The organism is Sphingobacterium sp. UBA5670 (genome assembly GCF_002420705.1).
In the GTDB taxonomy this organism is placed as follows: domain Bacteria; phylum Bacteroidota; class Bacteroidia; order Sphingobacteriales; family Sphingobacteriaceae; genus Sphingobacterium.
In genome coordinates this window covers 164,096-279,438 of record NZ_DIIM01000005.1, presented here as the reverse complement: position 1 = coordinate 279,438, position 115,343 = coordinate 164,096, and the positions used below count along the sequence as shown (strand labels likewise).

Genomic DNA, 115,343 nt, shown 5'->3' with positions numbered 1-115,343 from the left:
AGGTATTGAAAACGTAACCCTTAATTACAGCAGGCCGAGCATGAACGGTCGTAAGATTTTTGGGGATCTTGTTCCTTATAATGAAGTATGGCGCACAGGCGCAAATACAAATACCACATTAACCTTCGAAGGTGATGTTACCTTAAATGGACATAAGCTTTCTGCTGGAACCTATGCTCTTTTCACGATTCCAAACAAATCTGAATGGACCATCATCATCAGTAAAAACACAAAACAATGGGGTGCATATACCTATAAGGAGACCGAAGATGCCTTACGTTTCAATGTTAAACCTCAAGCCCTAACAAGCCCGGTGGAAACTTTTACAGTCTCATTTGACAACGTTACTCCTACAGGTGCTGTCTTGAATCTTGCCTGGGAAAAAACGTCGGTAAAGGTTGACCTAAAAGTCAATCAGCAGGCTAAAATATTAGCTTCTATTGATGAAGCGATGAAAGGAGAGAAAAAACCTTATTTTGCCGCAGCTCAATATTACTTTAATAATAATTTAGATCTGAACAAAGCCCTTAACTGGTTTGACGAAGCGGCCAAAGCACAACCCAAAGCTGCTCACGTCCTTTACTGGAAAGCAAAAGCGCAATTAAAAGCTGGCGATAAAAAAGGCGCAATAGAAACAGCAACGAAAGGTCTTGAAGTTGCCACAGCAGATAAAAATGGTGAATACATCAAATTAAATACACAAGTGATCAACGCCGCAAAAAAATAGACTATCTAAACATAAAAACGGGGCTATCCAAAAAGGTTGGATAGCCCCGTTTTTCTCGACATTTTAACGTATACCTATACGGGAACTTTTCAAATATCCAATTCTCAGAAAGTTTAATCTTACTTTTTAGACACCCTCTTTTTATAGCTCATCTTTTAGCAATTGTTCAAGTTCTTCCGGTGAAACATTCATATTAACGTTTCCATCTTTCGCAAAAGATATTTCGCCAGTTTCTTCGGAGACAATAACAGCTATCGCATCCGATATTTCCGTCACTCCAATTGCGGCACGATGCCGGAGACCGAACTGCAACGGTAAATCCTCGCTATCGGACAATGGCAATACACAGGAAGCCGTCATAATCTTAAAATCTACAATAACGACAGCACCATCGTGTAAAGGGCTATTTTTATGAAAGATACTTTCAATCAAACGCTTGGAAATATGTGCATCGATATACTCGCCACTACTCTGATAATATTCCTCATCAAAATATTTTGAGAAGACCAATAAAGCCCCAGTACGTGTACGCGACATGCTTCTACACGCTTCGATAACTGGTTTCAAGTCTTCTGTTAAATCCTTTTGTATAGCTTTCTTATTTCCAATAAACGACCAAAAAACTTTTTTCCGCTTCATGGAGATATTCTTCCCAACATGCAGCAAAAATCGCCTGATTTCCTGTTGGAAGACGACAATCAATGCAATAGACCCTACGGATATAAAACCACCAAATATCTCGGTCAGCAAACGCATGTGCATCTGCTTGACAACAATATAGACGCCATAAAACAGGGCAACACCAATCAGGATATTTACGGCAATAGTTCCTCTGATCAAACTATAGATATAGTAGATAATGATCGCTACCAATATGATATCAATAACGTCCAATAAGCGAAAGCCGCTAAAGAGGCTATAATCGATTCCATCCATATATGCAAGTTAAAAAAAAATAGATATTATTTGTATTTTTACTGCATAACATACAGGAAAATGACTAGACTTTCAGTAAATATCAATAAAATCGCTACGCTGCGAAATTCAAGAGGGGGTAACAATCCAAATCTTCTATCAGCAGCACTAGCATGCGAACGTTTTGGTGCTCAAGGTATCACTGTACACCCTAGACCCGACGAACGGCATATCCGCTATCAGGATGTCTTTGACCTCAAAGCGAACATTCAAACCGAGCTCAATATCGAAGGGAACTGCCAGGAGCAAAAATTCGTTGATCTTGTACTGGCCAATAAACCCGCACAAGTGACATTGGTACCCGACGCCGAAGGACAGTTAACCTCTAACCATGGCTGGGATACCATAAAAAATAAAGCCTATCTACAAGATATGTGCAAACTGTTTAAAGATGCAGGTATACGCGTTTCAATTTTTGTTGATCCAGTTGAAGAAATGGTAGAAGCCGCTGCAGAAACAGGAACAGATCGTATTGAGCTCTATACAGAAGGATTTGCCTCGGAATATGGCTTCGACAAGGAACTTGCCATAAAACCCTATTTCAAAGCCGCATTAAAAGCACGCGAAGTCGGATTAGGTTTAAATGCAGGCCATGACCTTGATCTCAATAATTTGCAATATTTCAACCAGCATATCCCTGAGCTTCTGGAAGTAAGCATAGGCCATGCCCTCATTTCAGATGCACTATACCTAGGATTAGAGGAAACAATCAAACGTTACCTAGCTTGTTTGAAGTAGTATAACTTTGGGTAAAGACTGGGCCTAATCAGTCAACAGCCTGTTATTTAAAGAACGGCCAAAAAAAATAATTCGTGCTTTCGCAGCTACTAGCAGCTATAAAAGCGAAATCAGGAAGGTTTTCTCTTGCAAATAGAAACAAACACACTTCCAGAAAAAAAAGGCTTTCTTAATGAAAGCCCTTTTTTTTCCCTCCAGATAGGAAGGCTCCATTGCAGATTTGCAATGACTAATGAATTCCTTTAAAGATACGGTTCCAGCGAATTTTCGAAAGCCCTGTACCAATCTCATCCCAGCTCATCCAAGTAAATAAGGCCTTTCCAACCACATGGTCTTCGGGAACAAATCCCCAGCCTCTTGAATCGAGCGAATTATGGCGATTATCACCCATCATCCAAAAATAATCCATTTTAAATGTATAATGGTCTGCTTTAATATCATTGATATAGATACCATCCGATCGCCTTTCGAGCTTGTTATTCTCGTAAACACGGATAGCTCTTTCATAAATCGGTAGCGTCTGCGCATTTAATGCGACTGTCCACCCTTTCTTCGGAATTAAAATCGGTCCAAAATTATCAAAATCCCATTTGTATTGTGGATCGTAAGGGTAAGCCCCTTCGCCAACAGGACTTCTCCTGATTTCTCTGACATTCGACCAAGATTTTACGATAGCCAATTCATCTTTTGTCATGAACAACTGATAAACACCAGGTTGCTGATCACCACCGACAGCTTCAATTCTCAACTCTTTTAACCTATCCATATTTAATGGTGTGCCATCCGTTAATACGAGATAGTCCAACTGGCTTTCAGGAGGATCAAATCCTGGCTGATCATTCACAAAAAGTTTGGCATCCTTCATGAAAATCTTATCGCCAGGCAATCCCACACAACGCTTAATATAGTTCTCCCGTTTATCAATCGGTCTCGCCTGGATCGTAAACTGCGAGTTGACAGTCTGCCAGCCATAAGCCCGAACAAGATCATAATAACTTGCGTTTTGGTTCTCCAGTGCGACAGTGTCACCAGCAGGAAAATTGAAAACAACAACATCATTGCGTTCAATCTTTTGAAATCCCGGCAGACGTTTATAAGGAAGTTCGATCAGTTCAGAATAAGCTTTGCCTCCAGTAATGGGCATTGTATGATGTGCAAAAGGAAACGCAATCGGCGTATTAGGAACGCGAGGGCCATAATTCAACTTGCTGACAAATAAGAAATCCCCAATCAACAATGTACGTTCCATCGATCCTGTAGGAATCATATAAGCCTCGATCAGGAAGCCACGAATAAGCGACGCTGCTACAGTTGCAAATACAATGGCATCTGCCCATTCACGTACCATGGATTTCTTGTACGGATATTTAATTTTATAATCTTTATAAGATTCAAGTGCAATTTCGGCACGTTTCTCCTCTGTCAGTTCAATACCTTCTTGACTAGCGGCCTTTAAATTTTTTGCATATAAACCATTCAAAAAACGCACATTATTGTCCTTTGCCCACATAGGCAAAACAATAAAAGGAACTAAAACGGCAGCTGCATTTTCCCAAAAACGGCGTTTTCCAAAACAATGGATAAAATCAAGATAAAGATTATAGAAAACAAAGACATTGACAATTGGAACGAGCAATAAAATTACCCACCATGTCGGTCTTCCCGTCAACTTTGCCTGAATATACTGGCTATAAAAAGGCACGATCGCTTCCCAGCCATTTCTGCCAGCTTTAACAAACAATTGCCACAATCCATATCCCGATATTGCTGTTAAAACCGCAAATATAATTAAGCCCATAATCTACTTATTAGTACTATTTATTAAAATCAAAAATTTCGGTAACTTGATAGAACCCTTTTTTGCCATTCAACCATTCAGCAGCAACGACAGCACCTAAAGCAAACCCATCACGGCTATGTGCAGTATGTTTAAATTCTATTTGGTCAACCTCAGAACTGTACAGTACAGTATGTGTTCCCGGAACCTCTTCGATACGATGACTTTCTATTAAAAGCTCCTGTGGTTTTGGAATAATTTCATCTTGCTCACCAACAACCGTATTCACCCAGTTGGTCTTTACATCGCTATTATCCAATATCCCTTCAGCGATGGTAATTGCTGTACCGCTTGGTGCATCCAATTTGTGTATATGGTGAATTTCCTCTACCTGAACATCATATTGTTTGTAAGGCTGTAATGCCTTCGCCAACATTCTATTGATATGGAAGAATACATTTACTCCAATAGAGAAGTTAGAACCATACAAAATAGAACCATCAGCATCCAAACACTTCGACTTAACATCCTCCAGTTGATCATACCAACCCGTTGTTCCGACTACAATAGGTACCCCTGCCTCGAGACAAAGATTCATATTATCTAATGCTGCAGAAGGTACACTAAAGTCTATAGCGACATCAGCTCCCTTAATATCATCAGCAGTCAGGTTAGGACGATTATGTTCATCGACAACTAAAAAAATTTGATGGCCTCTTTTCAGTGCATATCGTTCGATAATCTGCCCCATTTTGCCATATCCCAAGAGAATGATGTTCATATATTTAGAAAAAAGTATAGTTTATTTTTAAAATTAAAAAATTTCAATGAAATACCCATGTTTAAAAACTACAAACATCGATGTTAACAAGCGAAGATATGCACAATAGTCCCTGAAAGACAAATTATACAAACTATGATTAATAATCATTTCCAATCGAAATATGTTCTTAGAAACACGAATTTTAATTGAATTTCATTGTCAATTTAAGTCCTACCGTAGGTTTAAACGAATAAGTTCCCGACGCGAGACTGGCATCCATTAGGGTCGGCCCAATTAAGAAAGCAGTCTTTTTGGGTTTGTCGTCACCAATACTCCAACGATATTTAAGCATAGAGTCAATATAGGCTTCTGCAACATTAAGACCATAGACCCCAAGTGTAAGTAACACCATGAGATCTCTATTTCGCCGCGCGTTATCCTTCGCACGTATAATAGATTGGTCTGAAATACCAACATAATAAGGATCAATTGGTCTACCAAGAGCTTTGTCTTGCAATACGCCTAACAGTTCTTTGTAATAACGATTATTAAAATCAAAAACAAGTACGGTTGTTATTAACCCACCATAGATTGCGGGCACCTTTATCCACCAAACGCCACCATTTGAATATTGCCCCCATCCAGGAAGGACTAAGGAACGTTTCCACGCTTGCTTATTTTTTGCTTCGATAGCCAAACGGGTCGAATCTTTGAACACAACCTTCTCTTTCGCTTTAGCCTCCTCCTTCTCCCGTTTTTTACGCTCTTTCCGAGATTCTTTCTTTACGGTATCCTGTGCCGCTTTTTGCTTTATGCTATCTATTTTGACTGGCGCTACCTGCTTCTTAGGAATTGTATCCCCTGTCTGCCCATGTACCACCGCCAGCATAAACACCGCAAATATCAAGCTTATTAACTTGGCCATATTACCAATCTAACAATTCAAGAATGCGACTTAAATCATCCTCCGATTCAAAAGGGATCTCAATGGCACCCTTTCCTTTTGTGCTCTTCAGATTCAATTTGACACGAGAAGAAAATTTTGAAGCCAAATCATCTTCAATTTTCTGTAGTTGAAAGGACATCGGAGCCTTATCTTTGCCCGCTTTTTTCTTACCCCCTTTTTGCAACTCTCGAACCAATTCTTCTGCCTTACGTACCGATAGTCCCTGATCAATAATCAACTTAAAGATATAAAGCTGCTTGTCGACTTCAGGAATGTTAATCAATGCGCGAGCATGCCCCATGGTTAGCGCTCCATCACGTATTGCCGCTTGGATGACCGGAGGAAGTTTTAATAAACGAAGATAATTTGTAACAGTAGATCGGTTTTTGCTGACACGCTCACCCAATTCTTCCTGTTTTAAATTACATTCCTCAATCATGCGCTGAAAACTCAAGGCTACTTCAATTGCATTTAAGTTCTCCCGCTGAATATTTTCAATCAAGGCCATTTCCAGCATCTGCTGATCATTGGCTGTACGGATATACGCCGGAATTTCGTTGATTCCAGCCAGACGTGAAGCGCGGAGACGTCGCTCCCCGGAAATCAGCTGATAATTGCCTTCCGAAATTTTACGTACCGTAATCGGCTGGATCAAACCCTGTAAAATAATGGATTCCGACAGCTCCTGTAAGGCAACCGGGTCAAATTCTGTACGCGGCTGAAAAGGGTTGACAGATATTTCTTCTACACGAACATGGCTAATACTGCCATTCTCTTTTGTTGTTTTTACAGCAGTTGGATTCACCAAAGGAGCCTCCTCCACTTGCTGATTACTCTTAGCAGGAACTTCTACACTATCGTTTAATAGCGCACCTAAGCCTCTTCCCAGTCCTGTTTTACGCTGATGTGCTGCCATATTATGCGGTTACTGTTTTATTCATTTCATTAAGATGCCCATTTTTCTGCAGGATCTCACGCGCCAAATTCAAATAATTGATTGCTCCTTTACAGGAAGCATCATGCATGATAACAGAAATTCCAAAGCTTGGGGCTTCGCTCAAACGGGTATTTCGCTGAATAATCGTATCAAAAACTAAATCTGTGAAATGCGTCTTCACTTCCTCAACCACCTGATTTGATAGCCTCAAACGAACATCGTACATAGTCAACAAAATCCCTTCGATCTCCAAACTAGTATTTAAACGGTTCTGAACGATTTTAATTGTGTTCAATAACTTACCAAGTCCTTCAAGAGCAAAGTATTCACACTGTACTGGAATGATGACAGAATCTGAAGCAGACAGCGCATTGATTGTAATTAAGCCTAAGGAAGGAGAACAATCAATGATAATAAAATCATATTCCTGCTTCACCTGATCCAAGATTTTTTTCATCTTGTACTCCCTTTCATGCATATTGATCATCTCTATTTCTGCCCCCACCAAGTCGATATGAGCAGGTAAAAGATCTAAATTTGGTGTTTCTGTCGACTGGATAGCCTCACGGGGATCCAGATCATTCACTAAACACTCATATACACTTGCGCTGATTGTACGAGGGTCAAAGCCAATCCCAGAAGTAGAGTTTGCTTGAGGATCCGCATCGACCAACAATGTTTTATATTCTAAAACCGCCAAACTAGCCGCCAAATTAATTGACGTTGTGGTTTTTCCGACCCCACCCTTTTGATTTGCGATTGCGATTACTTTTCCCATCTTGAATGAAAACCTTTCTTAATTAAAATGTGATTTAATCCTACATTTCACTTTTTTGAAGATCAATTTGCCAAAATCTTTATCCGCAATTCAAATTAACAGAACAAGTTCAGCATATTTCGTACTTTTGATTGATCGAAAGCACATATCCTCAGGATGCTAAGATACAAAAAATCAAGATATGTATCCACTTTGAAACTGCGCTTTTTATAAGTATCAACAACACAATGATTTTAATAATATCCGGAACAAACCGTCCCCATAGTAAGACGTTAAAAATAGCAAAATGCTACCAGCAATTACTTGATCGTAAGTCAATTGAAAGCGACATCTTTTCTTTGGAAGATCTACCAGCAAACATTTTAGAGACAGATCTTTACGGAAAAAGAAGTCCCGCATTTGAACCTATCCAAGAGAAGGTCAGTAAAGCTGAACTGTTTATTTTCATCGCACCCGAATATAATGGAAGCATACCGGGAGCACTTAAACTTTTTATCGATTGCTGCACATTTCCAATTAGTTTTTACCACAAGAAAGTTGCATTGGTCGGACTATCTTCAGGACGTTATGGCAACCTCCGCGGTATCGATCACCTGACTGGCATATGCCACTATTTAAGAATGCACGTTCTTCCACTCAAAATCTTTTTGCCCAATGTACAGAACGAATTAGATGCCGAAGGCCAACTGTTCAAAGAAGACACCCTGCAATTCATCAACGAGCAGATTGAAGAGATTCTTCGATTTTAAGAGCTATTCAACATCCCCATATGAAAAGAAGCCTCCAGTGAACACTGAAGGCTTCGCTAAAATGGCTAAATGCAAAACTAATACTTCAAGACTAATAGCCAAAGATTTCTTTTAGGTCCAGTTTTTTCACCTCACCTAATTTTGCCAGATCTTCCGGTTTAATACTTTCTTCCTTTGCTACAATACAGTAAACGTATGGCTTTTGACTCATCTCTTTCTTGTGAAAAGCATTTAGATCGCCATACGTTAATTTTGGTGCCTGCTCGTAGATAACTTTACGGATATCAGTCGCATTTCCTAAACGTTGTGCCGCCAAATAACTCCCCAAAATAGAAGCATTCAATACGCGCTCACTGGCAATTGATTTTCCCAGACTTACTTTTGCAATATCTAGACCTTTTGCACTTTCTGGCAACACATCCAACAACTCATTCATCCCTTTGATCGCATCGTTAAATTTATCAGCTTGTGTTCCGACGTAAGCTCCTACCGTATAATGATTTTCCTTTTTGTAGGGCTGTCCGTAATACGCATACGTTGAATAAGCCAATGCTTTCGATTCACGGATAGTTTGAAAAACAATACTTCCCATGCCGCCGCCAAAGTAATTGTTAAACAGAGAAACTGTCGGTGTCAGCGCGTTGCTGTATACACCTGAACTTCTATACCAAAACACTTCAGCTTGCTTCATATCGAAATTAGCAAAAAGAACTTGGTTCTTGCTGGTTGGCAACTCTGCAAATACTACCCCTTTTTTCGCATCGACGTACGCTCCAGTACCTTCTTTTAAAGGCTTCGCTTTTGCTACAAATTCCGTAGCAGTTAATGGGCCGAAATAAAGCATTGTATGTTTCATATTAGCCAAATCATGCAATGCCTTCACCAGATCCTCAGCTTTTAACGCATCGAGTTCCGCATCCGTGAACACATTGTTAAACGGGTTTTTAGGACCATATTTCGCGTAAGACTTTAAACCCTCCATGATAGCCGCTTTGTTTTCTTTCGCATTTGCCCGTGCCTTTTTGAGACGGGCAATATACATTTTGAAAGCTTCCTGATCCACCACGCAATTACGCAACAAGTCTTGTATCAAGTTCTGCGTAGCTGTGAAATTTGAATTCAAACCCGAAATCGATACCATGGTTTCTTCATTTCCTGCAGACACCGAAAAATCAGAAGCTAATTGATAAAAATCCTTGCTAAATTGCTCGCTGGACTTGTCTTTTGTACCTAAAAATTCAAGATAACCCGCAGCTAAAGAAAGTAATTTATTGCTCCATTTTCCAACATCAAAACGATATGACAGCGAGAATAGCTCATTATCCGAATTCTTTACAGCAAGCACAGGTAGACCATTCGCAGCAGCTTTCTGAATATCTTTATTGTAATCAACCCATACTGGCTGAATTTTATCCTCAGGCATTGCTTCCACCCTCTTCAAGAAATCAGACTGGTCATCACGATTGACCGTTACAGGCGTAATCTCAGGTTTAACAACTTTAACAATATTATTATCAACCCCCTTACGTTTATACACTACAACATAGTTATTGTCATTCAGATATTTGTTAGCGAAATCCACAACATCTTGTTTGGTGATCCTGTTCAACTCATCCGAATAACCCACCACAGACGCCCAATCCTGACCGGACGTAAAGGCATCCATCAATGATTCAGCACGGTCACCATAGCTTTCATTTTGCTTGATTTCGTCTTTCTTGGCATTATTCACAATGGCCGTGATCAAATCATCCGAAAACTCCCCCTTTCTCAGTTTTGCAAGTTCCTGTAACAACAATTGCTGCACTTCTTCCAAGCTCTGTCCCTGACCAGGGTTACCTTGCAACAAGAGCAAAGAATAATCTTTCAATACATAAGGGAATGCTCCTGCTCCCAGCAATTTTTGGTTTTTCACCAAATCCAAATCAATCAAACCCGCTGATCCATTGGTCAAAATCTGACTCATCAAATTGAGCATACGGGCATCCTTCGTTGCAGCTCCCGGAAAACGGAATCCCATCAGCATAAATTCAGCATCAGGACCTTTTACCTCACGGACAACAGGTGTCAAAATTGGTTTCTCCGCATCGAAAGTATAAGCCGGAACCTCCTTCGCTTGCATAAAAGCAAAACTCTTATCCACTTTTTTCACGACTTCGGTAGGATCAAAATCACCTGACATAATAACCCCCATATTATTAGGAACATAATACGTGTGGAAATACTCACGAATCGCTTTTAACGACGGGTTTTTGAGGTGTTCTACCGTACCAATAGTCGTCTGTTTTCCGTAATTGTTATTGGGAAAAGCTGCTGAAAACATCGATTCCACGGCCTTACGATTATCTTTATCCAAGCTGATATTTTTCTCTTCATAAACAGCTTCAAGCTCCGTATGAAATAGGCGCAATACCGGATATCTAAACCGTTCAGCCTGTACAGCAAGATACTTATCCATCACATTGCTCGGAATTTGTTCCTGATATACAGTCTGCTCAAACGAAGTGAAAGCATTGGTACCCTCAGCCCCCATGGATGCCATCAATTTATCGTATTCATTGGCAATAGCATAGTTGGCCGCTTCCCCAGACACCTTGTCAATCTCCTTGTAGATTGCTTTCCGTTGTGCTTCATCGGTTGTACCATTATATTTTTCATAAAGCGCATCAATCTGGTCCAACAACGGCTTTTCCTTTGCCCAGTCTTTAGATCCAAATTTATCGGTTCCTTTGAACAGCATATGCTCCAGATAATGGGCCAAACCGGTGTGATCTTTCGGATCGGTCTTACTCCCCGCTTTAGTTGCAATGTACGTTTGGATACGTGGTTCTTTTTTGGTCGGGCTCAAAATCACAGTTAAGCCATTCTTTAGCTTATAAAACCGCGAATGAGTAGGGTCATTGGTTACGTACTTGTAGGTGTACCCACCTTCAGATGCTTCTTTCCAATCAAATTTGGTGTTCTGAGCAAACAAAGCACCCCCTGCTGTTGTTAGTGCAAACGTAACAGCAGTAATTTTAAATAGGTTTTTAATCATGTTTCCTTTTTCTTTTCACCTCAAACATAGATAAATTGCTTTTTATATGCAATACAATAAAGACATAAACAACAATTATTTACCCATTTGACATCGTGATGCTTAAGTGCTGCCAACACGCTTGCTACCGGCTGACGCTATGCAGCTGAAAAATGGCATTTTTTTATAATAGATTTCCCTACTGTTTAAATACTATTGTTACAATGATATATCATTCTTATTTTTGCAAAAATTTTAAAAAACGCTAACGTTTTATTTCATGAGATCAAGAATACTTGCTTTTGTGACTCTGGCACTACTCTCCTTTCGTACCATTGCACAGGTCACACCCCGAATAGAAAATCCGAAAGACACTTTACAAAGCCGCCCCCCTGCCAAGACGAGACTTATATTTCAGCTTGAACATGAAAGCGGAGGCGAACTCAAATTCAATGAACGCTCCAAAGAAACCCTCGCAGATTCATATTATAGCGGGCTTAATTTCCGTGTTGGTTTCCAAACGCAGTTTCAGGACTCTGTCAAGAGCATTTATCATGAGCTATACAACTACCCCATATATGGTATCGGAATCTACAGCAGCACTTTTGGCCAGGAGCACCTCGGGCGACCGTTTGCAGCCTATGGCTTTGTCGCCATTCCTATTAGGCCGAAAGTAAATTCAAGATGGAATTTCAACTATCGGATTGCACTTGGTCTTTCCGGTAGATTCAATCCCTATAACGAAGAAGACAATCCTTTCAACTTACTGATAGGTAGCAAAAACAATGTTTTTATTGATTTTGGACTTCAGGCCAACTACCGGTTAAACAAGCATTTCCAGGTCGGTGCAGGCGCAGCTTTTCACCATTTCAGCAATGGAGCGTTAGCATTACCCAACACAGGGATAAACCTTGTTCCTTTGAGTTTATCCGTTTCTTATACACCAACAAATAGGCCTTTTGATTATAGAAAAAGTAGTATCCCTAAAATGGAGAAAACAGAGGAGCTTCATTTTAATTACGCCTTTGGTTTCAAACAGATTGACCGGGAACATGATAGCCAATATTTCAAATCGACTTTGGGCGCATACTATAGCAGACATTTGGGCTACAAATGGCGACTTGGCGCCGGGTTTGATGCATTTTATTCAGCCAGTGGAAATGATGAAAAGGTTGCAGGCGATAAAGCAGGCAAATTTTCCGCCTTATTTTCCTACGGCCCGGCATTCTACATTGATCATGTCTTAAACTCCAGGTTGTATATCAACGGAAATGTGGGCGTCTACCTGCACCGCAACAAATTTAATGGCGAGAGCATGCCCGTATACTTAAGAGCAGGCGTACGTTATAAAGTTTACAAAGATTTCTTTGCCGGTGTCTCTATTAAAGCTCACGGTGGTAAAGCCGATTTTATCGAGTGGACAACAGGCTATGGTATTAAATTAGGCAAGAAACGGAAATAAAAAAAAACAAATATAGGGATTCCCTGCCCAGATTGGACAGCTGATCGGGGAGTTCTATTTTTTCGGCAAGTTCAATACATAAAAAAAAGCGTTCGTAATGAACGCTTTTTTTATTGTGGGGATTACTGGGTTCGAACCAGTGACCCCTACCTTGTCGAGGTAGTGCTCTAAACCAGCTGAGCTAAACCCCCTAACGAAAAAAAAGCACCATTTGATGATGCTTTGTGGAGGCTACAGGATTCGAACCTGTGACCCTCTGCTTGTAAGGCAGATGCTCTGAACCAGCTGAGCTAAGCCTCCGTTTTGGATTGGTGGAGAATACTGGATTCGAACCAGTGACCCTCTGCTTGTAAGGCAGATGCTCTGAACCAGCTGAGCTAATTCTCCGACTTTGTATGGTGGAGGCTACAGGATTCGAACCTGTGACCCTCTGCTTGTAAGGCAGATGCTCTGAACCAGCTGAGCTAAGCCTCCATACTTTTTTAAAGAACGCCGTTCCCTAATTGCGTGTGCAAATATAGCTTAAAAATTCTATTCTCAAAATTATTTTATAAGATTTTATGCCCTAACAATCACAACAAGCTAAGAAACACCGAAATAATTTTTAATCATAGAACTTCCACGAAATACCAAATCTAAAGTTGGCGGTATTCATCGGATAACGCCGAACCGTGTAGTATCCATGCGGGTAGAAGTTCTGGTTTAAAAAATTATAGCTCAAAAACATATTTACACGTTGTATGTTTGCTGTAATCCACAAATCCATGATTGGATAGGTCGAAAACTCAATCTGTTTGTATGCATTGTAAAATTGCCCTGTACCAACCGAATAATTCGGATTCGCGTAAGGTGTATTGAACTTCGCATCCAGACCAATGCTATAGTCAATAACTTTGTAGAAAAGATTACTATAATACAAACTATTCCAAGTATATAGCTCCGGAACTGCCAATGCATCCTGTTGATCGGTCTTTTGGTAAACGACAAGATTATCTAACGTAAAATGGTTTAATTTAAATTTTTGGCCGACACTTACTTTCAACAAATTAGCCTTATCCAATTGTGTCGGAGTAATCCACTTATCTTTTTTAGGATCGTTTTGTGGATTGGACAACTCTTCGAAGTAGGTATAATTATTCATCAGAAAATATTCGACCTTACCGTGAAAACCAAGCATCGGATTGGCATATTGAAAACCCAGATTCTGAATTTTCGTTTTCTTAAGATCCAAATCACTCCATTTTCCATAGGTATAATTTAAATTCTCAAAAACCATCTCCGGAGATTTATTCTGTGAATATGCTGATAGCGTAACTTTTCCGATTTTATCACCCATAGCGATATCCACTTTAGCATCATATAGGAAATCACCAAAGTTATGACCAAATACAATTTGATTGGCTTTTAAACTGAAATCAAGACGATCTGAGAACTTATACCCCAATTCACCTTTCAGGATACCATTTTGATAAAAACGATCAAATGTCGTGCTATCCGGCAGCTTTTTAAGTGGCTGCGGATAGGCCGTAGGATTATTATAATATCGATTTGAATCCAATTGATTTTGCTCTACCCAGTTCATATCGTGCTGGAAGGCTACATTCAACTTTGCTTCGTTCTTAAATACCGACTTCCCTCGGAGAAAAAAGTTATATTCAAATTCATTGGAAACATTTGTAATCAAGGTCTTATCATTATTCAACGCTAAAGCCTTATTATTGTATGGCAATACGGCATTCCCGTCATCCATGTTTTTGAAGAAATTATAAGTCTGTCTCCGAAAACGTGTGTTATGAGCCATACTATTCGTTGGACGGATCTCCATCGTTGGTTTCCCTTTATCGATCGTATCCAATCGTCCCAAATAAAGTGACTGTCTTAAGAAAAATGAATTATCCCACCATTTAGATCGAGGGATTTGCGTATTAGTAGCATCCTGAAACTTAGTAATAAAACGATTTGGGGCCTGTCTATTTTCGGGGGCAAATGGTAGATTTTCAACGATTGAACCATTCTCCATCGCATCCAAGCGATTAAAAACGGCGTTGATCAAAAGGTTATACCGATTATTTTTTGATTCATACCAGGAAGCTATCGAAGCTTTTAAGTCTGAATAATTCTGATTTAAATAATAGCCATCTGTTTTGGTCGAATGGAAATCGACATTCATATTCCATTGGGAATTGATATTCTGGGCCACCCTTGCTCGAAAGACCTGATCATTAAAGAAGAAACCCACTGCCGACAATTCGGAGTACCTAGCCCGAGCTCTAAAATATTGAACCGAATCAGGATTCAATAAATAACGTTCCAATGCGGTAAAACCAGACTGGAAGCCAATGGTCTTTTTAGGCTGGAACAATAGGTCCCGCGTAGCCAGACCATAGGAGCCAAGATTCACACTGGGGTTCCAGGGTAAATTCTGCGGATTGTAATATTGATAATTATGATGTGACGTATCAATCTGACGCGTATAAGTTGCTTTTTTTAACATATCCAATGTTGCATATCGAATATATTTCGCAGACAGGATAACGGAATCCTTCTTACCATCCTCCTTGGCTCGCGCCGAATCCAATGCACTGCTCCAATCCTCTTTGCTCTGCGCAATGACATCCACGGAATAAATAAATAAAACACACCATGCGGCAAGTATGCGTACGATCAACTTCATCTAAAATAATATAAAAACCAAAAAAGCTAAATTCACCTAAATGAACAAATTACCTTCCAATATCCACAAATCGACCAACCTTCCCCGTCAAAAGATGACACATGAAAATGCAATTTATTGCAAAGCTATTAATTCTTTCAAAATTAATGTCATTTTAGGTTCCGCTTTCTCGGCAACACTGACAATTTCCTGTAATGATACGGGTTTAAGCTGTTCATGAAATCCTTCATCCGTAACAACGGAAATGGCAAATACCGGAAGAGCCATATGATTAGCAACAATAACTTCAGGAACGGTACTCATGCCCACCACATCACCACCGATAAGACGCATATAGCGATATTCCGCTTTTGTCTCCAAGTTAGGGCCAGCAGAAGAAACATAAACAACCTTTCGCGCAACAATAGCATGCTTGGCGGCAATTTCCAGAGCCTGATCGATCATCTTTCGGTTATACGGCTCACTCATATCTGGAAATCGTGGACCAAACTCAGCCAGATTCTGTCCGCGAAGCGGATTATCTGGCAATAAATTGATATGATCTTCAATAATACCAAGATCACCTTTCCTCACCTCGGGATTTAGTGACCCCGCTGCATTGGAAACAAACAATTTTTGCACGCCCAGAACCTTCATGATACGGATCGGAAATGTAATTTGCTGCATATCATAACCTTCATAGTAATGCAGTCTCCCTTGCATAGCGACCACATTACGCCCGCTCAGTTTTCCAAAAATGAGCTTGCCAGAATGAAATTCAACAGTTGAAATAGGGAAATTAGGTATATTGGAATACATCAGCTGATACTCGACTTCAATTTCATCAACCAACTTACCTAAGCCAGTACCTAGGATGATACCAAATTCTGGAGTAAAATCTCCAATTTTTCTACGGATAAATTCCGTAGTCTCATTTATGCTATGATACATACGTACAGAAAAACTAAGTATATCAAACTTACCTTAATTTTTCTGTACGTACAAATCAAAAGCAATACTTGTATTTACATTGCTCAGCAATGGAGCAAATTTCTACAGTCAAAAGCACTAGTTGTGCGACAATGCTTTTTCACTGGCTTTACCCGGGGAGCTGATCAAAAGCATCACAAAAGTAATAAAGCCATTGATGATAATCAGATCCAATCCGATGACATAAGGTGTGTACACCTCAATAACATAGGTTTTAAGTAAAAATAATACCGTAGGCGATAGTACGCAGATATAAGGCACAGCGCCATCGCGAACCGCATATTTTGTAAAAATTCCAAAAATAAATAAGCCCAATAAAGGTCCATAAGTATAGCTCGCCGCCGTAAAGATGGCATTGACGACCGAATCATCGTTGATCAGTTTAAAAATCAGAATGACCAACAACATAACAATGGAAAAGCCAAAATGCACATAGTTACGCTGCTTGATCAATGTTGGATCATTAGGATTTTCCTTCTTATTGAAATTCAAAAAGTCTACACAAAAGGAAGTGGTTAACGCCGTTAGTGCACTATCCGTTGTTGCAAAAGTAGCTGCCGTAAGCCCCATCATAAAGATAATTGCCGGAACAATAGCCAAGTGATTTAATGCGATTTCCGGATATAGATAATCACGTGTTGCCAGTTGAGTGACATCAATCCCATTTTTAGCCGCATAGATATACAGCAAAGCACCTACAGCCAAAAAGAAAATATTAATGACCACAAATACACTTGTAAAGGTGATCATATTTTTTTGCGCTTCTTTAATGGTCCCCATCGATAAGTTCTTCTGCATCAGATCCTGGTCAAGCCCCGTCATGGCAATGGTCACAAAAATCCCTCCCAAGAATTGTTTCCAAAAATTTGCTTTACTACCAACGAAATCATCCCAGAAAAAGATCTTTGAGTAGCTACTTTCTTTCACAGCTTCGAAAGTATCCACAATGCCAAAATCCAATCCCTTCGCCATAAAATAGATAGAAAGAATGACTGCAGTTACTAAAAAGGTAGTCTGTAGGGTATCTGTTACAATAATCGTTTTTAAACCGCCTTTATTGGTATACATCCAGATCAGCACCAAACATATAACGACTGTGATCGCAAAAGGCACATTCCAGGCATCAAAAATAAAATGCTGCAATACGATTGCGACCAAATAAAGGCGAAATGCCGAACCGATCGTACGGGAAACCAAAAAAATAGCGGCACCTGTTTTGTAGGTCGTGTACCCAAAACGCTCTTCCAGATAGGTATAGATGGAAGTCAGGTTCATTCTATAATAAAGTGGTAGCAATACATAGGCTATAATAACGAAGCCTACTGCATTTCCAAGGACAAATTGAAAATAGCTAAATTCGGAAGCACCGACGGCGCCTGGCACCGAAATAAAAGTTACTCCAGAAAGCGCAGTGCCAATCATCCCAAAGGCAACCATATACCATTTAGAGTTTCGGTTTGCAACAAAAAAAGTAGAGTTATCAGAAGCCCCCTTCGAGGTGAAGTGAGCTACGGCAAGCAAAACCGCAAAATAGATTATTATAAAAGATAATAATATTACTGGTGACATAGTTTGTTTTTAAAATAGGTGATTTCTTAATAGGTTATGCTCAATGGGTAGCCTGATAGGCTTCTATCGCCTGCCTCACATTCCCAAATTGTTCGAGTAAAGCTGCTGCCTCTTCTTCTGGTGCCCCGGTTTGATCCATAATGATACGTACACCACGGCCGACCAGCTTATGGTTTGACAATTGCATATCGACCATCTTATTCCCTTTAACCCTGCCCAGTTGGATCATCACTGCAGTACTGAACATATTTAATACAAGCTTCTGTGCTGTCCCCGATTTCATCCTTGTAGACCCGGTAACAAACTCTGGCCCAACAATAACTTCAACAGGATATTGAGCAACTTCCGCAATCGGAGAGCCTCCATTACAGACAATACATCCCGTTACAAGCCCTTTCTCGTTTGCAGTTTTCAAGCCGCCAATAACATAAGGTGTGGTTCCAGAAGCTGCAATACCGATCACAACATCATTCTCATCAATATCATACGCTTCCATATCTTTCCAGGCTTGCTCAAGATCATCCTCCGCAAATTCAACCGCTTTTCTAATGGCGGTATCTCCACCAGCAATCAGCCCGATGATCCATTCAAATGGCACGCCATAAGTCGGAGGCAATTCAGACGCATCTAACACCCCCAAACGACCACTTGTACCGGCGCCGATATAAAAAGTTCGACCACCAGCTTTCATTTTCTCCACAGTGACTTTGACCAATGCTTCAATCTGAGGAATAGCCTGCTCTACCGCAAGTGGCACAGATTTATCCTCATTATTGATATTTGTCAATAACTCATGCACAGACATCTTGTCCAAATCCTGATAATTCGAATCTTTCTCCGTTGTATTTACCATTATTAGTATATATTGTATTTCTTATTTCAATAAATCAGGTACATCTACTAGTTTATACCCTTTTCCCTTTAATATGCTGATGATATCATCCAAATGATGATACAATTTATCTTTCCGCCGATCATCGGTCCCCATATGAATCAATATCAGAAACCCATTAAGCCCAAATCGAGCTTCGTAGGACCAGAGATTATCGATAATCTCTGTCGACGATAAATATCGCCGCCCCATTTCAGGATAGGTATAATCAGCCGCAGTCCGTATTCCTGGTGTATAATTAACCGAATTTAGACCAACCGCTTTTGCCCAATCGACTGTTTCACTATTATACCACTCATACGAAGGAATATAATAAGCCATATCCGCCATATCAATTCCCACACTTTCTAACGCTTTCAAGTTGGCCTTTAGATCAGCGACAAAAGAATCACGCGTAACCAAAAGCTCGTCCCTACTTCCCCAGTCACTGACCAAAAGATGTTTATCCGAATGCCCCGACACCATGTGACCATCATTTAACATCTGACGGACATACGATTTAAAACCTGGCGTCCTGAGATAATCACCTGTCAGAAAAAAGGAACCTTTAATCTGATTATTTTTTAGACTCGCCAATATCTCAGCTGTCCCCTCAGATAAATCATGACCTGTAAACACCAAGGCCACCTTCCGTTCTGTCGAGTCACCCCGCACAATAGCCCCAAAAATATCCCTTGTTACTTTTTTGCAACAGGCTCCTCCATGGCCTTACCTTCCTTTGAAGCCAGCAGATAAATCAAAGAAGCGGTACCATCCATGGTCGGCTCATTGGTACTGTAATCCCCATAGTCGTCGTGATAAACCGCCAGATCACTTTGAAATGCCGCATAGCTATCCGGATTATTCAATTTGATACCGATCAGATTGCGATACGTGGATGCCATAATAGGCCCGTCAACCAAACCGCCATCGATTGGATGTTTCCCCAAAAAGGTAAATGCCGAATGCGGATCAACAGGCGTATCGCCACAAGATGGAAGACCATATACCATACTCGTTCCCCATGGGTTCGTCCCAAATAACCAGTCAAAATTAGCCTGAGCAAGCTCATCAAAATACGCATCTCCAGTCAGTTCCTTATACCAAAGGCATTGGATCGCAAAAGATACAGTTAAGTTATTGCTGCACCAGATAAAGGGAACCCCCCGAAAAAATGCATTTTTTTCGGCTCTCCGATTGACCTCTTCGATCCCCTGCTTATAATAGGAAACAATCTCCTCGCGATCTTGTCCTTTTAATACTTTCGCCAATTCATAATGTCCAAGATTGATAAAAGGGTACCACTGATAATGCGCAGCAGTATCGGTTACCATCCAAGGTGTAATCTTTTCTTGTCGGGCATACTGTAAGGCTTCCCGTGCAAATTTTTCCTTTTTTGTCGTCGAAAAACCCATTGCTGCAGCCAACTGCATATCATCTACCCAATTATCCTCTGCATAAATATAGGGCGATTTCACAGAAACCGTCTGTGTAACGCCAGGTTTTATCATTGCATAGGCATAGGCCGTTTCAGATTTCTTCGACAGCAACTTTGCATACTTCCGATCTTCTTTGTCAAACAACACTGCCCCCAAGCGAAAAGCACTGCTAAATTTACCAGCGGTAGAGCTTGTCCCCGTTGTATTATTCATAAACTTACCACGCTGCTGCGGGTCGCCATCGATAAAATACACCGGTCTTTCAAATCCACGTCCATAATAGGGATCTTCCTTTGGCATCCGCATGCTCGCATGATCCCGGTCATCACCAATCTGGTTATACATTTGATTAGCTTTGGGGTGCATCTTCAATAGCCAGTCCAATCCCCATTTTGCTTCATCCAGCACATCAGCACGGCCATTTTTTCCATCGAGACCATTTGCTTGCTTCAGATCCCCAAAAACCTTTGGGAAATCACGATAAGCCGCTAATAGATGAAATGTGGCATTTGCCGACGTTGTCGCATATTGCAGATAATCAGAAGCATCATGCCAGCCACCGCCTGCATCGATATGCGAACTATCCGGAATACCGGCTTTTCCCGCATAAAGCGCAAACCCATCATGTGTATGACAACTATCTTTCAGAAAAGGGTTGAACAATGTCCGTTGTTGCCGCATATAACGCAGTACAAAATCTGCCGCCCCTTTGTAAACGTCCCGAGCAATGCGGAATGTTGGAGACTTTACATCTCCAGCTTGAACAAAAAAGCGTCCTGTATCCTGCATGGAAGAGAAATCAAAACGAAAGCTCTGAACAAAAGGACCATACGCCCCATAATCTTTTCCAACAGGATGCACATAGACTGTTTTACCCGTTTGCGCATTTTTAATTTCAAAAGAACGAAGCTGCCTGATTGATTTCCCGCCCCATACCGCGACCTTCTTGCCCGCCGGAGTATAGCCCAATTGGTTTATTCTAATCCAAGCATTTTGCTGTGCTTTCGCAAAGTTACAAACAAAACATGCAAAAACAAGCAAAAAAGCTTGACGTAAATTTAAGAAGTTTAGACATTTTTTTATCATATCAAGGCATTTATTTTCAAAAAGATCATTTCAATCGATTGCTTAAAACTGTAATGAAACTATTTTACCATCCATCGTACTGGCTATCACCGTGTTTCTTCCATTTAACACAACCGGATTAACCATTCCATTCGATATTTTATATTGCCATACGACAGCGCCTGTTTTTGCGTCAACTCCAGACAACAAACCCGAATGACTCGGCACAAACACCAATTTTCCATTGGTTACAATAGCAGAAGGTGTCAATTCGTAAGGCAATTTGAGCTTGGATTTCCAGGCAACATCCATGCGGTTACCAGCAACCGAAATGCCCAAAAGATCACCATCCATCGTCTTTACATAGACCAATTTATGATTTGCAGATAGCCCCATAGACTCACGCACCCGAATGGTATCTTTCTTTTCCCGCCAGATGACCGCCCCTGTTTTCGCATCCAGCGCTGTCATAAATCGATCCGGCGCAACCACAAAAACACGATTATTTGCTCCTACTGGATTACAGGCTGCTGCAGAAAACATCCGATTAGCCTGTCCATTATTCCATTCCCATGAGAGTTTGCCTGTATTGACGTCTAAAGCATAGAATCCATTACTCCAAGAGCCAAAAATTACATTCCCTAAATAATACGTTGGCAGGGTAGATACAAATCCTTTGACCTGATCAAAACTCCATTTTACAGCTCCAGTCTTGATATCCAACGCCCTAAACTTGCCATCCGAACCACCGATAAAGGCCACGCCTTCATGTAGCAGCGGAGAACCTAGGACCGCTTTCTCCGTCTGCACCCTCCACAACAACTTACCATCCTGAGCATTTACCGCATAAATTGCATGATCGGATGAACCTGCCACCACAATCCCTTTCCACACAGCCGGAGTAGAATAAACTTTACCACCAGTACGGTACGACCATAGCTTTTTGCCAGTTTTTAAATCAAGTGCAAAGATATCGCCCGCGGTATTTGATGTAATCACGCTATTTTTATAAACTACCAGTCCCGCCCCGATATCGCTAGCGTCTTCAAAAGTCCAATTCACTTTGATTTGATTCGCATATTTTGTATTTACAGCGTAACTCGGCCTCGGGTAACTTACAGTTTCATTTTCATAATGATGATTAAATAAAGGGACGACGACCCAAGGTTTCTCTTGCGTTCCTACTCCGGGATTGCGCTCTTGATAACTTGCTTTCCCATCAGCTATAGTGACGATATTATAACCACCGACCTCTTTATTCGCACGCAAGTTTGATCTCCCCATGACACCCGGAATCCCTTCCCAATCGTATAATTTATTGATATGGCCATGTCCGCAGAGTGCCAATTGAACATTCCTCGTTTTGACTCTTTTCAAGGCATCAAACCAGTTGTTTAAAGATGAATCTTGCGGATAATGATTAATATAGATCAATGGCTGTTGTTTATCAGGATTCGCCACAAAAATGGAATCCATCCAGACCAAGTTTTCACGTGGTATCTGACCTGGGCTCATACGCATATTTGGCCCAGAATTAGTCCCAATAAATGCATAGCCTTTGTGTTTAAAGAAAAAAGTTTCCCCACCAAACACCGTGCGAAAAGTATTGGCTCCATTTTCAGACCAATTTCCATCGTGATTTCCCGGGATAACATACCAGGGCAGCTGCAGGCTGTCCAAAATCCGCTTTGCCAGCTTTAGCTCATGATCAGCACCAAACTCGGTGATATCGCCCGACAGGATAACAAAATCAATATCTTTCAATGTATTTAGGTCCTTTACAGTACGTCGCAGATCTTCCTCTCCTGTTGCACCACCAACATGTGTGTCTGTAACGTGGGCAAACTTAAAGGACTGCTGTGCTATCGCAACGTTAAAAACGCAGGATAATGCAATAAAAAAGGTGATAATTGGAAACTTCATGCGTAATGTTTTCTTAAAAATAGCGTTTTTATGCATAAAACAGAAATGATATTGCATTTTTATGCATTTTATATTGATCAAAATTCATTATGTATTAAAAAGCCTTTCTGAAATTCAGAAAGGCTTTTTTCAAACAATGATATCTATTGCCAACCTGGCGTTTGAGCTAAAATATAGCCCAAATTCGCATATTGTTGGATCTGATTCAATCCAACGGGGGCCATATAAGACCGATCGGTAAAACTCACCCTGTTTGCAAATTTTGGAACAACATAATAACCCACCATAGCGTCACCATTGGTACCATTATAGGTAATTGTATTGCCTGCCGCATCACGGACTTTCAAAACTCCTTCATAAGCTTTTGTCAATCGGTTTGGCAGATCTTTTTTGATATTTACCCAAGGCCCTAGTGAATAATCGACGCTACGCGAAAAATTCATATAGTCCAGTTTTTTCCAACGGCGAATATCATTCAATCGTGCATATTCATATACAAACTCCATTCTCCGTTCGCGCCTAATTTCCCACATCAAAGGCGAAACATCAGCATCGCGATTTGGATCGTTGGGCAGAGAATTCAATGCCAAAGGTGTAGTTTTCCTTACCCCCTTAGCTATAGCGTCAGCGTCTAACGGCCTGTTTCGAATTGCATTGATCGATTTATCCAAATCACCTTGCGTAACAGCCGCCCCACCAAAAAACTCAGCAAGAATCTGCCTTGCCTCGATCCAATTCAGCACAACTTCACCAAGGCGCACGATCGGCGCATCATTTGTATTTGTATTGCTACTCCATTTTGCTGGATAAGTTTTTCCAATATATGTCAGAGCTTCCCTAGCGGCAAATTTATGTCCATAAGCAAATGTTGAAGAAGCGGTATTAACGGTATCCATCAACGAGGCTTCAAACCTAGGATCCCTCGTTCTCGCCAAAGACTTCATCGAAAAATCAGAAGCGTTTGTAACAGTAGAAGCCTGCCATACCTTTCCATCATTACAGATAAAAGATTTCAGTAAATCCAAATTTACTCCTTTCTGCCCCTCAGTACCGTTGCTATAAGACCCTACAGCGTGAGTCACCTTCAAGGCATCATTGTAAGTTCTAAAGAAAATCACCTCAGGATTGCTTGATAAATCTTCTGATGCAAACAAACTCTTAAAATCACTTCCAAAAGACCACTTACCACTATTCATAACCACTTCGGATGCTTTAACCGCAAGCGCAAGATACTTTTTCGCACGATCCTGATCCAAACCGTGATATTTTTCCCAAGACCCTTCAAACAACATAAGATTGGAAATAAGCGCTGCCGCCGCATATTTATTTACATATCCTTTACCATCGTCTGCACGCATATTATCCAATACATACTCGAAGTCAGTATACACTTTGTCCATTACCTCACCACGCTTGGTACGCTCCTTATACATTGTTGCCTGATCCATCGGATCAACCTCAACATCAAAATAAGGCACATCACCAAATACAGAAACCAACCTTGAATACTCATACCCCCTAAAGAAACGAGCTACTGCAGTCCAATGCTTATACTCCGCCTCGGACAATTTTGACTTAGCTTTTGTTTCAACTCTACTCAACATCACATTAGCCTTTCTGACCCAGTAAAAATTCCAGGTTGGCCCAGAATAAGTAGTCAACATATCAGGCGTCAACGTACTTGCCCCTCTGCTCGTGGGAACAACTGACTCAAATCCGCCTTGAGTTCCTTCAGACGTAAAATCATCCGCATAGTTATACCCCACCAAGGGAGCATAGGCCGTACCATAGAAAGTATTATAGCCAACAAAATAATTTAAATAAAAATCATTTGCATATAAACGAACATCTGCTTCATTTCTCCAAAAGTTTTCATCGATTACTTTAGTTTGATCAGGCCTATCCAGAACATCCTTACTACAGCTTACCCCCAACAACATTGCGGATAGCATGATAGATCCAATTTTTATTCTATTTAATTTCATCTGTCAAATTCGTTTAAAAGTTTAACTGTACACCAAATGATGCACTTTTAAATGTTGGTGTCCCCACACCTGTACGACCACCGTTGTAATTCGATTCATTAAAAATCGAGAAACCTTCTACTTCTTCCGGATCAATCGGCAATCCCCGAAGCTTATCCCAGGTGAAGAAGTTCTCCAAAGAAACATAGACACGCAGGTTATTTATCTTTGCTCGCTGCACAATATGTTGAGGTATTGTATAACCCACAGTCAGGTTCTTAATTCTCAAATACGACATATCCAATAGGTAGCGGGACTGAACTTGCATATTGTTAACATTCGCACTACCGCCGTTGTTAAATGCTGCTGGATAAAATGCTCCCTGATTATCCTTAGTCCAGTAATCGTTTACAAAGCTTGCCGGCATCGCACCATCCGAAGTGTTAAAACCTGGAATCGCCAAGAATCCTGCACCCCAAACCTTACGCTGTCCCACACCTTGGAAAAATGCTGAAACATCGAAACCTTTCCAATCAGCACCAAATCTAAAACCATACTGATAACGAGGCGTCGAATTACCAATGATCTTCATGTCCCCAGGATTATCAATGGTGCCATCACCATTATCAATCTCTCCGTCACCATTCAAATCTTTGAATTTAACATCGCCAGGACCAAAATAAAAATTAGTTGAATTTTGGAACCGTGGCTGATAAACAGGTTTTTCACCGTTCGGTCCCTCTTTTAATAGATAGACGTTATCTGTACTTCCATAATATTTAGTCATATCTGCATTTGGTTTTACCAACTGCGGATTGTTATCTCCATCCAACACAAAATCATTATATTGGTACAGACGGTCAGTCTCATATCCCCAGATATCACCATACACCCTACCATTATAATTCACCCCCGTAGTGCGTAACGACGTATATCCACTAAAAACAGACTTAGAATCATCCAAATTAGCTCTAAAATTAATTCCCAATCCATTTTCAAATCGGTGGTTAAAATCTATTGCCAATTCAAATCCCTTAGTCGTCAAGGTACCAAAATTCCCCCAAGGCGCTGCAGACCCCAAAGTCAATGTTGTTCCTTCTAAAGGAGCAAACATATTTTTGGTCTTCTTCTGATACCAGTCGAATGTCAACCCTAATTTATTCTTAAAGAATCTAGCATCTGCACCAAAATCTAACGTTTCCAGATCTTCCCACGTAACATTTGGCCAATTGAGTTTTGGTGTACCAACGGAATTCAACAGCGCCCCATTGACGATGTAGTTAATCTGGCCCGCATCCATATTTGAAACATAAAGGTCAGAAGGTACCGTTTGATTTCCGATGACACCCCATGAGCCCCTAAACTTCAACTGATTTAATGTAGCCCTCGACCAGTCCATGAATTTTTCTTCTGAGACTACCCAACCTGCTGAAAAGGATGGAAACCATCGCCATTTCAAATCTGTTGGAAACTTGGACGAACCATCATAACGGATATTACCTTCAAATAGATACTTATTCTTATACGCATAGTTCACACGGCCAAAATACCCCAACTGTGACTCCCAATACTCACCGCCACTCCCCGTAATTTGGCCCACAGCCAAATCAAACTGAGGATTTGTAATGTCTAATAAATCAGCACGCTGTGTCCAATGGTAAGAACCATCATTTGTCACTCTATTTAAACCAAGGATAAATTTAAAGCTATGATCATCATTCAGATCTAGCTGGTAGGTTGTAAACGCATTGACAGTATGTTTGTGTTCATTTTGTGAACGCATATAGATATGATCTTGCGCAGAACCATTAGCTGTATACATATCATTGGAAAGATCATAAGCCAAAGATGCATCAGTATCTCCCTTATTAACAACAGCTCCTTCTTTATTGACATAAACTGGATTTCCTTGCGCATCAAACCGTTGCTTGGCAGCTACCCAAGAATTGGCAGCGGTATATCTTGTTCCATTTTTACGCCAGCTATAATCCTCATTGGTAAATGTATAGTCCACATCTACTTTCCAATTTTTCATAATATTAACTGTAGCACCAGCGCTTAAATTAATATAATTACGGAGCATGGAAGCTTGGTTTGCCGCCTCATTTTCACTCCATGGACTTCTTATTGGGTTGCTATTTTCGTCATAGCCCATTGGATACAGGGAGCTCCAACGATACATGTATAACCATGGATCGGCCGTTGTTGAGTTTGTCGCATAAGGATAAATTTTATTCCGTTGTGCGAACATGGCACCACCTCTAATAGTTACATACTTATTCAATTCAGTATTAAGTCTTAGCGCAGCATTATATCGTTTAAACTTATCCGAATCGCCTGCTTTTAACATACCGCTTTGGTTTAATGAACCAAATGAAGCTGTATATTGTGTCTTCTTAATGGTACCATTTAAAGACAAGTTATGTGTTTGCGTGGGAGCCCACTCGCGCACCATATAATCATATGGATCATAGGTTCTAACGCCGTACTTTTTCGTTGGCGACCCCGGATCGACATACCAGTCTCTGCCATATACCGTTGGATCATCTTTACCTATTGAGGACCCATATTTTTTATCCCACTCAACCGCACGCTCGTAACTCTCTCTATTTACTTTATAGAAAGCACCAGTCTCGGTTCCGCCAACTCTCTCTAGAGCGTCAATCGTATATTTCAGGGCGTTGACGCGTCCCATTTCTAGCTTCTTATAGGGATTTTGAAATGAGAAGTTATTGGAATAATTTACGGTCACCTTCTCCGAACTTCCGCCTGTTTTTGTTTTAATCAACACCACACCAAACGCAGCTTTCGCACCGTAGATGGACGAAGATGCAGCATCTTTTAATACGGTAATGGATTCAACATCATCAGGATTTACATACTGGATGCTTGGAATTTCTACGTTATCAACCAAGATCAATGGGCTACTATTTCCCTGAATTGATGATATTGCACCACGAATACGCATCGTTGGATCAGATCCTACCTCTCCACTCGGAACTGTTACACTAAAACCCGGTGTAGTACCCTGAATTGCCCTACCAACATCGGCAATCGGACGACTCTGTAAATTCTCCTTCACATTGATCGATGCAACCGCACCTGTTAAGTTGGCTTTTTTCTGAGTACCGTACCCCACAACAACAACCTCGTCCAATGCTTGGTTATCGTCGACTAGCGTCACATTCAACATGCTAGAAGTCACAGGAACCTCACGTGTTACATAACCCACGGACGAGAAACGCAACTTGCTTCCCACGGCAGCTGTAATTTTAAAATGCCCCTGCGCATCGGTCTTCGTTGACACATTGCTGCCAATTACAGACACGCTCACTTCAGAGACTGGACCTTTTCCATCCGTTACAGTACCTTGCACCGTATTTTGAACCGCATTCTTTAATGAAGGGCTTAGAAGAGCATTGGTTACTTTATTGCTGTTCAAAGAACCTTCTTTTTTTGTAAAAGAATAGGATTCAGAAGGAAAACTCAATCCAAGAGCAACAGAAAATAGTACAAATTTTCTCATTGATTATAGAGTTTTAAAATAAATGATTCTAGTTAATATTGTTAGTTATTGCTATTCAAAATCAGTATACAGCAGATACTTTTTACGCATTTGCTTATAGGCTTTCAAATCATCCGACCACGATGCACGAATCTGCGACTCGGATTCGCCTGCAAGAATCTGCTTACGTAACTGATCAGTACCTGCGAGCTTATCAAAAAATTCAGGCCTCGCAAAGAAAGTCGATTTATCAGGCGTCTTTTTATAAAAATCCAATAAATATTTTAGTGTGAACTTTTGTTTTTCAGGATCCAAAGCACGTAGATCCAGACCATAATTTGTTGCACCTTTCCCTTCTACATGCTTGGACATACCATGACGTTCACCCGGGGTAAATGTAAAAGAACCATACACCGGATTTGTATACCCCAAAACCTGAAAAGGCCAGTCGGTACCCCGCCCCACCGAAATATCAGTTCCTTCAAAAAGGCACAATGAAAGATAAAGCCGCACAGAAAGCTGATTTGGAAGACTTGGCGATGGAATAATCGGCAAATCGTACATCGTTTTGTGATCCCAATTTTGCACCTTTACCACCTGTATATCTGCCTGACGACCATTCTCAAGCCAACGTTCCCCATTGATCATCTGAGCTAACTCACCGATTGTTAAACCATGAATCATGGCTATTTTATGCCAAGAAACATCTGATTTAAACTTATCATCATGACGCACCGGCCCATCGACCTGGTCTCCATTTGGATTTGGGCGATCTAGTACAATTAATTTCTTATGATGCTTTGCACAAAGTTCCATCACACGATGCAAGGAAGTGATATAGGTATAAAAACGCGCTCCGACATCCTGTAGATCGAAAATCATTACATCGATGGAATTGACAATCGAATCCTGCTTCTTATTTCCACCATATAATGTAAATAGCGGCAAACCTGTCTTTTGGTCAATGTCATTTCCAAACTTTTCGCCACGTTCTACATTACCACGGAAGCCATGCTCAGGCGCAAATGCAAATTTTAAGTCAATCTTATTATCAAGCAAGACGTCGACAATATGCTTTTTATCGAACCCAACAATCGACGTCTGGTTCCCCATAATACCAACTTTTTTACCTTTTAATTGCGGCAGATATAAAGATAACTGATCTGCCCCTGGCACAATAGCGCTGTTCCTAATATCACCAGGAATGCTGTTTTCTGCTTTTTTATTAGCCTGAGTAGACTTCAAAGAATTTCCACAGGAAATAAAAGCAATAATAAAAACCAGAAAGGCAAGTTTTAACAAGGCATTTTTCATCATAAATAGATTTTAGATCACACAAAAATTGCAGCTTTATGCATGAATAATTGAAAATCAGAATAAAAGTAAGTAGAACTTTTCGTTTTTAAAATTAAAAACTACATAAAAACGCAAAAGAAAGTAAGTATTCACTTACATTTCAAAGAAACATAGCAGACTAAAGAAAGAACACGACATCAAATAAACAGCCACTAAATAAACACAACTAACTGAAAGAAAGATAATTAGACGGGAAAAATTTGAGTTACCAAAAAAAACACAAGTGTAAAAAACACACTAGCTCGTAACAAATTGAATACAATTAACATTTTGTTAACAAGACAGCAAAATACAGCAAATACGCAATTTATACTGCAAAACGATTGCATTTTGCATACTTTATAATTACATCCGCAAAAAATCGTATATCAACGCGAATCTCTTAAAGACAGATAAACTAAGGCAGCGGATTTAGTTTCAGATCAGGAAGATTTTTTCTCAGTTCATTCATAAATTTATCCCCCGGATCATCTTTTCCAGTGATATAATTGGGATCAGTTTCTTTCCACCAGCTCGTTTTCCTAAATCGTTGGTACTCATGGTGACCTAAAACAAATTCGATGGGATATTTTTTACTGAGGTAACGGATAAGCTCCTCGTTTGCTTTCAATTGCGCATCCGTTAATGGATGCTGTCGACTACCTATATTTTCTATCCCTATTGCACAATAATTGAGACCTATCGTATGTCGTGCAAATATAGAATCCGGTAAAAGCTGATAAATCGTGCCATCACGATCAATGACAAATTGCGAAGAAACATTCAGTGCGCTGGCTTTGGTCAATTCAGGTCTTCCCGGAAGCCGCGTAGGATTGAATGTATTGAAGGTCGCTCTAACGCTGTTATTTGCTGTCCAATGCACCACCACCATTTTGGGATGGATGACAGGAGCCGACTGCGTCAAGCCATGCCTATTTTTAAGGTAATCCAGCGAAAGCTGAATACGGTCTTTATCCCAGGTAATGGGTTTTTGAATAATCTTAGGTGATTGTGCCAAGAGCATAGATGTCAATAGCAAAAAAGCACCTGTCATTAAATAATTAGCGAATTTCATACGTTAAAATTACAAAACAAAGCCGTTAAAAAACGGCTTTGTACAATACATATTATTCAGCAATATCCCACCATACTGGAAAAGACCAGATATCATCACTTAAAGCACTTGGATGTGATGCCATTAGGCTTTGCGCATTGTAGTTGATCTCATGAGACACTTGTCTAACACGCCTGAATTGCTTACCGTCCGGTATCTTAGTTTTAGCTGCTGCTGTAACCGTGTACTCATAGGGAACGCTCCAGCCAGGATAAACATTGGCACTAAAATCGTAACGACGCATATCATTCCAGTTCTGTTGTGTAAAAGACATCGCTATAAACTTCTGTGTCATAATCTTCGCCAGCGTAATATCTCCCGAAGTTCCAATACCCTTATTGATAAATTCATCAATCTTACTTTGAACCATTGGAGATTTACTTTGGTTGACATTCCCATAAGTGGCCAACTTGAGATTCATTAAGTCGATGTGCCCCTGAATAGCAGCTTTATAAGCGGCAAAAGCACCAGCCTTATCACCTTTTTTAAATAACACCTCCGCCTTAATAAAATTCATTTCAACAGCCGTCAAGAGATGAGTCGGCGCATCAGGTCTTGAATAAAAAGTTCCACTTGCAGCAACAACACCATCGTCCCATTTATAAATATCAGGTGTTTTCTCTGCCTTTGCATTCGAGGTACTTCTGAACGAAACATATACGGTATCACCCCATCTGGCAGTATTCGCCGAATTGATATACCAACTATGCGGAGCCACAGAGCGGTTGTTACTTGTAATAGCAACATCTTTGGCATTATACGAGGCTACAATAGGCCCAGATTTCATGCGGATATCCGACTGCATATCAACTCCTTTAGAACGCAGCATTTTTTTCGGAATTCCATACTCTGCCCAGGGAATCAATTTATCTGCTCTCGGATCCTCAACATTTTTGTTATCAAAATTGGTCAATAAATTCTCATACCATTTGGTAACTAAAATATTCGAGTTCATCCCCACATTATCATAAACAATGGACGTCTTAACTGGATCTGCAAACAAAATATCACCAAGATTATCTCCCTGCACATCAACATGATTTACAATTGTACTTTCATTAATGGATAATGGCGCATTACTTAATGCAGCCAAAATATCATCGGGTTTGTACAAACTTGATTTTTTCGATAAGTTATTAAGCCAGCGCGCCTTTACCCCATAACACATCTTTATCCATTTCGAAACATCTCCACCGTTCCAGCTATCTCCCGCAGACAAAGCCGTAGCTGTAGCAGGCTGCTCCATCTTGAGATAAGCAATAGCCTCATCAATTTCCTTTAAGCAACCTTCAAAAATAGTTTTTCCATCATCAAATATAGGCGTAATTGCAGTGCCCAATGCCTCCGTATAAGGCATTTCCCCATACCAATCCGTCATCAACATAAACCCCATGGCACGAATAGCCTTCATTGCACCAATATAATGATATGCATTTTCTGCTTTGGCTTTTGCTTCTAAATCAGAGAAATTGGCTCCCGCTCCAACAAAAAAGAACTGATAAGGTGTAGTCGACATCCCTGCAATAGGATTCCATCCTGCGATCATGCTATTGGATGCAGTACTACTCGTAAAACTCAACTGTTGTGTCACAAAACCTGCCCTCGCACCAGCAGTACCTTGCGCGTATAAATAATAATGTTGAATCCATGCCAATCGACTATCAACCGACGCCACTGTGCTAGAAGGGGTATTAGGATCCACATTGATATCCAACCAACCCTTACTACAGGAAGAAAGACTAGCCACTCCTATCAACAAGGCCAATAAATATTTTGATTTTTTCATAATGTGCTTAGAATTTTAAATTAACACCAAAAGTTACACCAGCAGTGCTTGGCACTCCATTATAATCAATACCAACAGAACTCGAACCTGTCACTCCCGACCCTGCTGCACTAGCTTCTGGATCCAATCCTTTGTAATTAGTCAAAAGCCATAAATTCGTACCTGTCAACGTCGCTGTCAATCCTTTAATAACTTTGGAAACATTAGATTTTTTAAGCAAAGAATTTCCGAAATCATAAGAAACGGAAACAGTGCGTAATCTCAGCCAATTGGTTTTCGTCATAAAATTGGCACTTTCTTTTATATAGTGTACCCCCCAATAGTCTTGAATGATCTTTTTACCACTTGTTTGCGCTCCACTCACCAGATAGGATTCATTTGCATTGAATGTAAATGTTTTATCCTCATAAACTGGAGCGGCAGCTGTCCCGGTATTCACAACACCAGACAATGTCAATTCATCGCGCTCCAATGTACGCATGCTCAATCCATTAAGTGTCATCGCATAATCTGTTCCGTTATAAATATCACCGCCAATACGATAGTCCAACAAAAAGGAGAGGTTGAAATTTTTGTAGGTTAAACTATTATTTAAACCTCCAATTAATTTCGGCTCCCGATTTCCGATATTGTACGTAGTCGCATTATCACTCGTTGGCATACCCGTATTGGCATCAAGGATTAACTTACCATCCGGAGTACGCGCATATTTTGATCCAGAAATACCCATAAAGCTTCCACCATTGAATGACGCAGCCTTAGCATTACCAACTTGCACATCTGTTACATAAAGAATGTCCACCCCTGAAATCAGATTATCGACAGTTCCCTTATTCCGAGACATATTTAAGGTAAGATCCCATTCAAAATTTTCTCTTTTAATAGGTTTACCCGTTAAAGAGAGCTCCATACCTTTATTGTAAATATCTCCAGCATTGACCGAGACGAAAATATAACCTACAGACTGTCCTAAACGTGGCGAAAGAATCTGATTATACGAATTATTGGTATAATAAGCGTAATCTACGCCCAATCGACCATTTAAGAAACGTAATTCAGCCCCAATTTCAAAAGATCCCGTAGTTTCTGGCTTAAGATTTGGATTGCCTTTTGTCCAGCTATTTCCTGTTGCAATAATTCCACCTAAAGATTCTCTAGGTGTCCACAGATAGGTATTTGTAGCATATGGTGTTGCATCCTTACCTACACGGGCCCAAGAGGCACGCAACTTACCAAAGCTCAGCCAATCTGGACCTTTATCTTTCAGTAACTCCGTGAAAACAAAACTTCCTCCTACAGATGGATAAAAATAGGACTGATTTGCAACCGGAAGCGTGGATGTCCAGTCATTTCGACCGGTTACATTTAAGAAAAGGAAATTTTTATAAGAAGCCCGCAATTCACCATAGAGTCCATACAACCTTTTTTTGGAGGTAACTTCATCAAAAAGCTTATTTGCTTTATCGATATTTCCAAAACTATAGAAGTTATTAACGACAAAATCATACCCCATCCTTCTATTTGTATTCACCTTAGTCTCTTCAGCAAAATAACCGACCATAGCCCCCAAATCAAAATCGCCTACTTTCTTATTGAAGTTAGACATTAAATTGGAGGACCAATAGTTGAATTTCAAATCATTCTCAGACATCATACCGTTTTGCCAAAGTTGTTTAACTGCCCCGTTTTCAGCAATTAATGTCGAGTTTTTGGTTAAATAACTATCCATCCCAACACGATACGATACATTCCACCAATCAAAAATATTCATATTGGCATTAATACTTCCCGTTATCCGTTCTGTATTATCGGTCAATTTATTTTTATTAATCGTCCAATAAGGATTTTCAACATCATCCTGAAGCTCCTGTAAACCTTCGAACATCCGATACTTAGTCCCATCATCATTCAGATATTTCTTCATATCATCACTCCTCGACCAGCCATAAACTGAAGAAATTGCGCCAGCTCCTCCAGAACCGTACAACCCTGCAGAAGTTAAAGTTTTATCGGTATTTGCTAACGTATAGGCCACATTGGCTCCCACACTTAATTTGCCAAATTTTTGATCACCATTAAAACGAAACGCCGTTTTTCCATAACCTGTTTCTGGGATAATACCCTGTTGATCAAATCGTGATCCAGACAAATAAAAAGATCCGTTCTTATTACCCCCGGTAACATTGACTGTATTATCAAAAACAGTAGCCGTCCGGAAAAAGTCTCCAACATTATCATACACTTTGTCTCCTGACTTGAACTCCTCTCCCCAAGATTGTGTTGTATAACTATCTAATGTCCCAGCACTGTTGTAGTAGCCACGCTTGTACTTACCCTGTTGTTCCGGTAATCGATTAGCCCAATTTGCAGAAAAACGACTCGAAAAGCCAATTTCAACACGCCCTTCACTACCGCGTTTTGTGGTAATAACAACCGCTCCAGCCGCTGCACGTGAACCATATAAGGCCGCTGCCGCAGGACCTTTTAACACGGAAACATTTTCAATATCTTCTGGATTAATATCCATAACACGGTTGCTATTGGAAGTTGAAGTAGCCTGCATTCCATCAAATCCGCTATTTCCACCAATCGGTGTTGAATTGTCATAGATTATACCATCTACCACAAACAAGGGCTGATTGTCACGTTCCAACGACGTACCTCCCCGCAGAATAATCTGCGCACCTGCACCGGCAGCACCTGAAGATTGTGTTACGTTTACCCCCGCGATTTTACCTGCCAATGAATTGACCACGTTAGCAGTCTTGTTCTTCATCAACTCATCAGATTTAATATCCTGCACAGCGTAACCAAGCGCTCTCTTTTCCTTCTTAATCCCCATAGCCGTCACAACCACCTCTTCAAGCGCCTCCTCACTTCCTGAAAGCACAACGTTGATCGTTGCATTGGCACCAACTAATTGCTGTCTTTCTTGAGAACCCACGGCTCTAAAAATCAAAATGTCGCCTGGCTCCGCATTGATTGTGAAACTTCCGTCCGGTTTGGTCTGGGTACTGATAGATTTGCCTTTGATGCTCACGGTTACATTAGCCATAGTGCCGCCATCTGAGGCATTCGTCACTTTACCCGTTACAGTTTTGGTCTGTGCCCATAAACTGGTTGACAGCATCACCCCTGAACAGAATAAGAGAATTTTTTTATTCATGGTTTTTAGTTAGTTGTTAATAATTTTCCATAACGGGCGGTTCCAACCCAAGGTTTATATCAATTACTACACAATACTATGAAATGCTTCTAATTAATGCAAGTTTATGCGCAATTATTTGAAAAAGAAATAGCAATAAACACATTAACGCATAATCTGACAGCAAAACAACCGCAAATACCAATAAAAATAGATACAAAAATGCACAGCACAGCAAAATCGAAACAAAAACAACTTATAAAAGCATTTAGCAAGACAGTTTTACCGTCTGCCACATAAAATTCCTATACGATTGCAACAAAATGACCAATAACACGCAGTATCCAACAAACAACAGCGCCTTTAGACAATAAGATATTCAAATATGCAGGCTCATTTATAACAACAATGGTATTTACTCGAAAACGGGCGTGAGTGTCAACATTTGGTCAGTAGCTGTACAAATCTATTAATGAACCGAATCTGGTGCAAATCGGCCCCCAATCAAAGATATACTCAAATACTTTGAAGGTTGCAAGAAATACAGCCTAGGCAAGGGGCAAACGAAAAAACAGCGCTAGGAGGGCAGATTGATCTTTACATCAAAATGTTCCGTAATATAGGCCTGCTGCTCGGCGGAATCTGTCTCCAGATCATGAATCGCACGGTCTCTTTCTTTGTCAACCTCCATTTTCACCACACAACGGTAGAAACGAAATACATCTTTTTCAGTCTCCAAAATTAATCTTGGAACCCGGGCAGGCTTGCCTGTTTCATCTTTCGCCACCATCGTAAAATAAGAGGAATTACAATGCTTGGTTTCACCCGTTTGAATATTCATGGCTTCGACCCGAATACCGACTTCCATAGAAGAATTACCGACATAATTCACAGAAGCGATCAATGTCACTAATTCCCCCACATCAATAGGCTTCAAAAAATCAACTTTGCCAACGGACGCCGTCACACAATAATGCGCAGAAAATTTGGATGCTACAGCGAATGCGATCTGGTCCATCAATGATAAAATATAACCTCCGTGAATTTTACCCCCAAAATTAGCATTAGAGGGCAACATCAGCTGTGACATTCGAATCACAGAGTCGCTTACTGTTTTATAGATTTCTTCCATACCTATAAATTTACCTTCGATAAATCACAATTCAAAACAAAACCATTATGACCTCACACATACCGCGAATGATAATAGCCAACGAAAAGCTCCAACAGGGGGATAATGACACCATATCAAAAAAGGGATATCCAAAATTCAGATATCCCTTTTTTAAGTGTTTATGACACAACAGCTCGTTATTTTATCTTTTCTGCAGCATAAGGCCCTTCGTTACTTAAACGGTCAACAGCTTTAACTGCAACATACTCCAATTTTTTGTTGTTCAATGTCGTTGGAATATCCTTACTTGTGACTCCAGGTTCCAAAATCTCATATTGCCATACACCACCGTAGTTGAGATACAATACCCATTTTGCTACCTGATCGATTTGCTGATGTTGCCATTTCACAAAGACATGACCGCCTTGTGGAGTGACCAACAAAGTCGGCTTCAATAAGGGATTAGCATTCAACCATGGGCTAGTAGGCACCAATGCTTTAACCTGATAAGGACCATTAACCAAGGCTTGTGTCATAGCAGGATTTTTAGTCAATCCAGCCAAGCTCCAGTGGATCACACCTTCCCGGTTATCCGGTAATAGTGTCCTTGCTGCCTCCACTTGATTGACAATTTCCTGAACATACTCCGGACCGCGTCTACCAACGGTGTTGATACCTGGCCAAAGGTGGCGTCCCAACGTGTTTTCACTTTCCCACCATTTTAACAGCGCCGTATAACTCTGTTTAGCTGGCTGTATAGGCCAATATAGCTGGGGAGCAAAATAGTCAATCCAACCCTTATTCAACCATAATTTAGCATCTGCATAAAGCATATCATACTGGCTGGAGCCTTGAATTCCTGATGGATAACCTGGTTTCCAGATACCAAAAGGACTAATACCGAATTTTACAAAATTCTTCTCTCTCTTAATATCTTTATAAATACGTTCGATAAAGGTATTTACGCTATTTCTACGAAAGTCTCCGCGCGATAGATCCCCTCCATTGCGTTTGTATTCATTGTAACTATCCGAGTCCGGAAAATCCTGTCCGCCATTATATTCAGCATAAGGGTAGAAATAATCATCAAAATGTACACCATCGATATCATAACGTTTGACAATATCCATAACCACACGTGCTGCATGATCCTGTGTCGATTGTTTGGATGGATCAAACCAATAATAGCCCTGTCTCAATTTGACAACCGACTCGGGCATTTTGCGCGCCATAGAAGCCGATGTAACAGCACCGCCAGCGGTATGATGCGCACGATAAGGGTTCAACCAAACATGCAGCTCGATTCCTCTTTTATGCGCCTGTTCAACCCAGAAATCAAGTGGGTCGTAGTAAGGAGAGGGCGCTTGCCCTTCTGTACCGGTCAAAAAGAACGACCAAGGCTCAAGATCACTTTTATAGAATGCATCCGCCGATGGACGAACCTGGAAAATTACCGCATTAAAATTATTGTTTTTCAAAAAATCCAAGATACCAATCGCTTCCTGCTGTTGTTCAGCTGTACTCAGATTGTTCTTGCTGGGCCAATTGATATTGGCAACAGAAGCAACCCAGGCCGCCCGAAATTCACGTGGTAACTTGGGAAGATCGACAACAATTTCCTTCTTTTTTTCAGCAACAGGCTGCTCTTTCGTTTCAACTGTATTCTTTACCCTTTCTCGCTTGGGTATCGAGGGTGGATCTTTTTTTACAATTTCGACATTTGTAGTTGTGGTATTGACAGGCTCCTGCTTTTTATTTTTCTTGGATGAACAAGAAGACAAAACAAAAAGAGCCGTCGCTAAAAATAATAGGGAACGTTTCATCAATCTATAGAATAGTGTTTTTTCAAAATAACTAACGAAGATACATATAATATTAGTCAATCTGGGTCAAACGACCGATCTTGTCGGAAATAGGATCAGAACTTCAACTCGCCTTTGAAGATCACCTGCTCCAACTTAAAGTCGTCGTTAAAGACTATGACATTCGCCATGCTTCCCTTATTAAGGTTTCCAATATCCACTCTCTTTAAAAGGTTTGCCGGATACAGCGTAGCCATTCGGATCGCCTCATCGAGTGGTATGCCAACCTTTTGAACAGCATTTTTTACCCCCTCAAGCAAGGAGATTGCGGCCCCTGAAATGGTGCCGTCCGGCAAAGCATAATATCCATCGTTCAATACATGCTGATAAATATCTTTATCGCACGCGGCTACAGCATCGGTAATCATAAACAGGCGGGCTCCCATCTGACGTTTTGCAATTTTCACGGCTTCAAAACTTACATGATGCCCATCGATAATAATACTTGCTTGCGCTGTCGGATGATTAAAAATTGCACCGACCAACCCGACCTCACGATGATGTAAAGGCGACATTGCATTAAACAGGTGCGTACTCGTGGGGATTCCCAGATCGTAACCGCGCGTTCCCTCTTCGAAAGTCGCATCACTATGTCCTGCACTGAGCAGCAAATTGTAGCCCTGTAAGTGCTGTAACACATCGTCCGCTATACGTTCAGGCGCTATGGTCATCATCTTGACAACCTGATTTCCGACCAAAAGATCGTCAATATTTTCCTTTGTTGGCTCGATAATTAATTCCGCGGGATGTGCACCTCGTTTTTTAGGATTTAAAAAGGGTCCTTCCAGATGCAATCCTAAAAATGCATCGTGCTGAAAATCTGCCGCCACGCGAATGGCATCCTGAAAGACGGGTATGGTATTGGTCGCTAAGGTCATCATAAAAGAAGTTGTGCCTTTTTGGACCAAACCTTCGGTGATACGCTCCAGAGAGGCTACACTTCGCTCTGCCGAATAAAGGTCCGAGCCGTCACCATACAATTGAAGATCAATCAGCCCAGCGCAGATATTAGCTCCGTTCACCGGATAACTCACATAATCTGAAGGTATTTCATGATCATGGACAATCCCATCAATCTTACCTTCGCTGATCAGTAATGCCTTTTGCTCGAAAATCGCCTCACCTGAATATATTTTACCCCCAATTAATGCTACCTTATTCATAAAATTTCAATTTCGTTCACCAATTTACTAATATTCAAAAAATCTCAGCCATTTGTACAAGATTTTGTTTCACAGCTCAACAGAAAACCTTTCAAAGTTTTTAATCTTTTCATTTTAACTTTCTAATTTACTGTTGTAACTTAGTTCCATGTACTTTTTTAGAAAGCGTAACGCAGATCGCCCGACAAATGGAAGCATAAAAGCGATGCATATCATTAATGCAACGGCCATTATTGTCTTTTTATTGGGCCTGATCTACAAAATATTTTTTACCTCCTAAACACTGTAATCCATGTCAAAAAAAGAAATCTTAAATACCGACAACGCTCCTGCAGCAATTGGCCCCTATAACCAGGCAATCAAAGCCGGTAATACATTATACGTCTCTGGACAAATTCCTCTGATCCCAGAAACAATGGAGTTAATTTCATCAGGTGTAAAAGACGAAACACATCAGGTACTGAAAAATATAGAAGCTATTCTGACAAATGCTGGCTATACTTTTGAGGATGTTGTCAAGGCCTCCATTTTTCTGAGCGATATGGGTAATTTTGCCTTAGTCAATGAAGTCTATGCAGAATATTTTAAAGAAGCGCAACCAGCACGTGAGTGTGTTGCGGTAAAAACCCTTCCCAAGAATGTAAATGTCGAGATTTCGGTCATTGCCTGGAAAGATTAGTCCGTGGAAAACAGCAACGAAACAGCAAGCCGCGGAAAATATCTTTTCGCGGCTTTTTTGGCCCCTTTCATCTGGGGATTTATGTCTATCCCCGTACGGTGGATAAGGGATTATCCTGCCGAAGATATTCTGTATTTTAGAATAATCACTGCGCTCCTGGTACTCTGGATTTATCTTTTGCTTTTCCGCAGAAAAACCATGACTGCTGATATCCATAAGTTCCGGCTCCTACCTCGGACGGGCAAGCTTCGTCAGATCTGCCTTACCCTGCTGGCCTCGGGATTAATCTTTGGAAATTGGTTTACCTATATCTATGCCGTCAACCATATCAGCATCCAGTCTGCCGCATTGGCTTACCTGACCTGCCCACTCATCACCGCAGCTGGAGCCTATATCATACTCAGGGAACAATTGACCCTTTGGCAAAAAATAGCGCTTTTTATTGCTTTCGGCAGCGTCTGCCTGCTGGCTAATGGCTCATTAAACGATGTCCTCTGGGCGGCTACGATTGCCACCTGTTACGCTTTCTATCTAATTGTGCAACGGGTTTCCACCGGGTTTGACAAACTCCACCAATTGGTCGTCCAGCTCAGTATATGTGCCTTGTTTGTAATCCCTAAACTGATCTATAATCATCATGCAATCCCTGCTGAACCTCTGTTTTGGGGCACGATATTTCTTATCGCGTCTTTATTCACGATCATCCCCCTTTTCCTGAGCATGTATGCACTCATTGGCATTTCATCAACAACAACCGGTGTGCTCCTCTATATCAACCCACTGATCGCATTTACTTTAGCTGTAGCTTATTTTCAAGAACCTGTTTCGCCAATTAAGTATGTTGCTTATGGAATTATACTCCTCGCAATTATCTTATTTAATATCAAAAACATCAAAGAGACTTTTTCCGGATCAAGGGCACAGGCTAAAGGATAGATCACGCATATCCAGCAATAACTTTTTAGTCAAGTAAATGGTCTGAAATCCCATAGAACATATCTTCTTATCGTGAAAGACAAAATTACTATCTCTACTCAAAAAAATGACAAAACACATAACAAAATCATTATCAATACCTTAAATCGAAAAACAATACCAGATGTATCATTTTTGTTTCATAAAATTTTTGATTTTTGCTCAACTATAGTAAATTAGATTTTTATTAAGGGAAATCACACCGCTCTTTTCTTCCTATAACTAGGTATTGAATAGCTTATACTATTATAAATAATCACTTATTTCGCCCCCCGATTATTCAATATCCCCTCTTCTAACCAAAATGCTAAATGGAATTAGCCCATTTCATTAGAAATTTCACCGTTATGAAAATATGTATATAAAAAACTGAATATAACACATATACTATATGAATAACAAATTATACTCTACATTAAGGGTGTTAGGTATTGTTCCAACAATGCTTTTTTCAGCATCTTTATTGCACGCGCAAACCAACCAGATTAAGGGAACGGTTGTAGACGCTAAAACTAAAGCTCCTATTCCAGGTGCCACAATCAAAGTATTGGGCACTTCCAACGCAAGTTCAACGGATGTTAAAGGTGCATTCCAGATCAATGTCGACGACAAAAACCGTGTATTAAATATCAGTACTGTCGGTTATGAAAATAAGACAGTCACATTAGGACCTGGAGAAACGACAGTAACTGTAAGTCTCGATGAACAGACACAGCAACTGGAAAGTGTGGTCGTTACCGCTTTGGGTATTAGCCGTGCACAGAAATCATTAACATACTCTACACAACAGGTGAGTGGTGACGAACTAAACAAAGTTAAAAGCACCAACTTGGCCAATAATTTAAATGGTAAAGTCGCGGGTGTTAACATCGCTTCTAGCTCTTCTGGACCAGGTGGTTCAGCAAAAGTTATTTTGCGTGGTAACAAATCGGCCTCCGGCAACAACCAGGTACTTTACGTTGTGGATGGGGTTCCAATCAACAACCAGACATTGGCCAGCCAGCCAGACAACGTCTTCGGTGGACAGCGTGATGGTGGCGACCCTATTTCATTGATCAATCCAGAAGATATCGAAAACATCTCCGTATTAAAAGGAGCATCTGCAGCGGCATTATATGGTAGTCAAGCTGCCAACGGCGTTATCTTGGTCACAACAAAATCAGGCAAGCAAGGCCGCACAACGATCAATTTCTCATCAAGTGCACAGATAGAACAAGCTGTATCGACACCGAAATTCCAAAACCAGTACGGTCAAGGTTCAGGCGGTAAAAACAGTAACACCAGTGTGTTTAGCTGGGGAGACAAAACCAATGGCGCCAACTATGACAATGTAGGCGAATTTTTCCGCACAGGTAGCAACTTCACCAATTCATTGACATTATCCGGAGGTAACGAAAAAAATCAAACTTACTTCTCTTATGCCAATACCCTTGCTAAAGGTATACTTCCAGAAAATGACCTGATGCGTCACAATTTCAACCTCAAAGAGAGTGCTTCATTCTTTGATAATAAGTTGACCGTTGAAGGAAGCGCCAACTACATTACACAAAAATTGGACAATGCGCCTACTTCGGGTTTTTATTATAACCCCCTAGTTGGAACCTACCTATTACCTCGAAGCTTAAATATCGCGGATTATAAAAATTACGAAACCTTCAACACAAGTCGTAATCTCTATGATCAAAACTGGTTTACACTTTCGGATGACGAGACAACTCAACAAAATCCATGGTGGATTATGAACCGTAATTCAACACGTTCTACACGCAATCGTCTACTCCTAAACGGTAGTGCTAAATACAAAATTGCGCCATGGATCAGCGTACAGGCCCGTGGTAGTGTAGACCGCACCAGCGAAGTATGGGACAGAAAAGCTTATGCAGGAACGCAACATATTTTAGCGCGTGAAAATGGAGCTTATAGCTATACCAATACTACGATCACCCAACAATATGGTGATTTGACCGCCAACATGAACTTTAATATTGGCGATAAATTACAGATCACCGGATTGGTTGGAACAAGTATCACCGACTGGAAAACAGAAGGTACAGACTTTACTAGCGGTAAAGATGGACTCAAAGTTCCCAATCAATTCTTTATCCAGAATACCAATACTCCGGTCACTTCGACATTGTCTGCTAATCGAAGACAATTACAATCGGTATTTGCATCGGCTAACTTAGCCTATGACAACTGGATTTATTTAGATCTGACTTCACGTTGGGATTGGTCGAGCACATTGGCCTATACACCGCAAAACCCATACGCTTATCCATCGGTGGGTTTGGGTGTTGTATTGAACGACAAACTTAATCTTCCAGAATTTGTGAATATGGCCAAAATCCGTGGTTCATACGCAAAAGTCGGAAACGACCTTCCTCCTTATACCACACTGCTCACTAACCGGGTAGATCCTTATGCGGTACTAACAGTAAATGACATTGCCTTCTTGAAAGAATTAAAGCCAGAGAAAACAGCTTCCTTGGAGATTGGTACGGAATGGCGCATGTGGAATAACCGTCTGAATGTAGACGTGACTTATTACAAAACAAACACCACTAATCAATTTTTCAAAATTGCAGCTGGAAATGCATCCCTCAACAACATGTATGCGGTTAATGCCGGAGACATTCAAAATCAAGGGGTAGAAGCATTGGTATCATTGGATGCGATCAGAAATGACGATTTCAAATGGACGACAAGCCTCAACTTTACGTACAATAAAAACAAAATCGTAAAACTTGCTGACGGTATTTCCGAATTTACACTAACAGGTGAAGGACGTAATAATTTTGCATCCAAATTGCAAGTTGGTGGTTCTTTCGGTGACATCTATGGACAGGACTTCGTTCGTGACGACCAAGGACGAATCCTTATCTCTGAGGACGGTATTCCACAGAAAAATAACAACTATACCAAGCTTGGAAACTCCAATCCAATTTGGCAAATGGGTTGGAACAACAGTTTTAATTATAAAAATTTCAACTTAAGCTTCTTGATCGACGGTAAATTTGACTACCAAGTGATGTCTGTGACACAAGCATTGCTTGACGGATACGGTGTCTCGAAAGCTAGTGGTGACGCTCGTGCCAATGGAGGTGTTAATATCAATGGTGTTACACCAAGCGGAAAAGCCGTAACAACGGTAGATGCCGAAAAATGGTATACTTCTACTGCCGGTATGGGCCCTGTTAGCAGTCAATATATTTATGACGGAACAGTAGTGAGATTGCGTGAATTGACTTTCGGCTATGACTTCAATATTAAAGACAGTTTCTTCAAAAAACTGCGTGTAAATGCTGTAGGAAGAAACCTATTCTATATTTCGAAAAAGGCTCCATTCGATCCTGAAGTAACGATGTCTACGGGTAATTCCTTAAGTGGTGTGGATATCTTTATGATGCCAGCAACACGTAACTATGGTCTTACGCTAAATGCAACTTTCTAAACGGCCCATGATGAAGTATCTATGTCTACAAAATACATATACCGGTAAAAACGACAGGGATATTCCATTTAGTCTTAAAATACAAACGATTAACAGATGAAATTTAACATAAAAAATATATCCAAGTTCTCACTTGCTTTTTTAATGATTGGCGGCACCTTAAGTAGCTGTACCAAGAATTTTGAGGACTATAACAAAAATAATATTGGCGTTACGGATGAGGATTTAAAAGGTGATGGACAGGATCTTGTGATTTTCTTACGGAATGCACAGATGTCTATCTATAATTTCTCAGGCGCAGGGGATCCGAACTCTTATCAGGTACAACAAAATCTGAACGCAGACGTATTTTCAGGCTTCTTTATGTCTCCTACACCTTTCAATAGCGGGCAGAACAACCTGAATTATGCCATGGTTAACGGATGGAATGGAGAACCATTTAAGGTGTTATACCTTAACGTCATCAAATCCATTGAAAAACTAAAAAGCAATGGACTTGCAGAAACCTATCCAGCACTATGGGGTTCGGCATTGGTCATCAAAGTAGAAGCGGCCAGCCGGGTTACGGACATCTATGGCCCTATCCCATATAGTAAAGTCGGCACCTCCAATACCGTTCCATACGACAAACAATCGGATGTATACGCTGCCTTCTTCAAAGAACTTGATGAGGCCGTAGCGGCCTTAAAATCGTACAAAGCGGATAGTCCAATGGCGGCTAAAATCGACCAGATCGATCTTGTATTTCCAAATACAGATAATCAGGTCAGATTTAAAAATTGGTTAAAAGTTGCCAATTCATTGCGCCTTCGCTTAGCGATGCGTTTGGTTAAAATCGATGCAGCTTTAGCAAAAACACAAGCTGAAAAAGCATTGGACCCTGCCAATGGTGGAGTCTTGGAAAGCAATAGCGAAAATTTCAAGATCACTGTACCAGCAGATGGAACCTACAGCAATCCGCTTTGGTTTATTTCTAAAAACTGGGCCGATACACGTATCAATGCGACACTTACATCTTATATGACGGGATTGAACGACCCACGTATCTCCAAATACATGGCACCTGTCATTAAAGATGCTACCACAACAGCTTTCGCTGGTAAATATATCGGAATCCGTGCTGGTGCTGAGGGTATCGAAAAGGATAAATACCAAAAGCTTTCAGCCCTGAATACCGAGGGTACAACACCGACTTTCGTAGCGACAACGGCACCGATATTAATGACTGCAGCTGAGGTTTACTTCCTTCGTGCGGAAGCAGCTTTGAGAGGTTGGAACAATGCAGGTGGAACAGCCCAGTCATTGTACGAAAAGGGGGTGGAAACTTCCTTTACCCAATGGGGTGTAACATCGGGTCTAAGCACTTACCTAAATGACAACACAAGTAAAGCAGCAGCTTACGAGGATCCGTTCAACGCGAAGAATAACGCAGTTTCCCCAAGTGCGCTGACCATCAAATGGAATGAAGGTGCTACCAACGAAGAAAAATTGGAACGTATCATTACACAAAAATGGCTGGCGATCTTCCCTGAAGGACAAGAGGCCTGGAGTGAATTCCGCCGCACAGGATATCCACGTTTATTCCCAGTTGTTGTCAACAATAGCGGTGGACTGATCGATACTAAAATACAGATCCGTCGTTTACCGTTCCCACAAAATGAATACAATACAAATGCAGCTGAAGTACAATCTGCTATCTCCTTGTTGGGCGGACCCGACAACGGCGGTACCAGACTTTGGTGGGATGTAAATAAGGGTAATTTCTAATCGAGAAATGATCCGAAATAAATCTTAAACGGGGCTGTCCAAAACAATTGGACAGCCCCGTTTTTATATAATTTTTATACCCTATTCAACGCAAGCTTTCAATGTAGGAAAGCAGGTCGTTGATCCAGCGGGAATACTAATATAAAAATCCGAATAACCATAGCGGAATCTTTGCGCCAAAACCTGTTTCTATACCATCTGCCGCAATCAGATAACGATCCGCATTTCGAACCTGCTGACTACCTTTATTTTTACCGCCCACTTCGATATGAACCTGCTCGACTAAAAAGTCGCCAGTCTGAGGTTCGGATACTTCCAGCCCTGCATGAAGCAATTGATTCAATAAAAAAGTTTCCCGTATATTTCCTTGGTTTGGATCTGGGTGAATTGCATAAGAAAGGTTGGTATTTTCCAAGAAAAGTTTGTCCGGCTTTTGTAGCCGCGATACGCCTTTCCCTTGTGCGGATAAAAGATTTAAGAGTCCTGCGTCCTTCAATTGATAGATGTATTCTAATATGCGATCTCTAGAGAGACCCATTTTGGCTGCTAAGGCGGAAATATTAGGCTTAAAAGGAGCGGATTCTGCTATTACTGCTAATAAGCGTTTTACTTTCACGGCCGTACCAGCATTGTAAGATGCAATGTAAGCAAGATCAATATCAACGACCGCATCTATAATTTGCTCTAGTTTAGGCAAATATTCGTTTTCACCTTCGGTAAATATAGGCAGATAACCCGATCGCAGATACTTTGCAAATAGTGGCAGCGGTCTTATAGAGGAAGTAATATTCACACTGATCTCGCGATGTTGCTTTTGAATGTCTTCAAATGTTATCGGAGAGAATGAGGCCACTCCCGAGAACTGGAGATATTCTCTTAAAGAAAGTCCTGCCAATGTATAGCTCACCACTCGCCTGCTTAGATCGGCTTGACCACGATAGATGTCTAAAGCCGATGATGCCGAAAATATAACGCGCATACCGGGAATCCCATCATAAATATTTTTGAGTTCCCTGGACCAGTTAGGATACTTATGTACTTCATCAATAAGAAGGAGTTGCCCGCCCTGTTGAAACCAATCCATTGCGGTGTCTAATAAACTATGGTTGTAAAACCAGGTGTGATCAGCGGTAATATAGAGACTTTTATCTTTTAATGCGCCCAGGTCATATTTCATATGCTGCAATAAAATCGTCGTCTTACCTGCCCCACGCGCCCCTTTGATCCCTATCATCCGTTGATTCCAGTTAATTTTTTCATGAAGGTATCTCCTGAAATCATTGTTGATGCCCTGCAAAAGAATATCTTGAAAATTGATCAAAGTTTCCATATCGTTGTTTCTATATTACAAAAATAACTAAATTTTGTTGTTTTAAAACTACATTTTTACTAACATATTGTTGTTTCAAACCTACATTTTTACTAACATATTGTTGTTTCAAACCTACAATCCAATGAAAATTATGCGCAATAGAATTCAAAATCAAATTTCTCTTGACAAAAACTTAATGGAAATCCTTTGTAGCAAAGACCAAGAATTACCCGTTTGATTAATAAAACCAAGACGAACATTATGAAAAATCTTTCCATTTTGGGTATGACTACCCTCTTAGCCTGCAGCATGCTATTTGTTGTTTGTAAATCGGAGTCACATTTAGAAAATCCCTACAAGGACAAAACAGAAAAGGAACTTGAGTCGCTTTCCAATGAGAAGTACAGCAAAATCGTTGCCTTTGCTAGCCCAAAATCATGTACTGACGCTACGGAATGGGAAATGATAGAAATGCAGACAGTATGTGGGACAAGTTACCTTCCCTATCACAAATCCCTTGACAAAACAACCTTGCAAAATATGATCAATGACAACAACCGGCTGATGGAAATATACCAGCCAATGATGGCGCCCAAAATAAATTGTGTACCTTATCGCAAACCATTGGGCGTAATCTGCAAAGAAGGAAAAGCAGACATTAAATACGAGTAGACAGATTACAACCATAAAAATAACAACACCTAGATTTGCCAAACATGAAAAAAATTACCTTTTTACTTCCGATTATTGGATTTATACTTTTCCTTGCTTGTTCGAAAGACAATTCTAAATCATACGAATACTGGAATGAACAAGTCAATGCAAAAGCCAAGGAACTCACCACATTGCTTCAATCTGTTCCCTGCACAAATATTGAAGAGTTTGAAATTATACAACACCCTTATTATACCTATTACCTGGTACATTCTTCACTGAAAAATCAATTCGAAAAACTGAAAGAAGAGTTAGACTATCTCGAAAGCGAGCGAAATAAAGCTGCCGAACATGAAGGCAAACTTTTCAATGATGCACAACGCTTATCAATGCCGATCCCTAATCCACCTGTGGGAAAAGTTTGTTATAATGGTAAGGCCGCACTTCGCTTTGCCTACGAATTATCGCTTGAGGAAACCAATGCCGAACTGCCCAAAAGATACAAGGAGCTGAAGGAGCTCTATAAAGACGTGCCCTGCTCGAATCCAAACGATTGGACCAGTCATTTTCTACGTTCAGGCTGCTGTATGGAAGGAATTGCAGTCCACAAAACCATTCGATCAACCGAGAGGATAGAAAAAATAGAGCTCTACAACCGTCTCATGGAAAACAAGCTGCGTTTGGAGAAAACAAAATGTGAAGGTGGCTGTCCAAATATGGCAAAACCTGTTCAATGCAAGGATGGCAAACCATTTGTAGAAGTATATAAATCGTAAAAATTAAATTTTTCGTAATTTAGCCATTCAAGAAGAATGGCTGAATTAAGTTTAATTACCCCCATAGAATACCTCAAAGGTGTAGGTCCACAAAAGGCAGATGTGCTCAAGAAAGAGTTACAGGTATTTACCATTGGTGATCTACTGACGCAATATCCTTTCCGTTATATCGATCGTACGGAGTTCCATAAAATCCGGAAACTTCATCCCGATATGATGGCCGCACAGGTCCTGGGCCGTCTGGTTTCTTTACAGCTCGTGGGCGAGAAAAGAACGAAACGGCTTGTAGGTTCTTTCAAAGATGAAACGGGCTCCATGGAACTGGTCTGGTTTCAATCCATCCCATGGCTTCAGAAATCATTGAAAGTCGGGTCGGCCTATATTATTTATGGCAAGCCGAGCGAATTCAACGGACAATTATCCATTACCCATCCCGAAATGGATCTGTATAACCCACAGGTAAAACAGATCGGCAATATGAGTTTGCAACCGGTTTATTCGTCTACAGAAAAACTCAAAAAGTTCAATCTGGATACCAAGGGAATCCAACGCTTACAGCAGACTGCATTGGAAACCGTATTTCGTAGTATTGACGAATCACTGCCGCAGGATGTACTCGCAAAACATCATCTCATTTCCAGGCAACAGGCTTTCGCATCCATCCACTTTCCAAGCGATCAAAAGGAGCTGAACCAAGCGATTAAACGCATCAAGTTTGAAGAATTATTCTTTATTCAGCTCAAATTGCTCAACAATAAGCAGCTCAACACCCAGAAATTTAGAGGCCAGCGGTTCAATAAAGTCGGCGAAAAATTCAACACGTTCTTTAATGAGCGACTTCCATTCCCGTTAACAGGAGCACAGAAGCGCGTTGTGAAGGAAATCCGTATCGATACCAATACTGGCGCGCAGATGAACCGCCTGGTGCAGGGCGATGTTGGATCCGGCAAAACAGTTGTTGCCCTGATGAGCATGCTGCTTGCCGTGGATAACGGATTCCAGGCCTGCATGATGGCGCCAACAGAAATCCTGGCGACACAGCATTATCATGGGCTAAAGCAGCTCGTGGGCGATGACATCGTCACTATCAAGCTACTTACGGGATCTACAAGCACGAAGGAACGCCGTTTGATCCACCAGGCACTGGAAGATGGCAGCCTGGACATTCTGATTGGTACACATGCCCTGATCGAGGATAAAGTACAGTTCAAAAACCTGGGTTTTGTCGTTATTGACGAACAGCACCGCTTTGGTGTGGAACAGCGGGCCAAGCTCTGGCGCAAAAATGTCATTCCGCCCCACATGCTGGTCATGACAGCAACGCCAATTCCCCGGACGCTGGCGATGACCATGTACGGTGACCTGGATATTTCCGTCATAGACGAATTACCTGCAGGACGTAAACCGATTAAGACTGTTCACTTTTTTGAAAGCTCGCGTTTAAGGATGTTTGGTTTTATGCGCGAGGAAATCGCCAAGGGCAGACAGGTTTATCTGGTATACCCCCTCATCAAGGAAAGCGAAAAACTGGATCTGATTTACCTGGAAGCAGGACTTGAGAACTTACAACGCGAATTTCCACTACCACAATACAAGATCAGTATTGTTCACGGCAAGATGCCCGTAAAAGATAAAGACTTTGAGATGCAGCGTTTTGTCAAACATGAAACGCAGATTATGGTAGCCACCACCGTTATCGAGGTGGGGGTCAATGTTCCTAATGCATCGGTGATGGTCATTGAAAATTCCGAACGTTTTGGGCTATCCCAGCTGCACCAATTGCGGGGTCGCGTAGGCCGTGGTGCCGAACAGTCTTTCTGTATCCTGATGTCGGGCAATAAGCTGAGCAAAGAAGGACGATTAAGGCTGGATACAATGGTGCGTACCAATGACGGGTTTGAGATTGCAGAAGTCGACCTACAGCTACGTGGTCCGGGCGATATATCGGGCACACAACAGTCAGGTGTTCTCGACCTTAAAATGGCGAACCTAGCCACAGATCAAGCGTTGCTCACCGAGTGCCGCAACACCGTTATCGAAATCTTCAAAGAAGACCCCACGCTCCAAAGCGAAAAGAATCATTTGCTCCGAAGCTTCCTCGCAAGAAAATCAGATGGTATCGCCTGGGACAAGATTTCTTAACAGTATGTCATTTTCGAAATAAAAAATGGGGCCAACAAATAAATCGTTAACTTGTTTAAGTGAATAAACAGAGCACATCGGAATCTAAAGGCCGCTCGTCAACATAAATAGGATACGAATTGTTGTTAATTAGCTCCTGAAGACAATTTATCTTTTTTGTATATAAAACCAAATTTATTTACTTTTGCATCATTATGAACATGATATAGACACATATCCCTTCTTTTACTAGGCAAAAGATGGCGACCGAACGCTTACATATTTTGAGTTGCCCTGGTAAGCAAATCACAGGAAATTTATTGGTTAATGAAGAATTATGTCATAATCGGCATCAGTCTTGTGTGGTGTACAAAAGCATAAATTCTTAAATTTACCTTCTCAGACAAAAACCGGGCTTACGAGCTCATTGAAAATAATTAAAAGGTGAACGTATAACAAGCGATAGGCGAGAGCTCAGATTTATTTCATAGCGTAATGACCTACCGACTTCACTTGAAAGACTTAATAATACAAAATGGCCAGAATTAAAATACACGATACAGCAATAAAACCCGAAACAGCCGTCTTGGTGAGTGTTATTACCCCAAGCGTGACGGAGACAAAAGCAAAGGAATATTTGGAGGAACTTGAATTTTTAGTGCAGACTGCCGGTGGTGAGACCAAAGGCATGTTTACACAGAAACTGGGTTTCCCGGACCGTGCTACCTTTGTCGGTAGCGGAAAGCTGGAAGAAATAAAAGCCTACGTCGAAGCAGAGGAAATCGACATCGTTGTTTTCGACGATGAACTTTCACCTTCGCAGTTGCGTAATATTGAAAAAGAACTGAAACGCAAGATATTGGACCGCTCCAATCTGATCCTGGATATCTTTGCCCGACATGCAAAAACTGCACAGGCAAAGACACAGGTTGAATTGGCACAGCTGCAATACCTTTTACCTCGTCTGACCCGTATGTGGACCCACTTGGAACGTCAGCGCGGGGGTATTGGTATGCGCGGACCGGGTGAGTCACAGATCGAGACCGATAGACGGATCATCTTGGACAAGATCTCCTTGTTCAAGGAACGCCTAAAAGCAATCGACAAGCAAAATGAGACGCAGCGCAAAAACCGTGGCGAGATGATCCGTGTAGCCTTGGTCGGCTATACAAACGTTGGAAAATCGACGATCATGAATATGATCTCCAAGTCTGACGTTTTGATCGAGAATAAACTTTTCGCAACACTGGATACAACAGTTCGCAAAGTTGTCATTGACAACCTCCCATTCCTACTTTCAGATACAGTTGGTTTTATCCGCAAACTACCTCACCATTTGGTAGAATGTTTCAAATCCACACTGGATGAAGTTAGAGAAGCAGACGTACTGATCCATGTGGTAGACATATCACACCCTAACTTTGAGGATCATATCCAGGCGGTAAACGAAACATTAAAGGATATCAAAGCGTTGGACAAACCAGTAATTACAGTATTCAATAAAATTGACCTTTATAAACCCGCGATTGAAGAAGGACACGATGGCGAGGAAATCGAGGTAACATTGGAGGATTTCCGTAATTCCTGGATGGCAAAAAATTCAGACCCAGCGATCTTCCTGTCAGCAACAAATAAAACGAATATCGAAGAGTTCAAACAAAAACTTTACGATATCATTGTGAAGATGCACAATGAACGTTACCCATACAATAATTTATTGTATTAATTTTGACAAACAATGATCTGAATGGACATTAAGCCCATTCAGATCTTAAAAAAATAAGAGATGAATAAAGAGGTGCAGTTTCAAGATTGGGGACTTGTCGATTACCAAGAAGCCTGGGACAGACAGGAATCCATCTTTAAGGGAGTATTGGACATTAAGCACGACAATAGGGTCAACGCAAGAGCAACCAGTACCCCCAATTACTTGATCTTTACAGCACACCCCCACGTTTACACCTTAGGTAAAAGCGGTCACGAGGAATACTTGCTGTTAGATGAAAAAGGACTTGAAGAGAAAGAGGCCAAATTCTATAAGATCAACCGGGGCGGGGACATTACCTACCATGGCCCGGGGCAGATTGTCGGTTATCCGATCCTGGATCTCGACAACTTCTTTACGGATATACACCTTTATCTGCGCACATTGGAAGAAGCAATAATATTGACTTGTGCAGATTACGGCATCGAAGCTGGAAGATATCCCGGATTTACCGGCGTATGGATAGAGCCCGATAAACCGACAGCACGCAAGATCTGTGCAATGGGGGTACGCGCTTCACGCTGGGTGACCATGCATGGTTTTGCATTCAATGTCAACACAGACCTCGACTATTTCGCCAATATCATTCCCTGCGGTATCGACGATAAAGATGTAACGTCTTTAAAGCGGGAACTCGGCAAAGAAGTCGATCTGGAAGACGTGAAAGAAAAATTGAAAGGCCATATTGCAAAGCTCTTTGAGATGCAAGTCGTCTAATTTGAATATCTCCTTAAAACTTAAGGGCCTTTGGAAGCGGAGTTTAACGCTCATTCCAAAGGCCCTTATTTTTTGAAAATGCTTATTTTTACTGGCTAGTAAATTCGGTGCTAAACATCACAAAAGAAGGAAATTTTCAAAGGCGGTGACGTCCTTACTTAAACCCGACACAATTTATAAATATTAACAATAATACATGCACTCGTAGCTGGCCAGTTTCCCATCGACAAATCTGAAAATAAATAACCCTGCATCGCCATTTTGAATATAGTAAGTATGTGGCGTTGAAATCCAATCTGCTGAAAGCAGTTCACCAAAGTGGTTTACAAAGTCTTTTTCTGCATAATTGGCATCCATCCGCTCCTTGCCCATGACAATGCTTTCGCCATCACTAAAAAACAGCCTATACAGCGTACCGACCACCTTTCCCTTATAATTTTCTTCGAAGGCAACGATTATATTTGGCGATTTATAATAATACTGCGGTTCCCAGCCACATTCAGGCATATCGGGGATTTCGGAAACCCGTTGTAAAGCCAGTTGCTTCATCTGCGCGTCCATGATCTGACCGTCAAAAAGAGACACCCCTTTCCACTCGAAATGGAAGTTTAAGGCCTTCAGTTTCTTTGCGTAAACTTCCGGCTTAAGCTCATTTTGGAATTTATCGGCCAATAACAGTTCAAAATCGATATCAACTTTGGGATCTACTACTCCTGCTTTATCGTAAGATTCCTTCCAATAGGTAAGCGCTTGTTTTAATTTGGGATACTTGGTCCAGCCTATTTCACGCAGACGGCCGGCCTGAACCAACTCTTTCTCCTGATCCTTTCCTTTTACGGCCAAATATTCTTTAAGAACCATGTCATAGGTCAACTCAGCACCCAAAAATTTCATCTGAATGTACTCCGGATTTTCATGAAAGTGGTCCCCAATGTAGACCCATCCATCTGTATAGAGCGGCACATAGTCTATACATACCATTTCATTGAGCCCTGCCCTACGCACAGCGATACTTGTTGTATTGGGCGCCTTACGCACGCGCAATTGCGCCACCTGTACATAGAAATGTGGGCATTGAGAACCCGCTGTTCCACGATAAAAATATTGCTGTGGTTCTCCGGCAGACCTTTTCCCATACATAGCACTTTTCAGAGGTTGACGGTCTATAAAACCAATATCCCCATTACTCACCTGCACCTTATACTGTGTATCGGTGGAGTCCAATAAATATACAGGTGCCTCTGTCGGAAAAACCCCCAAAAGATCCTTATTATTCCCCCCTTCACGGTAAAGGTGCCCCCATGTTGAGGTATAAGAAGGGCGCTGGCCCGCTGGCTGTGCAATCGCCTGATGCACAAAACAAGCTAAAAGCAAACAGCATATCACAAATACTTTTTTCGACATAAAATTAATTCTTTGAATACATGAAGCTGACGAATGTAATTAGATCAGCGGACAGGCAATGTTCCTTTTACAAATAAACAGAAGCCTTCCCAGAAGCCGGTTAAACAAACAGCTTTTCAATAACGAAATTAAAACAAAAAAGAGGCCAATGAAATCACCGGAATCAGGTATTTTTATTATAACCCGCCTGTGCGGCATGCTATTCATTTGTAAACTAACAAAATAGTTTTCGTATCTTTGTAAGTAGAGTATAAAGTTTGACCGCTAGAATTAAAAAGGCAAGATTATGACAACAACAGTATTTTCATTTGAATATTCTTCTAGTTCTTCGGAACGAAAAAAAATAATTGCTGTTCTGAAGGCTCTTGGCGTGAAAAATGTCTCTATTCAGGAAAAAGAGCTCCCATCAGATCTATCACAATTGATCGAGGAAGGGAGAAATGACTTAAAGGAGGGGAAGACAAAAACTGTAACAGCCAAGAATATATGGGACAGTATCAAATAGAACTCTCAGTAAAAGCACAGAAAGATCTTCTTCAAATAAAGAAGCGAGGAAGCAAAATCGATATGAGTAAGGTCGTAAAACTCCTCGAAGAATTAGAGAACCATCCGAGGGAAGGAACCGGCCTCCCTAAACCGCTACGAAATAATGGCGATGCAGAAATATGGAGTAGACGACTGAACCAAAAAGATCGAATCATTTATGAAATAATTGATTCTAAAATCTTAGTATTAGTTTTCAGCTTTATCGGTCATTATAATGATAAGTAAAGGTCGTTATCCACATCGATCTTTTAAAAATATTTAAACTTAAATCTATATTACTGACTTGTGCCGTATCTGCGGTGATGTGGCCCCCATATCAATTCAGAAAAATCTGTAGTAGTTGATTAACTAAAAAACCGAGTCATTTACAAAATACTTTTTACGCAATACCCTTCCATGGAATTGAGGCTACTTTTTGTTTAATAAACTCACCTGACCTTCCAATGAGAGGATTGTCTTTTCTTGTGCTTTGACCGTTTGCTCTAAGGCATTGACCAACTGCTTATAAATCCCGAGGCCTTCGGCAGTGGCAGGAGCTGCTTCGACAGGCGGTGCACTTACCTCCACTTTCTCATCCTTCCGCATCATAGTTCCTTCGCCCATCAACAACCATGCGGGACTAATATCGGGATGTCTGGACAATATAGCAACCATAGCATCCGAACTGAGCGCAGTATTCTTCTGCCCACCCTTAAAGTTTGCGTAGGAAAGTTCCACATCTTTGAAAAATTCGGTTTTACTAATGCCTTTGGTTTCAGCGATCAGCAGCACACGTTCCTTTACATTCACTTTTGTCCGTTTTTAAAAATGTTTGTGCTTTATTTATTTCTTAACGAATCAAGCTCACGTTCTAATGAAGACAATAATCTCTCCAAAGACATAATTGTCTTCTCTTGAGATTTTATAGTTACATTCTGAGAGGCAACAACTTGTTTTAATGTATAAATAACAGAATTGGTAATCCCCTCTAATTCTGGCGTTAGATAAGTTTCCTCCTCCTCTTTTGCTACAGGAACAGGTTTTAACATCTCGCCTTCACCCTTTAAAAGCCACTCAGATGAATATTGAGGATATTTTTCAACAAGGCTGATTAACCATTTAGATTGAATATCCGTACCATTGGCCAATGCACGCGTAAAAACACCCTTGCTCGCTCCAATAGTTGCCTCAAATGCCGATACGCTCATCCCCTCCCTATCCGCAACAATCTTAATTCTCTTCAAAACAGAACTCATTACCGAAAATTTTAATAAAAAATATTTGTTTTACCGAAAAATAGTTCTTAATTTAGTCCTAACGAAGACAATTATAAACTATTTTACTAATCAAAAAACATATGAAACCGACAAGGCTTTAGATCAGTGCACGGATCAGTATTTGCCCTAATAGCAGTTTCATCAACTAAAAAATATAATCTGATGAAAAATACGCAAAAGAAACTAAAAGCGAAACATTTTCGCTATTTAACCCAAGAACACATCGACGATCCGATGAAATATCTCATTGAGTTCTTTGAAAGCGAAACACATATAAGCGATTGGTTAGCGGACCTAAATACGCTAATTAACGCGGCTTCAAACGCAAAGATGAACCAACCGCGTTCCTCTACGGGATATCTCACTAGAAAACTAATTGAACAGGTGGAATTGGCGTATGTCATTTTTAGGAAATGTAAACTAAAAACAATAGAACATCCCTTGAAGTTCAACAGAGGTGCTTCAGACTACTGGAATCATATATTATCAACAGACCCCTGGGCAAGTAATATTGATACAGCAGCAGACAGCATTAGCCGTTTTTTTTCTTACGAGTCTTTACAACAATGGTACAGCATTCTTGATGATTTATGGATAAGTTTAGGAGACAGAGATAACGGCTTTTTAGGCAACAACGGCCATGAAATACTTGCTGTAAAAGAATGCTTACTTCGTCTGGCGACTTCTCTCGGAAAGATCTATGAAAATAAAAAACTTCCAGGCACTGTTATAGAAAATCAAGAAGACATTGCAAATGAGCAGCGCCAAGCCCAGCAGTCTTTGGACGAAACAGAAGACGAAATACTTCACCCCAAAAAAAGCATCATATTACCCGACTGGCTTGCTTCCCAACCTTATTCCGTCTCAGCATTAAAAGATTTCTTTGATAGAGACGATCTAAATGGCTGGCGAGAAGACATCCGATATTGGTACCAAACGGTCATTGACGAAAAAAAATTCTGGTCTGCGGACCATGAAAATAGTAAATTTTCGGGGGCAAATCTACTCTTTAATTACGCCTGTCTTTACTCCCTATTAGAAATGTTATCCAATAAATCTGAGGAATCCCCTATTCTTCCAATCGGCATGGACGATTCATTTTCGATATTGCCCGAATGCCAATCAGTTTTGATTAGGCATGCAAAAGAGGAGATTATACTTTATTATGTATCGAATGAAGAACTAGACGATCCTTTGTCAGCACTATTGGCAACAGTTAAAACATACGATCAGCAAGAATGGAATGAAATCTTGTATGAATGGATCAACTATGGCCTCGCCAAAAACCGATATACCGGTGCCTATGCAGATTACAGTACACGAATTTACCAGACTATGATCAAAATAATAGAACTCGCCTATTTAACAGCTTTTTCTGAAGAGATAGAATCTCTCAATCAAAAACAAACAACTCTTCTAGAAACAGAAATATAACCTCCATTTATCAACCCATATTATGAATACCGATATTAACCCTATTATCGAGGCAATCCTTCGTGCCGTTGCTGTCGATGAAATCTACCAATGGACTTTTGACCACGATGGTAAAAAGTATCTGATGCTACAGGTCAATCTTACGTCAAATGCCGGAATTCGTTTTTCCGACGCAAACAGTCTGATAAACAAAACTATCGGCTCCTATCCAAATGTATTTATCAATGTGAACTTCACGCATGAGATACAGCAAAAATTAGATCAAGGTTTAGGTCGAGCTTATCTTATTTGCCAACCTGAAAACCGCATTTATCAAAATCCTGTGCAAGATATACCCCTTGTCTTACCAAATAATAAAAGTGACGAAGTCATCGAAAAAACACGGACATATATCGAAAAGGAAAAGAGCAAGATTCGATCTTTTGTAGATGGATACAATTTCTATTTCGAGCATAAAAATTATGCACACGCAGCATTTATGCTACATCAAACTTTAGAACTTGCATTTCGAACGGCAGAAAATATCCTCGTCGTTGAGGATAAAAAGTCCCATTCGCTAAAAAATCATATAAACTATCTCAAAACTTTCGACGATCGGCTCGGCAAGCTGGCAGACAACAACGAAAACAAACATGCTTTGGAGAAAATCAACAAGGCTTACATTGACTATCGATATCAATTTGACTATTTTATAGATGAAGCAGTATTAGAAACAGGCTATCAAATTTCTATAAACACATTAAACTGGATCAACGATTATTCCAATCTTTTATTCCAAGAAATTAAGTCTAAACTTAATCCAATCCCAGCTGCAAGCAACAAAGTTGAAAATTGCAAAAACAACAATGAAATATACAAACAAAGCTATTGCAACACCAATTATCGGGACCTCATTTTAAATGCCATAGAGTGCAATTGCACCCCTGCGCTGGTAGTATGTTTCGGTTATGATTCTGATCATCACAAATATCATAATGCGCTCCAAAGGGCAAAAAATGATTGCATCACACATGGTTATTATATTTTGGTCGTTTATGATATTTTAAGCGCCGAAATCAATAATCTAACGCAGCTCATAACGGATTTGCTCCCCAACAATGTATCGCTCACGCTGGCCCTGGAAAACTCCGCAGCTTTCACCAAACAGCTTTCAAAGGGCCATCCCTTTTTCCTTTCGCTCCTAAAAGCGGGCGACGTCTGGTTTCAGAATTCATCAATAGCCAATATCGATCGGGAAGGCATCGTTGCGCCACGGCTAGATCTTGAGTATGTACGTCAACAATGGAAGACGCGGTATAACAATGCACGTTGCTTATATTACGCCTTTGAAGAGGGGCAGTCGTTTGGTGTAGAAGCAGCATATTACACCCTTTCACAAGTGTTGGAACAAATTTGTCTGGGCGTGATTAACACGATACTCCAATACAAACCGCAACGAGTCAACCTTACTTTTCTGATAAAACTCTGCAAATTAATCGTGCCTGATGCCTATGCCATATTCTGCCTTGACCATGAGGATCACTTTGCTGCTTTTAAGAATATTACGGAAGCGCAGCAGGAATTTAGGTATAATGTAAATTATAAAGGAGATCCACTAACAATTATAGAATTGCAACAACGCACAAAAACATTTATAGAAAGATGTAACCATGAGATGGAAAATTACTTTGGAAAAATAGCAAGTTTAAATAATAACATAGGGATAGTGTAATCAACTTTTTGCGCATTTTTAATAACAAAAAAATAAATATATTTTTGCGCAATCAATTTCGCTTTTGAGCCCGCTATTATTTATACATTAATTATGAACACTAATTTCCTTCATACCACTAATTCCGAATATAATACAATCATTAATGAAATAGTAAATATTGTTTCGCCTCTTGCTGTGATTCATTATGGGCGATGGATATTTTCGAACAAAAAATCTCAAAAAAATCCATCTATAGACACTAATGACATTTTAAATCTGTTAGTAATACTTGATGCAAAAGATACGCAAAGCAATGAAGGCAACTTAATTAGTAGAATCGAGAACAGTCTTCTTCGGATAAAGAAATCATCAGTTTTAGTTCATAGTATTGATTTCGTCAATGAGGGATTATCTTGGGGGCAGGATTTCTTTATTGATATAATGGAGCGAGGAAAGATAATATATCAATCTGATATATTTCTAATAACGACTTACTTTAAAATAAACCCCCAGTCGAAAATACAAAGAGTAAAAGATGTTTTCAATAATTTTCATATCAAAGGTTCTCAATTTCTACATCTAGCCAATATTACATATCTCTCAAAGGACCTCCATGTTAGTATATTTCTATTACATCAAGCCACCGAATTATTGATGAGAAGCATATTGGTAACACATACGCGTTACGACCCAAAGACCCATAACCTATCGCAATTAGCCCGATATTGCCGTCATATTACTCCTCAAATAGATAAGATATTCTTTAGGAAAGGAAAAAACCAACAACAAGCCATTTCGGACTTTCGTTCTCTGCAAGACAGCTACGTCTTAGCACGATACGAATTAGGTTATCACATCAATAAAAAATTGGTCAGGACACTATTAACTAAGGTGAAAAAATTAGAACAACTAAGCACATTATTAGAAATACGACTACTGGAAAAACTAGCTAAATAATTTTATTCACCCAATAAACCCTCTAAAATTATCTTTTGAGATTACCTGAACATCTGCGCTATAACGCTTCTACAAAATTTGAAGGTATTTTTGCTTTCGCCTTACAATTCCAATTAAATTCGTAACCAGTTATTTTACCATCCGTTTCTTCTACATAATCGATTTCTTGCTTAGTCCGCCAAAAGTATTTGTTTACAAAACGCCGGCTATAACGGTTGTTTTTTAAGCGTTCACCAAAAGTAATGCTTTACGGTGAACAAACTCACCAAAAAGCATTACTTTTGGTGAATACACAGTTTATAAAACTTTGGTATAAAATTAAATATTTACTTTAAATATGATTGAATCCACAGAAATCCATCAGTTGAAGCCTTAAGGAATTCACCAAACCATGTATCGAAAAATGTAACAAGGAAATGGAAAGCTATTTTGAGAAAATTTCTAACCACAGCTGGCCGAACAAGCTGAATAGAAAGCCTATTATAAAGTAATAAATCCAATTATAATTATGCCAAATAATTTGTAAATAATCGGAATTATTCCGATTACTATATAAATATTTAACAAAGCGGCTTAAGCAAGGGCGCGAATATCTTTAATCTCCAATATGTTCTTAACACCATCGCTTTCCACGGCATGTATCATGGCGCGTCCGACTTCATGTAGGGAAAGTACTGCTGAAGGGGCAAAAAACTTGATGATTTTGGCAACAAAAGCAAAGGGATTGGCATGCTTTTGCCCCGCAACGGTTGTCATTGCTCCCGGTCTAAAGTTATACTCCTTTTTGAACGGCAACTTTGCCAGTTCATTCTCAGTCTTTCCTTTCACTCTTGCCCACATGACCTTGCCTTGCTCCGTGCTATCGGTACTCCCTCCTGAGACATAAATAAAGCTGATGGCTGGATTAATCTCCAACAGGGACTTTGCAAAAGCCATTGTCGTATCATAAGTAATATAACGGTACTTGTCTTCTTTCATCCCTACCGAACTGACACCAGCACAATAAAAACAGGCATCATAGCCCACAATTGCATCTCTAAATCCAGCAAGTTTAGTAAAATCTTCTACCAAAAGTTCCTTCAATTTAGGATGTTGAATAGCCGCAGTACGACGCGAAATGCTCAGCACAGCTGTTACCTTATCGTTTTGGAGGCATTCCAATAAAACGCCTTCGCCAACCATTCCGGTGGCTCCTGTTATAATTACTTTCATATTTTATCGCTGCCACCTCGGAGGCTTTAGTTCTATCAGTTATTATCGTTTCCACTAAGTCATTATATCCGCCGCAATCGCTCTTCTTCCAGATCCAGCTGATATAACTGCGAGCGCACAAGTCCTTCGTCAATGGTTGACTCGCAGTTTAGCTTTTGAAGGTACTCTCGCTGCACATCCAAAAGCTCCATAAATATCTCTTTCGTTTTTTCGTTCATCCAGGAATCATCTGCCGCATTTACCTTTTCCTCCCAATGTTTGAAAATTCGGTCCATTACATCACGGTTATGCAGTTCTTTTTCATGTTTATCTTTTAGAAACTGGTAAACATGGTTTTTCAGTCCCTGTTTCATGCGACGGCGAACCTGCTCTTCGGGTTCCTCTTCAAAGGTTTCAAATAGTTTTGTCCGTTTGATCAAGTAAGGTAGCGTAAGCCCTTGCACCAAGAGTGTGGACAGAATCACCACAAAGGTGATAAATAGGATCAGGTTTCGCTGCGGAATGGCCACGCCGTTCATGACTACAGGAATAGAAAGTGCTGCTGCGAGTGACACCACTCCCCGCATGCCGGTCCAGCCCAGTAATAGGGGCATTAGAAAACGTTGTTTGGGTGACCGTGACCGTGGGGCGACAGTAGGACGGAAAATTAGCGTAGCAATCATAGCTGCATACGAACTGATGATACGGGCAAGAATCAATACTGCTGTTACCAAAAGACCGTATCCTATTGCTTCCCGCAGCGAAGTACCATTGGTACGCAAACCGTCAACAATTTCTGGAAGATCTAATCCGATAATAAAAAATACAATACCGTTTAGAATAAATACAAAACTTTCCCAGACACTTAACCCACGCACCCGACTCGTGCTATTGAGAAATGTCAACCGCTGACCGGACATCAGGAGACCGCCTGCAACAACAGCCAATACACCTGAACTATGAAACTGTTCTGCGATCCAATACATAAAGTAAGGTTCGATCAAGGTAAGGGCGATGTCCGATGGCGCATCTGTCGGTAGACGTTTATGTGCCTGAATAAAGAACCACCCCAATAAGAGGCCAATCCCTACCCCGCCGACAAGCATCCAGATAAAGGATACCGCAGCTTGTCCCCATACAAATTGCCCTGTCCCCACAGCGATAAGGGCAAAACGGACAATGATCAATGAAGATGCATCATTTAATAGGCTTTCGCCTTCCAGGATAGCTGAAGTTGTTTTGGGAACTTTTACAAATTTCATAATTGCTCCCGTACTGACAGCATCCGGTGGCGACACAATACCCCCAAGCAGAAAACCTAGCGCAAGTGTAAATCCGGGGATATAATAATTGGCTACCACCGCAACGGAAAGCGCAGTAAAAAACACGACTAAAAAGGCAAAACTCCCGATTATACGCCACCATTTCTTCATCTCCTTAAACGAAATAGACCAGGAAGCCTCGCAAAGCAACGGTGGTAAAAAAATGAGGAAGATGACATCTGGGTCGATCGTAACTACAGGCAAAGTGGGAATAAAACTGATTAATAGACCCGCCAGGACCAAGAGAATGGGATAGGCTACCCTAAGTTTGGTTGCCCACATTTCGATCAATACGATGATCGCGATCATCGCGATAAATAAAGGAAACAAGCTATGCATACTATTTCACAATTTATGGTCCTGAGATATCCTTTTCTCATTGTAAATATCTCAAATGGAAATTAAAAAATTCATGATCATCCTATTTTTTTTCTGTACCCCTGTTTTGACAACACTCTGTACCTAAACAGCATCCTGTACCCTTCTTAAATTAGCAAAAAGATTTATCCTTATGGCGACAACTGCAAATCACCCCTATCTGATCAGACAAGCCAGTCTTTCTGATTTAGCGCTTATCAAAGAAATGCTCAACAAAAAACAGATAGATACAGCCACTATAGGCATGCCATTTATGGTACTCGATCACTGCAATCAATTAACAGCGTTTTCGTCCGTAACAATCTGTAAAAAGAACCGTTTATCGATCGAAATTACCTACAGTGATCCGATTGCGGATACGCTTTCAAAATTATTCTTGGACAAAGCACAATTCTTCTTCGAGCACCAGTTGATGGATATGTTTGGATCGGAAGAATCGCTCCGAAAAGGAGTCCATCGATATAACAACTGGTTAAATCAAAACAGAAACAGTAAATTAGCATAAGGATGGAACAGCAACTGTTATATAAGAAAATAGCCAATATTGTCGAGAATCAGATAAAAAATGGATCTTTGGCCTACGGAGACCGTTTGCCTTCTGTCCGAAGTGCCCAAAAATTATACAATGTAAGTTTAAATACAGCGAAAAGCGCCTATATGGAACTGGAAAGCAGATCACTAATTGAATCGCGTCCAAAATCAGGCTTTTTCGTTAGCCGGTCTGGGCTTCGCCGAATGGCTATTCCTTCCATTTCCACATTTAAAATCGACGAAAAGAAACAGGATCCTGCTGCATTGATCGATAAAGTATTCCATTCATTGGAAGACAAAGAAATTACGCGTTTTTCACTTGGTCTACCCGACCCTTCTTTGCTCCCGATTCAAAAACTAAATCGATGCATTGTAGACTCGGTTCATGAATTGCATGATTATGGGGATCAGTACGGACAGGTGCAGGGAAGTCCCAGCTTACGGAAAGAAATCGCAAAATGGTCGCTCGTACTCGAAGGAAAAATTAGTGACGATGACCTCATTATCACATCTGGTGCCATGAATGCCATCTACAGCTGCCTCCGTGCTGTTACGAAGCCTGGCGACACCATAGCTGTGGAAAGCCCTCTTTATTTTGGTTTTATTCAGGCGTTTCAACTGCTGGGCCTCAAAACCATCGAGATTCCGACCCATCCTATTACAGGCATTGAACTGGATGCGCTAAAAAAGGTCATTCACAAAATTGACGTCTGCTGTTTTGTTTCCAACTTTAGCAATCCGTTGGGTGCACTCATGCCCGAAGAACATAAAAGAGAGCTGGTCAAACTGCTCGCCCATCACCATATTCCATTGATCGAAGATGACTTGTATGGGAATATCTATTTCGGTTCGTCACGCCCCAAACCCTGCAAATATTTTGATGAGGAGGGACTGGTGATGTGGTGTGGATCATTTACCAAAGTATTGGCGCCAAGTTTTCGGCTCGGATGGGTTGAGCCCGGGCGATACAAGGATAAGATCCTAAAACAAAAACTCATACAAACGATTTCACAGCCGGCTATTTACCAGGAGGCCGTTTCCAAATTCCTCCAAATCGGCAGATACGACCATCATCTTAATAGCTTCCGAAAAAAACTGTACAGCAATTATGTCAATTTCAGAAATAGCATTGAGGCCCATTTCCCTGAAAACACCAAAATGTCCCAGCCTGAGGGCGGATTTGTACTTTGGCTGGAACTGGACCCCAAAATTGACTCGACTGTACTCTATGATTACGCCCTCAAACAAAAATTGAGCTTTGCCCCGGGAAGAATGTTTACGCAGCATGACCAGTTCAAGAACTGTATACGGCTCAATTATGCGGTAAACTGGAACGAAAAGACCGCTCAGGATCTGATGCGCCTTGGACGATTTTTCAAAGCTGTATTGTGAAAAAATCAACTCCAGTCTATTTCATTATCAACAGGCTGAATAGGTGGTGGGATGCCTTTAGAGACTTCTTTCGGAAAAATAACTCTTTTCCCATCACGGATCAGCATGGCATCAAACACTTCTCCGGTCATCAATGTGCTATCGTTGGACAAGAATTGGTCAGTGCCATCAGGGCTTGTCAGCCATGATCTAACCGTAACCAAACAAAGGACCACAGCATTTTCACTGCCTTGGAGCGGAAAAAATATAGAACGGTCCTCCCGGGGATGATCGCTCAATAGCTCAAGATCTTTGCTGGCATGGATAACCATATCATTCTGCTCATTGACCTGAATTACGATACAGTACATTTTGATCAAGAGTTTAACCAATCTTTCCTGAACATTCCTGAAATGATGTAAGCTCCGCAATGAAATCCGCATTTCAAGACTATTTTTTTCTTCATTAAACTCCGCCACCGGTGCATTCATAAAGAACCTTCCCAAACTTGTCTTTAAAGAAAATCGAAATCCTTTCAATGGGGATACATCTCCATACCCCAATCGGAGACTCCCCAAATCATGTATCCTATCATCGCGTACTGCTTTATACAAAGCACCCTGCAGCCGGATATAGGTAGAGCGATTGCAAGCCATTCGCTGGATCACTTTAAGCATATCGTACAAGCGGCTAGACAACCTGTTATTGTACGCAAAATCACAACCAGCCAGCTTGCTATACTCACTCACACTGTAATCACTGCGATGCTTTCTTTTTGGTTTCCCGGAAAAACTGGACATATATTTATCCTATTGGTTATATTTAAAAATACAACAATAATTCAATTTATACAACAAAACTCCCCTCAAGTCCCCTAAACTCCCTTCGAGTCCCCTCAAGTCCCCACATCATTCGACAACGCTTCGCAACCGCTCCGGAACAGGCTCGGGACTGGGTCTGGTCTACTTCGGCACTTGTTCGGCTAAGCTACGGCTGATGCTCGGCAACGAGGCGAACAAGAGTCGAACAGTAGCCAACGGAGAGGCGAAGCAATCTCCTACCTGTACATAAGGAATACCGAAGAATTACCGAACGCTGCCCGAAACTTTACCGAGCGGGCTTAACATAGTAAATCCTACCTTAGTAGTGCTTTAGCTGTACTATAATACACCAAGGGCGCCTTGTGGGCGCCCTTTGAACTAAAAACGGAGTAAATTTACTTCGCAGAGAGAAAAGAATCTTTGTTAACGAATAGTTTCAAAGAATTTTTTAGTCTTGTTATAGGCAAACACACCGGTAATAGCGATCATCAGCCATAGAAAGTCGACTACAAAAATATCCTGCTGTCCATTGCGAAATGTATCCCAAATCCAGTTACCGGTCATAAAACCATTGACAATCGGAACTAAAAATGCCAATATACTTCCGACCAGCAATGTTTCCCGATTGGTTCTTCGAATGCTTCTCCGGACAGTATAATAGAGTGAGAATACAAGCCAGCTATAAAAATATACCCGGTATATAAAGTCCTGATTGACCTCTGAACTCAATTTAATAGCAATGAAAGTCAAGGCTGTGACAGGCAGCATCGTCAGACATATCGAGGTGAAGATATTGGCTGCCCAGAAATTGAATTTTCGTTTTCGTGGAATTACGTTGTTTTTGTCACGTGCCACTAGCCAGATTAAAATACCCGAAATAATGACCAAACAGCCCATAATCCCTAAAATAAAGTACACCGTCTTGAGCGGATAGCCGCCATAGTCGCCATAGTGCAGGCGATATAAGAGGCTCCGCACACCATCGGCATAAGTTCCATCACTGAGCGGAGATTTCTCAACGACAACCCTATTATCTGCGACTTTAATGGACAGCACGCCTGATCCCGCAAAGCTTTTGTTGAAATGTGGCTCCAGTTCCATGACAATATGCATATTGGAATCCGCATAATTTTTGATCGTGATCCGCGTAAAATCTGCATCAGGCCATTTATATTTCGCTAGATCCAAAAATGGAGCAATTTTTACGTCTGTATTTAAGGGCTTATAAGTGTACGGGAAATCTGTTGCGGCAGTAACACCTATATCCTGATACATTTTTTGCTGATCACCTTCATAAAGCAATTTGCTTAGGGGCAAAGCGAGTACAGCATTGATAATCAAAAACGTACCTGTCACAGCAAAAATAAATTGAAATGGGAAACCGATAACTCCCAAAGCGGTGTGCATATCGGTCCATACCGTCTTCCATTTATTGAAGGGTCTGAACACGAAGAAATTTGAGACGATCTTGTCCCAATGAAGCAATAATCCTGTAATAAGAGCAAATAGGAAAATAAAAGCAGTAATTCCTGCAATAAGATAACCAAATGGGGCTATTCCTACCCGTATTGGCACCTGATTGAGCTGCGCCAGAAAATGTAAACGAAACAAGAATTCTCCCATGTCGTAATTCTGCACATAGTCTCCTGGCTTTTTATTTGCAAAATTGTAGGTAAAGTTTTTCGAGTCATCATCGCCGCCTCTTCTGCGGCTGTTCTTTTTTGCCGTTTTCTGCTCTGGCGTTATCTTGGCCAGATTTTCCTTATTTAAAATACTATCATTAGATGCACTCAGACCTACGTAAGCCGCGGTCTCTTCCCGGTGCATATAAAAGGTGATATCACGTCCATGCAAATTCGTTTGCCCCTTGAGCGAATCAAGCAATCTATCCAAGTTTTTATGGTCTTCACGATAGATCTTATAAGAAGTATTATTCTGCCAAGCAGCGATTTCATTCCTGAAAAATGCAAATGAACCCGCAAAAAATATCACATAGAGAATAGCACATATAATAATGCCGCTAATGGTATGTGTATTGAAGTAGATATTATAATTTCGGATATTCATGATCAATTACATTTTGAAGAAATAAGGCAGTGAGAAAATTGCTGCCAGGAGCAAATATATCCCCCATATTTTCCACCCGTTTTTTGCAAGGAAAGCGAGCAATAGCAGTACTGCCCATAACAGATAACCGGTGAAGCACGCCGTAATGACAACATCCTTTTTCTCAAAAATATGTGTGACCAAGACATGGAAGGCCAGCATAACCACATAACCGCCGATAAATCCGGCTGTAATTTTCAGGAACCGCTGAAAGGGCGTACTGAGGTATTTTTTATTGGCAGGCATAGACTATCGGTTAGGAAATCAATAATTCGACACAAAGGCTAAATACATACAAGCCCAAAATCGGGTATAACTTAAAATAGCGATAAGGACTTAATAATACCACGAGGCTCATCATGCACATGAAATAGGCAAAAAACGCAAAAAAACCGGCTCCAAAACCTTGCAGATAAAGTATGGCCCCGAATGGAAAAAGCAGCATCACAATGCTCAATGTGCGCACAAACATAGTTTGTGCGCACATTTTTTCAAGCCATTGTGGTCTAGGGCCAAACTTCACTTTCTTACTTGTGTTGTAAAAAAGATAGGCTCCCATGAGTATAACGATTAACAGTGTACTATACATCGATTCTATAATTTATCTGGATCGGTCCTTTAAAATTTATAGGTCACTCCCATGCGGAAATTACGTCTGGCTTCCACGATATAAGAATAATAATCAACACCACCCAGTTTTTGAACAGCCGCGCTGGCCTTAGAAATAGATCCGGCGGTCAACAATTTCCGATTATCCAATAGGTTATTAACCATAAAAGAAATGCTATATTTTCCTTTTTGATAGCTTATTCCTCCGTCGGTACGCAAATAATTCTTGAAATTACTTTCTTTCGTTGTTCCGATTGCACGATCAAACATTCCTTGAACGCTGCCAACAAAACCAAGTCCACGAACTCTTCCTTCCTGAATGCGGTAAGACACAAATGCATTGGCTGTATGTTTAGCCGTATTAGGTGTGATATTTCCTATATTCTCCTCTTTTGTATCTTTTGAGATCTTAGAATCTGTCAATGCATAATTGGCATTTACATTCAGCCCTCTGATAATTTCTCCGGTAATATCAAATTCAACACCTTTGGTTCGGGTCTCGCCTAATTGGGTCTGGAAAGATACTCCATTGACAACGTGGCTTGGATCAGGATCAGCCACTAAAGCATTCTTACGTGCAATGGTGTAAGCGCTGAGGGTTGATATCCATTTTCCTCCCATCCATTCTTTCTTTATCCCTGCTTCCAAATCATTTCCTCGTATTGGTTTAAAGGCGTTGCCTTCCCAGTCCGTACCAGCAACCGGAACAAATGATTGGTCAAACAATCCATATACGCTCATGGATTTGTCGATGGAAAAGCTTAAACCAACCCGTGGTGTAAATGCTTTGTCCGTCCTGTCAGCAACAGCTGTCTTGCCTATTGTCTCATTAATTGTGTACCGCAAGCCGAGAGATAAGCGTAATTTCTCTTCCAAAAATGCTAATTCATCGTGGGCATAAAAAGACATATAATTTGTGGAGGTAACGTAGTTACTGCCTCCAGCACGAACTTTTACGCTCTGTGAACGATCTAAAGCTGGGAATACGCTTCCAGGAATTCCATATTTGGGATCATATACATTCAGTGGGGCTGAAGGAATAGAGTCTAAAATTGTTCTAAAATCACCCCAAAACTTCTTATTGCCATAATCTGCTCCAATTAAAATTCGGTGACGAACGCTTCCTGTGTATTCTTCGCCATTTAGAGAGACTTGACCGAAACTGTTTTCTCCATGTTCATCTCCGATACTATAATAACGCGGCATATCCCCATTGGCTTTCATATAGTTTAACCAAGTACTGGTTGCTTGCATATCAAAGTTAAAATAAGCCATTTGGGCATGCAGTTTCCATTTCTCATTCAATTTGTGATCCAAGTAGATATAGGCACTATGGTCTCTTAACTTACCAGGTTCCATAGAGGGGTCTGCATAAAAGAAATCATTGGCAATACCAGGATCGGCAAAACCTTTTGGCGAAAAAGTATAATTACCATTTGCTAGGTACGAAGATCCTTGATAGGTATATTCAAATGTTAAGCTCGTTAGGGAATCAACCTTATAGGTCACAACTGGAGCTATGACAACTCGGTTACTGTAGTTATATTTTGTGAAAAAATCTTTTTGTTGCCCAGCCACATTAAGGCGGTAAAGTAATTTGCCATCTTTGCGCAATTTACCATCTAGATCAATAGCAGCACGGTAGGTGCTGAAACTACCTGTATTGAGAGTTACGGAACCTTTGGTATTTCCTGTAGGCTTCTTGGTCACCACGTTATAAAACCCTCCGGGTTCACCGTTGGCAAGCATAAAGCCTGCAGGCCCCTTTACAAATTCGATTCGTTCAATCATGCTCGCATCTTCGGCTGTAGGCCCCCAAGAGGCTTCTATGTTCATTCCATTACGGAATGCCGGAATCTTGGAACCGCGCATACGGATATTGGCATACTGGTTGTCCCAATGCCCCTGACGTGTTGCCCCACTAACATTACGTGTAATACCGTCCACAATATCGAAAACCTGTTGATCGGCCATTAAGTCCGATGAAATAACCTGTATGTTTTGAGGTAATTCTAAAATAGGAGTTTTAAGACGTAACGATCCGGAGATACTATCAAACTTATAATGTTCATAGTATTTACCATAAACCGCTACCTCGTCGATAGCTTGGGATTGGTCTTTGAGAATGACGGGACCCAGGTTTGTCGCTTCATCCTTTACGTTTACTTCCATCGTGTGCTTCCCGTAGCCGATCGCTTTAATCTCGATATGGTAAACTTTGGATGAAAGTTTATAAAAAGCGAAATGACCTTCACTGTCTGTACTTGTAGTCACACCTGTATTGGTTAATTTTACTGTCGCCCCAGTGATTGGTTCGGATTTTTCATTGATAAGAATTCCTTCAATTACTCTGTTCGTCTGTGCCTGTGCAACAGAAAAAACTGAACTAATCATAGGAATGGCTAGAAAGGATAAAGCTTTATTCATGAATGTAGTATGGTAGATTTTTTTTATAGTAGATATTCTTTATATCAGGATCCATTGTTATTTCCCATGTTTCTAATGGATCCTGATTATTTTCAGTCGGAGTTATAACCGGCGCTATTTTATCGTAACGAAAGTGGTACTGCCCTGCCATGCCGCAGCATAAGGTTTTCCCTCATGTTCACCGGCTGTCTCAGCAAAAGTACTTGCTTCCAATACGTAAGGGCCCGACCAGATCGCATCAAATGTCAGTATACCATTCTCGTCCGCAACAAATTCTTTTCCCCAGCCTGTAGCAGAAAAAACAGAAACTTTAGCCTGAGGGACAATCTTACCGAAGCTGGTGATCTTTGCTTTTACAGGTTGGCCTTTTCTTGCGTTAGCTGCACTAAGCAATTCAATCTGCAATGGATTTTTTACACTGTTATAATCAAGTGCGGCAGGCTTTCCTACAAGAACAGGGACTAGGGAAGAAAACTCATATTTTGTTTTACCGCCTAGATCTTTAGGTGCTTTAACAATAGACAGGAAATAGGTTCCTGCCGATGTAGGTTGAAATGAACCGCTAAAGTGATCGCCTTTGTTCGTCAACTGAAGCTTGACCGGTTCCTTTCCTGGAGCATGTAACATTAACGAGAAGTCTTTCACGTCGGAGTACCATTTATCGACCTGATCTCTCTCATTGGTTGCAAACTCACCATAATATACTTTGACTTCATGGGTTTGATTTAGTGTCCCATAAGAAGATGATTCAATCCAAAGTGCATGTGCATGTCCAGTATGGCTACACACTAATACCGCAAGAAATGTAAAAAATGAAATTAAATTTTTCATAATATGTTGATTGATGTTTAGTTTTCTTCAACTTATTATGGGAGAATTTGCGGCTTTAAGCGGCTTGAGAACGAATAAAATAATAAAATTCGTTATCTTGCAAGTTCTTCCATATCGTATATCGGGAGTAACTGAGACAGCGTGCTGTTTCAGTCATCTACATCCAGTTGCCGCTGTATGTAGATTTACGCCATGTAATAGATTGCCGTCTATTGCATGGTGCTTTTTTGTTCATCACCGTCCAAAATAAGCAAATCAAACTATTTAGACTGATTAAAAACAAAGCAAATATAACAGGAAATCTTTTTAAATCAACTATATTTTTTATTTTATAGTATTCTTACGCTTTTGTTAAAAAAAACTTCATGATGTTGCCGCCACTTGCAGCGCTGAAAGCGAAAGAAGATTCTTTCTGGCCAATAAGATTAGACACTTTTAGAAAAAAAGAGAACAGAATAAGCGTTTCAAATTAGGAAGAGAGTGCAGAGGCAATGGGAAAAGGCGCTAAATGCTCTCTGAGGATATGCATCAGATCGAATAATTCCGTTTCTTGGTAACGTGTCGCTACATGAAGCTGGATACGTTCACAGTGCGGCTCGAATGTTTGCTGTACCAGATCGACCGTATTATTTTCACCGGAGAGGTGAGTCAGAATAAGATGTTTAAGACGATCGGTTTTATATGCGTTAAACAGTTCAACAGCCATGCGATTTGAAAGATGCCCCCAACCACTACTGATTCTATTTTTTAGAAAATAGGAATAGCGTCCCGTACGCAGCATCTCCTCATCATAATTGGATTCTAAGAGTAGTACGTCCGAGTGCTGAATAACATGCTGCACATTTTCACAAGGGCGTCCGATATCTGTAAGTACACCAATATTATATGTTCCATCTGAAACCAGAAAACTACAGGGCTCTTTGGCATCGTGAAATTTGGGAATACCATAGACCTTCAGTCCTCCAATCTCAACAACTTCATCTGAAGAAATGATATGGACCAAATGGGACGGAAGATGCAATCGGGTACCGTCGTAGCTTCCCTTAGTAATATAAACCGGTAGATTGTATTTTTTAGCAAATACGGATAAACCTCTGATATGATCAGAATGCTCATGGGTAATGAAAATCGCTTTGATCTGGGTAGGTAAAATACCCAGGTTGTACATCCGAAGGTGGATATGTTTACTGTTGATTCCGGCATCGATCAAAATTGCTGAATCATCTTTAGCTACATAATAACAGTTTCCGTTACTTCCGGAGGCGATTGCACAATATTTCATTCGTGGCTATTTATAAAAATATACAGTTTTATCGCTCCAAAGATACGAAAAACAAGAAGACTCAGGCATTCATTAACATTCGGGCAAACTCAATGGAATATTGACCGCCAGTCCCCCATCTGCTGTTTCCTTATATTTAGCATTCATATCCAGAGCTGTCTCCCACATGGTTTTAACCACTGTATCCAAGCTCACTTTTGCTTTATCCGGATTCGATTGCAATGCCAATTGTGCTGCAGTAATAGCTTTAATAGCTCCCATTGTATTACGTTCGATGCAAGGGATCTGCACCAGTCCACCGATTGGATCGCATGTTAATCCGAGGTGATGTTCCATGGCAATCTCGGCAGCCATGAGCACCTGACGTTGTGACCCGCCCAGCACTTCTGTTAACGCGCCGGCGGCCATCGCTGATGAGACGCCAATCTCGGCCTGACAGCCTCCCATTGCTGCGGAAATGGTTGCATTTTTCTTAAATATCGATCCGATCTCAGATGCGGTAAGAATAAATTGGATAATTTTATTTTCACGCATTCCATCGTGAAAAGTAATATAATATTGTAATACCGCCGGGATAACGCCCGAAGCTCCATTGGTAGGCGCTGTTACCACACGTCCGAAAGAGGCGTTCTCCTCATTTACTGCAAGAGCAAAACAACTTACCCAGTCAAGTATATATTGAAAGTTTTGGCCTCCCTCGCGAATAGCCGCTACCCAGGACTCGTAATCTTGATAACTACGTCCCTGCATGAGCTTTTTATTTAGTTTGACGGCCCTCCGTTCGACATTTAATCCGCCGGGTAATGTACCGCCGGTATGACAGCCCCGATAAATACACTCATGTATAGTTTTATAGATATTCAATACGCCGGCTACGGTTTCGCTTTCTTCACGCCATGCACATTCATTTTCAAGAACCAGCTCCGAGATTTTCAGCCCTGTTTTCATCGTCCAATGCAAGAGTTCGTGTGCGGTATCTACAGGAAATGGCAGATCCACTTCTGACAGAACACTTTCTGTATCATTTTCCTGCACTACAAAACCGCCACCTATAGAATAATAAGTCTCGGTAATTGCCTTACCGTTGGATAGGAATGCCTGGAAGGTAACGGCATTGGGATGAAAAGGTAGACTTTCAGCGTATAGAAACAAGAGATCTTCCTGATAGGAAAATGGGATGGTCCGCTCAGCAGCAACTTCAAGTTCACCAACAGCCTTGATATGCTCCACTTTGGGAGTCACTCTATTGACATCAAAGGTAACAGGATCATCCCCACTCAGTCCAAGCAGAACAGCAATATCAGTACCATGTCCTGCGCCAGTTTTGGCCAAAGAACCATATAGCAAAATTTTGACCTGTTCGATCTCATTCAATACGCCCTTTGACTTGAGAACAGCTGTAAATTGCTGGGCTGCACGCCAAGGTCCTAGGGTATGCGAACTCGAGGGACCGATACCAATCTTAAACATATCAAAAACGGATATTTGTTCTTTGCTCATAATCTTTTATATAGCGGTTAGCCGATCAAGCCATTGCTTTTGTGAAAACCGCATCTAAATTAGCACAAATAAAGTACAATGTTACCTGCATTTGCATTATTATCAATTTGAAAACCAAGCTCAGGTTCTTTTAACAAGTATCCAACAAACATCTTACATTTTTTAGCGAAAAAGTAAGAAATGCTTCCCTATCTTTGTTGGCTATAATTTATAGAATGACGGGAAAAACATATTTATATTCTTTTTTTACCATTGTTATTTGTTTATTTTCGATTAGAACGTATTCCCAGCAACTACCTAAGCGGGAGTTCCGCGGTGTATGGGTAGCAACCATAGGTAACATAGACTGGCCCTCTGTTAAGGCGGGCAGTAATGTCGCACAGCAAAAACAGGAGTTTATTGATTTACTGGATCAGCACCGTAGTGCAGGATTGAATGCGATTGTTCTGCAGGTACGTCCTGCTGCCGATGCATTCTACGCAAAAGGCAGGGAACCTTGGAGCAGATACTTAACCGGAAAACAGGGATTAGCCCCTTCACCATTCTACGATCCTTTGGAGTTTGCAATCTCCGAAGCACACAAAAGAGGGATGGAACTGCATGCCTGGTTCAATCCGTACCGTGCATCGACAACGTTAAATCCCGCCCATTTTTCGGATGACCACATCACCAAGCGCCACCCCGAGTGGTTCTTCACCTATGCTGGCAAGAAGCTTTTCAACCCGGGTATTCCGGAAGTTCGTAAATATATTATTGATGTCATCATGGACGTGGTCAAAAACTACGATGTGGATGGCATTCATTTCGATGACTATTTCTACCCCTATCCCGACAACAGAAATACACCGGTTCCAGATCAGATTACTTTTGGTCAATATAATAATGGGATCGAGAAAATAGACGACTGGCGACGTAATAATGTCAACGTACTAGTGCGTGATCTTGGTATCGCTATCAAAAAGGTAAAACCTTACGTCAAATATGGTATCAGCCCCTGCGGTGTTTGGGACAACAAAGACAATAATAGTGACGGTTCAGATACCCGTGGCCTAAGTGCTTACCGGGAACTATACGCTGATGGGGTTAAATGGATGCGAGAAGGCTGGATAGATTATATCAATCCCCAGATCTACTTTCCTTTCAAAAATCGAGCAGCAGCGTACGAGATCCTAGTCGACTGGTGGCAAAAACACACCTATGGCCGGCACTTTTATGTGGGTCATGGTGCTTATCGTGTTACTGAAAATAAAATCGGCTGGACAGATCGGAGTCAAATACCGAGACAGGTACGCCATCTGAGGGAGGAGCACGATGTGAAAGGAAGTATTTATTTCAGTTCCAAATCACTTACAGATAATCTTGTTGGGCTGCAAGATTCTATGCGGAATGACCTGTATCGAAACCCAGCCTTACCACCAACGATGCCGTGGTTAGACAGTATTCCGCCCAATGCCCCATTCGGTCTTCTGGTAAAAAATTCGGACAATGGCAAAATGAATACCTTATTTTGGCAAAAGCCAGATATGGCCACTGATGGGGAGTCTGCTTATGGTTATGTGATCTATCGGTTCAACCTCGATGAAAAAGTGAACATCAAAGATCCGGGCAAAATCATTTTTATTACGTTCGATGGAGATAAGCTTCAATATACCGATGACGACATCAAACAGCATCAACACTATAAATATGTCGTGACGGCGATTGATCGTTTGAAAAATGAAAGTAGGCCCTCGGATAGCCGGACAGCAAACGAAGAAATTTAATACTAAAAAAAAGACCTCTTTTAAAATGGCTTTGCTCGATAGCGGGGCCATTTTTGAAAGAGGTACAGTGTTTGTGTGATTTTATTGTATGTTACTTTCCTTGTCCGTATTTGAATTTTTTATTGATCGTAACAGGAAGTTTTCCTTTTGAAATATTTTGCCCCAAAATAGTTTTTACTGCTGCTTTCTGCATGAATGCATCATTTTGATAGGCCAGCAAAATAGTTTTCGCTTTTTTTGTTGCTTCAAAACCATCCACTGCATAAGCGTTGGTAAACAAGGTCAGGATCGATTTTTTCGCAAACTTTTTCATAAGCCCCTGAACATCTTTATTTAGTACCATGGTCGGACGTGGGCGAAGTCTCGTATCATGCACAGCGATTATAAATTGCTTATTTTTCTTGATTTCTTTGGTTATACGCTTAATATCATCTTTGCTCATACTATCTGTGATGAAATATTGCGTTTCATTCGTCAGTGCATTAGCCATTTCATTCTGGAAAGTCTGATTAGCCGTAATTCCGATATTGATAATAGCGGTAGGTAAATCCTTTTTGAATGATTTTATTTTTTCGGTAGAATTTAATGCTGTAATTGCTGCATTTGACAATTCATCAATGAGCTGAACTGCAGAAGCACGATGCAGATCATTGTATAAATTCTGTTGGGCAGTCGCTTGGTATTTGTCTAAACCCAGCCATAATTTGGCAGCAAGTACTCTTTTAACTCGCGCATCAATATCCGCCTGTGCGATGCGTCCCTCTTCAATAGCTTTTAAGATCAAATCGATTGCACGTTTGCTATTTTCCGACACCTCAAGTAAATCATGCCCTGCAATAATCGCCTGTACATCGGCCTCTCCATTTGGAAAAAACTTCTTTACACCTTTCATGTCCATTGCGTCGGTGACTGTCAGCCCTTTAAAGCCAAGCTCATTTCGCAAAAGATCGGTAACTACTTTTTTAGAAATAGAAGATGGCATATTAGGCGTATCATCCAAACTCGGGATATTCATATGCGCCACCATAACAGCAGGAGCTCCAGCTTTAATAAGCTCTTTAAACGGATACATTTCCAAGGTATCCAGACGTTTTTTATCAAAAGGGAGCTGCGGCAAATCGTAATGTGAATCCACATCCGTATCACCATGCCCTGGGAAATGCTTGATGGAAGCCAATATACCGCCATCCACCATACCATCCATATAAGCCTTCGCTTTTTGGGTCACATTAAATTTGTTATCACCAAATGAACGGATGCCAATGACCGGGTTTTTGGGATTATTGTTGATATCCACATCGGGAGCAAAATTGAAATGCATACCTATGCGTTGAAAATCCAGTGCTACCTCACGTCCCATGCGATAGATCAACTGATTATCTTGAACGGCTCCTAAAGTCATCTGATAAGGGAACGACAAGGTAGAATCCGGCATACGCATACCCAATCCCCACTCGCCATCAAAAGTCATCATCAGAGGTACTTTGGATAGGGATTGATAACGGTTGAACATGTCGACATGACGGATCGGGCCACCTTGAAAGACAACTAGACCACCCAAATGCTCGTCTTGTATCACCTGAGCAATCGAGTCGATATACTTCTGGCCCAGATTTGTATGTGCTCTAACCAAAAATAACTGAGCGACTTTTTCTTTTGGCGTCAAAGTATTGAATACCGCATCGACCCATTCATGCTGGGAGTTGATGTATTTTACAAAATCTTTTTTGTCTTGAGCTTTCAAAAAAGAAATTGTGCTGACCAATGCCAATATTCCCAGACCGAGTTTTTTGAACATAAATTAGTTTGTATAATGTATTTTAAATAGAATACTAAGAACGTTATTATTTTGGACAATATGAAATTGTTTTTGCAACAATTTCATATAAAAACGCATAAAACAGCATTTCAATACCAAGATGCAAGGGTAATGAGATCTTTCAAATTCGAAAGAACAGCCACACTTTCTACGGATCTCTTGTTTTACATATAAATTCTTGGGTAAATGAGATATCAAGTTGAACGCTCATTCGTCGTTTGGCCGGTACTCCTTCGCTTGAAAACGAAAGTTGCCGAAAATAGTATAATATAACGGTTATTTCTAAATCAGATTATATTTTTTCTCCAGGAAAAGTGTTAGTTCCATGGTATTCTCCAGTTCTCCAATGGCTTCTTTTTTCCACAGGCTATCAATTATCAGCAGCAGGAATTCTGTTTCAAATTCAGGGCTCTCATACCCCAGCTCTTTAAAAGCACGATGAATAATGGGTTGAACCGGCTTCATAAATTGTTCATGCTGCTGTTTTGAAAAAGGGTGATGGGACAAACGCTCCTGCAATCTCCAGAATATAGGTTCTGCGCTGACCAGTTTGCCGGGGAGATTGATCATTGTACGCAGAAATTCCTTCGGCTCACGATAGGTCATCATTCCGCGGTGATGCGTAAGAACTTTACGGTACCCTGATTTAATCAAATAAACCAACAGTGCATCTTTATTGCCAAAATGTTTAAAGATTAATGCTTCGGAGACCCCAGCATTTTGGGCAATCGTTTTGGTAGAGGTATTTGTATAGCCTTGATCTGAGAAAAGCAACAATGCTTCTTTCATAATACGCTCTTTTCTACTCAAAACACTTTCTTTCATCTTTTATTCCTTTAATCTTTGTCCGTATGCTACCATATCGCTATACGATTTGTTCAGTTGATTTGTAATTCTACTGCAAATATATCTAATCTTTCCATTCACTAGGGGTTATTGTAACTAAAATGATAATAATTCGTAACAAATAGTGCCATATTTTTGAGAAATAAAATTATATAACCATCAACAGTATATTAAAACACATTTGCACCTCAACCTATGAAGATCAATCTATGGTTCACCTTGCTCCTAGCTATGAGCTTATCGTTATTAGGAACAAGTGCACTTGCCCAACAGTATATTACAGGCAAATTGCTTGATCAGGCGACTTCACAGCCCATTAGAGGGGCAAGCATCACCATTATTGCAGTGAAAGATTCCAGTAAATCTCAGTTTCCTACAGACGTTTTGGGTAAATTCAGCAGCGGAGCGCTTCCCAACGGTGATTATCTGATCACGGCACAACCAATGGGCTATACCCTGGATCTCCGGCGGATAAAACTCAGCGGTCAAACAATTGATCTAACATTTAAACTCACTAATGTCGAGATTGTACTGGATGAAATCAATATTTCTTCAAGCAGTATACAGGTTAAGGGGGATACACTTGAATTTGACACCAAGAAATACGTAACACAGGATTTTGCAGATGCCGACGAATTGGTCAAGCAGATTCCAGGAGTTGAAATTGATGAAGATGGCAATGTCAAAGCCCAGGGGGAACCCGTCAACAAAATCATTATCGATGGCCGTGAGTTTTTTAGCACAGATCCCAAAGTAGCTTTGAGAAACCTTCCTGCCGATGTTATATCCAAGATACAAATCATCGACGATAAAACGGAACAGGCTAAATTTAGCGGGTTTGACGATGGCAAACGCATGAAAGTGATTAATATTGTCACCAAGCCCGATAAAAGAAAATCTTATTTTGGCAAGCTTTCCGGAGGTGCGGGTCCTGACCGAAAATATGCTGTCAATACACAGATAACCAAAATGAATCCCAAACGGCAATATTCAATTGACATCAATACCAACAATGTCAATCAGCCCAATGGTTTTGCTACCCGCGGAAACACAAGAGGCCGTACCGGACAGGGAGTGACGACACGTTTCAATGCGGGATTTAATTATTTGGACCGCTTTTTTGATGACCGTATGGACTTTAATGCAAATTACACTTATAACTATACGGACAATAATATCCTCAGCCAGAGCAAAACAGAGTATACAGCAGGAAACCGGGCCAACCAGATCAACAATCAGGAACAATTAAACAGGACATACAGCAACAACCATGCGCTGTCAGTCCGCGCGAACTGGAAGATAGATTCTATTCAAAAATTGGACTTTCAACCTAATTTTTCCTATCAAAATAACGACAGGAACAGTGGCTCTACAGGTAATACTTTATTAAATCTTGCCGAGATGCTAAATAGTTCTGACCGCAGGAATGCGAGCTTCGGGGAAAATTTCAACTGGGGCGGAGACCTCACGTATATGCGAAGACTCAACAAACCTGGCCGCACGATCAGTTTTAATGTCAACGGTTCATTTAGCAGCAACAAAAGCCATGCGGAAAATTTCGCGCTAAACTCCTATTATAAAGAAGGTCTATTTAGTCGGGTCGATACTGTCAACAATAGAAATTATTCCATGGGCGACAATAATGGTTTCCGTTCCAAAGTTGCCTATACAGAAATGCTAGGGAAATATTCCCGAGTGCAGGGAAATTATACGTTTCGGAACACGGCACGTTATTCGGACCGGAGGACCTATGAATTCCTGGCAGAAACAGGTCAGCTCGGGGAATTAAAAAATCGTCTTTCCAATGAATTCCGCAATGATTTTGTTTACCATAGCGGTGGTATCTCCTACTTATTTAACAAAAAAGATAGTATAAGATTTCAGATTGGCTTAGATTATCAGACTGCAGCGCAAGTTAATGACAAATTATTCCCCAATACGTTGACCACAAAAAGCCACTTTACCAGTCTGCTGCCTAACCTGAACTTCCAGTATAATTTCAATAAGGACACAAGGGTTGAGTTTCGGTATAATGCAAAGACAAACACACCTTCAATCGAGCAATTGCAGGATTTTATCGATAATCAAAACCCGCTTCGTATCAGCTCCGGAAACCCAAATCTCAAACAGGAGTATGACCATAACCTTGTCGTGCAATTCAGATCAATCAATAAAGGCACAGGCAAAAGCTTCACCTCGGATTTTACAGCAGATTTTATTCAACATAAAATCTCCAATACCATTTTCACCACAGATTCGGCATTTACAATCACGGAGGACGTTATATTGGGACCCGGAGGACAATATATCAGGCCCGAAAACTTCAATGGGGTTTACAATTTGAAATGGCAGAACAGCCTTGGGTATCGCTTTGAACCGTTGAAACTCAACTTCAACCTGAACAACAATATGTATTTCAACCAGAATTACACGTTGTTGAACCTCGAAAAGGTCAACGCGCAAACATATGGAATGAGTCAACGCTTCGGCGTCAATACAGCATTCAGTAAAGAGGTTATCATTGGATTGGATTACAATGGAAATATAGCATTTTCCAAGAATTCGGCGACCGAGAAATCCAATTATTCGGTCTATAAACATACCATTGGTAATTCCATTGCCCTGACCCTGTTAAAAACATGGACGCTCAATTCAACGTTCAACTATCTATACAATGGCAGCATACTGAATTCACCGAGTACAACTAGTTTACTATGGAACGTTTCTGTGGGGAAAAAACTATTTAAGCGCAGGAATGCCGAAATCAATCTTACGGTATTTGATATTTTTAATGACAATAAAAATATCAATCAGCAGGTCAACGATCTTTGGGTACGTGTTTCGCAATCCAATGCCATAACGCGCTATGCGATATTAAGCTTCACTTATCATATTCGTGGGCTTGGGGGAAAATCTGGGATGAAAAATCGTCGTTAGCCCAAGTGCCCATTAGATCAATCCACGTGGAACACTTCAATCAATCGACGGTAAGCATATAACCCACTCCCCTGACATTGATAATCTTGATCCGCTCATCCTGACTGAGGTATTTTCGTATCCGGCTGATAAACACGTCCAGGCTACGCCCAGTGAAATACTTATCATGGCTCCAATAGGCCCGCATGATATCCTCCCGTGGAATGACTTTATCCTTCTGTTCGTATAGCTTCCGCAGTAGTTCACTTTCACGGAAAGACAGCTTGAGCACCTCACCCTGATAAGTTAACTGATGTTTTAAACTATCCAGGCTATAGTCTCCAATCATCAGCTTTTGGCCGAACAGCATCTTTGGGCTGTTTTTTAACAGAGACTCTATCCGTACGACCAGTTCTTCGATCTTAAATGGTTTTTTGACATAATCATCGCCACCTAAACGAAATCCCCTTACCACATCCTCTGTCTGCACTTTGGCCGTCAGGAAGATAATGGGCACCTGGGTATCTGATTCCCTTATCTTTGTTGCCAATGTAAAGCCATCCATGACAGGCATCATCACGTCTACAACCAAAATATCCGGCCTTGCTTCTGTAAATGCTTCCAAAGCCTCCTGCCCATTGCTGCAATGAGTGACATGGAATCCATTTGCTTCTAGGCTATCGGCAACAATCATTCCTAGACTCGGCTCATCTTCTACATATAAAATTTCAATCATAGCACTGTGATTCAATCAAAAATATATTTTGGTCCTACTGCAACGACATCTTTAGGTTAAATCATCCTAATCACCGTGCGATAAAGTATATTATTTTCTTTGGCAAAAGCCAAGAACAATCTATTCATAGGGCAAGCGGATAATAAAGATACTCCCTTTTTCCAGCTCGCTGTCCACAGTAATCTTACCATCGTGCCTTTTTACCACCTGCTTGACATAGGCAAGCCCCAAACCAAAACCCTTCACATCGTGCAGATTACCGGAGGGCACCCGAAAGAACATATCAAAAATTTGATTATGGTATTCAGGAGAAATTCCTTTGCCATTATCTGTAATGCGAATATGGACATTTTCCTTCATTTCCTTCACTTCCACCTCGATATAAACTTCTTGCCCAGCATATTTTATCGCATTTTCCAATAAATTATTGATCACATTTTTTAAGTGGGCTTCGTCGCCATTGATCCTGATTTCACCCGGATTCGCTATGAGCTTAAAATCTACTTTTTTTGTTTTATTCAACTGAGCAACTTCAATCGCTCCTTTCACCATGGCGACAAGATCAAAATCCGTTCGTTGCAAAACAATTCCCCTAGTCGCATCAATATCCATCTGAAGTACTTTTTCAATCATATTGGAAAGATGCTCCAGTTCTTTTTTGGAGATATTCAGATAGCGATTCATCTTTTCCTTGTCATCCTGTACCCCATATAACTGTATCGCTTCGATGGCTGCCATGACCGTAGAGACCGGTGTTTTAAGTTCATGCGTCATATTATCGACGAAATTCTTACGGAGTTCGGCCATCTTATTCTGGTTGAGAATCGTTTTCATCAGATAGAAAAAAGTCCCTAGCAGCAGCCCTATCAAGATCAAGGAGATGAGTAGTTGCCAGCTCAAGCTATACAATAGATACTTCCAATCTTCCTGAAATTTGATCACAAGAAATTCATTTTTTTGCGGGTTGACCATCATGGGCCTCGTCCAAGCGAGGTTCGCATCTCGGTACTTGCGACGCACATCTTTAATTTGATCGTGCGGGATAGTCACAATAGCCATTTTAAATGGCACCGATATGCTCTTGTTGCTCAGCGATTCCTTGAATTTTCTTTCGATCAAATCTAGATTGACTCTGTTCATCTCAAAATCCCGGAACAAAAAAGGCGGAATAATCGCTCCTTGGCCTTCACGGTCTTTGGGGAACATCTTTTCTCTTCGAATATGATTTTCGCGGTCAAATCGCTCACTTTTGGGGCGTTCGGCACTGACGCGCTGTAATGCTTTATCGAGTTCAGAAGCAGGTATTAGGGTTGAAAGCTCCCGTTTTACATCTTGCAGGAGGCGATTCCGATCAGCCTCAGGGCCATCTAACTGATGATCACCATTACGGGCTTGGTAAGCTTCCTGAACAGCATTGAAGAGCGATCGCTCGGCAGTAGATAGAAATAGGTCCCGACGATTTGTATAACTTCCATAAAGCCAAATCCCCAGTACCACAGTAATCCCTGCACCTATTAAAACGATCAAACTGATCAGTAATTTAAATCTTCTACCCATAACTAAAACAAATTTAAATTACTAGATTTGCAATCGCTGTGGTAATTAACCATATTTAACAAAATATAACACTGATTAACAGTTCGCATTGATTACTTTTGCACTATTCAAAAATTAATATGATTAAAGACTTTAAGAGACGTAGTATTCAACTTTTACTTCCACTTTTTACATTGGCCGCTTTCGTCGGTTGTAATAAAGACATTTCGCTCTCATTGGATAGTTCAAGAGATGAAACAATCGGTTTAGTACCAATTGATACGGTTTCAGCCAAAGTTTCGACTTATCAATTGGACGACATCCCGACTTCCGCTACTGGAACAATGCTTGTCGGAAAGAATAGCAATGCTGTTACGGGCAGTATGAAATCTACAGCTTATATGCGCTTGGGTATAGGAACAATAAACAATGCTTCTATTCCGGATGATGCAGTATTGGATTCGGTGACTCTGGTATTAACACCAAACAAATATTCTTACGGTGATACAACGAAAGTACAAAAGATATCGGTACACCGTGTTACGGAGGAAATTACGCAAACACAGATTGATTTAACCAAACCGGTTGATGAACGTCCTGTTTTTGTCACTTCAGCGGCGATATTCAGTAAACAAAAGTTTGCCTATGAAAATACTCCATTGGCAGAACTTTCCTTTAAGCCACGTATACAATCGGCAGACTCGCTATTTTTTAAATTCAACAGCACGATTGGCAATGAGCTGTTTACGATGATCAAAAATAATGACAACCGTATTCAAAGCAGCACAAGTTTTCAAGAGTATTTTAAAGGTTTAGCACTTGTTCCAGACAATAACAATACGGCATTAATCGGATTCAAAGATACCGTGTTTTTACAGGTTCACTATTCGTTCCTGAATAATGAAGGCACAAAATCTGTTGGCAAACAATATTTTTCTATTGATAACAAGGCATATCAGTACAATCAAATTGAAGCAGATCGTTCTGCAACCAAGTTTGCACCGATGACCTTAAAAAACCCTCAAATTGCGAGTCAACAGACTGATGGAAATGTGTTTTTAGAAGGCTCTACTGGTGTTGTAGCAAAAATTGAGTTCCCAACGTTATTAGAATTGGTGAACAATCCATCGATTGCGATTAATAAGGCGGAGTTAGTCATTGAAGTCCCTAATGGAGCGGCAAGCATTTTTGATCAGCCGCAGAGCTTGGTTTTAATGGTGGCTAGTAATAATGGAAATCCGATCAGTTTGTTAACTTCACCTTATTCAACAACAACACAGCAAGCGGCGTTAGTTCGTGGCAATGATTTTGGTTCTAATGGTACATACACATTCAATCTGATTGAATATTTAACAAAAATTAAAACAACAGCATACAATAATACTTCATTATATCTATCTTTACCAACATCGGGTTTGTTTTCAACTGGAAATAGGTTAATATTGGCAAAAGATAATGAGAATGATCCGAAAATTAAATTAAACATCCTTTATACTAAATTTCAATAATTTATGAACAAGAAAAATTGGCTACTCGTTTTATTAGCTTTTGTATTTACAGTTACAACTTTCTCTTCTTGTAAAAAAAGTGACGACAGCACAACCAAATCAGACGAATGGTTTGCAAAAGCTGCTTTTAAAGGGCCACAAACTTCATCTGCTGCTAGCTTTTTAATAAATAATGTTGCATATGTCACTACTGGTCTAGCAAGTAATGCTGGCGGTAAACCGTTTCGCGTGAAAGACACGTATGCTTATGACGCAGCATCAGATACTTGGGCTGAAAAAGCGCCTTTCACAGGGGTTGAGAGAAACGGTGCCATCGGTTTTTCCATTGGTAATATCGGTTATGTTGGTGGCGGAAACGACGGAACAAACAACCTAACAGATTTCTACAAATTTGATCCTACAGCTAACAGCGGAAAAGGTGCTTGGTCAAGCATTGCTCCACTTCCTATTGCTTTATCAAATGCAGTAGCTTTCACATTAAATGGTGCTGCTTATGTTGGAACAGGTGAAACTGTCGTTAACGGTGGAACAACGAATACGAATGAGTTCTACAAATATGATCCTGCAGCTAATACGTGGCAAGCAATCAGTGATGCGCCATTTTCAGCGAAAAGAAAAGCGGCTTTCTCCTTTGTTGTCAATAATGTAGCTTATGTAGGTGGTGGTATTTCTAATGCTGCTTACCCAAAAGATTTCTACAAATTTGATGGTAGCAAATGGACTAAATTGAACGATTTAAATAGAGCAGACGATTCATATACTTACGATTTAACCCGTTCAAATGCTTCTGCTTTCGCGATTAATGGTACTCCATTCGTCGTTGGTGGTTACAAAAATGCGGTTATTAACAGCACTTGGAAATATAATATTTCTGGTGACTACTGGACAAATGATAACGGCGCTTTCGCTGGTTCAGCACGTCAAGATGCTGTTGGCTTCGCTGTAGGAAACAACGGATACATCACAACGGGACTTAACGGTTCATCTCGTTTTGACGATACTTGGATGTTTACTCCGATTTATTAATCGGAATAAAGTCAATATAAAAAAAGGAATGGAGTTTCAAACTTCATTCCTTTTTTTTGCTTCAGCCACTTTGTTTCTATTGGCTAAAAAGGATTTCCAATTAGTTCACTTCTATAGCTGTCCGCTTTGACGAATCATTCATCAGTAATAGCGTAATCCGGTTGCTATTTACTGATCTCGGGTAACTCCTACTCTTCTTTATTAGGGAGACCCGTTCCAGGAGATCTGCTTGTCATAGTGTTTGTTCCCTCATACAGTTTTAAAAGCACTCTGTCTCAACCTGAGGCGCCATCACACAAAAGGTTGAATTGAAAACCCACACGATAACATCCATACTCAAAAAAAGAATGGGAGCAATAAAAAAAACCTTGTCAGCTAATTCTGACAAGGTTTCTAATTTTATACGAACTTGCAATACTGTCGACCTCACGAGGAAGGATCAAGATCTGAAGTTCATTTATTTTTCAACTGTCTTGATCTCAAATAATGTATTCCACAGTTTACCTGTTATAAAGAGACGTTTTCCAGCTTGATCGTAAGCGATACCATTCAATTCATTATCATAAGCGGAAGTATGCTCATAGATACCTACAAGATTAATCCGTCCTTCTACAGCTCCTGTTTGAGGATTGATCATAACAATAACATCTTTTTGATAGACATTTGCGTAGACTTTACCATCTATATATTCCAGTTCATTAAGTTCATCCACCGGCCCAGCTTCATCGTAAACTCCGATAGCATTCAGCTCCTTACCGGTCGTTACATCTAAAAAGTAAAGCTTATTGGAACCATCGGACTTTATCAGATGCTGTCCATCGTAGGTTAGCCCCCACCCTTCTTTACTATTCTCATATTTAAAGGAACTTTCCTTTGCAAAAGAGTTTTTATCAAACACATACCCTTCTCCCTGTTGCCAAGTCAACATAAATAACTTATTACCAACCAATGTCATTCCTTCGGCAAAAGTCTTTTCATCAAATTTGATCTCTTTCAGCACTTTTCCCGTCTTAAGGTCGACTTTTCTGAGGTTTGACTCACCATAACGTCCATTCGATTCGTAAAGAACGCCATCAGCAAACTGTAATCCCTGTGTAAATGCCGTTGTATCATGCGGGTATTTGTTGACGACCTCAAAACCATAATTCTTTGCATTTGCAGGCACGACATAAAATGTACTTGAAACAGAATCTGGTTTTCCTGCATTATACACCAAAGCGGAAATATTACGCGTACCATAGGCCATGTCTTTGGTATCGACCATAACTGCTGTGGTATCCGTAGATGACCCCACATGTTTATCATCCACAAAATACGCTACAGAGTCCATTGATACAGATTCAAATTTTAATTTCAACTGGACTTGAGCACCTTTTAGAACCGCTTGATTTGCTCCTGGAGATGCAAATTCCAAACTAGTTTTTTTTGACTTACAAGAAGCAAAAGCCAGTGCTGCAATTGCCATAAAATAAGTGATTTTTCTCATCTATGTATAATTATTTATAAGTACGTATCCTTAACTGTCCCAAAAAGCATCTTTGATATAATTGAGTACTGCTTTGGGAGATCGTGTTATCGCGACAACATCAAACCTGAGCTCACCTGTATAATCTGTCTTCAGAATATAAGCTTGTGCCGCACGAATCAGGCGTCGCTGTTTCTTAATATCGACAAATTCATCAGGTTGTCCGAAATCTGTTCCCGATCGTGTTTTTACCTCAACAAATACCAAGGTATCCTTGTCCATGACAATCAAATCTACTTCTAAATTCTTAAATCGCCAATTTCTTAACACTATTTTATAGCCTTTCTCCACGAGGTATTCCATGGCCATTTGCTCTCCCCATTGACCGGTTTCAAGATGCTTGGCCATATCAGTTAATTACTTTACTATCGTATTTCCCAGAAAGCTGCCAAGAAGCCGCTCGGCTTCTTTTAGCTTCTGATATTTAAAAATAAGGACTTCCAGGTTTGCCACATCTTGCTCGTGTTTCATTTCTTCCCGGATATGGTGCATTTCGGCCTCAATCTTACGTTTTTTGATCCGATAGATCGCTGTAACAACAAGTTGTTTTAAATGTTCATATTCTTGCGTTACATAAATTTTACGCTTATCGTCATTCCAGTTTTCACTGAGTGAATATTTACTGGCAACACTATTAATCGCCAGATCTGAAATTGAAGCATCAGGATTAGAATAAAACTGTTTTGCATCCGGAATTTCATAATTTTCTGCGGCATCCCGATAAACTTTTAAAATAAAAGCGGCGGCTTTATCCTTAAATTCTATGTCGCTAATATTCCCCAATAAAAGCCCTGCAACAGGAATATCGCCATCGCCTTCCCAAGTTGCCAGATAATCACCGTAATTAATTAAAATACGTACAATCTCGCGCTCCTGAAGGATTTCCGAAGTCAGCTGCGTCGGCTGTTCAACAGGTTCCATAGGTGGCATCCCACCCCGTTCGTCGTCGGTCATGAAGAAATCAGGAGGCGGGCCATCCATCCCAAAAGGCGGCATACTTGCATTTGGCGCTGGACTCTGAGGTTTACGAGCAGCATCCTTATCCGCTTTCTTTGCTCTGTTGAGTCTGATTTTATTGAGTTCGGCCAATAAAATGCGCTCTTCGATATCCAAAAGACTGCTACACTCCCGAATAAAAACAGAGACCTTGATCTCATCGGGAATCAACGCAATACTTTCGACTACATCGCGAATAACCTCTGCTCTTTTTATTGGATCGTTGCTGGCATCGCGAAGCAGTATATTGGTTTTATAAAAAATGAAGTCTTGCTGATTGGATTTGACATAATCCTTAAAAGCGGTGGCGCCAAACTTCTGTACATAGGAATCGGGATCATTTCCATCAGGAAAAAGCAATACTTTGACGTTTAAGCCCTCTTCAAGCAGCATATCCGTACCACGCAAAGAAGCTTTAATGCCCGCTTCATCACCATCATAAAGAATGGTCACATTCTTTGTAAATCTAGAAATAAGTTTGATCTGTCCCGTTGTCAAAGACGTTCCCGAAGAAGAAACAACATTCTCCACGCCTGCCTGATGGACGGAAAGAACATCGGCATAGCCCTCTACCAAATAGCAGTTGTCCTCCTCCATAATTGCCTTTTTGGCAAAATTCAATCCATACAGCACATCGGATTTATGGTAGATTTCGCTTTCGGGGGAATTCACATATTTGGCAACCTTCTTATCTGTTTTTAAGGTCCGGCCACCAAAGCCAATGACACGCCCTGTCAGGTTATGAATCGGAAACATCACCCGCCCACGGAAACGATCATACAAAGACTTATCATCACGCTCAATCGCCAAACCACTCGCCGCCAAATAATCTGGGTGAAAACCAGCTACCTGTGCTTTATCGACCAATGCCGTCCATTCTTCGGGGGAATAACCTAATTCAAATTTTTTGATGATATCCTCACGATAGCCACGCTCCTTGAAATAGTTGAGGCCGATGACCTGCCCCATTTCAGTTTTCCAAAGTTGCTCGGCAAAGAATTTACTAGCCCAAGCACTCAGCACATATAGACTTTCACGTTTATCCTGTGCCGCTAACTGGGCAGGTGAACGCTCAACTTCCTCGATTTGAATCGAATATTTATCGGCTAAATACCGAATGGCTTCTGGATAAGAGAATTTCTCCAGTTCCATAACAAACTTGAGAGAATCCCCACCAACACCGCAACCAAAACACTTATAGATTCCCTTTGAAACAGAAACGTGAAAGGAGGGTGTCTTTTCATGGTGAAAAGGGCAATTTCCAATCAATGAAGTTCCCCGTTTTTTTAAGTCAACGAAGTCTCCCACCACCTCTTCTATCCGTGCTGTTTCCAGTACTTTATCAATAACTTCCTGCTTTATCAAACCGTATCTTTTTTATTGTAAAATTAGAATAAATCTTTTGCATCCCCACTAAAAAACAGTTTCTTTAATCGAAGCAGTATAAGGGGGGTATAAAATGTTTTGATATGCGATGCTATTGTATTGCATATCAAAAGCAATTTATCTAAGTTTGTTCTTCAATTTATAGCTGATTAAGATAATCAAAATGAGCAAAACAATCAAGAAAATATGCTGTATCGGTGCTGGCTACGTCGGTGGACCTACCATGTCAGTTGTTGCAAAGCAATGCCCACATATTGAGATTACAATCGTCGATGTCAATGCGGCGCGGATCGCGGCCTGGAACGATGAAGATCTTGATAACCTTCCGGTCTATGAACCGGGTTTAAAGGAAATCGTTGCAGAAGCTCGTAATCGCAATTTGTTTTTCTCAACGGATATCGAAAAGGCTATTGATGAAGCTGACATGATTTTTATTTCGGTCAATACGCCGACTAAAAATTACGGAAAAGGCAAGGGAATGGCAGCAGATTTAAAGTATATTGAACTTTGCGCGCGTCAGATCGCAGCGGTTGCCAAAAACGACAAAATTGTTGTTGAAAAATCGACTTTACCTGTTCGCACTGCAGCAGCTTTAAAAAGCATCCTTGACAATACAGGAAACGGTGTTAATTTCCACATTCTTTCAAATCCTGAATTTTTAGCAGAAGGAACAGCCATACAGGATCTTATCAATCCAGACCGCGTCCTGATCGGTGGTGAGAATGATGAAGCCATTGCCGCATTGGTTGATATCTATGCACATTGGGTAAGTCGCGACAAGATCCTGACAACCAATCTGTGGTCATCAGAACTTTCAAAATTAACAGCCAATGCCTTTTTGGCACAGCGTGTATCCTCCATTAACTCGATCTCTGCGCTGTGTGAAAAAACAGGTGCCAATGTCGATGAGGTTTCCAAGGCGATCGGTATGGATTCAAGGATTGGATCCAAATTTTTGAAAGCTTCTGTAGGATTTGGAGGCTCTTGTTTTCAAAAAGACATTCTTAACCTTGTATATATCGCTCGAAGTTACGGTCTCACCGAAGTTGCTGAATATTGGGATCAAGTGATTTTGATGAATGATTATCAAAAACAGCGTTTTGCAGACAATATTATCCAAACATTGTACAATACTGTGTCGGGCAAAAAAATTGCATTCTTAGGCTGGGCATTCAAAAAAGACACCAATGATACGCGTGAATCTGCAGCGATCTATGTTGCAGATTATCTATTGAGTGAACAAGCTGAAATCACGGTATATGATCCCAAAGTTTCTGCTGAACGCATCTATGCCGACCTAGATTATCTAAACACCCGCTCTTCAGAAGAAAACAGAACCTTGGTAAAGGTTGTCAATACCCCCTATGAGGCTTGCAATGATGCACATGCAATTGCCGTATTAACCGAGTGGGATGAATTCAAAAGCTATGACTGGGCCAGCATTAAGAAACATATGAAAAAACCTGCATTTGTGTTCGATGGCCGTAAACTATTGGACCGGAAGGAACTCGAAGATCTTGATTTTAAATATTACGCGATAGGCGAGTAATCAATATATAGATAAAAAGAACCCTCAGAATATATTCGCATACCAATATGCAACTATAACTGAGGGTTTTGTTTGTGCCTGTTGTCAACGCATAAGGAAAGAGAGATGAAACACAAGCGATGCAACAGGACTTTTTATCTTAATTATTCAGCATCCCATAGAACTCATTCATGTAATAAGATTCTTGGAGTGCATCTCTGAAATTCTGCCATTGTTCTTCATCAAATGAAAATACAATATCTGGATAAGGCGTCTTCATGATTAATCGAAATTCACCATCTGGAAATGTGCTAAAAAAGAGCTCATCACCATTACTTTTCGTAATATTCAAGAAATCGAAGAACTTATTCTTCGTAAATGTCAGTACAAAACTTTGTTGCCATATATAATAGGTTTGACACTTATGGCAAACACTGATATGGGTATCCCCTCTTTGGCTTAGAATCTTTGTATCACACATACTTACCTACATTTATTTAGACTCATTATAAATAATACTCAAATGTAAGAATAGTTTTTAGAATAACAAGTATCTGAACAAAAAAAAGGCGATATATTTCTATATCGCCTTTTTCGACTGGAGAAAATTAGTTTATTCCCCTCTTTTTCAATAGATATTTTGGATCTGGATCCGCACCTCTAAATGTACGGTACATCTTAGCAGGGTCATCTGTGCCTCCCTTTTCAAGGATATTTTTGCGGAAGGAATCTGCTGTCACTTGATCATACAATGATTTTTCCTTAAATGCGGCAAAAGCATCCGAGTCCAACACTTCAGACCAGATATAGGCGTAGTAACCGGCAGAGTATCCACCGGCGAAGATATGTTGAAAATATGTACTCCGATAACGTGGGATAATAGCATCAATAATTCCTATCTTTTTCATTGCGCCCTTTTCAAAAGCATTAATGTCTTTTGAAATTTCTTTTGTGGTAGCATGATAATCCATGTCTAACAACGCAGCAGAAAGGTATTCAACGGTTGCAAATCCCTGATCGAAGGTACCAGCCTTTTCCATTTTCTGAATCAATGAATCCGGCATTGCTTCTTTGGTTTTATAGTGCTTAGCATATGTTTTTAACACTTCGGGATCTGCGGCCCAATTTTCCATCACTTGTGAAGGTAGTTCAACAAAGTCACGTGGTACAGAAGTTCCCGCCATTGAGCGGTATCTTACATTGGAAAGAAGGCCGTGTAAAGCATGTCCAAACTCATGGAACAAGGTCGTTGCTTCATCAAATGTCAACAAGGCAGGATTTTTTCCCACTGGTTTTGTGAAATTGCATACGATCGAAATTACCGGAGCAACACGTTTGCCATCTTTTGTCGACTGGTTACGGTAAGAAGTCATCCAGGCACCGCCTCGTTTTGATTCGCGTGGGAAGAAATCAGCATATAGGAGACCTAAATGTGAACCGTCTTTGTCTTTAACTTCATACACTTCTACATCTTTATGGTAAGTTGGGACATTGTTTAAGGCGACGAATGTCAAACCATATAATTTATTGGCTACGGCAAACGCACCTTCACGAACTGCGGGAAGGCTCAAATAAGGTTTAATTTCGTCCTCGTTTAATGCGAACCGTTTCTTGCGTATAATTTCTGTATAATACCTCCAGTCGTAAGGAGCCACAGCAAAATTACCACCTTCGGCTTTAATTTCCTTCACAATATCTGCTTCTTCACCTTTCGCTTTTGCCAAAGCCGGTGTCCAAAGTTTATTTAATAGTGCATAGACATTGGTTGGATTCTTCGCCATGGATTCCTCTAGTACATAAGCCGCATGTGAAGAATAACCCAATAATTTTGCTTTCTGAAGGCGGAGATTAACAATTTTCTGAATGATCGCCTTGTTATCGTTGGTATTGTCTTGATTGCCACGCAGCTGATAGGCTTCCCAAAGTTGCTTTCTCAATTCACGATTTTTTGCATATTGAAGAAAGGGCATAATGGACGGGTTCTGTAAGGTAAATACCCACTTATCTTTCTTTCCTTTTGCTACGGCTTCCTCAGCTGCTGCCGTTTTCAACGATTCAGGTAAACCTTCCAATTGGCTCGCAGAATCAACAACAAGTGTATACGCATTCGTCTCAGCCAATAAATTTTGTCCGAATTGGGTGGTTAATGTTGAAAGTTCAGCATTAATCTTCTTCATTTTTTCCTTATCAGCATCCTTCAAATTTGCTCCGGAACGTACAAAACTCTTATAGGTTTCTTCTAACAGTTTATTATCCTGTTCGTCCAGTCCGAGTGTACTACGGTTACTCCAAACTGTTTTGATACGGTCAAATAATTTGGTATTCATTGAAATCTCATCGGAATGACTCGATAAGATCGGTGCCAGATCTTTCGCTATGGCCTGAATACTGTCATTAGTATTGGCGCTGTTTAAATTATAGAATACTGTAGATACATTGTTCAATAATCCACCCGCATTTTCTAAGGCGACTATCGTATTTTGAAATGTTGCTTTATCGGAATTATTGACTATCGTGTCAATTTCCAAATTATGTATTTTTATAGCCTCGTCAAAAGCTGACCTAAAATGCTCTGTTTTGATCTTGTCAAAAGGAGGTACATTGAACGGGGTCTCGTAAGCCAATAAAAGAGGATTATCTGTCATCACTTTTTTTTCCTCACAACCAACAAATGCAGTTGCCACTATCACAAAAAATGGCAAAAGTTGTCTTTTCTTCATATTATCTGATTATTCCTGATTTTTTTTCAAAGATAACAAAATTAGGCAAAAGCATAGGCTCCACTTACGGCGAGATGTTTAAGCCGAAAAACCGTCATCCTATTGTAAAACAAAAACTTATTCATAAACCTTGTTAAAAATAATCTGTCAATTTGGGTAAAAATATTTTAATGAGCGATATTAACCGTTTCTTTTGGAGGTGTGCGGGGGTACATCAAGAAACTCTTGAAAAATATCCGGAAGAACATAGTAAGTACACAGCCATAGGTGCTACTATTTTTTTTACGGGATTGTTTGCCAGCCTTTCGGGTGGTTATGCCATGTATTTCGTATTTAGTGGAGGAGCATTTGACTGGCTTTTGGCCATTGTATTTGGCATCATTTGGGGTTTAGCGATATTCAATATGGATCGCTATATTGTCCTCAGTATAAATAAATCCAAAAGTGGCCTTATGCAGCTTCTGCAGGCTCTTCCTCGAATTCTATTGGCAATTTTGATTGGTTTGGTTATCTCTCGACCGTTGGAGCTAAAAATCTTCGATAAAGAGATTCGAGAAAACCTTCGTGTACGTTTTCTTGCCGATCAACGCGCTAAAATTGACACGCTCAACAGTACTTTCAATAAAAAATATGCCAATGAGGTTTCACTTTTAAAATCGATTACAGTAGAACGTGATTCATTGGAAGCCAGTATTAAAAATGACCGTACAAAATTGAATTACGAGATATTCGGGAACAAAACAACTGAAACATCTGGTGTCATGGGGTATGGCCCCTATGCCAAAATGAAAGAAGAAGAGCTGAAGAAAAAAGAGGGCTATTTGGATACATTGCGAAGTAAAATAACGAACCAGCAAAACGCGATACGCCAGAAACAAAAATTTGAAGGTATATTGGATCAAAAGGTCTTATCCAACGCTTCTTTGGACAGCGCAGTCAATGTCGCTGGTTTTGCAGACCGCAACTCTGCGCTGGGCAATCTAAGGTACGATGCCAATGGAAAGGTTAACGAGTCCAATGCAAATGCTGTATTTTTTATCGCTTTGCTTTTTGTCTTTCTGGAATGTTTACCTGTAATTGTCAAACTGCTGGCAGGAAAAGATCCTTATGACAACGAAGTCCAAAACCAAAGGACCATTCATGATTATGAGTCGGACACCAATGTCACTGTTCAAAAAGAAGCTGTTGATCGTTTAAAGGATACGTATGTTGATGTTTCCATCAATAAGCGAATGAAAGAGCTTTAGTAGAATCGCTAACCTAAGTTAGCGGAGCAGGTTTTGCATTTCACAGCTAAAAATTATAAACGGGCTTCCCTTTCGGCAAGCCCGTTTTTGTTAATCTTCCTCATCCAAAAATTTGGAATCGATCTGTTTATTTGCTTTAGCCCCTAAACGTTTTAATTTCTCCACTTTCCCAATCACATTACCAGCTCCTGTAGAAAGCTTTTTAGTTGCATCTTCATGGCTTTTTAATGCGCGTTCCAACTGGTTTTGCACCTGTTCCATATCATTCAGAAAGCTCACAAATTTATCATAAAGGCTCCCCGCTTCTTTCGCTATTTCAATTACATTCCTGGTCTGACGTTCCTGTTTCCAGATACTTGCTATGGTACGAAGGGTTGCCAATAATGTAGAAGGACTGACGATGACAACTTTGCGATCCCAAGCCTCGCTAAACAAATCTGGTTTTTGGGCCACAGACATACTTAAAGCAGACTCTATTGGCATAAATAGCAACACAAATTCTGGCGACTCTATACCATATAACTCGTGATAGTTTTTTGCGGAGAGTTCCTTCACATGGTTTTCTACAGACTGTACATGCTGTTTTGCGAAAATTGCACGGTCTTCGTCTGTCTCAGCATTGACCCAACGTTCGTAGGCAATCAACGAAACTTTCGAATCCACAATCAGATGTTTATCTTCGGGAAGATCGATGATCGCATCGGGCTGCATTCTTCTGCCCTCTGCATCCATAAGAGACACCTGCAGTCTAAATTCCCGATCGCGCATAAGTCCCGAACGCTCCAAGACCCGCTCTAAAATTACCTCGCCCCAATTGCCCTGCTTTTTGGTATCCCCTTTTAATGCCTTGGTTAGGCTATTGGCTTCGTCTTTAATTTTAAGGCTCTGTTCGACCAGCTGGAGGACAACCCCCTTTAAAGAATTTCTTTCAGCTGCTTCCTGATTGTAATTTTTATCGACTTTCTCTTCAAACAATTTGATTTTTTCTTTCAACGGATCCAAGATCAAGCCCAGCGAACGATGGTTTGTCTCGGTAAACTTTTGAGTCTTCTCTTCCAGTATTTTATTAGCGATGACCTGAAATTCATTGTTGAACTGTCTTTTAATCTCGGCGATTTCATTCTTCTGTTCTTGAAATTTATCGAGCTGCGCCTCATAAAATGAACGTGTACTCTCTAAAGACCGCTCTGCGACCAGAAGATTCTCTCGCTCCTTATCCAATTCATTTTTTAGCATGACCCGCTCTTCGAGCAAACTTTGTTCGCGCTGTTGCGATCTAGCGAGCTCAATTTTTAGTGTTTCAACCTCCTTATTGTACGCAGGACCAGCACTGGTATCGGTATTCTTTTTGAGCACCAATACGATCAAAATGACCAATAACAACACAATTCCCGCAAAGAAAAATATTTCCATGATTTGTATTTTCTGAAGATGGTGTATACTTACCTGAGCAGGTTTGTTTTGCCATCATTGCATTTAATTAAACCTATAACGTCCTAAATTTAATGGATTAGCGCTACTAAAACACCGATAAAATCAATCGGTTATCTTTTTGCACGGTGTATTATACGCGTCTTTATGGTAAAGCGTAATACCTATGTCCCACTTAGTGGCAAACTATTGTAACTTTTGGTGTGTTTTCCACCATAGGTCGGGCATTTCACCTGAAACAGCCAATTGGTAATCTTCATAACGGCAAGGCACAAGGTAATAACGCTCATTAACAGATTTGGACCCAAAATAAGGCACCTGAATCCACCAACGGTCTGATTTTTTACTTTTCACAAAGACCAATTCATGCTCTTCGTTTTCCAGTGTCGTGCGGTAAATGATATAAGATGATTTGGGGTACAGCGGCGTATCTTGTTTACGGTTGTAGTAACCATCAATAAAGCACCAGATCATCTGGGATACCAGCATCGCGGTTTGCTCCATCGGATCAAATGTTGGATTGAATTCATAAAAACCAATGGAGGAGCATTTATCCGACATCCCTGCATAGCGGGCAAGCTGACAAGCCTCATCACCATATAGTCCATTCGGCATGGCATTGGCATTTCCCGGTGCTTCGGAGGCCCGAATGGCTCCAATATCAAAACTAATTAAATCTGCCGCTCGGATCAAAGGCTCAGATTGGTCCATTTTACCGGCAATCATACCGACCCGCGTCGCATTAAAAAATAGTTTATCATACATATTGATAGACTCTTTACTGACGAGGTAGGTTTGATAGGCTATGGCATTTAAATTGAATAAATAGTCTGGCTGATGCAAGATAATATGATTCACATAAGATCGGGAATTCAGGCTTACATTTTCGGCATTTTCCTCATCAAGGTCAAAACGTGCATCTATAATCGCCAGCTCTATCTTTCGCTCCAAATTTTGGTATCCCAAATATTGCGCATAGGTAAGGTCCTGTCCACCGCCAATGATAATCGGAAGAATATTCTCTTTGACGAGTTCTTCGACTACAGATTTTAGAGCGATATAGGTATCCTGAATTGTATTACCGGCTTTGATATTTCCTAAATCAACGATATCCATCTTATAATCGCCCTGATAGAGTGCATAAAGGTGTTTCCTTACAGCATCCGGTGCTTTATCCGTTCCATTATTATTCATGGATGCACGGTCTTCCTCCACACCGACAATAGCCAACTGAGGTTGTTTATCTGCTTCCCAGCTCGGAAAATCTGTTTCATAGGCTTGAACAACGTTTCCAAGTTGAGAACTCAAGAACCCATGCTCAGGAGCAAAACCTGTAATTGAAATCGGGCTAAAGAATACGGACAGTGATGACATAAGCTATAATTTGTAAAATTTCCTCTTTGTTCTGAAAGCGACTGTTTTAATTGGACTGAAAGAATCTACCTTGGCTTTCATGGTGTTTGATACCTGCGAAAGCATGCCGTTTTTTTCAGGATGCAATTCACACAAATATCCATTTATTAACTAACTTTTGAAAACATTATTTTTAACAGTATCTTTATCAGGTGATATTAATAACTGGAGGAACAGGTTTTTTAGGGTCTACACTAATCAGACAGTTGATAGACCAAGGAATTGACGTCATTGCCATCAAAAGAGCTCAATCGACCATTCCGGCCTCGTTGTTATCTTCTTCGTTGGTTCAATGGATCGACGCAGATATCAACAATTATTTTGAATTGGAAGATGCACTTGAAGGGGTCACCAAAGTATTCCATTGTGCAGCATTGGTTTCTTATCAAAAAAAAGATGCTAAATCGCTCTTTAACGTAAATGTGGAGGGAACAGCAAATGTGGTCAATCTTTGCCTTGAAAAGGGCATTCGTCTGCTCCATGTAAGTTCCATCGCGGCTTTGGGTACAAATAGAGACAACCTGCCGATATCCGAGAAGGACCATTGGGAACACAATTCATTGACATCCAACTATTCGTTATCAAAATATCAGGCAGAGATGGAGGTCTGGCGTGGCATTACCGAAGGTCTAAATGCAGTTATTGTGAATCCCTCCGTAATTTTAGGCGCAGCAGCAAATGATAAAGGCTCCGGAGCTATTTTTTCGATGATCAACAAAGGCTTACGATTTTACCCGAAAGGAAGTGTTGGTGTTGTTGACGTAGAAGATGTTGCGGCGATCATGATTCAATTGATGGAAAGAGAAGATGTTGCCGCTGAACGTTATATCATCAATCATCTCAATATAAGCAACAAGGATCTATTGAGCGTGGCAAGTGTATTAATGAACAAGCCTGAACCGACCATCGAGGTTTCTGAGACCTTACTTCAAATTGCCTCTACTTTTTCCAGTATGCTTTCCGTATTTAAAAAATCGGATACGACATTGACAAAGGAAACAGCAGCAGCCTCAAGTGCCAAATTGCAGTATTCAAATGCGAAAATCCAATCGCTCCTTAGCCACAGTTATCGGCCTTTGGAACAGACATTAAAGGAAATTGCAGATTTATATAACAAACAGTAAAACTATAATATAACAAACAACCGAACCTTGAACCCATCGTGAGTAACATCAATCATTAAATAGAGTGCAATCCCGCTGCTAGTTTCACCGCCTTTAATCAGCTTATTTTTAAAGGAAACCATCGGAAAACTACCCCTGTCGGAGATCAACTTTCAGCTATAGTGCTCATGATCGTTTCATAAAAAAATAATAAGATGAAAAACTATTACATCATTGATTTTGATAGTACATTTACACAAGTAGAGGCACTTGATGAACTTGCACGGATCTCTCTTGAAAACCATCCGGATCGCGAATCTATCTACGAGGAAATCGAGCGGTACACCAATCTTGCCATGGAAGGTAAGCTTTCTTTCCGCGAGGCGCTAGCGGGTCGCGTAAAGCTCCTAAATGCCAATAGATCACATCTGGATAAACTTGTTTCGCATCTTAAGAAAAAGGTTTCAACCTCTTTTTCCCGGAACCGTGAGTTCTTCAAAAAACATGCTGACACGGCATGGATTGTTTCAGGAGGTTTTAAAGAATTTATTACACCTGTTGTGACGCCCTATCATATCAAGACTGAAAATATCTATGCCAATACATTCAGATTTGATGAAGAAGGTAATATTATCGGTTTTGATGAGGAGAACCCCCTATCAAATGAAGGTGGAAAGGTGCAATTATTAAAGCAATTAAATATTGAAGGAAGACTGTTTGGCATTGGCGACGGTTATTCAGATTTTCAACTGAAGGAATCGGGGTTAATTGAAAAGTTCTTTGCATTCACAGAGAATATCCAACGTAAAAGCGTGACTGAGAAAGCAGATTTCATTACGCCAAGTTTTGATGAATTCTTATATGTAAATGACTTGCCCCGTGCAATATCCTATCCTAAAAACCGTATCCTCTGTCTGATCGTGGGTGATGTGCCAGAAATAGCAGCTCATATCTTAAAAAGAGACGGGTTTTCTATCCGGACAAAAGACACTTTCGAAGAAAAGTATGTGAAGGATGTCGGCATGCTTCTCCTGGGCGACAATATCGACATCAGTGACGAACTGCTTCAGCAGGCCGACAAATTAAAAACAATCGGATATTTGGGCGATATCAAAGGGCATATCAATAAGGATATCTGCAATGCTAAAGGTATTGTCGTTTTCGATGATAAGAAAAATAAAAAGAAAAATTCAGAGTTTATTCCGCGTCGGATGGCCGATTTTATCAACAATGGTGATACATATTTAAGTCGCAACTTCCCAAATCTGATTTTACCAAAAGTAAAACAGGTAACAAGATTGCTGCATATCCACCAAAACGTTCCCGGAATTATGGCTCAGATCAATAAGGTCTATGCTCAAAATAACATCAATATCGTTGCTCAATTTCTAATGACCAAAAGTGACATTGGCTATGCGGTAACCGATATACAAGGTGAATATGATAAAGATCTATTGAAACAACTCAAACAGATCGACAATACAATTAAGTTCAGAATATTGTATTAATAGCAAGCGGCTATAAATATGTGAGTAGTTATTGCCAACATAAATTCCGGCTTATGAAACGAGAAATTTATTCAGGTACGCTGTCAGTGTGCCTGAATTTTCGCTCAACAACTCTTTTTACACTAAAACACAGATTATGTCCTTACATCAAGATGCCGAACTAAAGAAAGCTGTCCTTGACCTACCACAAAAGGAAAAAGACAAACTCCTCGTCCGCTTGATAAGCAAGGACAAAATGCTGATCAAGCAATTGCATTTCCAATTACTGGAAAATGAGTATGATTTAGAAGATCGTATTGAGAAGCTACGTCAGCAACTGGCGCAATTGTTCGATATTGGTTTAAGCCAGATCGCCAACACAGCACATCACAGTAACTTTATTGCGTTGAGCAAGCTGGTGAAGCAAGCAAGTGGGTTAGTCAATGAGCACGAAAAAGTCACCAAGGACAAAAATAGCGAAGTAGAATTTAGATGTTATATCCTGAAGCGTGCCATTGCCGACTACGACAGGCTTTTCGACTCCTCTTATCAGTCTGCTGCCCACAAATTGCATAAATATATAACAGGGCGTATCAAACATGCGGTGGGTAAATACAGTAAACTTCATGAAGACTTTCAGTTTGACTATCGGGAAGATTTTCAAAATACACTAGACGCTTTTGGTAATACAACACTTAAAAGCTATATTAGTGAACAGAAGATTGACCTCGACCTAAATTAGTTATGAGAAATAGTAAAAACCGTGTTAAAATTGGATCCTTTCATGTTACAGCTTACGAGCAATACAAATTAATTTACTTGGCCACATTGTTGGTTTTGCTCGCTTTTGCCTATACCTTTTACCTGGCCCAATAAAATCAGTACAGATTAATCAGCCTGTTACTTTTGAAAGGCTTTAAAGTATCTCCTTCTTAACGAGCAAGTCAGCCATTTTTTTACCAAAAAATTTAGCACTTCATACCCAATACTTGATACTATTTCGTTAAATTCGCAATTATTCGAAATTTTTGCTCGTGGGAATTCAAGAAATATTAGAAAAATACAGCCAAAGCGAAACTGTCCAGTCGCTTACCAAGGCTATGCAGTCCAAAAACCCCAAGATCCAGCTGAAAGGGCTTATTGGATCTTCGGACGCATTTATAGCCGTATCTTCTTACAACTTACAGGAACGTCCGATGGTCTTTATCTTACCGACTCATGAAGACGCTTCTTATTTTTTAAGTGATCTGGAAAGCCTGCTGGATAAACAGGTTCTTTTTTTTCCTTCGTCTTATCGTAAATCGTTTGATTTTACACAAACTGACTCTGCCAATGTATTGCAACGTGCGGAGACGTTAAGTTCACTTAACCACACATCCGAATTGCCTAAAATGGTGGTTACGTATCCGGAAGCTATTGCGGAGAAAGTAATCAACCGGAATGATCTGGATAAGAATACACTGGAAATAACTGAAAATACAGCTTTAAGCATTGATTTCATCAACGAATTTTTAATCGAATATGATTTCGAACGCGTTGACTTTGTGTATGAACCGGGGCAATTTGCAATACGCGGTGGCATCGTAGATATCTATTCTTTTTCGAATGACCTCCCATACCGTATTGAATTCTTTGGCGATGACATCGAAAGCATACGGACATTTGACATTGAGTCCCAACTGTCTGTCAAAAAAATCCACAAAGTAACCATTGTACCAAATGTCCAAGCGAAATTCCTGACATCCCAGCACATTTCCTTATTGGAATATGTAGATCGAGACGCTACGATCTGGATCAAAGATGCTCAATTTACCTTGGATATTGTTAAAGATGGCCTAAAGAAAGCAGAAAAATTATGGGCGGGATTAACAGATAAGCAGAAAAAGGACAACCCGGAATGGCATAATCCAGCCCATGAATTTACAGACGAGAAAAACCTCAATGCCTTATTTTTCGAGTTCCCCGTCATCGAATTCGGCAAACAGTTTTTTTATAAATCCGAAGTAAGCCTCAAGTTCGATATCCACCCGCAACCTTCGTTCAATAAGGATTTTAATCTCTTAATCCATAATTTCAAAGAAAATGAAGGCCAGCGCATCCAGAATCTTATCTTTTCAGATTCAACAAAACAGGTTGAGCGCATTTATACCATCCTAGAAGACCTCGATAAGTCGGCAACCTTTATTCCAATTCATAAAGCTTTACGTGAAGGCTTTAGAGACGACAGTTTAAAACTGGCCTGCTATACGGATCACCAAATATTTGACAGGTATTATAAATACAAACGTAAGAAAGCTTACGAGCGTTCGCAGGCAATCACGCTCAAGGATTTGCGGGATCTCAAACCCGGAGATTTCATCACTCATATTGATCACGGTGTCGGCCGTTATGGCGGCTTGGAAAAAGTAGATGTTAACGGTAAATCTCAAGAAATGATCCGCTTGATCTATGCAGACAATGATCTTCTGTATGTGAACATCAACTCTTTAAACCGTATCTCCAAATATTCGGGTAAAGAGGGCACAGTCCCCAAAATGAATAAACTGGGTACAGATGCCTGGGACAAACTCAAGAAGACAACCAAGAAAAAGGTTAAAGATATTGCGCGCGACCTGATCATGCTCTATGCCAAACGCAAAGCACAACATGGGAATGCATTTTCACCGGACAGTTACTTACAGAATGAGCTAGAGGCTTCGTTTATCTATGAAGATACGCCCGATCAGGAAAAGGCTACTGCTGATGTAAAAAAAGATATGGAATCGCCGCATCCGATGGACCGGCTGATCTGTGGGGATGTTGGCTTCGGAAAAACGGAGGTTGCCATCCGTGCGGCCTTCAAAGCTGTAGCAGACAGTAAACAAGTTGCTGTCCTGGTACCGACGACTATCCTGGCATTGCAGCATTTCCGGACATTTTCGGAGCGTCTAAAGGGCCTTCCATGCACGATCGACTACATCAACCGTTTCAAAACAACGAAACAGATTAAAGATACTTTAGCACGGCTCGCTGAAGGGAAAATAGACATTATCATCGGTACACATCGTCTTGTTAGCAAAGACGTCAAGTTCAAAGATCTTGGTCTGATGATTATCGATGAGGAGCAAAAGTTTGGCGTTACCGTAAAAGAAAAATTGAAAGTCATGCGCGCGAACGTGGATTCGCTGACATTAACAGCAACCCCTATACCGAGGACCTTGCATTTTTCATTGATGGGAGCCCGCGATCTGAGTATCATCTCGACTCCGCCACCCAACCGCCAGCCTGTACAGACCGAACTCCACGTTTTCAATGAAACACTGATCGGAGAGGCCGTCAGTTACGAACTTGATCGTGGTGGACAGGTATTCTTTATCCATAACCGCGTGGCAGATCTTCCGCAGCTGGGCAATTTGATCCGCAAACTGGTTCCAGGAGCACGGGTCGGTGTTGCACACGGCCAATTGGAGGGTGATGAGCTCGAGGATGTGATGCTCAAGTTTATCAATCACGATTTTGATGTCTTAATCGCAACAACAATTATTGAAGCGGGTCTTGATATTCCAAATGCCAATACGATTATTATTAATCATGCACATATGTTTGGCCTCAGTGACCTGCACCAAATGCGGGGTCGGGTCGGCCGCTCCAATAAAAAGGCTTTCTGTTATCTGCTGAGCCCACCACTGTCAACGTTAACATCGGAAGCCTATAAACGACTTTCTGCGATAGAAGAGTTTTCAGAACTGGGCTCTGGATTTAATGTTGCTATGCGCGATTTAGATATACGTGGTTCGGGCAACCTCCTGGGTGGCGAACAGTCGGGATTTATTGCAGAGATCGGTTTCGAGATGTATCATAAAATCTTAGACGAAGCCATTCAGGAGCTGAAAGAAGATGAATTTTCGGAAGTATTCGCGGATGAGAAGGAACGAAAGTATGTATCCTTTACGCAGATTGACACAGACCTTGAGGTATTGATCCCAGATGAATATGTGACGAATATTACGGAACGGTATAATCTATATACGGAACTCTCCAAACTGGAGAATGAGCAGCAATTGGCAGCCTTTGAGAAAGAGCTTGAAGATCGTTTTGGTCCTATCCCACGGGAAGTCTTTGAATTATTCAATACCCTTCGTTTACAGTGGTTTGGCAAAACCATCGGATTCGAAAAAATAGCCTATAAAAAGCATACGCTGAAAGGTTATTTTGTCAACAATCCAAAATCCAGCTACTTTGAATCAGACCAGTTTGGCCGTGTACTGTCCTTTGTACAAAGCCATCCCGAAATAAGCAATCTAAAGGAGGTGAAAGGCCAGCTACGGTTAGCGCTAAACAATGTGAATACCATTGGATACGCGTTGAACCTTCTAAAAGAAATGTTGTAATATGTATTGATGCATCCGATATAAATAAAATCTACTCAATACGTAGATTTTATTTATATTTGATAGACAAGACAACCTTCTTCGGGGCTATTTGCACCAACAATGCTTTCAAACGAATTGAAGGTTCCTTACGATCAAAGATGCGACAAGTTCGTGTTATGGAGACTTAAGGCAATACAAAGCATCAATCAACATTATTAGTATGGCAACCAATACCGAAACGATACTCGTCCATGAGGGACAGCAATTCAACCAGACATCTGCAGTAACTACTCCAATCTATCAGACATCCACCTACATTGCAGATCCTGACCCAGCGGAATACATCAAGGCTGCTACCGAACCGAAACACCCTTATTTTTATCATCGTCATGGCAACCCGACGAATAGCCAAGTAGCGTCCATCCTCGCAAAATTGGAAAAAACAGAGGATGCACTTGTATTTGCAACAGGTATGGCAGCGATTAGTACCGCCATATTGGCCATCGTTAAATCGGGGGATCATATTGTCGCCCAACATGCACATTATTCAGGTACAGCTATTTTCTTTAAGGAGTTCTTAACGGATTATGGCATCACAGTTACAGCTGTGGATCAGACAGATGTTTCAGCATTTAGAGAGGCGATTCAGGCAAATACCAAGCTGATTTATATAGAGACTCCATCGAATCCAAATCTCCATATCACGGACCTAAAAGCGATCGGAGAACTCGCCAAACAACATGGGATTCAGAGTATGGTCGATAATACATTTGCCTCCCCTATCAACCAAACACCGACAGATTTTGGAATTGACGTCGTTGTCCACAGCGCCACGAAATATTTAGGCGGACATAGTGATCTTACTGCTGGTGTCGTCTGCGGTACGCGGGACTATATTGCCCGTGTATGGAAGCGATCGGTCGCTTTGGGGGCATCACTTGCACCGCTTGACTCCTGGTTATTGTTACGCGGATTGAAAACGTTAAGTCTACGTGTGAAACAGATTAATGCAAATGCCATTCAGCTGGCTGAATTTTTGGACCAGCACCCAAAAATTAAGAAGGTCAGTTACCCCGGGTTACCCAATCATCCCCAACATGAGCTCGCAGCGCAACAAATGAGCGGGTTTTCGGGTATGCTTTGTATGGAGCTGAACGGTAAAGATGAAGAAGAAGCTTTTTCAAATGCGCAGACATTCATCAATGGTCTCCATATCTTTATCAACGCGGCCAGTCTAGGTGGCGTGGAGTCTCTTATTGTGCATCCGGCCAGCATGTGGGGCGGTCATCATACGAAGGAACAGAAAGAAGCTTCGGGAATTACGCAGGGCATGTTGCGCATCTCTGTTGGAATCGAACATATCGATGATTTAATTGCCGATTTAAAACAGGCTTTAGATCAACTTAACTAACACTTATGTGCTAAGTCTTTATCAAAAAGGGCAAAAAATAAGGGGAATAGCACGTTAATGTTATTCCCCTTACTGTACCTATTTTTTATTAAAGTACGCGGGTACCGTCGGCAATCCTGACCTGAATGACCGAAAGTTCTTTATCAAATTTCTGTTTGTATTCTTTTTCGAGTGTTGGCAAAATTGAAGGTAATACACCTTCTTTGACAATATTGATCGTACAGCCACCGAAACCACCGCCCATCATTCGGGCACCGATCACCTCAGGAAACTGTTTGACATAATCTACCAAATAATCCAATTCCGGACAGCTCACTTCATATACCTTGCTCAACCCCTCATGGCTTTGAAAAATATACTGTCCCAACTGAACAACATTGCCCGAACGCAGTGCATCGCAAGATTTCTCTACGCGCTCATTCTCACGGACAACAAAGCTTGCCTTAGCGTAAATGTCAGCATCTTTGCCTTTAACCAATTCATCGAGCATCTCGACGGTTACATCACGCAAATTCTTAACCGTTGGATATTTTTCCCGCACCCAGGCAGAAGCCTGCTCACACTGTTCACGACGTGTATTGTAAGCTGTAGAAGCTAATGAGTGTTTTACGTTTGTATTCAATAATACAACTTCATAACCTTTAAGATCAAGTGGAACATACTCGAATCCCAATGTACGGCAATCCAACTTGATAACATTTTTTTCTTTCCCAAAGGCCGATGCAAACTGATCCATGATACCACACATCACACCAGCATACGTATGTTCAGCTTTTTGGGCTATCTGTGGAATATCCAGTTGCTCCACCTTCAGATCAAACAATTCGCTGAGTGCTAAGGTAACGGCACATTCAACGGCTGCTGAAGAGGATAACCCTGCCCCCAGTGGTACATCGCCATCGATATACAAGTTGAACCCACCAAGCGTTGCCCCACGTTTCTGATACTGATCGACTACCCCGAGAATATAGTTTGGCCAATGTTTTTCTGAGATAGCGATCTCCGCTAATTTTACCTCATGGCGTTCCTGATAATCTTCTGCGTACAATACGATCGTATCATCCGAACGCTTGCTTACAGCAACATAAATTGCTTTATCAATCGCTGCAGGCAATACAAAACCATCATTGTAATCTGTATGTTCGCCGATAATATTAATGCGTCCGGGGGAAGAAACCACAAGCGGTTCTTCTTGATAGTGTTCTTTAAATTTATTTACAATTGTATCTTTTGTTATCATGTTATTTAGCTTTATAATGTACTGTCGAACAATTTCGCAACTGTTCTGCGGCAACTTCCGGTGTGATATCACGTTGTGGATTTGCTAGCATTTCATAACCAACCATAAACTTTTTAACGGTAGCAGAACGTAACAGTGGTGGATAGAAGTGCATATGCCAATGCCACTCCGGGTGGTCACCATCATTTACTGGCGCCTGATGCATTCCTGCAGAATAGGGGAAGGATGTTTTGAAGAGATTGTCGTAACGCGTTGTCAATAGCTTGAGTATGGCGGCAAAATCCGTCTTTTCCTTCTCGTCAAACCCAGCAATGTTTTGGATAGATCGTTTGCTGACAATCATCGTTTCGTAAGGCCAGGCCGCCCAAAAAGGGACTAGAGAAACAAAAGAATCATTTTCGTCTATAATGCGTTCCTCTTTTCTCAACTCCGCTTTAACATAATCTGACAGGATCGTACGTTGATATTTATTGAAATAGTGCTGTTGCTGAACACATTCTTTCTGGATTTCTACAGGCAAATGATTTTGTGACCAGATCTGTCCGTGGGGATGTGGGTTACTACAACCCATGATTGCACCTTTGTTCTCAAAAATCTGGATGTATTTGATCCATTCAACCTTGGATAGTTCCACAAACTCTTTTTGCCAAAGATCAACCACAGCCTTTATAGCTACCGGATCCATTTCTGGAAGTGTAAGATCGTGACGCGGGGTGAATGCAATGACTTTACAGATTCCTCTTTCAGTCTCTGCGACAAACAGTTCATCCTCATTAAATTCCTGCTGGCTTGTATCTTTTAATAAAGCTGAGAAATCGTTCACAAAGACAAAACTTTCTTTATAATCTGGATTGATATCACCGTCTGCTCGTTTATTTGTGGGACACAAATAGCATTGTGGATCATATTCCGGTCTATTATCCCCGGGAAGATCTTCTACTTGCCCTTGCCATGGTCTTTTACTACGATGCGGAGACACAAGTACTTTTTCCCCGGTAAGAATATTAACACGTGTGTGGGGAGAGTCCCCAAAGTTTAAAGTTGATTGCATGTTATGTATAACTGGTGTACAGAATACACAATTATAGCTATATTAACTCAAAAGTCAAAGGGGATTTTTTATGCGTTAAACTTTGGGTCTTGCGCTTTTAGCAATTCGAATATGGTAATTTCAGGCAGAATTCCAACACGTCCTGGATAACCCAAAAAGCCATAGCCGACATTAACATATAATCGTTTGTTCTGTTGCGCACGATAAAGCCCGGCCCATTCCTTATAGATATATTGCACCGGACTCCATTGCAGCATCTCGGACCTTACACCAAATTGCATCCCATGTGTATGTCCAGCAAACATCACATCCACATCAGTATCCAATACTTGAGCCCGCCAATGCGAAGGATCGTGAGATAACAGTAACTTAACGGGCTGCTCTTCGGTACCCATTAACGCTTTCTTGATATCGCCATGTTTCGGAAAACGACCTGTCCCCCAATTCTGAACCCCGACAATACAAAGCTCTTCACCGTCGACCTTAATTTTACGATTTTCGTCCATTAAAAGATCCCAGCCCATGATTTTATGAACATCGATAACATCCTGGAGGTTTTTGCGTTTTGCAGGAGAATCTTCCTTCCCATAATAATAATCGCCATAGTCATGGTTACCCAGCGTAGAGAATACACCTAAGTCGGATTTCACACGGGCAAAAATATCCTGATAATCGCGCATTTCAGAAGCCTGGGAATTCACGATATCACCTGTAAAGAAAGTCACATCGGCTTTTTCCTTTAAAAGCATATCAATACCACCCGTGACGGCTTTCTTATTATAGAACGAGCCGGAATGCACATCGGAGATCTGTGCAATGGTCATTCCGTGGAATGCTTTGGGTAAATTGGGTAAATACAATGGAACTCTTCGGACACGATAGTCATAAGCTCCTGAAATAATACCCCAGCTCAACGGAATCAGTGGTGAAGCCCCAACAAGGATACCAGCCTTCGTTAAAAATTCGGATCGGCTAATACCTTTCACTGGATTTTCCGGTAAAGGGTCGCCAGCATCTTCGACCAAGTCCTCGACAGATCTCTTCTTCGCAAAAAGGCGTTTCAACCAAACTCCTCCGCGTCGGATATCATCAATCAATAAAATCAGGAAGAAAAATATCTTTGAGGCGGCAGTCAGAAAGAAAGCGACCAAGATAACCGAACGAACGATTAAAGGAATACTATATTGTGCTGAGATAAAAACGCCTAATAAAAGTAAAACAGAATAAGACCACCATAAGATGGAAAATACTTTTGTTTTGGGAAATTTGATCTTCGTTGCGCGGAGCGCAAAGAAAATATAAAAATCTAATATGAGTAATACACAAGCGTTTACTAACAACATCTTTTACCTATTTTTAATTCTTGGCATTAAGCGCCAATTGTTTTAAAGATTCGATCCATTTGGGATCATCATTAAGACTCTCTACCAAACACACTTCCTCCCCACCTAAATGTTTAAATTCATTAGCATATTCCACGCCAATTTCATCAATGGTCTCGATACAATCCGCTACAAACGCGGGACTGAAAATTAATAACTTCTTATAACCCTTTGCGGCAAGATCATGCAATAAATCGGAAGTATAAGGCTGTATCCAGGGCTCTTTACCTAGACGGGATTGAAAGCAAAGCGAATATTGTTCTTTTTTTAACCCGAGCTTTGCAGCTATCGTCCGTGTTGTCGCATAACATTGAGAAAGATAGCAGTATGAATTGGCAGTTGTTTTACAGGAATCGCAGCCTGATTCGGGGCATTTAAGCTGACCTGTCGGATCAACTTTACCAAGCTGTCGTACAGGAAGCCCATGATAGCTAAACACAAAATGGTCAAAACTTTCCAAATCGTGCCTGCGAGCATGATCCGCATAAGTTTCTGCCATTAAATCATCTGTACAGAAATTGCTTACAAAACTGATCTCCGGTAGGTAATTCCATTTACGAATTAGCTCCATCACACGATCAATGACTGATCCTGAAGTCGCGGAAGCATACTGTGGAAATAGAGGAATGACGCGAATAGACTCCAAAAATAGACCTTCCATATTTTTCAATGCGGCCTCAATTGATGGATTTTGATACCGCATCGCTAATTCAACATGGTATTCTTCGCCCAATGCTTCCTGCAACAGATCGCGTTGCAAAACACTATAATGCATCAAAGGCGAACCCGTTTCTTTATCCCAGATCGTTTCGTATACTTTTGCAGATTTGGGAGCACGTGTACGTGCAATAATCCCTTTTACCAATAGGGTTCGTTGAAAATAAGGAATATCAATAACTCGCGGATCCATTAGGAACTCCGTTAAATATTTTTTTACATCTGGAGTAGTGGGACTATCAGGTGTACCCAATTGTACTAAAAGAATTCCTTTTTTGCCTTTATTGCTCATAGCTTACAAAGCTACGCAAAAAAGAATGCACTCAGGATCTAAACCGTGGAATTATGAAATATCTGTGACGGGTAATTGCGCCTATAACGCTTCTAAACTTGCTTTTACGTCGCGCATTAACCACATCGGTGTCGAAGTAGCTCCACAGATGCCGATACGGTCATTTTCAGCAAACACCTTTGCGTCCAATTCGGCCGGATCAGAAATAAAATAGCTAGCTGGATTTGCGTTTTGGCAAACTTCAAAAAGTACTTTGCCATTGGAGGATTTCTTACCGGAAACAAAAACAATCTTGTCATATTGTCGGGCAAAAGCCCCTAAATCTTCATATCGATTGGACACTTGCCTGCAGATGGTATCGTTAGCTTTGACTTCATAACCACGCTTGATCAATTCATCTTTGATCGCATAAAATTTATCGACGCTCTTTGTTGTCTGGCTATATAGGGTAAATGATGAAGGCAGTTCAACCTGATCCAATTCGGCAATATCCTGAAAAACCAAGGCCTCGTTATTTGTCTGCCCCTGTAAACCGATCACTTCGGCATGCCCATGCTTTCCGAAGATTAAGATTTTCTCTTTTTGATCGAACGATGTTTTTATACGATTCTGCAATTTAAGAACAACCGGACAAGAAGCATCGATTAAGGTTATATTATTTTCCAATGCAATACGGTAGGTCTCCGGAGCTTCTCCGTGCGCACGGATCAACACCTTTTCATTGCTCAATGTTGGAAGCACACTATGATCGATGATCCGTAAACCTTTTGCTTTCAAGCGGGCAACTTCCTCGTCATTATGAACAATATCTCCTAAACAATAAAGATAACCGTCTTCTTCCAAAATCTCCTCCGCCATATCAATAGCGTATACTACTCCAAAGCAAAAGCCTGAATCTTTATCGATGTCTACTGTTAGATTTAATGCCATAATATCACAAAGTTACGTATTCGCATTGAACTTAGATCAATTGTTTTTTTACTTTTCTTGAAATGGTCAGGTTCACCGGCCTTGTTACATTATCACCCAAAAGATATTGTTGCAGAACATGAAGGAATACCAGTTGCCTTACACCTAAAGATTCGGGGCAGCATGCAAGAATTTCACGGTTAAGGAGATATTAAGTTATTAAGTTTATCAAGAATTGTGTCTATATGAAGCGTAATGATATTGCATATGAAAAGCAATTTATCTAATTTTGCAAAAAAATTAAAATAATGGCAACTAACAGAACATTTACGATGATCAAACCTGACGCTGTAGCGAACGGTCACATCGGTGCAATCTTAAACGATATTATTGCTGGTGGTTTTAAAATCATTGCAATGAAATACATTCAACTTTCTAAAGAAACAGCCGGTGCATTCTATGCAGTACACAAAGAGCGTCCTTTCTACGGTGAGTTGGTCGAATTTATGACTTCAGGTCCTATCGTTGCTGCAATCTTAGAAAAAGATAATGCTGTTGAAGATTTCCGTACATTGATCGGTGCTACTAACCCTGCTGATGCGGCTGAAGGTACGATCCGTAACAAATACGCAAAATCAATCGATGCAAATGCTATCCACGGATCTGATTCAGATGAGAATGCTGCTATCGAAGGAAACTTCTTCTTCTCTCAATTTGAAAGATTCTAGTCGTTAGAAACAACATAAAAAAAGCGCTTTACA

General features: G+C 40.7%; 87 protein-coding genes and 4 tRNA genes (1 of these 91 cut by a window edge). 34 read left to right on the top strand and 57 right to left on the bottom strand.

The features are described 5' to 3' along the window. Nucleotides 1-727 carry the 3' portion of a DUF2911 domain-containing protein gene (locus B3C94_RS06700; protein ID WP_293900896.1) on the top strand. 119 nt of this gene lie to the left of the window's left edge, so 727 of the gene's 846 nt are visible here — the last part of the coding sequence; the start codon falls outside the window, past its left edge; its stop codon occupies nt 725-727. Nucleotides 728-868: 141 nt separating this feature from the next. Here B3C94_RS06700 and cdaA read toward each other — a convergent pair whose 3' ends face one another. Continuing rightward, nucleotides 869-1,663 (bottom strand): diadenylate cyclase CdaA, encoded by a 795-nt coding sequence (gene cdaA / locus B3C94_RS06695; RefSeq protein WP_046672648.1) that lies wholly within the window; start codon nt 1,661-1,663, stop codon nt 869-871. Nucleotides 1,664-1,723: 60 nt separating this feature from the next. Between cdaA and B3C94_RS06690 the strand changes: the two genes are divergently transcribed. Then, on the top strand, nt 1,724-2,440 hold the full coding sequence (locus tag B3C94_RS06690; RefSeq protein ID WP_293900891.1) for a pyridoxine 5'-phosphate synthase: 717 nt from the start codon (nt 1,724-1,726) through the stop codon (nt 2,438-2,440). 229 nt (nt 2,441-2,669) lie between these two features. Here the strand turns inward: B3C94_RS06690 and lepB are convergent, their stop codons facing one another. The 5 genes from lepB to B3C94_RS06665 form a co-directional block, all read right to left on the bottom strand. Next, nucleotides 2,670-4,238, bottom strand: a complete 1,569-nt coding sequence (lepB, locus tag B3C94_RS06685; RefSeq protein WP_293900888.1) for a signal peptidase I — start codon at nt 4,236-4,238, stop codon at nt 2,670-2,672. 16 nt (nt 4,239-4,254) lie between these two features. Next, nucleotides 4,255-4,998, bottom strand: a complete 744-nt coding sequence (gene dapB, locus B3C94_RS06680; RefSeq protein ID WP_293900885.1) for a 4-hydroxy-tetrahydrodipicolinate reductase — start codon at nt 4,996-4,998, stop codon at nt 4,255-4,257. Nucleotides 4,999-5,182: 184 nt separating this feature from the next. Continuing rightward, on the bottom strand, nt 5,183-5,905 hold the full coding sequence (locus B3C94_RS06675; RefSeq protein WP_293900882.1) for a DUF5683 domain-containing protein: 723 nt from the start codon (nt 5,903-5,905) through the stop codon (nt 5,183-5,185). 1 nt (nt 5,906) lies between these two features. Beyond that, nucleotides 5,907-6,842, bottom strand: coding sequence for a ParB/RepB/Spo0J family partition protein (locus B3C94_RS06670; RefSeq protein WP_293900879.1), 936 nt, complete (start codon nt 6,840-6,842; stop codon nt 5,907-5,909). A 1-nt stretch (nt 6,843) separates the two neighbouring features. Then, entirely contained in the window at nt 6,844-7,641 is a 798-nt protein-coding gene (locus B3C94_RS06665) for a ParA family protein (protein ID WP_293900876.1), read from the bottom strand. Nucleotides 7,642-7,868: 227 nt separating this feature from the next. On the opposite strand from B3C94_RS06665, the gene B3C94_RS06660 reads away from it, so the two are divergent. Further along, complete coding sequence (locus B3C94_RS06660; RefSeq protein ID WP_293900873.1) at nt 7,869-8,390, top strand: NADPH-dependent FMN reductase; 522 nt, start codon at nt 7,869-7,871, stop codon at nt 8,388-8,390. A gap of 91 nt (nt 8,391-8,481) precedes the next feature. On the opposite strand, the gene B3C94_RS06655 is transcribed toward B3C94_RS06660, so the two are convergent. After that, entirely contained in the window at nt 8,482-11,427 is a 2,946-nt protein-coding gene (locus tag B3C94_RS06655) for a M16 family metallopeptidase (protein WP_293900870.1), read from the bottom strand. A 259-nt stretch (nt 11,428-11,686) separates the two neighbouring features. Here B3C94_RS06655 and B3C94_RS06650 point away from each other — a divergent pair, with 259 nt between their 5' ends. After that, nucleotides 11,687-12,868, top strand: a complete 1,182-nt coding sequence (locus B3C94_RS06650; RefSeq protein WP_293900867.1) for an acyloxyacyl hydrolase — start codon at nt 11,687-11,689, stop codon at nt 12,866-12,868. 116 nt (nt 12,869-12,984) lie between these two features. Here the strand turns inward: B3C94_RS06650 and B3C94_RS06645 are convergent. The 17 genes from B3C94_RS06645 to B3C94_RS06565 form a co-directional block, all read right to left on the bottom strand. Next, nucleotides 12,985-13,059 (bottom strand) — tRNA-Val (locus B3C94_RS06645). Nucleotides 13,060-13,093: 34 nt separating this feature from the next. After that, nucleotides 13,094-13,168: transfer RNA gene (locus B3C94_RS06640), tRNA-Val, on the bottom strand. Between the two features lie 9 nt (nt 13,169-13,177). Beyond that, nucleotides 13,178-13,255: transfer RNA gene (locus tag B3C94_RS06635), tRNA-Val, on the bottom strand. 9 nt (nt 13,256-13,264) lie between these two features. Then, nucleotides 13,265-13,342: transfer RNA gene (locus B3C94_RS06630), tRNA-Val, on the bottom strand. Nucleotides 13,343-13,472: 130 nt separating this feature from the next. After that, nucleotides 13,473-15,542 carry a putative porin gene (locus B3C94_RS06625; RefSeq protein WP_293900864.1) on the bottom strand — a complete coding sequence of 690 codons (2,070 nt, stop codon included), beginning with the start codon at nt 15,540-15,542 and terminating at the stop codon, nt 13,473-13,475. Between the two features lie 114 nt (nt 15,543-15,656). Continuing rightward, nucleotides 15,657-16,472, bottom strand: coding sequence for a purine-nucleoside phosphorylase (locus tag B3C94_RS06620; RefSeq protein ID WP_293900861.1), 816 nt, complete (start codon nt 16,470-16,472; stop codon nt 15,657-15,659). A gap of 117 nt (nt 16,473-16,589) precedes the next feature. After that, on the bottom strand, nt 16,590-18,080 hold the full coding sequence (locus B3C94_RS06615) for a sodium:solute symporter (protein ID WP_293900858.1): 1,491 nt from the start codon (nt 18,078-18,080) through the stop codon (nt 16,590-16,592). A 40-nt stretch (nt 18,081-18,120) separates the two neighbouring features. Further along, complete coding sequence (gene murQ, locus B3C94_RS06610) at nt 18,121-18,933, bottom strand: N-acetylmuramic acid 6-phosphate etherase (protein ID WP_293900855.1); 813 nt, start codon at nt 18,931-18,933, stop codon at nt 18,121-18,123. A 21-nt stretch (nt 18,934-18,954) separates the two neighbouring features. Further along, nucleotides 18,955-19,626: a polysaccharide deacetylase family protein gene (locus tag B3C94_RS06605; RefSeq protein ID WP_293900852.1), complete on the bottom strand. Its 672-nt coding sequence runs from the start codon at nt 19,624-19,626 to the stop codon at nt 18,955-18,957. Nucleotides 19,627-19,649: 23 nt separating this feature from the next. Beyond that, the gene (locus B3C94_RS06600; RefSeq protein ID WP_293900849.1) at nt 19,650-21,476 is read right to left on the bottom strand and encodes a glycoside hydrolase family 9 protein; all 1,827 of its coding nucleotides are present in this window, start codon (nt 21,474-21,476) and stop codon (nt 19,650-19,652) included. Between the two features lie 42 nt (nt 21,477-21,518). After that, complete coding sequence (locus tag B3C94_RS06595) at nt 21,519-23,378, bottom strand: PQQ-binding-like beta-propeller repeat protein (protein ID WP_293900846.1); 1,860 nt, start codon at nt 23,376-23,378, stop codon at nt 21,519-21,521. A gap of 143 nt (nt 23,379-23,521) precedes the next feature. Further along, complete coding sequence (locus B3C94_RS06590; protein ID WP_293900843.1) at nt 23,522-25,363, bottom strand: RagB/SusD family nutrient uptake outer membrane protein; 1,842 nt, start codon at nt 25,361-25,363, stop codon at nt 23,522-23,524. A gap of 13 nt (nt 25,364-25,376) precedes the next feature. Beyond that, nucleotides 25,377-28,868 (bottom strand): SusC/RagA family TonB-linked outer membrane protein, encoded by a 3,492-nt coding sequence (locus B3C94_RS06585; protein ID WP_293900840.1) that lies wholly within the window; start codon nt 28,866-28,868, stop codon nt 25,377-25,379. Between the two features lie 51 nt (nt 28,869-28,919). After that, a complete protein-coding gene (locus B3C94_RS06580) occupies nt 28,920-30,164 on the bottom strand; it encodes an exo-beta-N-acetylmuramidase NamZ family protein (protein ID WP_293900837.1) in 1,245 nt (414 codons plus the stop codon). A 436-nt stretch (nt 30,165-30,600) separates the two neighbouring features. Then, complete coding sequence (locus B3C94_RS06575) at nt 30,601-31,257, bottom strand: N-acetylmuramoyl-L-alanine amidase (RefSeq protein ID WP_293900834.1); 657 nt, start codon at nt 31,255-31,257, stop codon at nt 30,601-30,603. 52 nt (nt 31,258-31,309) lie between these two features. Continuing rightward, entirely contained in the window at nt 31,310-33,082 is a 1,773-nt protein-coding gene (locus B3C94_RS06570) for a SusD/RagB family nutrient-binding outer membrane lipoprotein (RefSeq protein WP_293900832.1), read from the bottom strand. A gap of 7 nt (nt 33,083-33,089) precedes the next feature. After that, complete coding sequence (locus tag B3C94_RS06565) at nt 33,090-36,248, bottom strand: SusC/RagA family TonB-linked outer membrane protein (RefSeq protein ID WP_293900830.1); 3,159 nt, start codon at nt 36,246-36,248, stop codon at nt 33,090-33,092. A gap of 96 nt (nt 36,249-36,344) precedes the next feature. Between B3C94_RS06565 and B3C94_RS06560 the strand changes: the two genes are divergently transcribed. Next, a complete protein-coding gene (locus tag B3C94_RS06560) occupies nt 36,345-36,527 on the top strand; it encodes a hypothetical protein (protein ID WP_293900827.1) in 183 nt (60 codons plus the stop codon). Between the two features lie 277 nt (nt 36,528-36,804). On the opposite strand, the gene B3C94_RS06555 is transcribed toward B3C94_RS06560, so the two are convergent. From B3C94_RS06555 to nagA, 3 genes are all read right to left on the bottom strand, one after another. Then, a complete protein-coding gene (locus B3C94_RS06555) occupies nt 36,805-37,359 on the bottom strand; it encodes an acyl-CoA thioesterase (RefSeq protein WP_293900824.1) in 555 nt (184 codons plus the stop codon). A gap of 179 nt (nt 37,360-37,538) precedes the next feature. Next, a complete protein-coding gene (locus tag B3C94_RS06550; RefSeq protein WP_293900821.1) occupies nt 37,539-39,164 on the bottom strand; it encodes a glycoside hydrolase family 10 protein in 1,626 nt (541 codons plus the stop codon). A gap of 95 nt (nt 39,165-39,259) precedes the next feature. After that, the gene (gene nagA, locus B3C94_RS06545) at nt 39,260-40,366 is read right to left on the bottom strand and encodes an N-acetylglucosamine-6-phosphate deacetylase (protein WP_293900818.1); all 1,107 of its coding nucleotides are present in this window, start codon (nt 40,364-40,366) and stop codon (nt 39,260-39,262) included. A gap of 148 nt (nt 40,367-40,514) precedes the next feature. Between nagA and B3C94_RS23475 the strand changes: the two genes are divergently transcribed. From B3C94_RS23475 to B3C94_RS06525, 5 genes are all read left to right on the top strand, one after another. Beyond that, nucleotides 40,515-40,646, top strand: a complete 132-nt coding sequence (locus B3C94_RS23475) for a DUF6728 family protein (protein WP_312128511.1) — start codon at nt 40,515-40,517, stop codon at nt 40,644-40,646. Between the two features lie 12 nt (nt 40,647-40,658). Then, nucleotides 40,659-41,045, top strand: a complete 387-nt coding sequence (locus B3C94_RS06540; RefSeq protein WP_293900815.1) for a RidA family protein — start codon at nt 40,659-40,661, stop codon at nt 41,043-41,045. Between the two features lie 3 nt (nt 41,046-41,048). After that, nucleotides 41,049-41,981: an EamA family transporter gene (locus tag B3C94_RS06535; RefSeq protein WP_293900812.1), complete on the top strand. Its 933-nt coding sequence runs from the start codon at nt 41,049-41,051 to the stop codon at nt 41,979-41,981. Nucleotides 41,982-42,411: 430 nt separating this feature from the next. Further along, nucleotides 42,412-45,471, top strand: a complete 3,060-nt coding sequence (locus tag B3C94_RS06530; protein WP_293900809.1) for a SusC/RagA family TonB-linked outer membrane protein — start codon at nt 42,412-42,414, stop codon at nt 45,469-45,471. A 96-nt stretch (nt 45,472-45,567) separates the two neighbouring features. Beyond that, nucleotides 45,568-47,238, top strand: coding sequence for a RagB/SusD family nutrient uptake outer membrane protein (locus tag B3C94_RS06525; RefSeq protein WP_293900806.1), 1,671 nt, complete (start codon nt 45,568-45,570; stop codon nt 47,236-47,238). A gap of 136 nt (nt 47,239-47,374) precedes the next feature. On the opposite strand, the gene B3C94_RS06520 is transcribed toward B3C94_RS06525, so the two are convergent. After that, nucleotides 47,375-48,568, bottom strand: a complete 1,194-nt coding sequence (locus B3C94_RS06520) for an ATP-binding protein (protein WP_293900803.1) — start codon at nt 48,566-48,568, stop codon at nt 47,375-47,377. A gap of 243 nt (nt 48,569-48,811) precedes the next feature. Here B3C94_RS06520 and B3C94_RS06515 point away from each other — a divergent pair, with 243 nt between their 5' ends. The 5 genes from B3C94_RS06515 (at nt 48,812) to lipB (ending at nt 54,583) form a co-directional block, all read left to right on the top strand. Beyond that, nucleotides 48,812-49,222 (top strand): hypothetical protein, encoded by a 411-nt coding sequence (locus tag B3C94_RS06515; protein WP_293900800.1) that lies wholly within the window; start codon nt 48,812-48,814, stop codon nt 49,220-49,222. Nucleotides 49,223-49,266: 44 nt separating this feature from the next. After that, nucleotides 49,267-49,980, top strand: coding sequence for a hypothetical protein (locus B3C94_RS06510; RefSeq protein WP_293900797.1), 714 nt, complete (start codon nt 49,267-49,269; stop codon nt 49,978-49,980). 36 nt (nt 49,981-50,016) lie between these two features. After that, nucleotides 50,017-52,122, top strand: coding sequence for an ATP-dependent DNA helicase RecG (gene recG / locus B3C94_RS06505; RefSeq protein WP_293900794.1), 2,106 nt, complete (start codon nt 50,017-50,019; stop codon nt 52,120-52,122). Nucleotides 52,123-52,636: 514 nt separating this feature from the next. After that, complete coding sequence (hflX, locus tag B3C94_RS06500) at nt 52,637-53,827, top strand: GTPase HflX (RefSeq protein ID WP_293900791.1); 1,191 nt, start codon at nt 52,637-52,639, stop codon at nt 53,825-53,827. Nucleotides 53,828-53,887: 60 nt separating this feature from the next. Then, nucleotides 53,888-54,583: a lipoyl(octanoyl) transferase LipB gene (gene lipB / locus B3C94_RS06495; protein WP_293900788.1), complete on the top strand. Its 696-nt coding sequence runs from the start codon at nt 53,888-53,890 to the stop codon at nt 54,581-54,583. A gap of 183 nt (nt 54,584-54,766) precedes the next feature. On the opposite strand, the gene B3C94_RS06490 is transcribed toward lipB, so the two are convergent. Next, nucleotides 54,767-55,987 (bottom strand): hypothetical protein, encoded by a 1,221-nt coding sequence (locus B3C94_RS06490; protein ID WP_293900785.1) that lies wholly within the window; start codon nt 55,985-55,987, stop codon nt 54,767-54,769. Nucleotides 55,988-56,273: 286 nt separating this feature from the next. Between B3C94_RS06490 and B3C94_RS06485 the strand changes: the two genes are divergently transcribed. Then, nucleotides 56,274-56,492 carry a hypothetical protein gene (locus tag B3C94_RS06485; RefSeq protein ID WP_182982259.1) on the top strand — a complete coding sequence of 73 codons (219 nt, stop codon included), beginning with the start codon at nt 56,274-56,276 and terminating at the stop codon, nt 56,490-56,492. Then, the gene (locus B3C94_RS06480) at nt 56,474-56,758 is read left to right on the top strand and encodes a Txe/YoeB family addiction module toxin (RefSeq protein WP_293900780.1); all 285 of its coding nucleotides are present in this window, start codon (nt 56,474-56,476) and stop codon (nt 56,756-56,758) included. Before B3C94_RS06485 ends, B3C94_RS06480 begins: the two co-directional genes overlap by 19 nt. Before the next feature lie 183 nt (nt 56,759-56,941). Here the strand turns inward: B3C94_RS06480 and B3C94_RS06475 are convergent, their stop codons facing one another. Both B3C94_RS06475 and B3C94_RS06470 read right to left on the bottom strand, forming a co-directional pair. Next, nucleotides 56,942-57,322, bottom strand: coding sequence for a hypothetical protein (locus B3C94_RS06475; RefSeq protein WP_293900777.1), 381 nt, complete (start codon nt 57,320-57,322; stop codon nt 56,942-56,944). Nucleotides 57,323-57,351: 29 nt separating this feature from the next. Further along, entirely contained in the window at nt 57,352-57,768 is a 417-nt protein-coding gene (locus tag B3C94_RS06470; RefSeq protein ID WP_293900775.1) for a hypothetical protein, read from the bottom strand. A gap of 183 nt (nt 57,769-57,951) precedes the next feature. Here B3C94_RS06470 and B3C94_RS06465 point away from each other — a divergent pair, with 183 nt between their 5' ends. The 3 genes from B3C94_RS06465 (at nt 57,952) to B3C94_RS06455 (ending at nt 61,873) form a co-directional block, all read left to right on the top strand. Further along, complete coding sequence (locus tag B3C94_RS06465) at nt 57,952-59,223, top strand: hypothetical protein (RefSeq protein WP_293900772.1); 1,272 nt, start codon at nt 57,952-57,954, stop codon at nt 59,221-59,223. Nucleotides 59,224-59,245: 22 nt separating this feature from the next. Next, nucleotides 59,246-60,934 (top strand): HEPN domain-containing protein, encoded by a 1,689-nt coding sequence (locus tag B3C94_RS06460; RefSeq protein ID WP_293900769.1) that lies wholly within the window; start codon nt 59,246-59,248, stop codon nt 60,932-60,934. Nucleotides 60,935-61,027: 93 nt separating this feature from the next. Then, complete coding sequence (locus B3C94_RS06455; RefSeq protein ID WP_293900767.1) at nt 61,028-61,873, top strand: HEPN domain-containing protein; 846 nt, start codon at nt 61,028-61,030, stop codon at nt 61,871-61,873. A 573-nt stretch (nt 61,874-62,446) separates the two neighbouring features. Here the strand turns inward: B3C94_RS06455 and B3C94_RS06450 are convergent. Next, entirely contained in the window at nt 62,447-63,085 is a 639-nt protein-coding gene (locus tag B3C94_RS06450) for an NAD-dependent epimerase/dehydratase family protein (protein ID WP_293900764.1), read from the bottom strand. 62 nt (nt 63,086-63,147) lie between these two features. Then, the gene (locus B3C94_RS06445; RefSeq protein ID WP_293900761.1) at nt 63,148-64,725 is read right to left on the bottom strand and encodes a Na+/H+ antiporter; all 1,578 of its coding nucleotides are present in this window, start codon (nt 64,723-64,725) and stop codon (nt 63,148-63,150) included. Nucleotides 64,726-64,897: 172 nt separating this feature from the next. Here B3C94_RS06445 and B3C94_RS06440 point away from each other — a divergent pair, with 172 nt between their 5' ends. Then, entirely contained in the window at nt 64,898-65,269 is a 372-nt protein-coding gene (locus B3C94_RS06440) for a hypothetical protein (RefSeq protein WP_293900758.1), read from the top strand. 2 nt (nt 65,270-65,271) lie between these two features. Beyond that, complete coding sequence (locus tag B3C94_RS06435) at nt 65,272-66,687, top strand: PLP-dependent aminotransferase family protein (protein WP_293900755.1); 1,416 nt, start codon at nt 65,272-65,274, stop codon at nt 66,685-66,687. Nucleotides 66,688-66,692: 5 nt separating this feature from the next. Here B3C94_RS06435 and B3C94_RS06430 read toward each other — a convergent pair whose 3' ends face one another. The 8 genes from B3C94_RS06430 to B3C94_RS06395 all read right to left on the bottom strand — a co-directional run bounded on the left by B3C94_RS06430 (nt 66,693) and on the right by B3C94_RS06395 (nt 76,242). Beyond that, nucleotides 66,693-67,466 carry a hypothetical protein gene (locus B3C94_RS06430; RefSeq protein WP_293900752.1) on the bottom strand — a complete coding sequence of 258 codons (774 nt, stop codon included), beginning with the start codon at nt 67,464-67,466 and terminating at the stop codon, nt 66,693-66,695. Nucleotides 67,467-67,910: 444 nt separating this feature from the next. Next, nucleotides 67,911-69,554 carry a PepSY-associated TM helix domain-containing protein gene (locus tag B3C94_RS06425; RefSeq protein WP_293900749.1) on the bottom strand — a complete coding sequence of 548 codons (1,644 nt, stop codon included), beginning with the start codon at nt 69,552-69,554 and terminating at the stop codon, nt 67,911-67,913. Between the two features lie 6 nt (nt 69,555-69,560). After that, on the bottom strand, nt 69,561-69,839 hold the full coding sequence (locus B3C94_RS06420) for a hypothetical protein (protein ID WP_293900746.1): 279 nt from the start codon (nt 69,837-69,839) through the stop codon (nt 69,561-69,563). Nucleotides 69,840-69,849: 10 nt separating this feature from the next. Further along, on the bottom strand, nt 69,850-70,182 hold the full coding sequence (locus B3C94_RS06415) for a hypothetical protein (protein ID WP_293900743.1): 333 nt from the start codon (nt 70,180-70,182) through the stop codon (nt 69,850-69,852). Nucleotides 70,183-70,211: 29 nt separating this feature from the next. Continuing rightward, a complete protein-coding gene (locus tag B3C94_RS06410; RefSeq protein ID WP_293900740.1) occupies nt 70,212-72,629 on the bottom strand; it encodes a TonB-dependent siderophore receptor in 2,418 nt (805 codons plus the stop codon). A 114-nt stretch (nt 72,630-72,743) separates the two neighbouring features. After that, the gene (locus tag B3C94_RS06405) at nt 72,744-73,460 is read right to left on the bottom strand and encodes a DUF4198 domain-containing protein (protein ID WP_293900737.1); all 717 of its coding nucleotides are present in this window, start codon (nt 73,458-73,460) and stop codon (nt 72,744-72,746) included. A gap of 469 nt (nt 73,461-73,929) precedes the next feature. Further along, nucleotides 73,930-74,742 carry an MBL fold metallo-hydrolase gene (locus B3C94_RS06400; protein ID WP_293900734.1) on the bottom strand — a complete coding sequence of 271 codons (813 nt, stop codon included), beginning with the start codon at nt 74,740-74,742 and terminating at the stop codon, nt 73,930-73,932. Nucleotides 74,743-74,814: 72 nt separating this feature from the next. Beyond that, nucleotides 74,815-76,242, bottom strand: coding sequence for an L-serine ammonia-lyase (locus B3C94_RS06395; protein WP_293900731.1), 1,428 nt, complete (start codon nt 76,240-76,242; stop codon nt 74,815-74,817). 215 nt (nt 76,243-76,457) lie between these two features. Here B3C94_RS06395 and B3C94_RS06390 point away from each other — a divergent pair, with 215 nt between their 5' ends. Continuing rightward, nucleotides 76,458-78,005 carry a glycoside hydrolase family 10 protein gene (locus B3C94_RS06390; RefSeq protein WP_293900728.1) on the top strand — a complete coding sequence of 516 codons (1,548 nt, stop codon included), beginning with the start codon at nt 76,458-76,460 and terminating at the stop codon, nt 78,003-78,005. Between the two features lie 91 nt (nt 78,006-78,096). On the opposite strand, the gene B3C94_RS06385 is transcribed toward B3C94_RS06390, so the two are convergent. Continuing rightward, nucleotides 78,097-79,803: a glycoside hydrolase family 3 protein gene (locus B3C94_RS06385; protein ID WP_293900724.1), complete on the bottom strand. Its 1,707-nt coding sequence runs from the start codon at nt 79,801-79,803 to the stop codon at nt 78,097-78,099. 303 nt (nt 79,804-80,106) lie between these two features. Continuing rightward, nucleotides 80,107-80,649 (bottom strand): TetR/AcrR family transcriptional regulator, encoded by a 543-nt coding sequence (locus B3C94_RS06380; protein ID WP_293900722.1) that lies wholly within the window; start codon nt 80,647-80,649, stop codon nt 80,107-80,109. 216 nt (nt 80,650-80,865) lie between these two features. Between B3C94_RS06380 and B3C94_RS06375 the strand changes: the two genes are divergently transcribed. Continuing rightward, on the top strand, nt 80,866-83,607 hold the full coding sequence (locus B3C94_RS06375) for a TonB-dependent receptor (protein WP_293900720.1): 2,742 nt from the start codon (nt 80,866-80,868) through the stop codon (nt 83,605-83,607). A gap of 40 nt (nt 83,608-83,647) precedes the next feature. Here B3C94_RS06375 and B3C94_RS06370 read toward each other — a convergent pair whose 3' ends face one another. Continuing rightward, nucleotides 83,648-84,322, bottom strand: a complete 675-nt coding sequence (locus B3C94_RS06370; RefSeq protein ID WP_293900717.1) for a response regulator transcription factor — start codon at nt 84,320-84,322, stop codon at nt 83,648-83,650. Nucleotides 84,323-84,442: 120 nt separating this feature from the next. After that, nucleotides 84,443-85,879, bottom strand: coding sequence for a sensor histidine kinase (locus tag B3C94_RS06365; RefSeq protein WP_293900714.1), 1,437 nt, complete (start codon nt 85,877-85,879; stop codon nt 84,443-84,445). A gap of 119 nt (nt 85,880-85,998) precedes the next feature. Here B3C94_RS06365 and B3C94_RS06360 point away from each other — a divergent pair, with 119 nt between their 5' ends. Next, nucleotides 85,999-87,366, top strand: coding sequence for a DUF4270 family protein (locus tag B3C94_RS06360; protein WP_293900712.1), 1,368 nt, complete (start codon nt 85,999-86,001; stop codon nt 87,364-87,366). Nucleotides 87,367-87,369: 3 nt separating this feature from the next. Further along, nucleotides 87,370-88,392 carry a Kelch repeat-containing protein gene (locus B3C94_RS06355; protein WP_293900709.1) on the top strand — a complete coding sequence of 341 codons (1,023 nt, stop codon included), beginning with the start codon at nt 87,370-87,372 and terminating at the stop codon, nt 88,390-88,392. Nucleotides 88,393-88,849: 457 nt separating this feature from the next. On the opposite strand, the gene B3C94_RS06350 is transcribed toward B3C94_RS06355, so the two are convergent. The 3 genes from B3C94_RS06350 to dnaG are packed head-to-tail and all read right to left on the bottom strand — an operon-like array spanning nt 88,850 to nt 92,278. Further along, nucleotides 88,850-89,878: a glutaminyl-peptide cyclotransferase gene (locus B3C94_RS06350; protein ID WP_293900706.1), complete on the bottom strand. Its 1,029-nt coding sequence runs from the start codon at nt 89,876-89,878 to the stop codon at nt 88,850-88,852. 30 nt (nt 89,879-89,908) lie between these two features. Next, nucleotides 89,909-90,265 (bottom strand): YraN family protein, encoded by a 357-nt coding sequence (locus B3C94_RS06345; protein WP_293900703.1) that lies wholly within the window; start codon nt 90,263-90,265, stop codon nt 89,909-89,911. A gap of 9 nt (nt 90,266-90,274) precedes the next feature. Further along, complete coding sequence (dnaG, locus tag B3C94_RS06340) at nt 90,275-92,278, bottom strand: DNA primase (protein WP_293900700.1); 2,004 nt, start codon at nt 92,276-92,278, stop codon at nt 90,275-90,277. 184 nt (nt 92,279-92,462) lie between these two features. Between dnaG and B3C94_RS06335 the strand changes: the two genes are divergently transcribed. Next, nucleotides 92,463-93,848, top strand: coding sequence for a nucleotide sugar dehydrogenase (locus tag B3C94_RS06335; RefSeq protein WP_293900697.1), 1,386 nt, complete (start codon nt 92,463-92,465; stop codon nt 93,846-93,848). A 139-nt stretch (nt 93,849-93,987) separates the two neighbouring features. Here the strand turns inward: B3C94_RS06335 and B3C94_RS06330 are convergent, their stop codons facing one another. Beyond that, nucleotides 93,988-94,308, bottom strand: a complete 321-nt coding sequence (locus tag B3C94_RS06330; RefSeq protein WP_046672702.1) for a hypothetical protein — start codon at nt 94,306-94,308, stop codon at nt 93,988-93,990. A gap of 127 nt (nt 94,309-94,435) precedes the next feature. Next, the gene (locus B3C94_RS06325) at nt 94,436-96,547 is read right to left on the bottom strand and encodes a M3 family metallopeptidase (RefSeq protein WP_293900692.1); all 2,112 of its coding nucleotides are present in this window, start codon (nt 96,545-96,547) and stop codon (nt 94,436-94,438) included. A 170-nt stretch (nt 96,548-96,717) separates the two neighbouring features. On the opposite strand from B3C94_RS06325, the gene B3C94_RS06320 reads away from it, so the two are divergent. After that, the gene (locus tag B3C94_RS06320; RefSeq protein ID WP_293900689.1) at nt 96,718-97,794 is read left to right on the top strand and encodes a DUF4407 domain-containing protein; all 1,077 of its coding nucleotides are present in this window, start codon (nt 96,718-96,720) and stop codon (nt 97,792-97,794) included. 90 nt (nt 97,795-97,884) lie between these two features. Here B3C94_RS06320 and rmuC read toward each other — a convergent pair whose 3' ends face one another. Together rmuC and B3C94_RS06310 are read right to left on the bottom strand one after the other, a co-directional pair. After that, complete coding sequence (gene rmuC, locus B3C94_RS06315; RefSeq protein ID WP_293900686.1) at nt 97,885-99,207, bottom strand: DNA recombination protein RmuC; 1,323 nt, start codon at nt 99,205-99,207, stop codon at nt 97,885-97,887. Nucleotides 99,208-99,411: 204 nt separating this feature from the next. Next, nucleotides 99,412-100,599, bottom strand: a complete 1,188-nt coding sequence (locus B3C94_RS06310) for a formimidoylglutamase (protein ID WP_293900683.1) — start codon at nt 100,597-100,599, stop codon at nt 99,412-99,414. 191 nt (nt 100,600-100,790) lie between these two features. Between B3C94_RS06310 and B3C94_RS06305 the strand changes: the two genes are divergently transcribed. The 5 genes from B3C94_RS06305 to B3C94_RS06285 all read left to right on the top strand — a co-directional run bounded on the left by B3C94_RS06305 (nt 100,791) and on the right by B3C94_RS06285 (nt 108,991). Beyond that, nucleotides 100,791-101,762 carry an NAD-dependent epimerase/dehydratase family protein gene (locus B3C94_RS06305; protein WP_293900680.1) on the top strand — a complete coding sequence of 324 codons (972 nt, stop codon included), beginning with the start codon at nt 100,791-100,793 and terminating at the stop codon, nt 101,760-101,762. Between the two features lie 194 nt (nt 101,763-101,956). After that, nucleotides 101,957-103,249: an HAD-IB family phosphatase gene (locus tag B3C94_RS06300; RefSeq protein ID WP_293900677.1), complete on the top strand. Its 1,293-nt coding sequence runs from the start codon at nt 101,957-101,959 to the stop codon at nt 103,247-103,249. 136 nt (nt 103,250-103,385) lie between these two features. Beyond that, nucleotides 103,386-103,970 carry a hypothetical protein gene (locus tag B3C94_RS06295; RefSeq protein WP_293900674.1) on the top strand — a complete coding sequence of 195 codons (585 nt, stop codon included), beginning with the start codon at nt 103,386-103,388 and terminating at the stop codon, nt 103,968-103,970. Between the two features lie 292 nt (nt 103,971-104,262). Then, nucleotides 104,263-107,598 carry a transcription-repair coupling factor gene (gene mfd, locus B3C94_RS06290; RefSeq protein ID WP_293900671.1) on the top strand — a complete coding sequence of 1,112 codons (3,336 nt, stop codon included), beginning with the start codon at nt 104,263-104,265 and terminating at the stop codon, nt 107,596-107,598. Between the two features lie 202 nt (nt 107,599-107,800). Then, nucleotides 107,801-108,991, top strand: a complete 1,191-nt coding sequence (locus B3C94_RS06285) for a trans-sulfuration enzyme family protein (RefSeq protein ID WP_293900668.1) — start codon at nt 107,801-107,803, stop codon at nt 108,989-108,991. A gap of 88 nt (nt 108,992-109,079) precedes the next feature. On the opposite strand, the gene galK is transcribed toward B3C94_RS06285, so the two are convergent. From galK to B3C94_RS06260, 5 genes are all read right to left on the bottom strand, one after another. Further along, nucleotides 109,080-110,231, bottom strand: a complete 1,152-nt coding sequence (galK, locus tag B3C94_RS06280) for a galactokinase (RefSeq protein ID WP_293900665.1) — start codon at nt 110,229-110,231, stop codon at nt 109,080-109,082. Nucleotide 110,232: 1 nt separating this feature from the next. Next, nucleotides 110,233-111,282, bottom strand: coding sequence for a UDP-glucose--hexose-1-phosphate uridylyltransferase (locus B3C94_RS06275; RefSeq protein WP_293900662.1), 1,050 nt, complete (start codon nt 111,280-111,282; stop codon nt 110,233-110,235). A gap of 68 nt (nt 111,283-111,350) precedes the next feature. Continuing rightward, entirely contained in the window at nt 111,351-112,625 is a 1,275-nt protein-coding gene (locus B3C94_RS06270) for a metallophosphoesterase (RefSeq protein ID WP_293900659.1), read from the bottom strand. Nucleotides 112,626-112,638: 13 nt separating this feature from the next. Further along, nucleotides 112,639-113,673, bottom strand: a complete 1,035-nt coding sequence (gene hemH, locus B3C94_RS06265) for a ferrochelatase (RefSeq protein ID WP_293900656.1) — start codon at nt 113,671-113,673, stop codon at nt 112,639-112,641. 81 nt (nt 113,674-113,754) lie between these two features. Next, nucleotides 113,755-114,603, bottom strand: coding sequence for a 4-hydroxy-3-methylbut-2-enyl diphosphate reductase (locus tag B3C94_RS06260; RefSeq protein ID WP_293900653.1), 849 nt, complete (start codon nt 114,601-114,603; stop codon nt 113,755-113,757). Nucleotides 114,604-114,890: 287 nt separating this feature from the next. Here B3C94_RS06260 and B3C94_RS06255 point away from each other — a divergent pair, with 287 nt between their 5' ends. Next, complete coding sequence (locus B3C94_RS06255) at nt 114,891-115,310, top strand: nucleoside-diphosphate kinase (protein WP_077437233.1); 420 nt, start codon at nt 114,891-114,893, stop codon at nt 115,308-115,310. Nucleotides 115,311-115,343 lie beyond the last annotated feature (33 nt).

Excerpts from the sequence above, each read along its gene's own strand:
- cdaA (WP_046672648.1), bottom strand. The coding sequence starts at position 1,663 with ATGGATGGAATCGATTATAGCCTCTTTAGCGGCTTTCGCTTATTGGAC.
- B3C94_RS06690 (WP_293900891.1), top strand. The coding sequence starts at position 1,724 with ATGACTAGACTTTCAGTAAATATCAATAAAATCGCTACGCTGCGAAAT.
- lepB (WP_293900888.1), bottom strand. The coding sequence starts at position 4,238 with ATGGGCTTAATTATATTTGCGGTTTTAACAGCAATATCGGGATATGGA.
- dapB (WP_293900885.1), bottom strand. The coding sequence starts at position 4,998 with ATGAACATCATTCTCTTGGGATATGGCAAAATGGGGCAGATTATCGAA.
- B3C94_RS06675 (WP_293900882.1), bottom strand. The coding sequence starts at position 5,905 with ATGGCCAAGTTAATAAGCTTGATATTTGCGGTGTTTATGCTGGCGGTG.
- B3C94_RS06670 (WP_293900879.1), bottom strand. The coding sequence starts at position 6,842 with ATGGCAGCACATCAGCGTAAAACAGGACTGGGAAGAGGCTTAGGTGCG.
- B3C94_RS06665 (WP_293900876.1), bottom strand. The coding sequence starts at position 7,641 with ATGGGAAAAGTAATCGCAATCGCAAATCAAAAGGGTGGGGTCGGAAAA.
- B3C94_RS06660 (WP_293900873.1), top strand. The coding sequence starts at position 7,869 with ATGATTTTAATAATATCCGGAACAAACCGTCCCCATAGTAAGACGTTA.
- B3C94_RS06655 (WP_293900870.1), bottom strand. The coding sequence starts at position 11,427 with ATGATTAAAAACCTATTTAAAATTACTGCTGTTACGTTTGCACTAACA.
- B3C94_RS06650 (WP_293900867.1), top strand. The coding sequence starts at position 11,687 with ATGAGATCAAGAATACTTGCTTTTGTGACTCTGGCACTACTCTCCTTT.
- B3C94_RS06625 (WP_293900864.1), bottom strand. The coding sequence starts at position 15,542 with ATGAAGTTGATCGTACGCATACTTGCCGCATGGTGTGTTTTATTTATT.
- B3C94_RS06620 (WP_293900861.1), bottom strand. The coding sequence starts at position 16,472 with ATGTATCATAGCATAAATGAGACTACGGAATTTATCCGTAGAAAAATT.
- B3C94_RS06615 (WP_293900858.1), bottom strand. The coding sequence starts at position 18,080 with ATGTCACCAGTAATATTATTATCTTTTATAATAATCTATTTTGCGGTT.
- murQ (WP_293900855.1), bottom strand. The coding sequence starts at position 18,933 with ATGGTAAATACAACGGAGAAAGATTCGAATTATCAGGATTTGGACAAG.
- B3C94_RS06600 (WP_293900849.1), bottom strand. The coding sequence starts at position 21,476 with ATGATAAAAAAATGTCTAAACTTCTTAAATTTACGTCAAGCTTTTTTG.
- B3C94_RS06595 (WP_293900846.1), bottom strand. The coding sequence starts at position 23,378 with ATGAAGTTTCCAATTATCACCTTTTTTATTGCATTATCCTGCGTTTTT.
- B3C94_RS06590 (WP_293900843.1), bottom strand. The coding sequence starts at position 25,363 with ATGAAATTAAATAGAATAAAAATTGGATCTATCATGCTATCCGCAATG.
- B3C94_RS06585 (WP_293900840.1), bottom strand. The coding sequence starts at position 28,868 with ATGAGAAAATTTGTACTATTTTCTGTTGCTCTTGGATTGAGTTTTCCT.
- B3C94_RS06580 (WP_293900837.1), bottom strand. The coding sequence starts at position 30,164 with ATGATGAAAAATGCCTTGTTAAAACTTGCCTTTCTGGTTTTTATTATT.
- B3C94_RS06575 (WP_293900834.1), bottom strand. The coding sequence starts at position 31,257 with ATGAAATTCGCTAATTATTTAATGACAGGTGCTTTTTTGCTATTGACA.
- B3C94_RS06570 (WP_293900832.1), bottom strand. The coding sequence starts at position 33,082 with ATGAAAAAATCAAAATATTTATTGGCCTTGTTGATAGGAGTGGCTAGT.
- B3C94_RS06565 (WP_293900830.1), bottom strand. The coding sequence starts at position 36,248 with ATGAATAAAAAAATTCTCTTATTCTGTTCAGGGGTGATGCTGTCAACC.
- B3C94_RS06560 (WP_293900827.1), top strand. The coding sequence starts at position 36,345 with ATGCAAGTTTATGCGCAATTATTTGAAAAAGAAATAGCAATAAACACA.
- B3C94_RS06555 (WP_293900824.1), bottom strand. The coding sequence starts at position 37,359 with ATGGAAGAAATCTATAAAACAGTAAGCGACTCTGTGATTCGAATGTCA.
- B3C94_RS06550 (WP_293900821.1), bottom strand. The coding sequence starts at position 39,164 with ATGAAACGTTCCCTATTATTTTTAGCGACGGCTCTTTTTGTTTTGTCT.
- nagA (WP_293900818.1), bottom strand. The coding sequence starts at position 40,366 with ATGAATAAGGTAGCATTAATTGGGGGTAAAATATATTCAGGTGAGGCG.
- B3C94_RS23475 (WP_312128511.1), top strand. The coding sequence starts at position 40,515 with ATGTACTTTTTTAGAAAGCGTAACGCAGATCGCCCGACAAATGGAAGC.
- B3C94_RS06540 (WP_293900815.1), top strand. The coding sequence starts at position 40,659 with ATGTCAAAAAAAGAAATCTTAAATACCGACAACGCTCCTGCAGCAATT.
- B3C94_RS06530 (WP_293900809.1), top strand. The coding sequence starts at position 42,412 with ATGAATAACAAATTATACTCTACATTAAGGGTGTTAGGTATTGTTCCA.
- B3C94_RS06525 (WP_293900806.1), top strand. The coding sequence starts at position 45,568 with ATGAAATTTAACATAAAAAATATATCCAAGTTCTCACTTGCTTTTTTA.
- B3C94_RS06520 (WP_293900803.1), bottom strand. The coding sequence starts at position 48,568 with ATGGAAACTTTGATCAATTTTCAAGATATTCTTTTGCAGGGCATCAAC.
- B3C94_RS06515 (WP_293900800.1), top strand. The coding sequence starts at position 48,812 with ATGAAAAATCTTTCCATTTTGGGTATGACTACCCTCTTAGCCTGCAGC.
- B3C94_RS06510 (WP_293900797.1), top strand. The coding sequence starts at position 49,267 with ATGAAAAAAATTACCTTTTTACTTCCGATTATTGGATTTATACTTTTC.
- recG (WP_293900794.1), top strand. The coding sequence starts at position 50,017 with ATGGCTGAATTAAGTTTAATTACCCCCATAGAATACCTCAAAGGTGTA.
- hflX (WP_293900791.1), top strand. The coding sequence starts at position 52,637 with ATGGCCAGAATTAAAATACACGATACAGCAATAAAACCCGAAACAGCC.
- lipB (WP_293900788.1), top strand. The coding sequence starts at position 53,888 with ATGAATAAAGAGGTGCAGTTTCAAGATTGGGGACTTGTCGATTACCAA.
- B3C94_RS06490 (WP_293900785.1), bottom strand. The coding sequence starts at position 55,987 with ATGTCGAAAAAAGTATTTGTGATATGCTGTTTGCTTTTAGCTTGTTTT.
- B3C94_RS06485 (WP_182982259.1), top strand. The coding sequence starts at position 56,274 with ATGACAACAACAGTATTTTCATTTGAATATTCTTCTAGTTCTTCGGAA.
- B3C94_RS06480 (WP_293900780.1), top strand. The coding sequence starts at position 56,474 with ATGGGACAGTATCAAATAGAACTCTCAGTAAAAGCACAGAAAGATCTT.
- B3C94_RS06470 (WP_293900775.1), bottom strand. The coding sequence starts at position 57,768 with ATGAGTTCTGTTTTGAAGAGAATTAAGATTGTTGCGGATAGGGAGGGG.
- B3C94_RS06465 (WP_293900772.1), top strand. The coding sequence starts at position 57,952 with ATGAAAAATACGCAAAAGAAACTAAAAGCGAAACATTTTCGCTATTTA.
- B3C94_RS06460 (WP_293900769.1), top strand. The coding sequence starts at position 59,246 with ATGAATACCGATATTAACCCTATTATCGAGGCAATCCTTCGTGCCGTT.
- B3C94_RS06455 (WP_293900767.1), top strand. The coding sequence starts at position 61,028 with ATGAACACTAATTTCCTTCATACCACTAATTCCGAATATAATACAATC.
- B3C94_RS06450 (WP_293900764.1), bottom strand. The coding sequence starts at position 63,085 with ATGAAAGTAATTATAACAGGAGCCACCGGAATGGTTGGCGAAGGCGTT.
- B3C94_RS06445 (WP_293900761.1), bottom strand. The coding sequence starts at position 64,725 with ATGCATAGCTTGTTTCCTTTATTTATCGCGATGATCGCGATCATCGTA.
- B3C94_RS06440 (WP_293900758.1), top strand. The coding sequence starts at position 64,898 with ATGGCGACAACTGCAAATCACCCCTATCTGATCAGACAAGCCAGTCTT.
- B3C94_RS06435 (WP_293900755.1), top strand. The coding sequence starts at position 65,272 with ATGGAACAGCAACTGTTATATAAGAAAATAGCCAATATTGTCGAGAAT.
- B3C94_RS06430 (WP_293900752.1), bottom strand. The coding sequence starts at position 67,466 with ATGTCCAGTTTTTCCGGGAAACCAAAAAGAAAGCATCGCAGTGATTAC.
- B3C94_RS06425 (WP_293900749.1), bottom strand. The coding sequence starts at position 69,554 with ATGAATATCCGAAATTATAATATCTACTTCAATACACATACCATTAGC.
- B3C94_RS06420 (WP_293900746.1), bottom strand. The coding sequence starts at position 69,839 with ATGCCTGCCAATAAAAAATACCTCAGTACGCCCTTTCAGCGGTTCCTG.
- B3C94_RS06415 (WP_293900743.1), bottom strand. The coding sequence starts at position 70,182 with ATGTATAGTACACTGTTAATCGTTATACTCATGGGAGCCTATCTTTTT.
- B3C94_RS06410 (WP_293900740.1), bottom strand. The coding sequence starts at position 72,629 with ATGAATAAAGCTTTATCCTTTCTAGCCATTCCTATGATTAGTTCAGTT.
- B3C94_RS06405 (WP_293900737.1), bottom strand. The coding sequence starts at position 73,460 with ATGAAAAATTTAATTTCATTTTTTACATTTCTTGCGGTATTAGTGTGT.
- B3C94_RS06400 (WP_293900734.1), bottom strand. The coding sequence starts at position 74,742 with ATGAAATATTGTGCAATCGCCTCCGGAAGTAACGGAAACTGTTATTAT.
- B3C94_RS06395 (WP_293900731.1), bottom strand. The coding sequence starts at position 76,242 with ATGAGCAAAGAACAAATATCCGTTTTTGATATGTTTAAGATTGGTATC.
- B3C94_RS06390 (WP_293900728.1), top strand. The coding sequence starts at position 76,458 with ATGACGGGAAAAACATATTTATATTCTTTTTTTACCATTGTTATTTGT.
- B3C94_RS06385 (WP_293900724.1), bottom strand. The coding sequence starts at position 79,803 with ATGTTCAAAAAACTCGGTCTGGGAATATTGGCATTGGTCAGCACAATT.
- B3C94_RS06380 (WP_293900722.1), bottom strand. The coding sequence starts at position 80,649 with ATGAAAGAAAGTGTTTTGAGTAGAAAAGAGCGTATTATGAAAGAAGCA.
- B3C94_RS06375 (WP_293900720.1), top strand. The coding sequence starts at position 80,866 with ATGAAGATCAATCTATGGTTCACCTTGCTCCTAGCTATGAGCTTATCG.
- B3C94_RS06370 (WP_293900717.1), bottom strand. The coding sequence starts at position 84,322 with ATGATTGAAATTTTATATGTAGAAGATGAGCCGAGTCTAGGAATGATT.
- B3C94_RS06365 (WP_293900714.1), bottom strand. The coding sequence starts at position 85,879 with ATGGGTAGAAGATTTAAATTACTGATCAGTTTGATCGTTTTAATAGGT.
- B3C94_RS06360 (WP_293900712.1), top strand. The coding sequence starts at position 85,999 with ATGATTAAAGACTTTAAGAGACGTAGTATTCAACTTTTACTTCCACTT.
- B3C94_RS06355 (WP_293900709.1), top strand. The coding sequence starts at position 87,370 with ATGAACAAGAAAAATTGGCTACTCGTTTTATTAGCTTTTGTATTTACA.
- B3C94_RS06350 (WP_293900706.1), bottom strand. The coding sequence starts at position 89,878 with ATGAGAAAAATCACTTATTTTATGGCAATTGCAGCACTGGCTTTTGCT.
- B3C94_RS06345 (WP_293900703.1), bottom strand. The coding sequence starts at position 90,265 with ATGGCCAAGCATCTTGAAACCGGTCAATGGGGAGAGCAAATGGCCATG.
- B3C94_RS06335 (WP_293900697.1), top strand. The coding sequence starts at position 92,463 with ATGAGCAAAACAATCAAGAAAATATGCTGTATCGGTGCTGGCTACGTC.
- B3C94_RS06330 (WP_046672702.1), bottom strand. The coding sequence starts at position 94,308 with ATGTGTGATACAAAGATTCTAAGCCAAAGAGGGGATACCCATATCAGT.
- B3C94_RS06325 (WP_293900692.1), bottom strand. The coding sequence starts at position 96,547 with ATGAAGAAAAGACAACTTTTGCCATTTTTTGTGATAGTGGCAACTGCA.
- B3C94_RS06320 (WP_293900689.1), top strand. The coding sequence starts at position 96,718 with ATGAGCGATATTAACCGTTTCTTTTGGAGGTGTGCGGGGGTACATCAA.
- rmuC (WP_293900686.1), bottom strand. The coding sequence starts at position 99,207 with ATGGAAATATTTTTCTTTGCGGGAATTGTGTTGTTATTGGTCATTTTG.
- B3C94_RS06310 (WP_293900683.1), bottom strand. The coding sequence starts at position 100,599 with ATGTCATCACTGTCCGTATTCTTTAGCCCGATTTCAATTACAGGTTTT.
- B3C94_RS06300 (WP_293900677.1), top strand. The coding sequence starts at position 101,957 with ATGAAAAACTATTACATCATTGATTTTGATAGTACATTTACACAAGTA.
- B3C94_RS06295 (WP_293900674.1), top strand. The coding sequence starts at position 103,386 with ATGTCCTTACATCAAGATGCCGAACTAAAGAAAGCTGTCCTTGACCTA.
- B3C94_RS06285 (WP_293900668.1), top strand. The coding sequence starts at position 107,801 with ATGGCAACCAATACCGAAACGATACTCGTCCATGAGGGACAGCAATTC.
- galK (WP_293900665.1), bottom strand. The coding sequence starts at position 110,231 with ATGATAACAAAAGATACAATTGTAAATAAATTTAAAGAACACTATCAA.
- B3C94_RS06275 (WP_293900662.1), bottom strand. The coding sequence starts at position 111,282 with ATGCAATCAACTTTAAACTTTGGGGACTCTCCCCACACACGTGTTAAT.
- B3C94_RS06270 (WP_293900659.1), bottom strand. The coding sequence starts at position 112,625 with ATGTTGTTAGTAAACGCTTGTGTATTACTCATATTAGATTTTTATATT.
- hemH (WP_293900656.1), bottom strand. The coding sequence starts at position 113,673 with ATGAGCAATAAAGGCAAAAAAGGAATTCTTTTAGTACAATTGGGTACA.
- B3C94_RS06260 (WP_293900653.1), bottom strand. The coding sequence starts at position 114,603 with ATGGCATTAAATCTAACAGTAGACATCGATAAAGATTCAGGCTTTTGC.
- B3C94_RS06255 (WP_077437233.1), top strand. The coding sequence starts at position 114,891 with ATGGCAACTAACAGAACATTTACGATGATCAAACCTGACGCTGTAGCG.